Annotated in this window: 120 protein-coding genes, 1 other RNA gene and 2 riboswitches (2 of these 123 only partly in view); of the genes, 30 read left to right on the top strand and 91 right to left on the bottom strand. The window is 38.1% G+C overall.

The window, feature by feature from the left end; all coding sequences use genetic code 11:
• The 9 genes from CEQ83_RS07580 to CEQ83_RS07540 all read right to left on the bottom strand — a co-directional run.
• A protein-coding gene (locus CEQ83_RS07580; RefSeq protein WP_155017149.1) for an MFS transporter crosses the window boundary here: on the bottom strand, nucleotides 1-282 show its beginning. Its footprint begins 930 nt before the window's first position; the window shows 282 of its 1212 coding nt (coding positions 1-282); its start codon is at nucleotides 280-282; its stop codon lies beyond the left edge, outside the window.
• A 103-nt stretch (nucleotides 283-385) separates the two neighbouring features.
• On the bottom strand, nucleotides 386-1294 hold the full coding sequence (gene galU, locus CEQ83_RS07575; protein WP_099000077.1) for a UTP--glucose-1-phosphate uridylyltransferase GalU: 909 nt from the start codon (nucleotides 1292-1294) through the stop codon (nucleotides 386-388).
• Between the two features lie 44 nt (nucleotides 1295-1338).
• Nucleotides 1339-2541 (bottom strand): macrolide family glycosyltransferase, encoded by a 1203-nt coding sequence (locus CEQ83_RS07570; RefSeq protein WP_028413995.1) that lies wholly within the window; start codon nucleotides 2539-2541, stop codon nucleotides 1339-1341.
• 287 nt (nucleotides 2542-2828) lie between these two features.
• Entirely contained in the window at nucleotides 2829-4334 is a 1506-nt protein-coding gene (locus CEQ83_RS07565; protein WP_224979988.1) for a LysM peptidoglycan-binding domain-containing protein, read from the bottom strand.
• A 157-nt stretch (nucleotides 4335-4491) separates the two neighbouring features.
• Nucleotides 4492-4713 carry a spore germination protein gene (locus tag CEQ83_RS07560; protein ID WP_028413997.1) on the bottom strand — a complete coding sequence of 74 codons (222 nt, stop codon included), beginning with the start codon at nucleotides 4711-4713 and terminating at the stop codon, nucleotides 4492-4494.
• An 84-nt stretch (nucleotides 4714-4797) separates the two neighbouring features.
• Nucleotides 4798-5652, bottom strand: coding sequence for a DUF1206 domain-containing protein (locus tag CEQ83_RS07555; protein WP_028413998.1), 855 nt, complete (start codon nucleotides 5650-5652; stop codon nucleotides 4798-4800).
• Nucleotides 5653-5687: 35 nt separating this feature from the next.
• Complete coding sequence (gene cls, locus CEQ83_RS07550; protein ID WP_028413999.1) at nucleotides 5688-7190, bottom strand: cardiolipin synthase; 1503 nt, start codon at nucleotides 7188-7190, stop codon at nucleotides 5688-5690.
• Nucleotides 7191-7450: 260 nt separating this feature from the next.
• Nucleotides 7451-8005, bottom strand: coding sequence for a hypothetical protein (locus CEQ83_RS07545; RefSeq protein WP_155017148.1), 555 nt, complete (start codon nucleotides 8003-8005; stop codon nucleotides 7451-7453).
• 157 nt (nucleotides 8006-8162) lie between these two features.
• Nucleotides 8163-8558, bottom strand: coding sequence for a ribosomal maturation YjgA family protein (locus CEQ83_RS07540; protein WP_028414001.1), 396 nt, complete (start codon nucleotides 8556-8558; stop codon nucleotides 8163-8165).
• 219 nt (nucleotides 8559-8777) lie between these two features.
• Here CEQ83_RS07540 and desA point away from each other — a divergent pair, with 219 nt between their 5' ends.
• The 3 genes from desA to CEQ83_RS07525 all read left to right on the top strand — a co-directional run bounded on the left by desA (nucleotide 8778) and on the right by CEQ83_RS07525 (nucleotide 11675).
• On the top strand, nucleotides 8778-9821 hold the full coding sequence (gene desA, locus CEQ83_RS07535; protein ID WP_028414002.1) for a Delta(5) desaturase DesA: 1044 nt from the start codon (nucleotides 8778-8780) through the stop codon (nucleotides 9819-9821).
• Between the two features lie 112 nt (nucleotides 9822-9933).
• Nucleotides 9934-11076, top strand: coding sequence for a sensor histidine kinase (locus CEQ83_RS07530; protein ID WP_028414003.1), 1143 nt, complete (start codon nucleotides 9934-9936; stop codon nucleotides 11074-11076).
• Complete coding sequence (locus tag CEQ83_RS07525) at nucleotides 11073-11675, top strand: response regulator transcription factor (RefSeq protein ID WP_013056197.1); 603 nt, start codon at nucleotides 11073-11075, stop codon at nucleotides 11673-11675. The genes CEQ83_RS07530 and CEQ83_RS07525 overlap by 4 nt, the downstream gene beginning before the upstream one ends.
• Nucleotides 11676-11708: 33 nt before the next feature.
• Here CEQ83_RS07525 and CEQ83_RS07520 read toward each other — a convergent pair whose 3' ends face one another.
• The 3 genes from CEQ83_RS07520 to CEQ83_RS07510 all read right to left on the bottom strand — a co-directional run bounded on the left by CEQ83_RS07520 (nucleotide 11709) and on the right by CEQ83_RS07510 (nucleotide 12890).
• Entirely contained in the window at nucleotides 11709-12233 is a 525-nt protein-coding gene (locus tag CEQ83_RS07520; RefSeq protein ID WP_028414004.1) for a cupin domain-containing protein, read from the bottom strand.
• A 127-nt stretch (nucleotides 12234-12360) separates the two neighbouring features.
• The gene (locus CEQ83_RS07515; RefSeq protein WP_028414005.1) at nucleotides 12361-12543 is read right to left on the bottom strand and encodes a hypothetical protein; all 183 of its coding nucleotides are present in this window, start codon (nucleotides 12541-12543) and stop codon (nucleotides 12361-12363) included.
• 29 nt (nucleotides 12544-12572) lie between these two features.
• Nucleotides 12573-12890 (bottom strand): hypothetical protein, encoded by a 318-nt coding sequence (locus CEQ83_RS07510; protein ID WP_028414006.1) that lies wholly within the window; start codon nucleotides 12888-12890, stop codon nucleotides 12573-12575.
• A 493-nt stretch (nucleotides 12891-13383) separates the two neighbouring features.
• Here CEQ83_RS07510 and CEQ83_RS07505 point away from each other — a divergent pair, with 493 nt between their 5' ends.
• Together CEQ83_RS07505 and CEQ83_RS07500 are read left to right on the top strand one after the other, a co-directional pair.
• Nucleotides 13384-13935, top strand: coding sequence for a TVP38/TMEM64 family protein (locus tag CEQ83_RS07505; protein ID WP_028414007.1), 552 nt, complete (start codon nucleotides 13384-13386; stop codon nucleotides 13933-13935).
• An 88-nt stretch (nucleotides 13936-14023) separates the two neighbouring features.
• Nucleotides 14024-14323: a hypothetical protein gene (locus tag CEQ83_RS07500; protein ID WP_028414008.1), complete on the top strand. Its 300-nt coding sequence runs from the start codon at nucleotides 14024-14026 to the stop codon at nucleotides 14321-14323.
• Nucleotides 14324-14352: 29 nt separating this feature from the next.
• On the opposite strand, the gene CEQ83_RS07495 is transcribed toward CEQ83_RS07500, so the two are convergent.
• From CEQ83_RS07495 to CEQ83_RS07480, 4 genes are all read right to left on the bottom strand, one after another.
• Nucleotides 14353-15138, bottom strand: coding sequence for an ABC transporter ATP-binding protein (locus CEQ83_RS07495; protein ID WP_028414009.1), 786 nt, complete (start codon nucleotides 15136-15138; stop codon nucleotides 14353-14355).
• Nucleotides 15139-15156: 18 nt separating this feature from the next.
• Nucleotides 15157-16137, bottom strand: a complete 981-nt coding sequence (locus CEQ83_RS07490; protein ID WP_028414010.1) for a FecCD family ABC transporter permease — start codon at nucleotides 16135-16137, stop codon at nucleotides 15157-15159.
• Nucleotides 16134-17141: a FecCD family ABC transporter permease gene (locus CEQ83_RS07485; RefSeq protein WP_028414011.1), complete on the bottom strand. Its 1008-nt coding sequence runs from the start codon at nucleotides 17139-17141 to the stop codon at nucleotides 16134-16136. The genes CEQ83_RS07490 and CEQ83_RS07485 overlap by 4 nt, the downstream gene beginning before the upstream one ends.
• A 90-nt stretch (nucleotides 17142-17231) precedes the next feature.
• Nucleotides 17232-18182: an ABC transporter substrate-binding protein gene (locus CEQ83_RS07480; RefSeq protein ID WP_028414012.1), complete on the bottom strand. Its 951-nt coding sequence runs from the start codon at nucleotides 18180-18182 to the stop codon at nucleotides 17232-17234.
• Nucleotides 18183-18441: 259 nt separating this feature from the next.
• Between CEQ83_RS07480 and CEQ83_RS07475 the strand changes: the two genes are divergently transcribed.
• Nucleotides 18442-19311 (top strand): permease, encoded by an 870-nt coding sequence (locus CEQ83_RS07475; RefSeq protein ID WP_028414013.1) that lies wholly within the window; start codon nucleotides 18442-18444, stop codon nucleotides 19309-19311.
• Nucleotides 19312-19327: 16 nt separating this feature from the next.
• Nucleotides 19328-20164 carry a TIGR03943 family putative permease subunit gene (locus CEQ83_RS07470; protein ID WP_028414014.1) on the top strand — a complete coding sequence of 279 codons (837 nt, stop codon included), beginning with the start codon at nucleotides 19328-19330 and terminating at the stop codon, nucleotides 20162-20164.
• A gap of 38 nt (nucleotides 20165-20202) precedes the next feature.
• Here the strand turns inward: CEQ83_RS07470 and CEQ83_RS07465 are convergent, their stop codons facing one another.
• The 12 genes from CEQ83_RS07465 to CEQ83_RS07410 all read right to left on the bottom strand — a co-directional run bounded on the left by CEQ83_RS07465 (nucleotide 20203) and on the right by CEQ83_RS07410 (nucleotide 33732).
• Nucleotides 20203-22971: a bifunctional diguanylate cyclase/phosphodiesterase gene (locus CEQ83_RS07465; RefSeq protein ID WP_028414015.1), complete on the bottom strand. Its 2769-nt coding sequence runs from the start codon at nucleotides 22969-22971 to the stop codon at nucleotides 20203-20205.
• An 86-nt stretch (nucleotides 22972-23057) separates the two neighbouring features.
• Nucleotides 23058-23585 carry a GNAT family N-acetyltransferase gene (locus CEQ83_RS07460; RefSeq protein WP_034266572.1) on the bottom strand — a complete coding sequence of 176 codons (528 nt, stop codon included), beginning with the start codon at nucleotides 23583-23585 and terminating at the stop codon, nucleotides 23058-23060.
• A gap of 109 nt (nucleotides 23586-23694) precedes the next feature.
• Nucleotides 23695-24246, bottom strand: a complete 552-nt coding sequence (locus CEQ83_RS07455; RefSeq protein WP_013056190.1) for a hypothetical protein — start codon at nucleotides 24244-24246, stop codon at nucleotides 23695-23697.
• Between the two features lie 338 nt (nucleotides 24247-24584).
• Nucleotides 24585-25346 carry a serine hydrolase gene (locus CEQ83_RS07450; RefSeq protein ID WP_226313280.1) on the bottom strand — a complete coding sequence of 254 codons (762 nt, stop codon included), beginning with the start codon at nucleotides 25344-25346 and terminating at the stop codon, nucleotides 24585-24587.
• A gap of 14 nt (nucleotides 25347-25360) precedes the next feature.
• Nucleotides 25361-26368, bottom strand: coding sequence for an ABC transporter ATP-binding protein (locus CEQ83_RS07445; protein WP_034266569.1), 1008 nt, complete (start codon nucleotides 26366-26368; stop codon nucleotides 25361-25363).
• 12 nt (nucleotides 26369-26380) lie between these two features.
• Entirely contained in the window at nucleotides 26381-27289 is a 909-nt protein-coding gene (locus CEQ83_RS07440; RefSeq protein WP_155017574.1) for a C40 family peptidase, read from the bottom strand.
• Nucleotides 27290-27320: 31 nt separating this feature from the next.
• On the bottom strand, nucleotides 27321-28265 hold the full coding sequence (locus CEQ83_RS07435; protein ID WP_034266565.1) for a S66 peptidase family protein: 945 nt from the start codon (nucleotides 28263-28265) through the stop codon (nucleotides 27321-27323).
• 88 nt (nucleotides 28266-28353) lie between these two features.
• Nucleotides 28354-29997 (bottom strand): peptide ABC transporter substrate-binding protein, encoded by a 1644-nt coding sequence (locus CEQ83_RS07430; RefSeq protein ID WP_155017573.1) that lies wholly within the window; start codon nucleotides 29995-29997, stop codon nucleotides 28354-28356.
• Nucleotides 29998-30020: 23 nt separating this feature from the next.
• Nucleotides 30021-31019 (bottom strand): ABC transporter ATP-binding protein, encoded by a 999-nt coding sequence (locus CEQ83_RS07425; RefSeq protein ID WP_155017147.1) that lies wholly within the window; start codon nucleotides 31017-31019, stop codon nucleotides 30021-30023.
• 4 nt (nucleotides 31020-31023) lie between these two features.
• Complete coding sequence (locus CEQ83_RS07420; protein ID WP_194273207.1) at nucleotides 31024-31980, bottom strand: ABC transporter permease; 957 nt, start codon at nucleotides 31978-31980, stop codon at nucleotides 31024-31026.
• Nucleotides 31964-32893: an ABC transporter permease gene (locus CEQ83_RS07415; RefSeq protein ID WP_155017145.1), complete on the bottom strand. Its 930-nt coding sequence runs from the start codon at nucleotides 32891-32893 to the stop codon at nucleotides 31964-31966. Before CEQ83_RS07415 ends, CEQ83_RS07420 begins: the two co-directional genes overlap by 17 nt.
• Nucleotides 32894-32907: 14 nt before the next feature.
• The gene (locus tag CEQ83_RS07410; RefSeq protein ID WP_155017144.1) at nucleotides 32908-33732 is read right to left on the bottom strand and encodes a M55 family metallopeptidase; all 825 of its coding nucleotides are present in this window, start codon (nucleotides 33730-33732) and stop codon (nucleotides 32908-32910) included.
• Nucleotides 33733-33984: 252 nt separating this feature from the next.
• Between CEQ83_RS07410 and CEQ83_RS07405 the strand changes: the two genes are divergently transcribed.
• Nucleotides 33985-35280, top strand: coding sequence for a purine/pyrimidine permease (locus CEQ83_RS07405; RefSeq protein WP_155017143.1), 1296 nt, complete (start codon nucleotides 33985-33987; stop codon nucleotides 35278-35280).
• A gap of 30 nt (nucleotides 35281-35310) precedes the next feature.
• Here CEQ83_RS07405 and CEQ83_RS07400 read toward each other — a convergent pair whose 3' ends face one another.
• The 3 genes from CEQ83_RS07400 to CEQ83_RS07390 all read right to left on the bottom strand — a co-directional run bounded on the left by CEQ83_RS07400 (nucleotide 35311) and on the right by CEQ83_RS07390 (nucleotide 41515).
• The gene (locus CEQ83_RS07400) at nucleotides 35311-39516 is read right to left on the bottom strand and encodes a tetratricopeptide repeat protein (RefSeq protein ID WP_155017142.1); all 4206 of its coding nucleotides are present in this window, start codon (nucleotides 39514-39516) and stop codon (nucleotides 35311-35313) included.
• A 167-nt stretch (nucleotides 39517-39683) separates the two neighbouring features.
• Nucleotides 39684-40925 carry a bacillibactin exporter BcbE gene (locus CEQ83_RS07395; RefSeq protein WP_028414028.1) on the bottom strand — a complete coding sequence of 414 codons (1242 nt, stop codon included), beginning with the start codon at nucleotides 40923-40925 and terminating at the stop codon, nucleotides 39684-39686.
• A gap of 302 nt (nucleotides 40926-41227) precedes the next feature.
• A complete protein-coding gene (locus CEQ83_RS07390; protein WP_028414029.1) occupies nucleotides 41228-41515 on the bottom strand; it encodes a hypothetical protein in 288 nt (95 codons plus the stop codon).
• Nucleotides 41516-41790: 275 nt separating this feature from the next.
• Between CEQ83_RS07390 and cspD the strand changes: the two genes are divergently transcribed.
• Entirely contained in the window at nucleotides 41791-41994 is a 204-nt protein-coding gene (gene cspD, locus CEQ83_RS07385; protein ID WP_013056175.1) for a cold-shock protein CspD, read from the top strand.
• A gap of 59 nt (nucleotides 41995-42053) precedes the next feature.
• Here cspD and CEQ83_RS07380 read toward each other — a convergent pair whose 3' ends face one another.
• The 3 genes from CEQ83_RS07380 to CEQ83_RS07370 are packed head-to-tail and all read right to left on the bottom strand — an operon-like array spanning nucleotide 42054 to nucleotide 43248.
• The gene (locus tag CEQ83_RS07380; protein ID WP_028414030.1) at nucleotides 42054-42326 is read right to left on the bottom strand and encodes a DUF2564 family protein; all 273 of its coding nucleotides are present in this window, start codon (nucleotides 42324-42326) and stop codon (nucleotides 42054-42056) included.
• 56 nt (nucleotides 42327-42382) lie between these two features.
• A complete protein-coding gene (locus tag CEQ83_RS07375) occupies nucleotides 42383-42565 on the bottom strand; it encodes a zinc-finger domain-containing protein (protein WP_013056173.1) in 183 nt (60 codons plus the stop codon).
• A 29-nt stretch (nucleotides 42566-42594) separates the two neighbouring features.
• A complete protein-coding gene (locus tag CEQ83_RS07370) occupies nucleotides 42595-43248 on the bottom strand; it encodes a ribonuclease H family protein (RefSeq protein WP_034266558.1) in 654 nt (217 codons plus the stop codon).
• A gap of 219 nt (nucleotides 43249-43467) precedes the next feature.
• On the opposite strand from CEQ83_RS07370, the gene CEQ83_RS07365 reads away from it, so the two are divergent.
• Complete coding sequence (locus CEQ83_RS07365) at nucleotides 43468-43866, top strand: reverse transcriptase-like protein (RefSeq protein WP_033578453.1); 399 nt, start codon at nucleotides 43468-43470, stop codon at nucleotides 43864-43866.
• 6 nt (nucleotides 43867-43872) lie between these two features.
• On the opposite strand, the gene CEQ83_RS07360 is transcribed toward CEQ83_RS07365, so the two are convergent.
• The 11 genes from CEQ83_RS07360 to CEQ83_RS07305 all read right to left on the bottom strand — a co-directional run bounded on the left by CEQ83_RS07360 (nucleotide 43873) and on the right by CEQ83_RS07305 (nucleotide 54539).
• Nucleotides 43873-44148 carry a DUF6123 family protein gene (locus CEQ83_RS07360; protein ID WP_013082383.1) on the bottom strand — a complete coding sequence of 92 codons (276 nt, stop codon included), beginning with the start codon at nucleotides 44146-44148 and terminating at the stop codon, nucleotides 43873-43875.
• A 61-nt stretch (nucleotides 44149-44209) separates the two neighbouring features.
• Nucleotides 44210-44671, bottom strand: a complete 462-nt coding sequence (locus CEQ83_RS07355; protein WP_013056169.1) for a divergent PAP2 family protein — start codon at nucleotides 44669-44671, stop codon at nucleotides 44210-44212.
• Between the two features lie 130 nt (nucleotides 44672-44801).
• Complete coding sequence (locus tag CEQ83_RS07350) at nucleotides 44802-45116, bottom strand: hypothetical protein (RefSeq protein ID WP_013056168.1); 315 nt, start codon at nucleotides 45114-45116, stop codon at nucleotides 44802-44804.
• A 105-nt stretch (nucleotides 45117-45221) separates the two neighbouring features.
• Nucleotides 45222-45479, bottom strand: coding sequence for a DUF2533 family protein (locus tag CEQ83_RS07345; protein WP_155017141.1), 258 nt, complete (start codon nucleotides 45477-45479; stop codon nucleotides 45222-45224).
• The gene (locus CEQ83_RS07340; RefSeq protein WP_028414034.1) at nucleotides 45476-46249 is read right to left on the bottom strand and encodes a nucleotidyltransferase domain-containing protein; all 774 of its coding nucleotides are present in this window, start codon (nucleotides 46247-46249) and stop codon (nucleotides 45476-45478) included. Before CEQ83_RS07340 ends, CEQ83_RS07345 begins: the two co-directional genes overlap by 4 nt.
• Nucleotides 46250-46254: 5 nt before the next feature.
• Nucleotides 46255-49872 (bottom strand): dynamin family protein, encoded by a 3618-nt coding sequence (locus CEQ83_RS07335; RefSeq protein WP_098113452.1) that lies wholly within the window; start codon nucleotides 49870-49872, stop codon nucleotides 46255-46257.
• Nucleotides 49873-50071: 199 nt separating this feature from the next.
• Nucleotides 50072-50242, bottom strand: a complete 171-nt coding sequence (locus CEQ83_RS07330; RefSeq protein ID WP_155017140.1) for a hypothetical protein — start codon at nucleotides 50240-50242, stop codon at nucleotides 50072-50074.
• 6 nt (nucleotides 50243-50248) lie between these two features.
• Nucleotides 50249-50812, bottom strand: a complete 564-nt coding sequence (locus CEQ83_RS07325) for an isoprenylcysteine carboxyl methyltransferase family protein (protein ID WP_028414036.1) — start codon at nucleotides 50810-50812, stop codon at nucleotides 50249-50251.
• Nucleotides 50813-50817: 5 nt separating this feature from the next.
• Nucleotides 50818-51903 (bottom strand): type III polyketide synthase, encoded by a 1086-nt coding sequence (locus CEQ83_RS07320; RefSeq protein WP_028414037.1) that lies wholly within the window; start codon nucleotides 51901-51903, stop codon nucleotides 50818-50820.
• Between the two features lie 224 nt (nucleotides 51904-52127).
• Nucleotides 52128-52670 (bottom strand): GNAT family N-acetyltransferase, encoded by a 543-nt coding sequence (locus tag CEQ83_RS07315; RefSeq protein WP_028414038.1) that lies wholly within the window; start codon nucleotides 52668-52670, stop codon nucleotides 52128-52130.
• Between the two features lie 444 nt (nucleotides 52671-53114).
• Nucleotides 53115-54539, bottom strand: a complete 1425-nt coding sequence (locus CEQ83_RS07305; protein WP_155017139.1) for an NAD-dependent succinate-semialdehyde dehydrogenase — start codon at nucleotides 54537-54539, stop codon at nucleotides 53115-53117.
• Between the two features lie 130 nt (nucleotides 54540-54669).
• On the opposite strand from CEQ83_RS07305, the gene CEQ83_RS07300 reads away from it, so the two are divergent.
• Nucleotides 54670-55530, top strand: coding sequence for a LysR family transcriptional regulator (locus tag CEQ83_RS07300; RefSeq protein WP_098113456.1), 861 nt, complete (start codon nucleotides 54670-54672; stop codon nucleotides 55528-55530).
• Between the two features lie 108 nt (nucleotides 55531-55638).
• On the opposite strand, the gene CEQ83_RS07295 is transcribed toward CEQ83_RS07300, so the two are convergent.
• The 5 genes from CEQ83_RS07295 to CEQ83_RS07275 all read right to left on the bottom strand — a co-directional run bounded on the left by CEQ83_RS07295 (nucleotide 55639) and on the right by CEQ83_RS07275 (nucleotide 61831).
• Nucleotides 55639-56949 (bottom strand): nucleobase:cation symporter-2 family protein, encoded by a 1311-nt coding sequence (locus CEQ83_RS07295; protein ID WP_155017138.1) that lies wholly within the window; start codon nucleotides 56947-56949, stop codon nucleotides 55639-55641.
• 1 nt (nucleotide 56950) lies between these two features.
• Complete coding sequence (locus CEQ83_RS07290; protein ID WP_028414042.1) at nucleotides 56951-57544, bottom strand: xanthine phosphoribosyltransferase; 594 nt, start codon at nucleotides 57542-57544, stop codon at nucleotides 56951-56953.
• Nucleotides 57545-57647: 103 nt separating this feature from the next.
• A riboswitch (purine riboswitch) is annotated at nucleotides 57648-57749 on the bottom strand.
• A gap of 97 nt (nucleotides 57750-57846) precedes the next feature.
• Nucleotides 57847-59364, bottom strand: coding sequence for a carboxypeptidase M32 (locus CEQ83_RS07285; RefSeq protein ID WP_155017137.1), 1518 nt, complete (start codon nucleotides 59362-59364; stop codon nucleotides 57847-57849).
• Nucleotides 59365-59489: 125 nt separating this feature from the next.
• Entirely contained in the window at nucleotides 59490-61427 is a 1938-nt protein-coding gene (locus tag CEQ83_RS07280) for an ATP-dependent DNA helicase (protein WP_155017136.1), read from the bottom strand.
• Nucleotides 61428-61651: 224 nt separating this feature from the next.
• Nucleotides 61652-61831, bottom strand: a complete 180-nt coding sequence (locus CEQ83_RS07275) for a hypothetical protein (protein WP_013056154.1) — start codon at nucleotides 61829-61831, stop codon at nucleotides 61652-61654.
• 332 nt (nucleotides 61832-62163) lie between these two features.
• Here CEQ83_RS07275 and CEQ83_RS07270 point away from each other — a divergent pair, with 332 nt between their 5' ends.
• From CEQ83_RS07270 to CEQ83_RS07255, 4 genes are read left to right on the top strand one after another with little or no spacing between them, the layout of a single operon-like run.
• A complete protein-coding gene (locus CEQ83_RS07270; protein WP_099000104.1) occupies nucleotides 62164-63255 on the top strand; it encodes an ABC transporter ATP-binding protein in 1092 nt (363 codons plus the stop codon).
• 36 nt (nucleotides 63256-63291) lie between these two features.
• Nucleotides 63292-64539: an ABC transporter substrate-binding protein gene (locus CEQ83_RS07265; protein WP_034266533.1), complete on the top strand. Its 1248-nt coding sequence runs from the start codon at nucleotides 63292-63294 to the stop codon at nucleotides 64537-64539.
• On the top strand, nucleotides 64523-65476 hold the full coding sequence (locus CEQ83_RS07260) for a carbohydrate ABC transporter permease (RefSeq protein WP_099000105.1): 954 nt from the start codon (nucleotides 64523-64525) through the stop codon (nucleotides 65474-65476). The genes CEQ83_RS07265 and CEQ83_RS07260 overlap by 17 nt, the downstream gene beginning before the upstream one ends.
• 14 nt (nucleotides 65477-65490) lie before the next feature.
• Nucleotides 65491-66303, top strand: coding sequence for a carbohydrate ABC transporter permease (locus tag CEQ83_RS07255; protein WP_099000108.1), 813 nt, complete (start codon nucleotides 65491-65493; stop codon nucleotides 66301-66303).
• Nucleotides 66304-66337: 34 nt separating this feature from the next.
• Here the strand turns inward: CEQ83_RS07255 and CEQ83_RS07250 are convergent, their stop codons facing one another.
• Nucleotides 66338-66832 (bottom strand): hypothetical protein, encoded by a 495-nt coding sequence (locus CEQ83_RS07250; protein WP_028414049.1) that lies wholly within the window; start codon nucleotides 66830-66832, stop codon nucleotides 66338-66340.
• Nucleotides 66833-66991: 159 nt separating this feature from the next.
• Here CEQ83_RS07250 and CEQ83_RS27565 point away from each other — a divergent pair, with 159 nt between their 5' ends.
• The gene (locus CEQ83_RS27565) at nucleotides 66992-67120 is read left to right on the top strand and encodes a hypothetical protein (protein WP_013056148.1); all 129 of its coding nucleotides are present in this window, start codon (nucleotides 66992-66994) and stop codon (nucleotides 67118-67120) included.
• Nucleotides 67121-67164: 44 nt separating this feature from the next.
• On the opposite strand, the gene CEQ83_RS07245 is transcribed toward CEQ83_RS27565, so the two are convergent.
• The 13 genes from CEQ83_RS07245 to CEQ83_RS07185 form a co-directional block, all read right to left on the bottom strand.
• On the bottom strand, nucleotides 67165-68310 hold the full coding sequence (locus tag CEQ83_RS07245) for a THUMP domain-containing class I SAM-dependent RNA methyltransferase (RefSeq protein ID WP_099000110.1): 1146 nt from the start codon (nucleotides 68308-68310) through the stop codon (nucleotides 67165-67167).
• Nucleotides 68311-68519: 209 nt separating this feature from the next.
• Nucleotides 68520-70187: a glycoside hydrolase family 13 protein gene (locus tag CEQ83_RS07240; RefSeq protein WP_155017135.1), complete on the bottom strand. Its 1668-nt coding sequence runs from the start codon at nucleotides 70185-70187 to the stop codon at nucleotides 68520-68522.
• 132 nt (nucleotides 70188-70319) lie between these two features.
• Complete coding sequence (locus tag CEQ83_RS07235; RefSeq protein WP_028414052.1) at nucleotides 70320-70946, bottom strand: response regulator; 627 nt, start codon at nucleotides 70944-70946, stop codon at nucleotides 70320-70322.
• Nucleotides 70939-71985 (bottom strand): sensor histidine kinase, encoded by a 1047-nt coding sequence (locus tag CEQ83_RS07230; RefSeq protein WP_154991537.1) that lies wholly within the window; start codon nucleotides 71983-71985, stop codon nucleotides 70939-70941. Before CEQ83_RS07230 ends, CEQ83_RS07235 begins: the two co-directional genes overlap by 8 nt.
• A complete protein-coding gene (gene liaF / locus CEQ83_RS07225; protein ID WP_028414054.1) occupies nucleotides 71982-72710 on the bottom strand; it encodes a cell wall-active antibiotics response protein LiaF in 729 nt (242 codons plus the stop codon). Before liaF ends, CEQ83_RS07230 begins: the two co-directional genes overlap by 4 nt.
• A gap of 135 nt (nucleotides 72711-72845) precedes the next feature.
• Nucleotides 72846-73472: a PspA/IM30 family protein gene (locus tag CEQ83_RS07220; RefSeq protein ID WP_028414055.1), complete on the bottom strand. Its 627-nt coding sequence runs from the start codon at nucleotides 73470-73472 to the stop codon at nucleotides 72846-72848.
• 36 nt (nucleotides 73473-73508) lie between these two features.
• Entirely contained in the window at nucleotides 73509-73853 is a 345-nt protein-coding gene (locus tag CEQ83_RS07215; RefSeq protein WP_028414056.1) for a lmo0954 family membrane protein, read from the bottom strand.
• Between the two features lie 248 nt (nucleotides 73854-74101).
• Nucleotides 74102-74490: RNase P RNA component class B (gene rnpB / locus CEQ83_RS07210), an RNA gene on the bottom strand.
• A 63-nt stretch (nucleotides 74491-74553) separates the two neighbouring features.
• Nucleotides 74554-74886, bottom strand: coding sequence for a cell division regulator GpsB (gpsB, locus tag CEQ83_RS07205; protein WP_013056140.1), 333 nt, complete (start codon nucleotides 74884-74886; stop codon nucleotides 74554-74556).
• A gap of 104 nt (nucleotides 74887-74990) precedes the next feature.
• Nucleotides 74991-75542 carry an SLOG family protein gene (locus CEQ83_RS07200; RefSeq protein ID WP_028414057.1) on the bottom strand — a complete coding sequence of 184 codons (552 nt, stop codon included), beginning with the start codon at nucleotides 75540-75542 and terminating at the stop codon, nucleotides 74991-74993.
• 63 nt (nucleotides 75543-75605) lie between these two features.
• Nucleotides 75606-76088: a spore coat protein gene (locus tag CEQ83_RS07195; RefSeq protein WP_154991538.1), complete on the bottom strand. Its 483-nt coding sequence runs from the start codon at nucleotides 76086-76088 to the stop codon at nucleotides 75606-75608.
• 346 nt (nucleotides 76089-76434) lie between these two features.
• Nucleotides 76435-77685, bottom strand: a complete 1251-nt coding sequence (locus CEQ83_RS07190) for a ribonuclease H-like domain-containing protein (protein ID WP_154991539.1) — start codon at nucleotides 77683-77685, stop codon at nucleotides 76435-76437.
• A 4-nt stretch (nucleotides 77686-77689) separates the two neighbouring features.
• Nucleotides 77690-79960, bottom strand: coding sequence for a DEAD/DEAH box helicase (locus CEQ83_RS07185; RefSeq protein ID WP_098627134.1), 2271 nt, complete (start codon nucleotides 79958-79960; stop codon nucleotides 77690-77692).
• 121 nt (nucleotides 79961-80081) lie between these two features.
• Between CEQ83_RS07185 and CEQ83_RS07180 the strand changes: the two genes are divergently transcribed.
• From CEQ83_RS07180 to CEQ83_RS07170, 3 genes are all read left to right on the top strand, one after another.
• Entirely contained in the window at nucleotides 80082-80333 is a 252-nt protein-coding gene (locus CEQ83_RS07180; protein ID WP_013056134.1) for a hypothetical protein, read from the top strand.
• Between the two features lie 151 nt (nucleotides 80334-80484).
• Nucleotides 80485-81996: a sensor domain-containing diguanylate cyclase gene (locus CEQ83_RS07175; protein WP_033578434.1), complete on the top strand. Its 1512-nt coding sequence runs from the start codon at nucleotides 80485-80487 to the stop codon at nucleotides 81994-81996.
• A 160-nt stretch (nucleotides 81997-82156) separates the two neighbouring features.
• Nucleotides 82157-82468: a DUF6509 family protein gene (locus CEQ83_RS07170; protein WP_028414061.1), complete on the top strand. Its 312-nt coding sequence runs from the start codon at nucleotides 82157-82159 to the stop codon at nucleotides 82466-82468.
• A 277-nt stretch (nucleotides 82469-82745) separates the two neighbouring features.
• Here CEQ83_RS07170 and CEQ83_RS07165 read toward each other — a convergent pair whose 3' ends face one another.
• The 3 genes from CEQ83_RS07165 to CEQ83_RS26975 all read right to left on the bottom strand — a co-directional run bounded on the left by CEQ83_RS07165 (nucleotide 82746) and on the right by CEQ83_RS26975 (nucleotide 83689).
• Nucleotides 82746-82934, bottom strand: a complete 189-nt coding sequence (locus CEQ83_RS07165; RefSeq protein ID WP_028414062.1) for a hypothetical protein — start codon at nucleotides 82932-82934, stop codon at nucleotides 82746-82748.
• Nucleotides 82935-83038: 104 nt separating this feature from the next.
• Entirely contained in the window at nucleotides 83039-83242 is a 204-nt protein-coding gene (locus CEQ83_RS07160) for a cold-shock protein (RefSeq protein ID WP_013056130.1), read from the bottom strand.
• 279 nt (nucleotides 83243-83521) lie between these two features.
• A complete protein-coding gene (locus tag CEQ83_RS26975) occupies nucleotides 83522-83689 on the bottom strand; it encodes a hypothetical protein (protein WP_165573336.1) in 168 nt (55 codons plus the stop codon).
• A gap of 111 nt (nucleotides 83690-83800) precedes the next feature.
• On the opposite strand from CEQ83_RS26975, the gene CEQ83_RS07155 reads away from it, so the two are divergent.
• From CEQ83_RS07155 to CEQ83_RS07140, 4 genes are all read left to right on the top strand, one after another.
• The gene (locus tag CEQ83_RS07155; protein ID WP_033578433.1) at nucleotides 83801-84346 is read left to right on the top strand and encodes a YhcN/YlaJ family sporulation lipoprotein; all 546 of its coding nucleotides are present in this window, start codon (nucleotides 83801-83803) and stop codon (nucleotides 84344-84346) included.
• Nucleotides 84347-84638: 292 nt separating this feature from the next.
• Entirely contained in the window at nucleotides 84639-86117 is a 1479-nt protein-coding gene (putP, locus tag CEQ83_RS07150) for a sodium/proline symporter PutP (protein WP_028414064.1), read from the top strand.
• A 100-nt stretch (nucleotides 86118-86217) separates the two neighbouring features.
• Complete coding sequence (locus CEQ83_RS07145) at nucleotides 86218-86877, top strand: SIMPL domain-containing protein (RefSeq protein ID WP_154989268.1); 660 nt, start codon at nucleotides 86218-86220, stop codon at nucleotides 86875-86877.
• Between the two features lie 62 nt (nucleotides 86878-86939).
• Nucleotides 86940-87206: a hypothetical protein gene (locus CEQ83_RS07140; protein WP_028414066.1), complete on the top strand. Its 267-nt coding sequence runs from the start codon at nucleotides 86940-86942 to the stop codon at nucleotides 87204-87206.
• Between the two features lie 34 nt (nucleotides 87207-87240).
• Here CEQ83_RS07140 and CEQ83_RS07135 read toward each other — a convergent pair whose 3' ends face one another.
• The 5 genes from CEQ83_RS07135 to CEQ83_RS07115 all read right to left on the bottom strand — a co-directional run bounded on the left by CEQ83_RS07135 (nucleotide 87241) and on the right by CEQ83_RS07115 (nucleotide 92935).
• Complete coding sequence (locus tag CEQ83_RS07135; protein ID WP_028414067.1) at nucleotides 87241-88422, bottom strand: trans-sulfuration enzyme family protein; 1182 nt, start codon at nucleotides 88420-88422, stop codon at nucleotides 87241-87243.
• The gene (locus CEQ83_RS07130) at nucleotides 88406-89551 is read right to left on the bottom strand and encodes a trans-sulfuration enzyme family protein (RefSeq protein WP_033578432.1); all 1146 of its coding nucleotides are present in this window, start codon (nucleotides 89549-89551) and stop codon (nucleotides 88406-88408) included. The genes CEQ83_RS07135 and CEQ83_RS07130 overlap by 17 nt, the downstream gene beginning before the upstream one ends.
• 71 nt (nucleotides 89552-89622) lie before the next feature.
• Nucleotides 89623-89740, bottom strand: a riboswitch (SAM riboswitch).
• Nucleotides 89741-89906: 166 nt separating this feature from the next.
• A complete protein-coding gene (locus tag CEQ83_RS07125; RefSeq protein WP_033578431.1) occupies nucleotides 89907-90569 on the bottom strand; it encodes a hypothetical protein in 663 nt (220 codons plus the stop codon).
• Nucleotides 90570-90638: 69 nt separating this feature from the next.
• Nucleotides 90639-91718 carry a hypothetical protein gene (locus CEQ83_RS07120; RefSeq protein ID WP_033578430.1) on the bottom strand — a complete coding sequence of 360 codons (1080 nt, stop codon included), beginning with the start codon at nucleotides 91716-91718 and terminating at the stop codon, nucleotides 90639-90641.
• Nucleotides 91719-91849: 131 nt separating this feature from the next.
• Nucleotides 91850-92935 carry a CotH kinase family protein gene (locus CEQ83_RS07115; protein ID WP_049163639.1) on the bottom strand — a complete coding sequence of 362 codons (1086 nt, stop codon included), beginning with the start codon at nucleotides 92933-92935 and terminating at the stop codon, nucleotides 91850-91852.
• A gap of 171 nt (nucleotides 92936-93106) precedes the next feature.
• On the opposite strand from CEQ83_RS07115, the gene CEQ83_RS07110 reads away from it, so the two are divergent.
• Complete coding sequence (locus tag CEQ83_RS07110; protein WP_155017134.1) at nucleotides 93107-93439, top strand: CotG/ExsB N-terminal domain-containing protein; 333 nt, start codon at nucleotides 93107-93109, stop codon at nucleotides 93437-93439.
• Nucleotides 93440-93584: 145 nt separating this feature from the next.
• Nucleotides 93585-93731, top strand: coding sequence for a hypothetical protein (locus CEQ83_RS26970; RefSeq protein ID WP_165573333.1), 147 nt, complete (start codon nucleotides 93585-93587; stop codon nucleotides 93729-93731).
• A 31-nt stretch (nucleotides 93732-93762) separates the two neighbouring features.
• Here the strand turns inward: CEQ83_RS26970 and CEQ83_RS07105 are convergent, their stop codons facing one another.
• Nucleotides 93763-94176: a YppG family protein gene (locus CEQ83_RS07105; protein ID WP_028414073.1), complete on the bottom strand. Its 414-nt coding sequence runs from the start codon at nucleotides 94174-94176 to the stop codon at nucleotides 93763-93765.
• A gap of 230 nt (nucleotides 94177-94406) precedes the next feature.
• Between CEQ83_RS07105 and CEQ83_RS07100 the strand changes: the two genes are divergently transcribed.
• Nucleotides 94407-94601 (top strand): YppF family protein, encoded by a 195-nt coding sequence (locus tag CEQ83_RS07100; protein WP_013056115.1) that lies wholly within the window; start codon nucleotides 94407-94409, stop codon nucleotides 94599-94601.
• A gap of 126 nt (nucleotides 94602-94727) precedes the next feature.
• The gene (locus CEQ83_RS26965; RefSeq protein WP_165573332.1) at nucleotides 94728-94898 is read left to right on the top strand and encodes a hypothetical protein; all 171 of its coding nucleotides are present in this window, start codon (nucleotides 94728-94730) and stop codon (nucleotides 94896-94898) included.
• 396 nt (nucleotides 94899-95294) lie between these two features.
• Here the strand turns inward: CEQ83_RS26965 and CEQ83_RS07095 are convergent, their stop codons facing one another.
• Together CEQ83_RS07095 and CEQ83_RS07090 are read right to left on the bottom strand one after the other, a co-directional pair.
• A complete protein-coding gene (locus CEQ83_RS07095) occupies nucleotides 95295-95645 on the bottom strand; it encodes a YppE family protein (protein WP_013056113.1) in 351 nt (116 codons plus the stop codon).
• 45 nt (nucleotides 95646-95690) lie between these two features.
• A complete protein-coding gene (locus tag CEQ83_RS07090; protein WP_155017133.1) occupies nucleotides 95691-95945 on the bottom strand; it encodes a hypothetical protein in 255 nt (84 codons plus the stop codon).
• 227 nt (nucleotides 95946-96172) lie between these two features.
• Here CEQ83_RS07090 and CEQ83_RS27775 point away from each other — a divergent pair, with 227 nt between their 5' ends.
• Complete coding sequence (locus CEQ83_RS27775; protein ID WP_016763465.1) at nucleotides 96173-96274, top strand: hypothetical protein; 102 nt, start codon at nucleotides 96173-96175, stop codon at nucleotides 96272-96274.
• 11 nt (nucleotides 96275-96285) lie between these two features.
• Here CEQ83_RS27775 and CEQ83_RS07085 read toward each other — a convergent pair whose 3' ends face one another.
• Nucleotides 96286-97281, bottom strand: coding sequence for a DUF2515 family protein (locus CEQ83_RS07085; protein WP_048020000.1), 996 nt, complete (start codon nucleotides 97279-97281; stop codon nucleotides 96286-96288).
• A gap of 73 nt (nucleotides 97282-97354) precedes the next feature.
• Here CEQ83_RS07085 and recU point away from each other — a divergent pair, with 73 nt between their 5' ends.
• Nucleotides 97355-97954 carry a Holliday junction resolvase RecU gene (gene recU / locus CEQ83_RS07080; RefSeq protein WP_034266860.1) on the top strand — a complete coding sequence of 200 codons (600 nt, stop codon included), beginning with the start codon at nucleotides 97355-97357 and terminating at the stop codon, nucleotides 97952-97954.
• A gap of 63 nt (nucleotides 97955-98017) precedes the next feature.
• Nucleotides 98018-100849 carry a PBP1A family penicillin-binding protein gene (locus tag CEQ83_RS07075; RefSeq protein ID WP_048020001.1) on the top strand — a complete coding sequence of 944 codons (2832 nt, stop codon included), beginning with the start codon at nucleotides 98018-98020 and terminating at the stop codon, nucleotides 100847-100849.
• A 35-nt stretch (nucleotides 100850-100884) separates the two neighbouring features.
• Here CEQ83_RS07075 and CEQ83_RS07070 read toward each other — a convergent pair whose 3' ends face one another.
• The 15 genes from CEQ83_RS07070 to bshA form a co-directional block, all read right to left on the bottom strand.
• Nucleotides 100885-101385 (bottom strand): YpoC family protein, encoded by a 501-nt coding sequence (locus CEQ83_RS07070; protein ID WP_048020002.1) that lies wholly within the window; start codon nucleotides 101383-101385, stop codon nucleotides 100885-100887.
• Entirely contained in the window at nucleotides 101372-102043 is a 672-nt protein-coding gene (gene nth / locus CEQ83_RS07065) for an endonuclease III (protein WP_028414079.1), read from the bottom strand. Before nth ends, CEQ83_RS07070 begins: the two co-directional genes overlap by 14 nt.
• 140 nt (nucleotides 102044-102183) lie before the next feature.
• On the bottom strand, nucleotides 102184-102891 hold the full coding sequence (locus CEQ83_RS07060; protein ID WP_154991540.1) for a DnaD domain-containing protein: 708 nt from the start codon (nucleotides 102889-102891) through the stop codon (nucleotides 102184-102186).
• A 336-nt stretch (nucleotides 102892-103227) separates the two neighbouring features.
• On the bottom strand, nucleotides 103228-104520 hold the full coding sequence (gene asnS, locus CEQ83_RS07055) for an asparagine--tRNA ligase (RefSeq protein WP_045293839.1): 1293 nt from the start codon (nucleotides 104518-104520) through the stop codon (nucleotides 103228-103230).
• 155 nt (nucleotides 104521-104675) lie between these two features.
• Nucleotides 104676-105860 (bottom strand): pyridoxal phosphate-dependent aminotransferase, encoded by a 1185-nt coding sequence (locus CEQ83_RS07050; protein WP_154991541.1) that lies wholly within the window; start codon nucleotides 105858-105860, stop codon nucleotides 104676-104678.
• 133 nt (nucleotides 105861-105993) lie between these two features.
• Entirely contained in the window at nucleotides 105994-106482 is a 489-nt protein-coding gene (locus CEQ83_RS07045) for a cell wall elongation regulator TseB-like domain-containing protein (RefSeq protein ID WP_013056103.1), read from the bottom strand.
• An 11-nt stretch (nucleotides 106483-106493) separates the two neighbouring features.
• A complete protein-coding gene (locus tag CEQ83_RS07040; RefSeq protein WP_013056102.1) occupies nucleotides 106494-106664 on the bottom strand; it encodes a YpmA family protein in 171 nt (56 codons plus the stop codon).
• 187 nt (nucleotides 106665-106851) lie between these two features.
• A complete protein-coding gene (locus tag CEQ83_RS07035) occupies nucleotides 106852-107649 on the bottom strand; it encodes a ComEC/Rec2 family competence protein (RefSeq protein WP_047751376.1) in 798 nt (265 codons plus the stop codon).
• Nucleotides 107650-107736: 87 nt separating this feature from the next.
• Nucleotides 107737-110538, bottom strand: a complete 2802-nt coding sequence (dinG, locus tag CEQ83_RS07030; protein WP_048020005.1) for an ATP-dependent DNA helicase DinG — start codon at nucleotides 110536-110538, stop codon at nucleotides 107737-107739.
• 202 nt (nucleotides 110539-110740) lie between these two features.
• Nucleotides 110741-111124 (bottom strand): aspartate 1-decarboxylase, encoded by a 384-nt coding sequence (gene panD, locus CEQ83_RS07025; RefSeq protein ID WP_028407965.1) that lies wholly within the window; start codon nucleotides 111122-111124, stop codon nucleotides 110741-110743.
• Nucleotides 111125-111982, bottom strand: coding sequence for a pantoate--beta-alanine ligase (gene panC, locus CEQ83_RS07020; protein ID WP_048020006.1), 858 nt, complete (start codon nucleotides 111980-111982; stop codon nucleotides 111125-111127).
• Between the two features lies 1 nt (nucleotide 111983).
• Complete coding sequence (panB, locus tag CEQ83_RS07015) at nucleotides 111984-112817, bottom strand: 3-methyl-2-oxobutanoate hydroxymethyltransferase (RefSeq protein ID WP_154973266.1); 834 nt, start codon at nucleotides 112815-112817, stop codon at nucleotides 111984-111986.
• A gap of 273 nt (nucleotides 112818-113090) precedes the next feature.
• Nucleotides 113091-114080, bottom strand: a complete 990-nt coding sequence (locus CEQ83_RS07010) for a bifunctional biotin--[acetyl-CoA-carboxylase] synthetase/biotin operon repressor (protein WP_013056096.1) — start codon at nucleotides 114078-114080, stop codon at nucleotides 113091-113093.
• Nucleotides 114065-115258 carry a CCA tRNA nucleotidyltransferase gene (locus CEQ83_RS07005; RefSeq protein ID WP_033578418.1) on the bottom strand — a complete coding sequence of 398 codons (1194 nt, stop codon included), beginning with the start codon at nucleotides 115256-115258 and terminating at the stop codon, nucleotides 114065-114067. Before CEQ83_RS07005 ends, CEQ83_RS07010 begins: the two co-directional genes overlap by 16 nt.
• 15 nt (nucleotides 115259-115273) lie before the next feature.
• On the bottom strand, nucleotides 115274-115343 hold the end of the coding sequence (gene bshA, locus CEQ83_RS07000) for an N-acetyl-alpha-D-glucosaminyl L-malate synthase BshA (RefSeq protein ID WP_028414087.1). It continues 1058 nt past the right edge of the window; the window shows 70 of its 1128 coding nt (coding positions 1059-1128); the start codon falls outside the window, past its right edge; the stop codon is at nucleotides 115274-115276.

The raw sequence follows: 115343 nt of genomic DNA, 5'->3' as shown, positions 1-115343 counted from the left end.
CAGTAAGGCCCAAATAATAAATGGCTTTCGTTTTCCCCATTTGTCTGATAAAGAAGCCAAATAAAACGAGACGATTAAACCAAGAATGCTCATTGGGACAAATAAAAATCCTGCTTGAAACGAAGTGGCGTGCAATGTATTTGTTGCCCAAACCGTTAAATAAGGCATAAAGCCGCCAACAGACAACCCAATAATAAATAATGAAATAAAAATCGTTCGAAAATCCCGGTCTGTAAATACAATCTTTATGCCTGATACAAACGAATTTTCTGCTTTCGACATAAACTCATTTCAACCCTTTCTATCCAGCTGTCAAACGTTCCATTTTCGCAAAAAAACGCACCTTTCTTCAAGAAACAGTAGAAGAAAGGTGTGTAAATGAAGGTTATTTTCCAATTTGTACAGCAATTTTTTCTTTTTGTTCTTCCTTGTTGATCAGCTCTTTGAATTTAGTTAAAAGAGGTGCTTTTAATTCTTCATCTTTTAACGCAAAAGCAAGGGTCGTAAAAATAAAATCTAATTTTTCCCCTGCATCATAACGTTCGCCTTCGAATTCGTAAGCATAAATAGAACGGTCTATATTCATACGCTGAATAGCATCCGTTAGCTGAATCTCCCCACCTTTTCCAGCTTCCTGCGTTTCAAGATAATCAAAAATGTCAGGTGTAAATACATAGCGTCCAATAATTCCTAAATTAGACGGAGCTTCTTCGACTGATGGTTTTTCTACAAAACCATTCACTTCGTATAATCGGTTTTTATTTACTTTTGGATCTATAATCCCGTAACGATGAACGGCTTCTTCCTCTACGCGCTGCACGCCGATAACCGACGATCCCGTTTGGGTATACTGGTCAATCAGCTGTTTTAAACAAGGCTGATCTGGGTCTGTTAAGTCATCTCCAAGTAAAACTGCAAACGGTTCGTTTCCAATAAATTGTCGAGCACAGCCAATCGCATGGCCAAGGCCCTTCATTTCTTTTTGACGAACGTAATGAATATTCGCTAGTTCAGAGATATGCTCCATTTCCTCTAATAGTTCGGTCTTTCCTTTTTGATGAAGCAAGTGTTCTAATTGAATATTATGGTCAAAATGATTTTCAATCGCTTGTTTTCCGTTTCCTGTAACAATTAAAATATCTTCGATGCCTGATTTTAAGGCTTCTTCCACAATAAATTGAATGACGGGCTTATTTACAATTGGAAGCATTTCTTTTGGGATAGATTTTGTAACGGGTAAAAAACGAGTACCTAACCCTGCTGCTGGTATAACTGCTTTTTTTATAGTCTGCATATGATTTACTCCTCTCTGTTAGTTATCTAGCTGTCTTACATCTATTACGCTTTAACAGGCACCATCTTGAAAATTTCTTTCACACCTTGCTTGTATCCTCCCGCTGAGCGAAGTGATTCTCCGATTTGTTGTGCATGCTGTTTATATGTGTGAGTAGTTAAAACGTCGTTAACTGTATTTTTGATTAGCTCAGCAGATACGTTATTTTTATCTAATTTCACGCCTGCTCCTAACTCCTGCACGCGATCGCCTACCATAAATTGATCCACTGCCATTGGAATAACGACAAGCGGCGTATCGTAGTATAAACCTTCACTGCTGCTGTTCATTCCGCCGTGAGTAATAAATAAATCCGCACGTTTTAAAATTTCTAGCTGCGGTACGTATTGTTTTACAACGAAGTTTTCTGGAATGTGTGCTAATTCTTCAGGTTTTGTATTTTTACCAATAGATAAAATAACTTTACCCTCAAAATCTTTTAATGCTTCTATACATAAGTTATAGATTTCTAGCTGCTGATTAAAAATAGTTCCCATAGAAACAAAAATAATTTTTTCATTTTCATTTTGTAAGTAAGAAGGATCTTCAATATCTAGTCGTTTAACAATTGAAGGACCAATAAACTTGTACTCACTCGTAAATTCAGATACGTGCGGCTGAAAGAATTCTGACGTAAATACTAACGTAATATCCCCTGGATTTGACATAATGTCCATGGAGTCTTTTAACTCCGTATTATATTGGCTGTTGAACTTATTTAATGATTTTTCGAATTGAGGATAAAAGGAAGATTGGTCAGGTTCTGTTTGACCACTTGGCATCATACAAGTTGCTAACTCCTTATTTAACGCAAACGTCGTACAAAGAGAAACCTTTGGAAGCTGAAGAAGGTCGGCCACAGCGGAACCTGCTAAAAGGTGATAATCATAAAGTACATAATCATATGTTTCATGTTTCGTTTCACTCATAATTTTAGTAATAATATTTTCAGATTCATTTAAAAACAAATTCATTATTTCATAGCGGTCATAAGACTCTTCTTTGGTCATACGGTTGCTCATATCAAGACTTGGACGAAAATCTTCGTATTCACGAAATTCCGCTCCTGCTTTTCGGATTTTTTCAGCATAGTCTTCAATGCCGTAATAGACGACCTTCTCCCCTTGAGCCATTAATTCTTTTACAATTCCTAAAGAAGGGTTCACATGTCCTTCACCTGGAAAGCCTATTACTAATACATTTCCCATAACATCCATTCCTTTCACTTAGTTAATAATTAAATAACTTAATTATTCATTTGGTAAATTTATTGTATAGAAACTGAATTTACTATAAATTATCTTTATCGTAAAGTCATTAAGCGTTTTCAACTAAAAAAAGGTTAAATAGGCTCATTTTGGAATATAGTTATAAATTAACTCAAGAAAAACAAATATTGTAAAATTTATCTCGTTTGTAAATAGATGTATACGCTTCAATATGATGAAAATAAAAAACACACCTAGCTACATTAAGCATAAGGTGTGTTTTTTATTTAGAAGTTATATAACTCCCATATATCTGATGTTTCTGAACCAATATACCAAGCTGCCGCCCCGCCTAAATGATAGTCATTAATTAATTTAACCCGGCGCTGCATAGATGCTTTGTCTTCGAGCCATATTTGATGCTTCGTACCATTTTCGGTGTATTCTACATAGTACTGAGAGGCTTGGCTGTCCCATTTTTTAGTTAACTTTTTAGAAGAGATAATTGCTTCGGCTTCTTTCATCGTTAAGTCTTTTGTGACAACTTTTTTGGTCGATAGATCCGTTTTCCATTCTCGCGTATAAAAAGGAACTCCCAGCAGGATTTTGTGTGCAGGTACATCTTTCATAAGAAGTTCTGTTCCTTCTTTCACCCAAGGCAGCGAAGCCACAGACCCTGGAACCTGACTCCCTCCCCAGTGTTCTTCATAACCCATCATAATGACGTAATCTGCCACTTGACCAATCTGTTTTCGATCAAAGCTTCCTGACCAAAACGGATCATTATTCTCTCGTGTTACGTCTACTGAAACGGTCATACCATGAGGCTTTAACGCTGCTTTTAATTCTTTAATAAATAAAACAAAATCTTGTTTGTTTTTGATATTAATATTTTCAAAGTCAACGTTAATACCGTCACTGTTTGTTTTCACAAGCGAACTTTCGACTGACGATACAAGCTTTTGCCGCTTTGCTTTATTGCCTAGGACGTCACTTGTCAGCACATCATCGAAATTGTTACCGATGAGCGGCCAGACTTTTTTGCCGTTTTTGTGAGCCGTTTGAACATACGATGGATTTATAGAAGATGAAACAACTTTGTCACTCCGCGTTAGCGTAAACCAGCGTGGTGAAACAACGTCTAAGTTCTTTTGTTTCATCGATTCTGCATAGCCTGCTGTTTTTTCATTAAAGCTCCAGCCCATAACTACTGGCTGATGCTTCTTTTGTGCTAAATCAGATTTTTTGATCCAGCCCTTTTTCCCTTCCAAAAGCTGTACTTGTACATAGTAATCAGGAATAATAAGCATTTGTCCAGGCTTAATATTTGTTGATGATAGCTGATTTAACTTTGTTAATTCAGTCGCTTTTACACCGTACTTTACAGAGATTTTCCAAAGCGTATCTCCTGATACTACTTTATGTAACAAGCCTTTTGGTGGTATTTTCAGCGTTTGCCCCGGAGTTAGCTCCGTCGTTTTTAGCTGATTTTGTTTTATTAGCTCGCTGACTGTTACACCATATTGTTTAGCTAGTAGCCATAGTGTATTTCCTAGCACTACTTTATGGGTGATAACTTGAGCTGCATCTCCCGCTTCAGATGAAATAGCAGGAAATTCTTCTCCTTTTTTCACTGTCTGAACAACCGAAGAATGTAAAGATGGAGAACGATACACATTTACATTATCACCTTTGACAGTGCCTACTGAAGAAGCAGCGTCTCCTTTACTTATTGGGGCCAATCCTCCACTGAAAAGACAGAGAATAAGTAGGCTCATACATATTTTCTTCATTTGATAATCTCGCCTCCCCACTTTTTGACATCACCTGTCTAGTTTACTACTCCTATAAGATAGAATCCTAGAGGTACATTGTGGTAAAGAAACGTCTGGGTATACGTCAAACTCAAATAAAAAAGCTTACCGTCCGATGACGATAAGCTTTCGTTTCTTATGCATTTCCCACTACATTTTGATCGTTAATATCCATATCAATTGTATTGGCGGTACTGGCACTGCTTGTAATATTCATAAAGTTTCCTGTGTTCCCGCTACCAGAACCGACTGTTGTAAAAGCTGTACTCTTTGGCTTAATAGCCAGACAATCACCAAACTCCACTGAAGATGAAACCAATACATTCGAGATATTTACGGCTCCCACTACCGATGGCATCTGCCTCTCCTCCTGTTCACTATCTATCTGCTATATGATATGAGCAGAAGGCTAAAAAGTAGCTTTTTCATCTTTTAAATTTTATTAAGGATCAATTCGTTTATACCTTGATTCTGCAAACATATATACTCCGTATGCCATAAGCCCGATTGATACGATAGCCAGCAGTACAGACCCAAAAGGACGCTGCGCTACTTCAGCAAGGGCTCCATCTAACCCTTTCGTTTCGTCTGGATCCGCTTGAAGAGCCGTGCGAATAAGAAAGAAGCCAATAATCCCAAAGACGATACTTCGAGCAATAATACCCGCTTTTCCAATATGCCCGCTCCATCGCCACTCTTCTTTTGACATTTCGTTTTTCTTTAGTTTTTTTAGGAAGCGTCCTGAAAGAGCCCAATATACTTGTCCAATCCCAAAGATAATAACGCCGATACCTGTAAGCGCAATGATGGTTTGCCCAAAGGGATAAGATAACAGCTTGGCTGATACCGTTTGATAATGCTTACCTGACGTATGAACGTGAGCATGAAGCAAAATTCTTACCGAACTCACACAAAGACTAATATAAAACGTGGCTACAACTAAATAGCCTAAACGAGTAAAAGCGCCTTTTACACCATGCCCAACGTGGTGAGGGTCAAAAATAGCAGAAATGATTTGCCAAAACGCATATCCACTTAAACCTACTGCTAAAACGATTAAAATTAAAAATCCAAACGGCTGCTTTGCAATTGTGTGTAGGGCTCCTTGAGAAGTAACCAAATCGCCTTTTAATCCGAAAGCTGTCTGAATCGCTAATATACCGATGATAAAATAGACCACACCTTGAGCCACATGACCAAACCGTGAAAAACGCACGACAAATGGTTTAGTACGTTCTTTTAAGCGATGTAACTTTCGACCAAACGTATCTTTTTTAACAAATGGAGATTCACCCATACGTTTCCTCCTGCTTTTTGAAAACAAACTTTATTTTATAAAACACCTGAAAATAAGCGCGCAAATGATTCTTTCGAACGTTCTACTAAGCTTCGCTTGTAAAATGCTACTGGCTTGATCAAATGACTGTCTTCCATATCTTCTTCATAGTTTTTGATGAGCGTTTGAATTGTCTCTCCGTCAATTAAAAATGCATTAACTTCAAAGTTCAGATGAAAGCTCCTCATATCCATATTTGCAGTACCTACTGAAGCCATATCTCCATCTATAATCACGATTTTTTGATGCAAAAACCCTTTTTGATACGAATATACTTCAATTCCACAGCGAAGAAGTTCAGCAAAATATGATCTCGTTCCATATTGAGTCAGAAAGCCATCATTAATTTCCGGCACCATAATTCGTACTTCTACACCTTTTCTAGCCGCAATACGAAGAGCAGTTCTTATAGCTTCGTTTGGAACAAAATATGGGGTAGAAATCCAAATTGACTTCGTCGCGCTTGTAATCATTGTATAATAATAGTCGCTCATATTTTCCTGCGTATCTGGCCCCGTCGCCACTACCTGAACGAACCCTTCGCCTTCAACACGATGAGGTTTTGTATATGATTCATTGTTAATTAAGCATTCCCCCGAAACGTATTCCCAGTCAAACATAAAAATCGAGTGTAAGGTTTGAACAGATTCACCTCTTAACATCAGGTGGGTATCTCGCCAAAAACCGATTTTTTTATTTTTCCCTAAATACTCATCGCCTACATTCAGCCCTCCTACAAAACCTACTTCCCCGTCAATTACAACTATTTTACGGTGGTTTCGAAAGTTGAATTTTTGATTAAAAAATCCATACTTAATAGGTAAGAACGCATGCACTTTAACATTCGCTTTTTTCATTCGCTTAATATCTGAACCCGATAGTGTAAAGCTTCCCATTGTATCGAATGTAAAGCGCACTTCTACACCTTCACTTGCTTTCTTTATTAAAATATCAATGATTTCTTTTCCTAACGAATCTGAGTGAAACATGTAGTACTCCATATGAATAAAATGTTTTGCTGACTGCAAATGCTTTTTGATTTCGTTAAACGTTTCTTGCCCGTTCTTAAGGACGTAGGTTTTTGTATGAACATTCATTTTTGTCAAAGATACACATTGAAGATACTGAGCAAAGTAACGCTGATGAGATTGAAGCGTTGATAGATCAGGCGTCGTTTCTTTATCTGCCATCTTTCTAAGCATCTCTCGGTTATGCATACGCTTTTTTTTGAACATATGCCCCTTTAAATAGAGCTGTCCTGAATACAAATAAAAGAAAAAGCCTGCAACAGGGAAGAAAAAGAGGACATACATCCAAACCAACGTACTTTCAGGCGTTCGATTTTCAAGCATAAGTGAATACATACAAATGAAAATGATGACACCATATAATCCAACTAAGGCATACTTCCAATGAATATCAATAGAGGTAAAAAAGAAAGCATAAATTGAAAGTAAAATAATAAATAAAAAAATAAAGTCCAACCGGCGTTTTTTCATAAAAGCTCTCCTAAAAACAAACTGTATTGTATCACTTGCCTACCTTTCATATGAGGTAGTATATGGAATACACAGAATTCTTATCATGCATGCTACATAAAATGTACATATATTTGCACAAAAAGCAGTTTAGCCGCTTAAGCAACTAAACTGAACTACCTCAGACAAGCATCATTCATATACCTATACCCTGGATGGTAAAACAAAAAACCTCCTTACAGGGAGGTTTTTTCACTGGCTTTTCAAGCATCGATGCCTTTTTATGAGTTAGTATAACCAGACTCTTTTTCTTTTTTAGGCCAAACAAAATTAGAAAGAGATAATAAGAAATCAATTCCTACAATAACTGTCCAAACTTCCACTACATTTTGCAGCACGTTAGTTTTTCCATTTGGTACTATATACATCATCGCCGCTAAAAGAACTGCCCCAATAGCGTAAGCAACAAGATGCTGTATCCATGATTTAAAATAATGCTTTGCATATTCTTTTCCATAGCGCCTACGAGGTTTTTCTCCGCTTTTCATCACATAATATTGAAAGCGTTCGTCTGCCCATTGAATCATACTTTTTCCAAAAGCAATCGAAATTCCAATATACACGGCTGCAATAGCGTGAGCATAAGTCGCTGTAGCACCTCCGTAAAGGTCTACGCCCGTCACAATCAGAAGAAAAAAATCAACAACAGGTGTTAAAGCTAAAATAAAAAAACTGAGCTTTTGTTTTTTAAACATATACCTTGTTGCTAATCCTAAAATGATGACTATCCAAAAAGCGATTTCACATGCAATAATCATCCAGGCTATTAAATTCAAATAATCCCCTCTCTTCCTCTCGTTCAACGAATAGATAATAGGTTTTAAATAAAAAATTTTATGCATAAGTTTATTTTTATGTATATACATCCTGCTTCATAACCCTACGGCTTATTCCATCCTCAGCTGAGTTCTAAGATCCCTTGAAACGTATTTGCTAGGCGGGTCTTTTAAATCGATATCTATAATACTCCCAGCTCATTCCTACCGCGACTCCAATCGAATAGGCTAGTATATCGCTCCATAAGAAGCCATACCCCAAAATGAGCCCTCCTAGCGCAGTCTTTCTTATGTCATCAATCCAAGGAGCGTGATACAGCTGTGTAAATTCAATGAAGTAACAAAACACTATAGCAAACATACCAATCATTTTTGTCTTCCATGTAGGAAACAAAAAACCCGCACTGACAAAAATCATTAAGGCCCATAACGAATCTCCCGCATATATATTTACGATGTGAGGAAGATACGCAGTAAGTTTTCTTGATAATAGGCCTGCTCCCATGACAACAATAGCTAGAAGCAGGTATACCCATCTATTTCTTTTATTCATTTCAAACTCCTTTTTCTTAAATGCTCCGTCACAATAAGCCTTCACTGTATAATTTTATCAGAACCGCAAACTGTTAAATACCGCTTTTTTTCATTTTTTACAGCTTCCCCCTACGTATATATGACAAGTGTCATAGTTTCTATATGACACGTATGTCTTAAATAGTCAGAAAAATCCCTTTATACTGAGGATAATATACGGTGATGAAAGGAATTTCATATGACTATACAAAAACAAAAGAATTTACGAAAACAAGTTGCACCCTTTGAAAAAGCAGTAATGAAAGACAGCATAAGACAATTGATTAATACTTTTTTACCTTTTTTCACACTATGGTTTCTCGCTTATGAGAGCCTTTCAATTTCTTATTTTTTAGCATTTCCGCTAACTGTCATCGCAGCAGGGTTTTTAGTAAGAATATTCATTATTTTTCATGACTGTTGTCACTACTCTTTCTTTAAGAGTAGACAACACAATAAAATTCTCGGAACAATTACCGGTGTGTTAACGATGTTTCCTTACAGTCAATGGGGACATAGCCATGCCATTCACCATGCAACAAGCAGCAACTTAGATAAAAGAGGTACGGGTGACATTTGGGTGTTAACCGTAACGGAATATAAAGAAGCTTCTATTTGGAAAAAAATCGCTTACCGTATCTATCGCAACCCGTTCGTTATGTTCGGCGTGGGACCTATATATGTATTTTTGATTACAAACCGATTCAATCGAAAAAATGCGAAGAAAAAAGAGAGAATGAACACGTATCTTACAAATGTATTGATTGTTGCATTAGCAGCAGCGACCTGCTGGTTGGTAGGTTGGCAGGCGTTTGTATTAATCCAAGGACCGATTTTCTTCATTTCAGGTTCAATTGGAATTTGGCTGTTTTATGTACAGCATCAGTTTGAAGATTCTTATTTTGAAGAAGATGAGCACTGGGATTATGTAAAAGCAGCCGTTGAAGGAAGTTCATTTTACAAGCTTCCAAAACTTTTGCAATGGCTAACAGGCAATATCGGGTTTCACCACGTACATCATTTAAGCCCAAGAGTGCCCAACTATAAGCTTGAAGCTGTTCATCAACACACACAGCCTCTTCAAAATGTACCAACCATTACACTCGCAACAAGCCTTCGCTCTCTTCGATTCCGTTTATGGGATGAAGAAAACAAAATGTTTGTGAGCTTTAAAGAAATAAAAAAACGCTCAGCTGCACCAAAAGCAAGCAGAATTTCTTCTCAAACAAAAGCAGAACTTTAATAAAACAGTCAAGCTTTCAAAAGCTTGACTGTTTTATCTATTCGCCTAAACTTATTTCATTCTACTTTGTGGTAAACTAATAGTGTATTTTAACAAACAAATGAGGTTCTTTATGAAAAAATATACGTTTTTCCAAAAAATCACTGGGCTATCTCCTTACATATGGACGGTATTTGCCATTTTACCATTTTATTTTATCTTACAGTCTTCATCCATGAATCACATTATTCTTGGCTCTTTACTCACCATCTTATTTTTTATTTTCTATCGTTTTGCATTTGTTTCAACAGACAAGTCCGTTTACGTATGGACGGCTTTATTAATCGTCATTTCCTTAGCACTAACAACGATTTTTAATTATATTTACTTTGCCTTTTACTTCGCTTTTTTTATCGCTTATTTTATTGGAAATATCCAAAAACGGCTCGCTTTCTTCACTTTGTATGCTGTTCATTTGATCAGCACCGTTATTTCGGTAAACTTTAACGTTGTTATGCAAGAAGAGATCTTTTTAAAACAGCTGCCTTTCATTTTTGTAATTTCCATTAGTGTAATTGTACTGCCATTTAGCATTTATAACCGGAAGAAGCGAGACCGGCTGGAAGAACAGCTGGAAGATGCAAATAAACGTATTTCTGAGCTTGTAAAACAGGAAGAGCGCCAGCGTATAGCTCGCGACCTGCACGATACGCTAGGACAAAAGCTGTCTCTTATCGGTCTAAAAAGTGATTTAGCAAGAAAACTTATTGCAAAAGATCCTGAAAAAGCAAAATCTGAATTAAAAGATGTCCAGCAAACAGCGCGCACGGCTCTTAATGAAGTGAGAAAAATGGTTTCTCAAATGCGTGGAATTCGCCTTAGCGAAGAACTAAAACGCGTTCAAGAGCTTTTAGAAGCTGCCGAAATTACGTTTGTAGGAGAAAAGGATATTTCATTAGAGAATGTGTCTTTGCTAATTGAAAATATTCTGAGCATGTGCTTAAAAGAAGCCGTAACCAATGTGGTCAAACATAGTCAAGCCACCGTTTGCACGATTACTTTACATCAGTCTGCAAAAGAAGTAGGCATAACGGTAGAAGACAATGGAGTGGGTATTAATACGAAAAAAACCTGCTGGGAAGGAAACGGACTTTTAGGAATGAAAGAGCGGTTGGAGTTTGTAAACGGCCATCTTGATATCTCCAGTCAAGGGGGGACGATTATTCATATTACAGTTCCAAACATCGTCAAACATATTAAGGAGGAACAATTATGATTCGAATTGTCATTGCCGAAGATCAGCAAATGATGTTAGGAGCTTTAGGCTCTTTGTTAAATTTAGAAGATGACATGGAAGTTGTCGGAAAAGCTTCAAATGGGGAACAAGCGGTATCACTTGCTAAGCAGCACCAGCCAGACATATGCGTAATGGACATCGAGATGCCACTTAAAACTGGGCTTGAAGCTGCAGAGGAACTGAAAGATTTAAACTGCAAAGTCATCATTTTAACAACGTTCGCTCGCTCCGGCTATTTTCAAAGAGCTTTGAAAGCAGGCGTAAGTGGCTACTTGCTAAAAGATAGTCCAAGTGAAGAACTCGCAAATTCAATTCGAAGCGTGATGGCAGGCAGACGCCTCTATGCTCCAGAATTAGTGGATGACTTATATAGTGAATCTACCAGTCCTCTTACTGCTAGAGAGAAAGAAGTATTAGCTCTAGTAGCTGATGGAAAAAACACAAAGGAAATTGCTGACGAACTATCTATTAAGACCGGAACAGTGCGCAACTATATTTCTACCATTCTGGACAAACTCGAAGTAAAGAATCGCATTGAAGCCATTACTCGCTTTAAGGAAAAAGGATGGTTCAAATGAAAAAAGCATGCATCAAACCGAGATGCATGCTTTTTAATCATTTGGGAGTTTATCGTACCCTAATTTGTCGATGATCACGACATGCTCGGGGAATTCATCAAGCAGCTGCTGTTTTGTGAATAATTCAAAGTCACGGAAATCAAAGCCTGGTGCGACCATACACCCTACCAGGGAAAACGTATTCTCATTTGCGACAGAGGAACCGAAAATGGTATCTCTTGGAACTAAAAATTGAGGAACTTCTCCATTTTCTAAGTTTGTACCTAGTTTTACTTCTTGATAGGTTCCGTCGCGGTAGATAATATGAATGGTTAAAGAACTTCCCCCATGATAGTACCATAATTCATCTGATTGCAGCCGGTGGAAATGCGATACATCGTGAGACCTTAATAAAAAGTAAATACTCGTATATAGAAATCGTTTGTCATCAAACTGAGATGACACTTCTTTATCAGAAATTTCATCATTAGAACGATAGGTTTGTTTATAAAACCCTCCTTCTGGATGAGGCTGCAGCTCAAGCTTTGAAATCCAATATTCCCAATTATGTAAATCCATTACGTTCCTTCCCTTCCTTTTTTCTTTTATCATTAACTACATCATAGTAAATCATTCTTTCTAACACAACAAACGGCTTCATTATTCCATTAGGAAAATGAAGCCGCTTACCACCGGTATCTTATCATTACATCCTACCCTTTCTGTTAACACGGCTATATCTATACCTGCTAGAATGACAGCGATGAAATAAATACGTCATATACAAATCTAACTGAAATCGATCTCCCTCAATGAAACATTGAAACGGCTGTTCTTTATCTTGATAAATTTCCGCAGATGAACGCTGCTTAAACGGGACAATATTCATCTCTTTTCCCCCTCAGACAGATGTGCTTTTTAGTGTAAATGCTGATGACAAACGTAATATTTTTTGATAAAAGTGAGGGCTGCCTGTGCATCTTGAATGCCAAGCTTTTTACAAACGCCCGCTAACATGAGCAGTTTGTACATAACCAGCTTTTGATTATTGGTTGCCAGTACGTAATAAACAATCGTATTAGCAACTGCCCGCGGTAATCTTATTTTTTTCAACTCATATAACGCAGCAGACGAAGACATACCTGCTTCGTTTAAAATTTGCTCGGTTGTGTACGTCTCCAAATAGCGAGCAAGCTTTCTTTCTTTATTGTTAAATATACCTTTAGAATCGTTCATTTTCTCTCCCTCTGTTATTTTAATAATCCATTAAACGCTGCATTAATTAGCCATAATGCGATAGCTCCCCCTGATAAATAAGTGCTGAGATAGAATATTAGCTCCATATACCTCCCTCCCATTTCTATCTTACCCCTTCATTTCTTTAGCTGCAGTGATATTCATCACAGTAAAAAGTGTATTGTTGAGCTGCCGAATAGCTCCGCAAAAGAGCTCGTGAGAAAGGTCTCACGAGCTGCTTAGTTAGCATTTTTATTTTCGGATAATGCGTTTAAAAATCATAATAATTAATAATACAACCACAATAACAAGCAAAAATTTCAACATGAGTTGTCCATCCCTTCAAATCAGTAAATCGTCTTTCATTAGTAAGTAGTTACCCTGTTTCGTTTTTTATAAACTGCTGACTGCTTATTTCATGCCAAAAATTATATAATAGTAGAAAATGAGCTTAAATTAGCCCTACATATAAAACATAAACGGGAGTATAACCATGACTGACTATCTTCAAACATTTCTGCTTGAACATTTAGAAGCAGCAGAGCTTATTAGTGTTCTCTTGAACATCCTTATTAGCATTACGGGCGTATTTCCAAGCGCGCCCCTTACGTTCGTAAACGTAAAATTATTTGGTTTTTGGAATGGATTTTTACTTTCTTTTATTGGAGAAGTTTTAGGTGTAGCTCTCTCTTTTTGGCTGTACCGAAAAGGTTTCCGTACACTTGTTCATACCAAAACACCTTCTCACTCCAAGTGGCTAAAGCTGCTGCGCGTACAAGGGAAAGAGAGTTTTATATTCATTCTTTCTTTGCGATTACTTCCCTTTGTTCCATCAGGCCTCATTACATTCTTCAGTGCTGTAGGAAAAGGCTCCTTTGCGGTATTCATTTCTGCTAGCGCACTTGGAAAAATTCCAGCGCTTTTTATTGAAGTTTATTCGGTTTATCATATTTCACAAGGATCTATGCAAGGAAAAATCATCTTAGTGGTTTTATCCATTACTTTACTTTTTTATATAAGTAAAAAATGGAAGAAAAAAGCTTAACAGACTATAAAAAGGGAAGACTATCTAAAAATAAGTAAAAACATTATCCTATGTAACTGTAATAAGATAACGTATTGGAGATGGTCCATTGATTTTCCTGTTGGTTTCTGCAAGTATTATTGTTCCTATTATCATGCTTTTTTTCTCACTAAAGTGGAAAGGAGCAGAACTAGTTTTTAATACGCTAGCCCTTCTTTCAGCGCTAGTATTTGGAAATATAGCCGCTGCTTCTATCTATCGTATCTTAAAAAATCATACTGTTTTTATGACGAGCATTCATGCAATCTTTTTAAATTCAGCTTTTTTATTAACCGGTGCATACCTTGGAATCTATGTATTGTATAAACTGTTAGCTCTGACCTTAAATGTAAAACAGCGTACTATGTGAAAATAGTACGCTGTTTTTTTAAGTGCAGTTTATTTTATGATTCCAGTTGGTATACATAGAGGTGAACCATCAACTGGATTTTGAATGATAGTTGATGATAAATTAAACACATCCCTTATCATTTCTTCTGTAAATACTTGAGCAGGAGAACCTTCTTTGTAAATCTGACCGTTTGAAATACTGATTAAATGATCTGCATAGCGAGCTGCTTGGTTTAAATCGTGCAAGACCATCACAATTGTACAATTTCTCTTTTGGTTTAAGAAACGAAGAAGTTCAAGCACTTCAATCTGATGAGCTAAATCTAAATATGTGGTAGGCTCGTCCAAAAGCAGAAGCTCCGTACCCTGTGCTAATGCCATTGCAATCCAGGCCCTTTGACGCTGTCCTCCAGAGAGCGCATCCAGTGTGCGATGACTTAAATTAGACAGTTTAGTTGCTTGTAAAGCCTCCTCTACAATTTGATGATCTTCAGCAGAATAGCGAGCAAATAAGCCTTTATGAGGGTGACGACCATAATAGCATAGCTCTTTTACTGTTAAATCTTCAGGAGCTTCAGGAGCTTGAGGCAAAATAGCCAGTTTTTTTGCTACTTCTTTTGATGAATGTTGATGAATATCTTTTCCGTTTAAATAAATATTTCCTTCTGTCGGCTTTAATAAACGCGCCAATGAACGAAGGATTGTTGATTTTCCGCAGCCATTTGATCCAATGATTATGCTTATCTTTCCTTCTGGAATGTGAAGGTCAATATCGCGAATAACTGAAGTTGAATCATATGATAGCGAAAGTTTTTCCGCAGTTAACTTTGTCATTACTCTTCCTCCTTTCTCCTATTTTTTCTGTTCACGCCGCAGTAAATATAGAAAATAAGGGGCACCAATAACGGATGTTACGATTCCAGCAGGAATCTCAATGGGCGGCACAACCCCTCTTCCGAGACTGTCAGCAATTATCAGGAATAAAGCACCTACTGCTGCTGAAACTGGTAACAAGAACTTCGACCGACTCCCTACTAACCTCCTACTAATATGAGGAGCAATTAAACCAATAAATCCAATTGACCCAACTACAGCTACAGATAAACCGGTTAATATCACAGCCATACTCAATAGTGTATAACGAACGTACTTTGTTCGCTCTCCTAGGCCAACTGCAATCTCATCTCCTAAGTTTAAAATATCGAGCTTAGATGCAAATATAATAATAAAAGGAACAAGTACGACGCAAGGAATTAACATCAAAAGCTCACTCCAGCCTCTTCCCCATAAACTTCCTGTAAGCCAAAGAAGAGTTGTATTCACGTCATCTGGAAACTTAATCATAAAATACTGAATTCCAGCCTGGCAAATAGCTCCTAAAGCTACACCCACTAAAGCCAGCGTATGAGTTTTAGCTCCTTGAGAATAAGAAAACACCATGAGTATAACGGCGATGACCGATGCTCCTAAAAAAGCTGAAAGCGGCAGCAGAAGCATAGAAGCAGCTGGAAATACAATTAAAATAAAAACGGCGAATAGCCCTGCTCCTTTTGTTACACCGATAACATCAGGAGAAGCAAGCGGGTTTTTTAATATCCCCTGCAAAATAGCTCCTGCTACCGCTAAAGCCGCACCGACCACAATAGCAATGAGGGTACGTGGAATGCGATAATTTGTTAAAATAAAGGAACTACCTTGGGAACTACCTACTATTTGCTGAAAGATTTCTGCAGGGGAAATATAAACGGCTCCTACTCCTAAGCTAATTACAACCGTGATGATTAAACATAGCAATAAGATACTTAATATTTGATAAGGGTGTTTTCTTTTCATTGCTTAATATTCCTCCCTTTTCTAGCAAGATATAAAAAGAAAGGAGCTCCGATAAGAGCTGTTACAATCCCTACTGGCGACTCAAAAGGATAGGCAATGAAACGAGAAAGTACATCGGCATAGACAAGCAAAATGGCTCCTAATAGAGCTGAAAATGGCAGGATTCGCTGGTAGTCTCCTCCTACTAATTTTCTAGCTATGTGAGGTACAATGAGACCTACGAACCCAATTGGCCCCGCAACGGCAACAGATGCACCTGCAAGCATAATGACTAGTATACCTGCAAAAAAGCGAATCCATTTTACCTTTTCGCCTAAACCTGTTGCCATATTCTCTCCTAACACTAGAATCGATATAGAACGAGATGATACAAAAGCTAGAAGAAGACCTAGAAATGACCAAGGTAACAAAATTTTTACATGAGTCCAGTCTTTCCCGTTAATAGAACCTACAAGCCAATACAAAACGTCCGTAGCTTGTTCATTTAACACAATCACTCCTTGAGTAAGCGACGATAAAAATAAATGCACGGCCATTCCGGCAAGTGCTAGTTTCACATGAGTTGTCTTTCCGCCCGATGCGAACAAATAAACCGTTATTCCTCCTAAAGCTGCTCCTAAAAAGGCAATATAAACAGTTGATTGAGAGGTAAAATCAGGAAATAGAATAAAAGCTATTACAATCGCTAATGAAGCACCTGCATTTACCCCAAACACTTGGGGTGAAGCAAGCGAATTTCGTGTAATAGCTTGCATCAATGCTCCAGCAGCTGCCAAGCTGGCTCCAATAAGAGCTGCCAGCACGGCTCTTGGCAACCTGAGCGTCTGTACGATCGTTGTCTGCTTAGAGTCATCAGGAGCAAAAATTGCTTTAATTACTTCTGTAAAACTAACTGCAGAGGATCCCACAGCGACATGTAAAATCATTCCGATGATTAACAAGCAAACACTAGCTACCAACACAATGTATTTATTTATTTTTTGCTTTTGGACAAGATTTGTCATTTCCAACACACTTTCTACAGTTTTCTTTTCTAAACAAATAGAAGCAAGAATAGAATAACTATTCTCGCCTCTTTGTCAGATTCCGTTATATTACTGCTGCTTATTGTTTAGTAACTTAACCGTATCTTTTCCAATTGCCTCAGCTGAAATTACCCCTCGGAATCTTGTCCATAAATCACGGTCTACTACAAACACTTTATCATTTTTAACAGCTTTTAAATTTTCCCAAAGAGGATTTGTTTTCCATTCATCCGTTACAAGTTTGCCTTCATTATTTGCTAGGATTAAAATATCTGGATTAATGTCTGACAACTGTTCTAAATTCATTTCAGCATATGCTTCTTTGTTCTGCACAGCGTTCTTCAACCCTAGCTTTTCAAGAAACTCTCCGTCATAAGAAGAAGACGTATGCGCTTGGAAAGAAGTATCTCTCACAACTGCTGGTAAGACTGTCTGACCACTTTCTTCTTTTAACTCATTTTTTAATTTTGAAATCGTTTCTTCATGCTCATTTAATCGCTGCTCTGCTTTTTTTTCTTTTCCTACTGCTTTTGCAATTGTTTTAAATGAGTCTATATTTTCTTCATATGTAGATTCACGACTTTTTAATTCGATTGTAGGTGCAATTTTGTTTAATTCTTTATAAATTGCTTTATGACGCTGCACATCGGCGATGATTAAGTCCGGCTGCAGGGAACTAATTACTTCTAAATTCGGCTGTTGACGTGTTCCTACTGAAGTATAGTCAATCTTTCCACCTACAAGTTTTTTAATCATATCTTTTTTGTTGTCGTCTGCAATCCCTATTGGCTTCATTCCTAAACCTTGCAGAGCATCCACAAAGGATAGTTCAAGAACAACTACTTTTTTAGGATTTTTAGGAACTTTCGTTTTTCCAAGCTCATGCTGAACAGACACCTTTTGGTTATTATCTGAATTTTCTTTTGAAGAATTTTGATTTGACCCGCATCCTGCTAGAACAAATAAAATAGCAACAATAGTAGCTATACTGAGAAGTCTAATCTTTTTAACTTGCTTCATTTTAATGCTTCCTCCTATGTATATACTCTTGATGACGCTGATAATCATTATCATCAATGTTATCTGTTAATTCAAGATGAGTCAATAGTTTTCTCATAATACGGGACATATTTTGAATAAATAACAAAAAAATCCTTTCACTTCTTTTTGAAAAAGCTTTATTCCCTTCCCTTTTTACGATACACTATGTATAAGTTGACCAAATACAACTTTATTGCACTAATACATTTTAGATAAACTTAATTTTGGAGTGAAAATAATGAATTCGTCTCTATTACAAATGAATACTATATTTATTAGTATTCTTATTGAAGCTCTTCCTTTTGTATTATTAGGCGTGATCATTTCAGGAATTATTCAAATTTTTGTAACGGATGAAATGATGGCTCGAGTTATTCCTCAAAATAAAATAGGTGCTGTCCTATTAGCTAGTGTGATTGGAGCTCTTTTTCCAGCCTGTGAATGTGGGATTGTTCCTATTACTAGGCGCTTAATGGCAAAAGGGGTTCCCCTTTATGCTGCCATTCCTTTTATGTTAACAGGCCCTATTATTAATCCTGTTGTTTTATTTTCTACCTTTGTAGCTTTCGGAAATGATTGGAAAATAGTATTTTATCGGGCAGGAGTAGCTTTTATTGTTTCCTTACTTGTAGGTCTTATTTTAAGTGTTCAATTCAAAGCACCTCAGACAAAACGTGAGGTTCATTTGCATACTTCCCCCAAGAAAATGAGTGAGAAAGTTTCACAATCGATTCGTCATACTATTGATGAGTTTTTTTCTGTTGGGAAATTTTTAATTATTGGTGGATTAATTGCCGCCGGCATGCAAACGTTCGTGAAGACCTCTACTTTACTTTCATTGGGACAAGGAAATGTTTCATCAAATGCGGTAATGATGGGACTTGCCTATGTATTATCGCTTTGTTCTTCTGCAGATGCGTTTATCGCTTCCTCGTTTCGCAGTACGTTTACAGATAGTGCTATTGTTTCATTCTTGGTATTCGGTCCAATGTTTGATATCAAGAATACGCTGATGATGCTAAGCCAGTTTAAGACTAAATTTGTCTTTACGCTTTTGGCGTATGTCTTCATTTTAGTACTTATTGTTTCGATTTTAATTGTTCATTAGTAAGGAGGGATTTGGCATGATTCGTATTTTAATTTTAATAGGGTTTACATTCATCTTCATGCACCTTCATGCAACTGGGGATATCTCAAAATATATCAATATGAAATATTCCTGGATTTCATTTTGCACCATCTTTGTCCTTTGGTTCTTGACCATTGCAGAATTAATCTTTTACATGATAGGCCCTAAAAAACATGATGATGATTGTAGCTGTGGATGCGTCCATAATCAGCAAGATGGCAAATGGAAACGAAGAGTATGGTACCCAATTTATATTTTACCAGTACTCACGGTCTTATTTTTACCTGTCGCAACCCTTGATTCTAATATTGTTGAAGCTAAAGGGTTTCATTTTCCTATTTATGACAAAAAGGACCCTTATTCTTCTCATCAATTTTTACAGCCTGACACAAGTTCTTTTTACGGAGAAGAAGCCTATGACAAAATGATTCATCGTGATCTTAAAAAGTTTTCTAAAGGAGAAAATATCAACTTAGAAGACGAGGAATTTTTAAATGCAATGGAGACTATTTACCGATATCCTGGTGAATTCACTGACAAAACCATTTCTTTTAAAGGATTTATGTATCAAACGAAAGAATTAAAAAAGAATCAATATTTTCTCTTTCGCTTTGGTATCATTCATTGTATTGCAGATTCAGGGGTGTTTGGAATGCTTATTGAGTTTCCAGATGATGTTACTTTTAAAAATGATGACTGGGCAACGGTTACAGGAAAAATTAGTACAATGTATTACCAGCCGTTCAAAAAAACCATCCCTGTTGTAAAAGTAACAAAAGTAAAGCGTGAGCAGTCTCCAAAAGACCCTTATGTATATCGAAATAACCAATAATAAAAAGCCGTTCTTATTTAGAAGAACGGCTTTTTACATTAATGAACAAATTCCATTTTTTCTTCGATTTTATGAAATTTCTCATAAAATTCCTGCGCTGAAATCGGTTTGGAGAAATAGTATCCCTGCACTTCATCACATTTTTCTTTATGAAGAAGTTCTACTTGTTCAACTTCTTCTACACCTTCTGCTACGACGGATAGCTGCAAACTTTTGGCTAGTGTAATAATGGCTCTGACAATCGATACTTCCGTTGTATTAGGATCTAAATCTTTAATAAAAGACCGGTCAATTTTCAGCGTATGAATAGGCAGCTTCTGAATATAGCTGAATGAGGAATATCCTGAGCCAAAATCATCAATCGAAATAAATACTCCTGCATCTTTTAAAATTTGTAGCTTTTCGATTGTTTGCTCAACATGCTTCATCGTTACACTTTCCGTAATTTCAAGTTCTAAATATCGTGATTCTAACTCTACTTCACGCAAGACATCTAACACATAATCAACAAAATCTGTTGTACCAAAATCCACGCTTGATATGTTCACACTCATTTTTAAGGGAGGAAGTCCTTTCAGCTGCCAATACTTATTTTGATGGCACGCTTTTTTTAATACCCATTTCGTCAATGTAACAATAACGCCTGTTTCTTCAGCAATCGGAATAAATTCTGCGGGAGAAATAACGCCCATCTCGGCGTGAGTCCACCGGATCAAAGCCTCCACTCCAACAATATGGCCACTTTGAATATTGACTTTCGGCTGATAGTGAAGCTCCATTTCGCCCAGCTCAAAAGCCTTTCGTAAACCATCTTCAATTCTCATTCGTCGCGTAGTATGAACCTGCATTTCTTTTTGATAAAACAGATAATGATTACGCCCTTGTTTTTTGACTTCGTACATCGCTAAATCAGCATGGCGAACTAGCACCTCAAGCGTTTTTCCATCTTTAGGAAATAAACTAACTCCGATGCTTACCCCTAAATAAACATCTCTCGACAGCACTACAAAAGGAGTGGATAAGCAGTCATTTAATGATTTACAGATTTTTCTTACTTCTTCATCCGTCCTATCATGCAGTAAAACTAAAAACTCATCTCCTCCAAAACGCGAAAGAACATCTTGGTTTCTTAGGCAGCTCTTCATTCGATCGACCACCTGAAGCATAAGCTGATCTCCAGCATGATGACCAAGCGTGTCATTTACCTGTTTGAAACGATCGAGGTCTAAGAATAAGAAATGAAGCTTTTTTCCTGAAGCAGCTGCTGAATCAATGGATTTCTCTACAATGTTTGAAAACATACTTCGATTTGGTAAATCTGTTAGCATATCGTGAAAAGCCATATATTGAAGCGATTCTTGAGCTTTTTTCTGCTCCGTTACATCTCTAGTTACTGTCTGAAAAAGCGTCTCTCCATTAATTTGAATGAGCGTAGATTTTACTTCTAAAAAGAGTTCCTTACCTAACGCATTAAACATTTTCAACTGAGCTAATGGAGGTCTTGGCTCATCTTTTCTATCTCTTACTGCCTTCAATCCTTTTTTAATATCAGGAACTTGTTCAGATGAAAAGAAATCATATAACGATTTCCCAACGAGCTGGTCTTCCGTTACTCCTAAAAGCTGAATCATAGCATCATTCACGGACACGACCTCTTCTTCTCGATGGACCATAATTGCCAATGGAGAGGAGTAAAACAAGTTTTCATAACGATTTTTTGCTTCAATCAACGTTTTTTCCGCTTCACGCTCTTGCGTCATATTGCGTATATACAGCATATACTCAACCGTCTCTTCAATCGCTACCGCCATCACCGTTATCTCAACCGTAACTTCTCTATTACTTATCAAAAGGGAGTGCTCAGTCCGTCCGTCTTGTAGAGAAGAAAATTTATAGAAGGGCAGCAGCTTAACAACATCACTCCCGATTACATCTGATGCTTTAAGAGAGAAAAGCGTTTCTGCTGCATAATTGAGCGATAAAACATGTCTTTTTTCATCAATCACCAAAATAGCATCCAGGGCAGATTCAAAAAAAGCCCATTTTAAAACTTCTTGTTTTTGTACGCGTCGATCCATAAAAATGGTTAAAAACACAGCCGTAAATAGGCAGACAACAAAAAAAATAATAACGGCGGATAAATATAGTGGATTTAAAGCAAAACCGTTTGATTGTTCAGGCATTCGCATTCCTGAAAAAGAAGCTGCCTGCATGCCCGTATAGTGCATACCAGCAATAGCAATGCCCATAATAGTAGAACAAATAAGCTTAGCAAAAACGGTAAGCTTCCCTTCATTTAGCTTTGAGTAAAAACCAAGCCACAAAGCTGTATTAGAAGCAGCAACAGCAATAAGAATAGAGAGAAAAACGACAAATGGATCATATGAAATCATAATGGGCTCCATTGCCATCATGCCGGAATAATGCATAAAAACAATTCCAGCTCCCATAAAGCTCCCCGCAATGGTGAGTGCCTTCATGCTTTTCTTTTGTTTGTGAATGAGGTAAAGGCCTATATAACATCCTGTTATCGCTCCCAAGATTGAGAGAAGAACAAACCATAAATTGTATGAAACATCTACGGGCAAGTGAAAAGCAAGCATGGCAATAAAATGCATGGACCAAATGCCTACTCCCAATGTAAATGCCCCGCTGATTAACCAAAACTGAATAAATTTTGCCCGGGAAATTTTCACACGATTAGCTAACCCAAAAGAAGCGTACGCCGCAGTAATAGCGATAAGGAAAGAAAGTGTAACGAGTAACTCATTGTACGTCCCTTCTAGTAAATGTGTATGATGATTCATTCATGACCTTCCTTCAATTCGTTCTTTTCTTTGTTATCGGTTAAGGCCTAAAAATATTTACTATTTCAAAAGAACTTCTGTTGGATTTACTTCTTACTTTTTGAGCGTCCTGACAATATCGCGCTCACTTTTTCTTTATTGACGGTGTATAAACACGTACAATCATCTGACTTATACGCCTCTTTTAATTGAAACGAGAATTTTTTTAAAAGCGTAATTGAATCTTTATTATTAGGATCGACTTTTGCTTCAATCTCCCGTATATGAAACTCTTCAAAAGCTTTTTCTAGCAAAAGGCAGAGCGCTTCTGTCATGAGGCCTTTTTTCCAAAAAGGTCTGCCTAAATCATACCCAATCTCTGCTTGCTTTTTATCATAATCAATACGGTTTAGACCGCAGGTTCCAATGATCTCATCGGAAGTCTTTAATCGAATAGCATAGCGTGTTGCTTTCCCTTCTTTCGTCAAACTTTGAAGAAGTGCAATCATGCTTTCCGCTTGATAAAGCGTCGTAAAGGGCTCAATATTCATATATCTCGTAACCTCTTCATCCGACCAATATGCAAAAACTTTAGAAGCATCTTTTTCTTGAAGAGGAGATAAATATACCCTCATCTATGTTCTCCCTCCTTTTGATGAATGATGGAGCAAGACATTTTCATCTGCGCCTCTTTCACATCTTAAAAAATCTCACATGGTGCACGGAACATGTGAGATTTGACATTTAACTATTTTTTGATTGTGCATCGCGCAGCTGCGTATATAAACGATTAATTGCTACAGTCATTGACTGTTCATAGGAATGATGATCATAATAAACCGCTATATTTTTTAACATTTCATATGTTTGATGATCAAGCTGCACCTCAAGCGTAATTTTTTCGTCAATTGTTGCTGTTTGCAAATGATGAGGCAAGTCCTCTTTTGTAGACACTTGCTCTGCAATATGAATTGCTTCTTCTACTGTTTCAATTCGGCCGTACTGATGCACCCATCTTCTGCCCATTTCAATCGTATCTTTTACAAACTGACGATTGGTAATGGTATCTTTAATATTAAATTGATGATCCGCCACATATACAGATTGATACAAGATTACACTGATCACTTCGTCTTTTAAATTTAATTTTCTCAGCTCATCAATTAAATCCGCTATATATTTAGGTAAAGGACTAAATGTCCCTCGCACTTCCTTAATTAAATCCATGGCAATGGATTCAGTTGAATTGCGTTTAAATGCTTTTATAATATCTATCATTACATGTTCGTTTGCCATACATACACCACCATTTATGAATCGAATAATTTCATGCTCCTTGCTAATTGGCATAGACATTCACTATTCGTTTAAAATATATACTATTATTCTATTATATAAAAAATATGAATAAGTTGGTATAGGATGAATGATTTATCATTATTTTTTCATAAAATTTTATGAAAAAGAACATGTTTATCTATTACTAGCACAAATCCAGCACTGCAAACAACGGTCTCGCCAAAATCTGAGAAGACAAGCATTTATTATTAGTACATGTGAGTTTTTCTTTGATGGAAGACATTAAATAAAAAGAGACCAAACTACCCCCGCTTATTGAAATGGTCAAAAGATTTTTAGATGTTAGATGACAGAAGGTATCCAATATCAGTAATCAATCTCCTTCCCTGTTCATTGTCACTTAGTCCATCTATCAAAACAACGGCATAATACGTTTCGTTACCTCGCATGAGAATAGCACTATCATGTTCCGCTCCCTGTAGTTCTCCAGTCTTATTCGCAGCTTGAAACGCTGATCCTATACGTGCTGGAAGCTTATGCCGAAACTGCTGCATTTCTAGCATTCTCATTATTTTTTCGCAACTAGATTTTCGCAAAAAGTTTCCTTCACATATTTCCTTTAGGCACTTTACTACGTCAGAGGCACACGTATAATTATCACTCCCTTGTTTAACAGCTGTTTCGTCCATCATATAGCGGTTTAAAACGGTTTTCTTTAATCCTAGATTTTTAGCACATTCGTTAATTTTTTCAAATCCTACTAAAGAAATGAGCTCATTTGTAGCTGTGTTGTCAGAAACCATTATCATAAGGGCAAGCAGCTCTTCCACTTTAATATGTGTTAACCGCGGAAGAGCTCTAAGTACACCTGCTCCGCCAACCGTGTTTTTTTCCATTCTTTGAATGACAGATGTTAAAGCCAAGATGCCCTCATCAATTTGACGAAACGCTTCTATTGCAAGCAGCAGCTTGATTGTACTTGCTGCTCGTTGTTGGATAAAAGAATTAATCTGTATGGATTCTTTCCCTTCAATATGAATCCGTATAAGTCCATTATTACTCCGTTTCCATTTCGTAACTGCATCTTCTATTTTCACTCTTGCTTTTTCCATCATTTTGTCGCAGCTGTTTCAATATAGTTGGTACTCATTATCTTTTGATTGTATAAGTGGCAGGCCACAAAATGATTTTCTTCAACTTCCTGCCACTCTGGTTTTTGAGTCTTACAGGCTGCTACTGCAAGAGGACAGCGTGTATTAAACACACAGCCAGAGGGAGGGTTAATGGGGCTTGGCAATTCTCCTTTAAGAACAATTCGCTTCCGATTATCCTCAACGTCAGGATCAGGAATAGGAATAGCTGACAGTAGAGCTTGAGTGTATGGGTGAAGCGGTTTTTGATACAGCTCCGAACTTGTTGTTAATTCTACTAAATGCCCTAAATACATAACTCCAATACGACTGCTTATATGCTTTACCATCGACAAGTCATGTGCAATAAATAAATAAGTTAACCCTTTTTCTTTTTGGAGTTTTTTTAATAAATTAACTACTTGAGCCTGTACAGATACATCTAAAGCAGAAATAGGTTCGTCTGCAATAATGCATTCTGGATTTAACGCTAAAGCTCTCGCAATCCCTATGCGCTGGCGCTGCCCGCCGCTGAACTCATGAGGATAGCGGTTGGCATGATCACGATTTAGCCCCACATCTTCTAGCAGCTCATACACCCGGTTCAGCATTTCTTTTTTATTGGAATAAAGTCCGTGAACCTCCATTGGTTCTGAGATAATCTCCTTTACGGTAGAACGAGGATTCAGTGAAGCATATGGATCTTGAAAAATCATTTGCATATTACGATGAAAAGCAAATTTCTCTTTCTCTGATAGCTCATGCACGTTTTTCCCTTTATAAAGCACCTCTCCTGATGTACGGTTATACAATCCAATGATTGTTCGCCCGGCAGTGGATTTTCCGCAGCCGGATTCACCAACAAGTCCAAAGGTTTCTCCTTTTGAAATATAAAAAGACACGCCGTCTACTGCTTTCAAAACCTGCTTGTTCGTAATTGAAAAATATTTGCTCAGCTGCTTTACTTCTAACAAATGCTTCGCTGTCATAACTGCCACCTCCTAATAATAGCGCCGGGCTGCGCACAGCTCTTCTTCATAAAGCGTTCCTTTTAATTCAATCAGTTCGACGGTTTTACCCGTTTTAGGTGAATGAAGCATTTTTCCTCTGCCATAACAAATACCAACATGGTGGATAGACCCCTTCCCTTTTTCATAAGCGAAAAACAATAAATCTCCGGGTTGAATAGAGTCTAATCCTACTTCTTTGCCTTTCCTTGCTTGATCGGTGGCATCTCTTGGAATAAGATAGCCGTTTGCTTTATGAGTAGCATAGGCAAACCCGGAACAATCATATCCCCAAGCACTCATACCCCCCCATAAATATGGAAGATTCAAAAACTGTTCTCCTGCTGCAATAATCATATCTCCAGTTCCTTTTGTTGTTTTACGGTTTCTATCCTCTATTACAACAGCATCTTGACGTTTTATTCTCCCAGTGCCAACCGGTGTTTGAACCTCTAGCCATTCTTTATCTTCTTTTAAAAGAGGCAGCTGCGTTTGATAACTAATTTGCAAGGTTTCTTCCGCTAGCTGCAGTGTCGCAATCGCTGCTGATACCACTGCCGTTGGTTTATTCAATGGAGAATATTCAGCTTGGGAAATCAGTTGGTGGAAAGGAACCCACCCGGGATATCCTCTTTCATCTTTAGAAGAAAACTGAGAAGGAATAACGATTTTTGCCCATTTACCTTTCAGTTCCGTTACATATACTTCTTCTCCTAGTAACAGCTGCGTTTGAACTAAATTTTTCTCACAAAGCTCCAACCGACGTGTATACGTTAATTGCTCCAGCCATTTATCCAGTTTTACTGGGAAACTTATTGCAATGTCATCTATTTCTCTGCTAGAGTCATAGGAAGTCCAAACAGTCGCCACAGCTACACAAACGTAATACGCTTTTTTATCCATCACTTATTTATCCTCCCTGCAGGTTTAACCTTCAGCGTTCGACTTTATCTTTTGGTAATGTAATACCGGATTCAAATTCCACCATTCGTTCATAAGTCGACATCGTGGCATAACTTCCAATTCCCACAGCTGTTTGAGGCGAGCAATGCCCGATGCGAAACCCTCTCATAACAGGCTTTTTTAAAGAAGTCAGGTAACTTGTTAATGCCTCTTCTAATGAAAGCGACTCTGTACGTTTTTTAGGATAGCAGTTATGGAAATCTCCGATAAGAATTCCCGCTGCATCCTGCAGTTTATTGGCCATATACAGCTGTGTCATCATGCGGTCAATTTCATACGGCTCTTCGTCAATATCTTCAATAAATAAAATTTTATTTTTCGTATCTAGTTCAAATGGAGTGCCAAGCGTGCTCACGAGCAAAGTCAGATTTCCTCCTATCAGCTGACCAGTTGCTTCTCCTTCACAAATAGTGTCGAGCGGGCTAATTTGATCCGTATAGTAAAAAGAACGGTGAGAAAATAATTGATAAAAAGCTTGCTTCGTCTCTATATGAACATCTTCTTTTCCGATATCCGACGAAAGCATTGGCCCGTGAAAGGTAACCAAACCTGTGCGCTGATGAATAGCGGTATGTAAAAACGTAATATCGCTATATCCCCAAAAAATCTTTGGGTTTTGCTTAATTAAATTGTAGTTTAATTGCGAGGCAAGCCTAGCAGTCCCGTACCCTCCGCATGCACAGATAATTGCCTTTACTTCCTTATTGGCAAACATCGCATGTATATCGGCTGCTCGCTGTTCATCAGTCCCTGCCAAGTACCCGTTTTTTTTATATAAATGCGCACCCGTTACTACGTTTAATCCTATTTCCTTCAAATATTCTAGTCCTTTTTTTAGATTGTGCTGATTAGGCGGACTAGCAGGTGCAATAACAGCTACTGTATCACCTTTTTTTAATCGTTTTGGTTTGATCATTTGCTACACTCCTTTTGTGTAAAGAAATGAAGAAAGTGAAACTTGGGTCAGAAGGGAATTGAAATCCCCTCTGACGAAAAGTTCCACTTTACTGTTTATCTGCCCACTTCAAATCTAAATAGCCAACAGGATGACGAACAATTCCAGATACGTTATCTTTTATTAAAAACACATAGTTGTAGAAATGAATAGGAATGATCGGCATCTCATCAAATAAAATACCTTCTGCTTTATACATAAGCTCAAAACGTTTTTTATTATCCGTTTCGTTCATAGCTTGTTTAATTAACTTATCATATTCTTTATTGCTCCAAGCTGTACGGTTCATTGAATGACCCGTCTGGAAGCTCTCTAAAAAGTTGATTGGATCTGCATAATCAGCTAAAAACGAACTTCGTGACAGCTGAAACTTTAACGCTTTTTGTTCTTCTTGGAAAACATTCCATTCCATATTGGCAAGCTTCACATCTACACCTAGATTTTCTTTGAACATTTGCTGAAGTGCTTCTGCCATTTTTTTATGTGTATCGTCTGTACTATATGTTAGCGTAATAGCTGGCAGCTTTTTATATCCTTCTTCTTTCATTCCTTTTTTCAGAAGTGCTTTTGCTTCTTTGCCATCTGTTTTTAGTAAGTCGCCGCCCGTTTTACGGAAATCCTTTCCATCTGCATCTTTAAATCCGTATGATACAAACCCGCGAGCTGGTTTTTCTTTATTTTTTGTAACAAAATTAACAATTTGATCTTGATCTACAGCCATTGCGAATGCTTTACGGATATTTTTGTTTTGAAAGGGCTCTTTATCTAAGTTAAAGCGGTAAAAGTAAGTTCCCGCTTGGTCTTCGATATGAACATCTCCATCTTTCAGCAGCTTTTCACTTAAATCCGATGGAATTTCAGAAACATCTAGTTCTCCATTTTGATACATTTGGTATTCTGTGTTTGTATTTTCAACAATTGCCCATTTTACCTTATCGAGCTTTACATTTTTAGCATCCCAGTACTGATCGTTTCTTTCCATTACTAGATTACTGTTATGCTTCCATTGAGTTAATTTGAAAGGACCATTAGCAACAAACGAATCTGCTTCTGCAAACCATTTCGGATTTTTTGTTGCTACTTTTTCATTAATTGGAAAAAACGCTGGATTGGAAACTACACTTAAGAAATAGGCTTGCGGACTTTTAAGCGTAACTTCAAAGGTTTTGTCATCTAGCGCTTTGACTCCTACTTGATCAGCACTGCCTTTACCCGTATTAAATTCTTCTCCACCTTGAATGAAATAGCCTAAAAATGCCGCTGGAGAACCAGTCTTAGGATCTAACAGCCTCTTCCACGCAAACACAAAATCACTTGCTTTTACGTCATCTCCATTTGACCATTTAGCATCTTTTCGTAAATGAAACGTATAGACTTTTTTATCGTCAGAAATATCCCATTTCTCGGCCATTGCTCCTTCAGGCTCATCGCTTTTTCCTAAACGAGTCAGCCCTTCCATTAAGTTATTAAGCATATTCCATGAATATGAATCAAACCCAATAGGCGGATCAAAAGACGTAGGTTCTGCGCCATTATTCATATAAAGGACCTTACCGTCTTCTTTTGCTGTACTGCTCTTCTTTTCTGGCTCCGCGCCTGAATCTTTTGTGGCCGTACAGGCAGCAAGTGCAAATATAAGTACACACATCATTAGTAAAGACCCTATTTTTTTCATTGTTTCCCCCTCTTTCATAAGTTCTCTATTCATCTATAAATCTAGCTTATAGTTGTTACAAATTTTTGGGCTCTCTCATCTTGAAGCCAGCAGTGCACTTGGTGACTTTCTTTCAGCTTTGTCGATACAGGATACATGCGATCACACACTTCCATTACGTAAGGACAGCGAGGTGCGAACGAACATCCGGATGGAGGTGCAAATAAATCGGGAGGTGATCCTGCAATAGGCACAAGCTCACTTTCGTATAAATCTAACCGAGGAACTGAACGCAGCAATCCTTTTGTATACGGATGCTGCGGCGTATAAAAGATGTCTCTTCTTGTTCCAATTTCTACAATCTTTCCTGCATACATTACGGCAACACGGTCAGCTACCTGAGCGACTACACCTAAATCATGGGTAATTAAAACAATGGAGACATCCGTTTTCTGCTGAATATCCTTAAACAATTCTAAAATCTGTGCTTGTATCGTGACGTCCAGAGCTGTGGTAGGTTCATCAGCAATTAGCACTTCGGGATTGCATACAAGGGCCATTGCAATGACAATACGCTGTCTCATTCCCCCGCTAAATTCATGAGGATATTGCTTTAGGCGTTCTTTAGGATTTGGAATTCCGACTAGCTCCAGCATTTCAAATGCTTTTTCTTTGGCTTTTTCTTTTGAGATGTTTTCATGTTGCATAATATTTTCTGCAATTTGCTCACCTACGCGAAGAGTTGGGTTAAGCGCAGTCATAGGATCCTGAAAAATCATCGAAATATCAGCGCCTCGAATGTCTCGCATTTTCTTTTCTGATAGTTTTGTTAAATCCTGGCCTTTAAATAAAATAGAGCCGCTTGTGATCCTGCCCGGAGGTGTCGGAATTAACCTCATAATACTTTGAGATGTTACGCTTTTTCCGCACCCTGACTCTCCTACAATCGCTAGGGTTTCTCCTTTATGTAAATCAAAACTAACGCCTCTTACAGCTTGAACTTGCCCTCCGTAAGTTGAAAACTGTACGTGTAAGTCTTTGATTTGGATCATTTTTTCCATTTGCTTACCTCCTTAATTTCGGATCAAGTGCATCTTGCAGTCCGTCTCCAAGGACATTAAAAGCAAACATGGTAAGAGAAATAAAAAAAGCGGGAAAAAACAAACGCCACCAATAGCCTGATAGAATCGTTGATAAACCATCGTTTGCCATTACTCCCCAGCTGGCATAAGGAGCCTGTACACCCAGCCCTAAAAAGCTTAAAAAAGCTTCAGCAAAAATGGCAGTTGGCACGGTTAGTGTCATTTGAACGATAATCGGTCCCATCGTATTTGGAAGCAGGTTCCGCTTAATGATACGGCTAGTTTTTGTTCCAAACGTTTTGGATGCAAGCACGTACTCATAGTTTTTTATTTGCAATACTTGCCCCCGTACAATTCTCGCCATCCCGATCCAACCTGTAACGGAAAGTGCCACAATGATCGTAGAAAGCCCGGGTCCCATGACTACCATTAGTAAAATTACCACTAATAGATAAGGAAGACCGTATAAAATTTCAATTATGCGCATCATGACATTATCTGTTTTTCCGCCTTTATAGCCTGAGAACCCTCCGTAAATGACACCGATGATAAAATCAATAAGCGCTGCCATCAGTCCTACGAATAAAGAGATTCTAGCCCCGTACCATGTCCGAGTGTACATATCTCTGCCTAAGTCATCCGTTCCAAACCAATGACTAGCTGAAGGAGGAAGGTTTTGCTCTGTAAAAGAAGCTTTCGTTACGCTGTGCGGTGAAAACATAGGACCGAATATAGCCATCACAACGAGAATGACTAAAAAAAAGAGACCCAGCATAGCCAACTTGTTTTTTACAAGCCTGCGCCATGCATCATGCCAATAAGAAAGACTCGGCCTTACAACTGCTTCGGCTTCAGACTTGTTTTTTTTCTTTGGGGTAAACCATTCATCAGGAATTTGCTTATACTCCTGTTTTTCCAGCACGTTATCCCTCCTTCTTATACAGTTTGATTCGTGGATCAAGTATTCCGTAAGCAATGTCTACTAAAAAAAGCATAATGATGAGAATCGAACTGTAAAAGACCGTAGTGCCCATAATTACGGGGTAGTCTCTCGTATTAATACTGTCCACAAAATATTTTCCCATGCCAGGAATAGCAAAGATTTGTTCAATAACAAATGTGCCGGTTAATACGCTGGCTGCAATCGTTCCAAGAACTGTTATAACAGGCATTAAAGCATTTCTAAGCGCGTGTTTAAATACAATTTTCACTGGCGAAAGCCCTTTTGCACGCGCTGTTCGAATATAATCTTGAGTTAGTACTTCTATCATGCTTGAGCGAGTCAAACGTGCAATAATAGCCATAGGACCTGTGGCAAGAGCTAGAGTCGGAAGAATCATATGTAAAGGGCTCGTCCACGTAGCGGCAGGTAAAATTTTAAAATTAACAGAAAGCTGTTGAATTAACAACGTGGCCATAACAAAATTTGGAACCGACAATCCGATAACTGCTATGCTCATCGCAATGTAATCAACTATTCCATTCCTTCTAAGAGCAGCGATAATGCCTAGTGTAATACCGGAAATCACTGCAAGAATTAACGTCACCATTCCAAGTTCAAATGACACGGGAAATCCTCTTCCTAGAAGGTCGTTAACTGTTTGAGACGGCTGTTTAATGGAAGGACCAAAGTCAAAGGTAACAATGGATTTTAAATAAAGAATATATTGCACAGCTAGGGGCTCATCTAAGTGATAAAATGATTCCAAGTTTTTTTGAACTGCATCGCTTGTCGCTCGTTCTTCATTAAATGGAGATCCAGGAATCGAATGCATTAAAAAGAAGGTTAAGGTCACAATTACCCACAGCGTAACAAGCATGGATAAAAATCGCTTTAAAATATAACTTTTCACCTTTATCCCACCTTCTAACAGAATGTTGTGCGCGTAGCTAATTCAGTCATAACAAGCATGGCCTGATAAGCTTCTAAAATATCTTTTGCTTGAAACCGAACGGTCGTCGTTCCAGGTTCAATTTCTGTGCCCGGCATTAAATGCGCCCACTCTGCTTGACCGTAGTTTGCAAATTCTATTCGTAAGGTTGGATGTTTAGGTGGAATTAAAGGTTTAACAAGGTGTTTGTGTTGAATAGCTGCGGCTGTTTTTTCTTGAAGTAATTGTTCTGCTTTCTTAGGGGTTAATGTTTTGGCTGCAGAACGTGAAATGGCCTGTTTGACGATAGCAGTCGTCACGTTTGGAATAAGCTGCTGTGCTTCCAGCGCCGTTTGGTCATCACCGGCTACCATTAAAACTGGCACGCCGTAATAGCCTGCGACGTATGCGTTGAAGCCTAACTCTCCAATATTCGTATCGTCTATGTACATATTGCGAGCACCAAATATCATCGAATGAGACATGACACCAGGCATGGATGCTTTAGCATGATACCCTAGAAACATAGCACCATCAAAAGTCTGATCTAATCCCTGTACCATTGAATATGGTTTTACGCTTCCTGAAATAAGCTGAGTTTCTGGATGAAGCCGTTCAACAAGGAGATTATTCATACTCGAATGACTGTCATTTACCACAACTTCTGAGCACTTTTCTCTAAACCCTGCATAAATGACTGCATTCGCTTCATCCGTCATTATTTTGCGGCTTCTTTCATAATTCTCTTTCTCTCGCAGAACATTTGTGTGATCGACGAGTCCCGTAATTCCTTCCATATCAACCGACAGGTATAGTTTCATTTGTCTTATCCCTCCTCCTTCCTTGACTGTTAGTCAGTGCATTATAAATTATTCTTATGTTTATAATTTATAATTGTAAGAAAATTATAAATTATCTTTCTTCTTTTTACAACAATATATTGAATCTTTTGACATTTTACTCGTCATCCTTTTAACAAGATATCGCTTACAAATTGGAAATCCCATGGTAAAATAATAGAGCAACCTGTTGGTTCATTCAGCCGCTCGTCGGCATTAATTGAGGTGTTAAGAATGTTTCGAGTTTCCATGGCTTCGCTACAATGGTTTTTATTTATGATTTCTAATAGTATGATTGTTCCTATTGTAATTGCTTCTCAGTTTCATTTAAACGCAGCAGATTCTATTCAATTTTTACAGCGAACGTTATTTATTTTGGCTTTATCCGGGCTCTTGCAGGTATTTATAGGGCATAAATACCCAATCATGGAAGGGCCAGCTGGCGTTTGGTGGGGCGTCTTTTCTCTGTATGCGAGTCTTGGAACCGTTCTGTTTGGTTCTCACTCCGAAACGCTTCGCGTGCTGCAGTTCACCCTTCTTATAAGCGGGATAATTGCTATTTTAATGAGCCTGTTTGGTCTCATTGATAAACTAGCAAAATACTTTACTCCAACGGTTACCGGTACATATTTAATTTTATTAGTGACGCAGCTCAGCGGTTCCTTTTTAAAAGGAATGTTTGGCATTACAGAAACGAATTCAGCTATTAAACTTCCAATTGCGCTGACTTCAGCTGCGATTTTGCTGCTGACTTTTTATTTATTATCACACCGGACGTTAAATAAACTCAGCATTATTATTAGTATTGGTGTAGGCTGGGGAGTATTTGCAATGTTAGGGTTAGCTAAACCTATCGAATTTCAGGCGCAGTTATTTTACATACCTAAAGTGTTTGTATTCGGAGCTCCTCGCGTTGAATGGAATATGGTTGTTACTGCTTTTTTTGTAACACTCATTTTAATTACAAACATGCTCGCTTCTATTCGTGTTGTTGAGTCTGTTTATAAACACAAAGGAGAAAAAATTGAAAAAGACAATATTAAACGTTCCGGGATGGTTTCGGGTATAAGCCAGCTGCTTGGAGGATTGTTTTCAGGTGTCGGTGCCGTTCCTATTTCAGGTTCCGGTGGATTTATTTCAGCTACAAATATTTATAGCCGAGTTCCTTTTATTGTAGCATCGTGTCTTTTGCTTTTTCTGAGTATCTTTACCCCTTTAACATCCATTATGTCCGCTCTTCCTCCTGCCGTCGGATACGCGGCAATCTTTCCTGTTTTTACAGGTATGATGGCTCTTGGAATTGGAGAATTCAAGCATGCCAAACAGCCCGAAAAAGCAATGAAAAAAGCAGGTATTGCGCTGCTGTCGGGGATAGGGGTTATGTTTTTGCCTTCTCAAGCTTTTTCAACACTTCCTCCTTTAGTTACTACGTTTTTAAGCAATGGATTAGTTCTTGGTACCATTATCATTCTTGCACTGGAAATTTTCGAATCACTTTCGTTGAAAAGACAAGATGCAAAAGAGGGATAAAAAAAAGAAGCTGAAACTCAGCTTCTTTTTTTACCTTTTTACCGTTAATCCTTTTAGTTCATCGTCTTCCATAGCCATTTCATAAAATTCTCCCGTTTCATCGTGCGCTAAAACATAATCCAACTCTTCCTGAGCAGAAACGGTTTTTCCAAGAACAGCTAGATAGCATGCCAAGTTATAGCGAATAAAAAGATCTTCGTCTCCGCTTTCTACTCTGGTTATCATAAGCGAAGCTGCTGCTTCTGTTTCACCTTCTAAATGATACGCGATACCTAAATCGGTATACATTCCTTCATACTCTTGATGCTGTTCAATTGCTTTTTGAAGAAGCTGAACAGTTTCATGATAACGTTCCGTTTTATTATACAGTTTTGCTAGTCCTGCATATATGTCAGGCTGATAAATCTCCTGCTGAAGTAATTCTTGAAAAGCAGCCTCTGATTTTTCTACCTCTTCAAGGCTACTCAAAATAAATGCCCGGTATATCTGCAAATCTATATGATTTGGCTGCTGTTTGAGAAGTTTTTGAACTAAGTTTAGCGCTTCATGTGCAGCCTGTTCATTTTCTTGGATATTAACGAGTATATTGGCTAAATGATAGGCAACATCAAAATCCCAGCTTTGATGCAGCGATTTTTTCAGCACGGTGATGCTATCTTCAATCAACCCTTTCTCTTCGTAAAAAGCCGCAAATGCATGCACAGCCTCTTTATTATTTCGATCCGTTTTTATGGAAAGTTCATACAATTCAATCGTTAAGCCAAGCAGCGTAACCGTTTTTGCTTTTGCTTTGAATTTTGCTAAGCTTCGTTTGAAGATAGATCCTTGCTGCTCTTCTACGACCGAATCGGCATACTCATTTAAAGCCTCGGCTGCGTTTTTAAATAACAAACTTTTGCTTTGTTTTTCCATTTTTATCTTTTTTAAATCTGCCGTAAGCCCGGACAGTTTTTTTCCATTTGGAAAGCTAGACATGAATGTTTGAAATAGAGCGTAATCTTCCGGATCCTCACTTAGCAACTCTGTAAGAACTTTTCTAGCTTCTTCATATCTCTGTTCCATGATGAGCCATTTTGCCTGATGATGGCGAATAGCTGCATTCTGTGGATCTAGTTCAAGAGCCTTCTCTAGATACGCTTCAGCCTGTGAAATGTCTCCTTTTAGGCGATACACATGAGCCTGGCTGTCAGCGAGCCATTGAGGCAGCACAATTTCCTCTACGCTCTTTAATACCTCTAACAGCTCTTCATACTCTTTCTCTGTTTCACAAAGTGAAGCTACGTGCTCAACGTTTACTTCCATAGGATTCAGCTGTATCCATTGAAGCAGCCAATTTCTTTCAGCCGTTCGATTTTGTTCTTCACAAGCCATTTCGGCAAGCTTCATACAAGCGGCTTCAAATGTTTTATCAAGAGTTAAGCACTTTTGGAAGGCCTCTTTTGCTTCAGTGATGCGATTCATTGATTGATATATTTCACCTAGCCGATAATATGGCAAAGCATCTTGCTTGATACGAAGCGCTTGATGATAAAGTTTCTCACTTTTTGTTAGCTGCTTGGCCTGTTCGTATAATATACCTAAATAGCACATGTACAAAATCTCATTAGGGTGCTCTTGATGTTCTGCAGTTAAAAACTTAATTCCACGAGTCAATAACGCCGTGTCTTCTAAATAACCCGTATATGCTTCTAACACTTCATCTAACGCTGTTTGAGCAAAATGAATTCCTTCTTCATAAAGAGCAAATCCAAACTCTAACGTTTGATTGTCTAGCTCCTTTTGTTTTGCTGCATCTAAAAGCATGCTGCCTGCATCCAACATGACGTCGCTGTTCGATGAAAACTTCTGCGCAATAAGCGTGAGCGTATCAACGGCCGTTAAATCTTCACCTGTTTCTAGATACGCATAAGATAAGCCCAAATACATAAGGGCATCTTCCTCTATTTTTAAGCCTTCTTTATACAGAGCAATAGCTTCTTCGTACCTTTGATTCGCAACGTATAAATCGCCTAGTCTTCCTCGAATTGTCATGTCGCCCGGGAGATGCTTCATGCCTTCTTTGAGGTAGCTTTCAGCTTCATCTGTTTTTTCTAGTTGATATTGTAGCAAATCAGCTATCGAAAGATATGGATAAGGAACAGTCGGCAAAAGCTGTTTAGCTACTTTAAATCCCCGGTAAGCTTTACGAAACTTTTTTAAATGTTCATCACAACGTGCTCTTTCAAACCAGCTGTGCGCATCATTTGGATTTTCTTTTACTAACTCGTCGAAAACATTTCTGGCTTCTGCGTATCTTTCTTTCTCCATTAAAATAAGTCCGTGATTGATTTGTGTATAAGATTCATCACTATACATATTTAAGGAAATAGTCGAGCATTCAAAAGCCTTTTCGAGGTTTCCTTGGTACATGTATGCAAGTGCTAAATAGCTCCAGTTCAAATGTTGTTCTACGTCTAATTGCAGCGAGCTGCGCAGTGCTTCAACAGCCTCATCATATTTCTCTTCATCCAGCGCAATTCTTCCTTTAAGATAGTGATAAAAAGAGCTATGCTTTTTGTTATCTATGTGGTGTAACAAGGAAGATGCTCCCTTACTGTCGTCAAGTTTAAAAAAGGCATATGCGGCGTGAAGCTTAAGATAATCATGATTGCTATATTTCTCTAACACATGATTAATACACGTACGAATATAGGCTTCATGCTCTTTTCTGTACAAATGCTTCATACTGTAAATAGCGGAAAATGGAACATGCTCATTTGCTTTTAATAAAGAAACGAGATCGTTAATGTGGGCCTCTTCATCCGTTTCAACTAGTTCGATTAAGTCATACAGCTGACGGATAAACTCATCTTGCTCTTTCGAAAGTGAAGCGAGATCCGCTGCCGCTTTAGAAGCAACAATTGATAAAAACCCCGAATTAGCGTAATGCTGATCAAAATTTTTATATTCTACATATGTTGGACTTAGAAAATTAGCATCTTGTACATGGAAAAGTTCAAGTTCATCATCGTAGCCAAATACAACTTGAACGTGGGAAGCTTGTTCAAATTCCAGACTGACCAAAATAGGCAGCCCTTTGTCTAATAGTTCTTTAAACTGTTCAACTGTGCCTGTGAAAAACATCGCTGCAAAGCCAAGAGATTCAAAGTAGCTCACCGCAGTTGATAATTTGGATCCTAAGCCGCCGTAAATACGCGTTCCAATCTCATCCTGTGTTTTTTCGGTATGTAAAAGCCTTAACATCATACTCATACTGGCTGGCACGCAATAATTATCTTTTTGAACGATGGGTACAATCGGAAGCTTGATTGTACTGAATTTATCGTCTGTATGCTTTCCGATTAATTTTTGATAAGGTGAATCTTTTAAACATCGCTTGGTCGAGAGCAGATGCATAAGCTGAGATTTCTGCTGCTGTTCAAAATAAATGTCGGCGCGCAGCAGCGTAAAAAAATCTTGATAATCGTGATAGGGTAACTTTGAGTCGATAAATTCAATCGTTTCAAGCAAGAGAGAATACTCTTTCAAATCTTTTAATCGCATCACTTTATCCATATATAAAGACGGAAGCTGTGGATAGCGAACAATAGCCTCGTTAATTGTTTCAAGCGATTGTTCATGCTTCCCTTCATACGCATATAAGTCCGCGAGCATTGCATAGCAAAAATCTCCATTCTCCTTATATGCTGTTCCTTCTTTTAAGCAGGCTTCAGCTTTCATTCTGTCGTTGAGCTGCAAATAAAAATATCCCCATCTGTCAGCCATACCCTTTTGATTATGTGACGTTACTTGTTTCATCCACTTAGAAGCTTCATCCACTTGTTTCATTTCTAAAAGAATTCTTACCTTTAAAAAATAGATTTTCTCAAGCTGTTCCTCTTTAACTGATTCCATATCCAGCTGAGAAATTAATAAAGAAAGTCTATCATCAGCGTCGAGTATCTTTCCTTCGCGCAGGAGATCATCGCAATAAAGAGTCACCATTCGAATCGAGCCAAATCGACGATAGCCATATGTCGTTAACATTCGGCTTACACGATTTAATAAAGCCTCATCACAAAAGCGGATAAGCTCGTACAGCTCTTCTTCCGTTTGTAAGTTTGTTAACCATTCTTTCACAATCCCCGCAAGGCTCTTTGGTTGAAGGCTTTGTACTTCTTCTGTTATATACGCTACTAGATCAAATATTTGGTAATGATCCACCATGCTTTTTAATTTCTGATAATTTATACTCAATTCAAAACCACCTTATTCAATAAAATAAGAACTATTGCATATGCTGTCTATAAATTGAAGTATAAGAAATTTCAAGGATTTTTTCTAGACACAATATAAATTTAAGCATATTGACGGGTCTTTAAATAGCAAAGAGCTGTCTTTTATCATAAGACAGCCCCGTAAAATCACACTTCAGCTTTCTTCAGTTTTACGCCGCCTTCAGGTTTTGGTTTGATAGCTTTTAAAACTAAAATGGCACCTACTGCACTAACCCCTAGAGACGTTTGGAACACAGCCATGTCCGACCACTTCATAAGCAATGTATAAAGAGGAGGCCCAGCTGCCACTCCGACAAAGCGCATCGAACTGTAAAGAGACGTAATGGTTCCTCTCTCTTCCTTTTCAATTCCTTCTGTAATAAGTGCATCAAGACTGGGAAGAGCTGCTCCAATTCCAATTCCACCAAGCACTAAAGTGAGTAAAATACTAAAAAGAGACGTATTAAAAAATAAAATGATGAAAGAACATGTTAACAATAAAAAGCCAAAAAAAGCAGACCACTTCATAACGATTTTATTGTTGCCAACTTTTTTCCCCGCCACAAAAGAAGAAATAGATAAAGCGAGCAAAGGAATAGCCATTACCAAGCCTTTTTTCGTATTCACAATATGATAACGCTCCTCTAGTATGGTCGATAGGTAAAATAAAACCCCGAATAATACAAGCATAATAATGGCGCCTAAAATAAAAATAGCCATAAGCCATCCAATATTTTCTTTGAGCGTCTTCTTCAAATCCTTCAAAAACTGCGTGATACTTTTCTTTTTTTGTTCAGATTCAGAAGAACTATCATTTTTCGGAACTTTTACTAAAAAGATAACTAAAAGAATCGAAATAAGGCAAAGAATAGGAATGAACCAAAAAGGAAGAAACCAAATCATAGCCGCTAAAAAAGCTCCCAGTATTGGGCTTAGTACTTTCCCAAACGTATTAGCTGTTTCAATTAAACCTAGTCCTTTTGTAATTTCTTGCTCGTCTTTGAACATATCTCCTACACAAGGCATCACAACAGGCATAGCCCCTGCTGAACCTATTCCTTGAATCGCGCGGCCAATTAAAATAACCCAGAATGGATTGGCCATTTGCCATGAAGCCCAGCCTGTTAAAGCCCCTCCTACTGCAGCAAGCAGCAAACTAGGAATAATAATTTTCTTGCGGCCAAATCGATCTGATAAATAACCAGCAATCGGGATTAAAAAAATAGCGAAAATTGAGTAGACCGTGATAATCATGGATACCTGCAGCGAGCTTATCTGTAGACGTTTTTCAATCACCGGCAACACCGGAATTAACATTGAATTTCCGAGGGTCATGATAAGTGGCACAGAAGCAAGAGCAAGTAAATCCAATTTTTTTCTACTTTCCATAGCGTCCTCCAAACCTTACTTCTAATTAACGTCACAATCACACGTTTTTCAATTTAAGCTTTATAAAACTTCTCGTGTTCATTGATTTCAAAGCTTAACTATCTCATTACATAAGATGATGTGTATCTATATTTTTTAGCTAAAAAGGTGATTGCTATTCATGGTTTCACTGTTCTTCTTTAATTTATTGAACTTTGTTATTTATTCTTGTTAATACTTGTAAAAACACATGTTTTTAATCCCATATATGAAGAAGCGTACGAGTATCTCCGTACGCTTCTTCATATATAGGCGTCATCTTATTACACTACTTCACCTCGATGACCATCTCCATCATACATAAACTGTTTATCAATAATATGTTCGATATATATGGTTGTCAAATCGCTTTTTTTCACTTGAGCTACAATTAATCCTAACGGATCACCAATGGTGAAGCTTGTTCCATTTTGAAACATTAACAGCTGCTCATTTAAATGCAATACGCGCTTATAAATTTGTTCTTTCTCTAGGCTGCTGCGGCTCTTTGCTGCTTCGAGCGTTGAAAATAACAAAATGATTTCTTTTCCATTTATTTGTGTACGATACATACACGACCCACTCCTTATCACCGCGTTAAAATTATGCTGACTATACTTTTATTATAAACTAAATTTTCAGTTATTTTTCATCTCACAAGAAATTTTTTTATTAAAAATAGACTATGTCCACGTTAAATAAAATTTAATTTTCAGAAAAGTTAAATTTTAATATTGAAATTTTATTTCTTCTTATTATATAATATAAACAATCATTTACCTCTATTGGAAATGATAATTCGAGTTTCAGCAGCATGATGCTGCACAGTACTAGGGGGATTCAAGTTATGCAAAATGGTAAAGTAAAATGGTTCAACAATGAAAAAGGCTATGGCTTTATTGAAGTTGAAGGCGGAAGCGACGTATTTGTACATTTTTCTGCCATCCAAAGCGAGGGTTATAAATCCTTGGAAGAAGGACAAGAGGTATCTTTTGAAATTGTAGAAGGCAATAGAGGCCCACAAGCCGCTAATGTCACTAAGCTATCATAAATAGATCTTTTTATTTTATAGTAAAAGAGACTCTTTTCTGAGTCTCTTTTTTGTTATACCTAGCGTTTGGCCTCAGTAAGCTGCTGGTCACATGTTTGAATAGACTGCATGCACTGCTGAAGAAATTGCTCGTCTACTCCTGTGCCATGAGCTTTGGCAGATTGAAGCTGTGCTTTTGCATCATTAAGCGCATTCGTTGCCTCTTCAAGCTGCTGAGGACTCATACTCATCGTAGCTGTCCCAATCATCTTTTGAGCAGATTGAATGGACACTTCTACTTGCTTTAAATCATTATATCCTGTTGTTACTTCTTCATTTGAAAACTTATCCATTGAAAGAACACCTCCATATGGATAGAATGAAGCTGCTGCCGACAAATTATACACGCTTACTTTTTAGTCAGCAAATCTCCATACTGCTTAATCTTTTCTCCTACGGTACACTCTTTAATACAAAACGTCTGAGCGTATGTTTTGCCCTTTTCTTTGTTAAACGTTTTTTTTACAAAACAATCACTACAGTAGTAATCCAATAACTCCGTTACTTCTTCTAATAATTGTTTACGTTCCACTCTCGTTCATCTCCATTTCGTTCTGTGTGTTACACTTGCTTCCTGCTAGCAATTGGTATCCCTTGAAGAGCTTGAGTCGCAAGCTGGTCGGCCTCTTCATTTTCCTTCCTTGAAATAGGCTCATATACCGGTCGGATACCAAGTTCCTGCATTTTATCTTCTATTCGATCTAAGTACCGATTAAACTCTTCTTCGAAACAGGGCCACTCCCCTGCAAGCTGATTTAATACAACCTGAGAGTCACCTCTAAACGTTACCGGTATATGATGAACACCAAGTTCCTCAAGCTCTTGTATTAAATAATAAAAAGCAGCATACTCTGCCTCATTATTTGATTCTATCTCTTGCAGTCTTGAGTTTCGTCGTATTCGGTATGACTGGTTGTTCTGTTTAAAATAAATCACAGCCCCAAGCCCCGCTAAAAGCGTATCATGCTCATAGCCTCCGTCAAAATATGCCACAATATCGTGAGGCTCTGTCTGTACTTCCTGTAAGAGCTTTTTCGCTTCTTTTACAGTCCATTTTTGCTGCTGCTCATCAAGTAGAAAAATTTCCTTCGTTCGACCTGTTTTTTCTAAATCACCCACAATCATTAGCGCCTCATTCGCATCTGTGAAATCGGATGTGAAAATTAACTGTTTATGTTTCGAGGATTTATAATGCCATTCAATTTGGAAATTCATAACGAGCATTCCTTTCATCAGCAATTTTGAATTCAACACTTTTTCTGCTTTTTTGTATTTTATCTTCTATTATGTCTTTTCATGACAGTTTTCTTACCTAATAAGCGGATTTTAGCGTTTATACGTGCTAATATAAAATAGCTGAAGTACTTATGATACAATACTATTGATGAAAAAACATGGTTTAAGCTTATATTGTTTTAACAAGGAGGCTGTATGATGATTGAAGTTTATATAGACGGAGCCACTGCTGGCAATCCTGGTCCTTCTGGAGCTGGTATTTTAATTAAAGGAAATGGTGAACATCATCGTTACGCTATTGCTCTTGGGACAATGACGAATCATGAAGCAGAGTACCATGCACTTCTTCATGCATTAAAAATTTGTTTAGAAAAAAAGTATACGAGCGTATCTTTTCGAACAGACTCTCAGCTAGTAGACCGCGCAATGAACCAAGAATACGTTAAAAATAAAGCGTTTGCTCCTTTACTGGAAGAAGCCCTCAAATTGTCCAGTCAATTTGATTTATTTTTTATAAAGTGGATCCCTAGCTCTCAAAATGCAGGTGCTGATCAGCTGGCCAGACAAGCCATTAATCAAAAAGAAGCAGGAATGTAATCCTGCTTAAATCATACCTGATGACTTTAAATATTGAATGGCTTGTTTTTGATTGCTAATACGATTTGATGTCAAATTCTCGAGGAGCGATACAAAAAAACTGCCGTCAAATTCTTTTTGTACTTTTAGTGTCCATTCAATTGTAAATATGACCATCTCGTCAGCTGCACGCGTATACTGCTGACCAAATGAAATAAATCCACGTGCATCTTCTGCTAAATGAAAGCCTTTTTCTTCAAGATAAAGAAGATACTCTTCAACGGTTTGAGCTGTTTTTGTCACTTTTTCGTCCCATCCTTTTGCAAAGGTTCTTCTTTATCTTAGCTTACTTTTGGCTATTTGACTATGATTTCCCTTCTAAAAAATAGCCAATTGCTCCAAGTGCTACTCCTAAAATGGCTCCGCCAATCACTTCTTCTGGCTGATGACCAAGCATTTCTTTCAAGCGCTGTTCCGTCAAATCGTGAAAGCCTCCGTCTGGAAGACCCGCAAGCTTTTCAATTTCTTCATCTAACGTATTCACTTTAATAGTAATTTCGCCAGTCTGCCTTCGAATTCCTTGTGCATCGTACATCACAATAATTCCAAAAACAGATGCTAACGCAAAGTCAATCGTAGAAACACCTCTTTTTAATGCTACATAGGTAGCCAAAGAAGATACGCCGGCTGAATGAGAGCTTGGCATTCCACCCGACGCAGCAATCATCCGCATATCCCATTTTCCTGTTTGATACTTTTTAATTGGGATTTTTAAAGCTTGTGCTAAACCGATTGATGAAAGAGCAATGACAATTCCTTTATTCATATTGCTTCACCTCATCTATAGTTTGCGATGGATTGACATCTTGTACCCAAGCAAATATTGCCCAACAAAAAACGCCGGGCTAATCTGCTGACAGAGCAGACTAATCCCGGCGTTTTTGGAAACAGTTCTGTTATTTTTTACGCTTTTTTTGTGCAGCATTATTCATTTTGGCAGATTCAACTTCAGCATAAGAGCCGAATTCTTGTCCATATTGATTATTTGCACTTTTATTAGCTTCTAACTTCTTGTTAACAGAATTATTTTGGTTTTGTTGCACGTTGAACTCAGAAGCAAACTCCCCAGCATAAGTGTCATTTGCACTTTTTGCACGCTTTGCTTTTTGAGCCTGATTTGCTTTAAACTCAGAAGAGAACTCTTGGTTATAATTATGCTTTGCATTGTTATTCGCTTGCGCATTTTTATTACCTAATTTTTGACGACCCATCGCTATCTCCTCCTATTTGTACCTCGTTGGTACACTATTAGTATGGATCAAGCGGCACGTCATATCCTGTTCAAATTAAGGTAAAAACACCAGAGCTTAGCACGTTTATATTCTTGCTACGTACTCTTTAACCATTTCTTCCGTCACTACTTTACGGCCTGGAATGATGGTATATTTTTGAGACAGCTCATTAATTTCTGCTGTTACAGCGTTAATACCGTCTACAGAAAAGGGCTTCCCTTCTTTGCAGAGAAGCACAGTTGCTTCAATAGCTTGCTCACGTCGAGCTTCTAAGCTGGCAAAAGCACGTACTAATTCGTGCTGTTTTTTAGAATGGGCTGAAATTTCTTTATGTACACTCATGTTCGTTCCTCCATTATATTATGCTGAGTTAGTAAAAATAAGTTAATGTCCTCATAACTGATTTGCTTTTCCGGTAATTCTTTTAAGTTTTTTTCTATCGCTGCAGATTCTTTCTTAATGCTATCCAAAAAGTTTTTCATCTTTTCATTAAAAGCGACTTTCCCGCTTATCTTGCATTGTACAAATTGCTCAATGATGGATTGCTGCCTATCGTCGAGATTTGCCTGCTTACATAAATCGGCAAATAAAATGACAGGGAAACTGCGCTGCTTTACTACTACTTTCAGTGATAAAAATGCACGAATCAGTTGGAGCATCACTTTTATATCCTCTATTGTAACAGAAGATGTCAGATTTCTTTTACTATTTATCGTTAAAATTTTAAAATAATGATATCCCAATGCTTTTAAGGAATATGATTGAGCCATCATTTGCCGGAGTGGCTCAGCAAACGATGACCTCTGATAATAAACAAAAGGCGACCATAGCCACTCATAAAGCGAAGGGTTTGATTTTGTAAACAAATAAATGGTTTTGTACAAATCCCACCCTTGCATATCATAATTGCCTTCTGCTACATTAATGACCTCTTGAGGTCTATTGAGATGAAGATAGCGTGATGCTTTATATTTATATATAAAGCGGACGTCAAAATCACTCGCTAACGTGTCGAGTCCGTAAGCACGGCTCCCTGATTCACATGCAAACAAAATTTCTACATTATATTCTTTTTCAATTTCCTGTAAACGTTTATTTATGTGTGTAGACATAAAAATTAATGACCCTTTCTTTCCTCCAATACATGTTCTAGCACCGTCATTGTACTTACCAATTCTTGAATTGGAAATTCTTCAGACACGGCCGCTTGCAGCTGTTTGTAATAATCATACCATTCTTCAGATACAGACTGTTTATGCGCTAAAACGTACTGATTCACTAAATAGGTATAGTGTGAATGAAGAGCAGCTTCTTCTTTCGCAATGTAGTGATTAACATCCGGCTTAATACGTTCTAATAAAGCAGCGTGGAGCTTTGCTTTCTCATTTTTTTCAAAAAAGCTTTTATTGTTTTTATACAGTGAAAGCTCTTTTTGATACGATTCATTCTTATCGAATTGATGACTTGTCACAACTTCGCTGCCATTTGGCGGCTCTAACGAGTTCAACGTTGGAGTAAACGTCGGTTCATAGCGCTGTAGCTTTGTAATGATCAGTCGATGCCAGTCTTCGATTAATTTTACGATGTATTTTTCGATTCGCAAAGTGGTCGCACGCACTTCTTGCGTTGCGTCGAAGGAAATAGACGTTAACAACTCCTGCAAACACAGGCGCAGCTGCTTTTGCTTTTCACCTCGATCATCTCTTAAGTTTGCCGGACTGAATGCTTCTTTAAAGAAGTCATCGTACCTCACAAACAGACGTTTTTTCACATAAAATAAAAGCTCTTCTAATTCTCGGTCAAACTGCTGTTGTTCATATTCAAAATGAATTTCATGCAGTTTTGCTGCTACCTGCTCATTTTTTATGTGAAGAGATTGAATGTATCGCTTTTTATCGACTTCTGATTTTGTCTGCACCTGTTTCATTTCATTGGCAACTGCTAAAATTTGTTCGAAATCTGCATAGACACTTTGGATAGCAAGCTCTGGTAATTCATAATTTATGAAGCGGTAAAACGCATTTTTGAATGGCAGAAACATTTTATCCTCGTGGTTTTGCAAAGCCTGCAAGCTTGATACCGGGTATAAGCGCGGAAAGCGTATACCATACTGTTCAAGCTGCTCTTTTACGTACGTCTGAACTAACTGCAGCTCTGTATCCGAGCTGGCTAAGTCCGCTGCATTTACTAAGAAAAACATTTTATCAAGCGCAAATACATCTTTTACACGGCCAAGCTGAATAAGAAATTCTCGGTCAGCTTTTGAAAATGCATGATTATAATACGTTACAAATAAAATGGCATCTGCATTTTTGATATACTCAAACGCTACTCCCGTGTGTCTCGCATTGATTGAATCAGCTCCAGGTGTATCAACAAGCGTAATGCCTAAGCGAGTAAATTCACAGTCATAATACAGGTTAATAAATTGAACAAAACACGCTTTTTCTTCCTTGGCTACATAATCATGAAATCCTTCTGTATCCACTACTACTTCTGAACCGATATGATGCTTGACTTCGCCGTAGCCTTTTTCTACTGCCTGTAAAAACGACAAATGCAGCTGCAGCTCTTCTGTTGCCTGCAGGGTCGGAATAATCGCTAGCGCTTCGTCAATTGTTTCTACTTCATGATGAAACAGCTTAAGTGCACCATTTAAATCTTGGATCATCTGCTCGTTTGTTTTCATTTGCACAACAGCTGTTTTATGCGGCCGTTTTTCTGTTGGAGGCATAATTTTATTGATGGTTGCTGTTGTTGGATTCGGAGATACAGGAAGTAATCTTTCTCCAATCAACGCATTAGCAAAAGATGACTTACCGGCACTGAATGCTCCGAATAAAGCTACGGTAAACGTTTGATTTGATAGCTTTTTACGTTTTTCTTGAAGCCTATTAATAAAGCGGTCTAATTTTCCAAATGAACGGAGCTGTTCGAGAACAGCTGATACATCTTGAAGAACCTTTTCTGTTCCTGTTTCATGCACAGCTTCCTCAGGCTGTGAAACTAACTGCTGCTCACTCGCAGCTTCATGCTTTTCTTCAGCTTTCATGATGCCCGTTTCATATTCTTCTTGTAACATATATGACAACTCGTTTGTATCTTCTAGCGTTAGGTCGTCATCAGTTTGCTGTAAAGATTGAAGCAACGCTTTTGTACGCGCCAGTTTTGCTTTCATTTCCTGAAGAGATGTATACGCTTCTTCAAATGCCTCACATTCCTGCAAGTGTTGAGAAATATTCTCACGCTTTACTTCATCTTGCTCCATTTTGCTCTGTTCGATTTGCGCATAGAGCTCGTATAATAATCGCGTGGCTTTTTTCTTAATGTGATCAGCTACATCTTTTGCGTACGTTAAAACATAATCACCATTAATCGTAGCTCCTGCTTTTACCGTTTCAATTAAGTCATGAGGTTCTAACGGAATTTCAAACTGCTGAACCTGGCGTATAAGATCCGGGTCAGTAAGATTTTGATTTTTCACCAGATCTTGCACATATTGCTGCAAGTGCCACTGCAGCTGAGAGGCTGTTCGTTCTTTCATATCGTCAAAAAATAACGTCAGCCGCTCTTTTTTTACTTCCTCGGTCTTTTTCTTAGCAAATAAAAGACCGACTTTGAAATCAGGCTTTGTCGTTTCTAAAAACAGCCTAGCTTTTTCTCTCATTTCATATGGTGTTAAATTGGCGTTGCTTAGTATCTTGCCTGTTTCTTGTTGGTACGTTTCTGCTAACTGCTTTTCAGCACGCTTTATTTCCGCTTCTTTTTCGAGAAGCTGCTCTTTTTGCTGCTTATTTATTTCATGGTTCTCAAGCGTCAGCTTATGGCGCAGCTCGTCATGAATCGTTAACTTTTCTTCTTCTTGGTCTTCAATAAAGGCAAGGTGATCGTCAATTAACATTTGCATCGCATGTTGAATATGCTGATGTCGGTTTTCTTTTTCCGTCATCATAGCAAGTAATAGAGATTTTACGTACGAAAGGTCATTATGACGGTTGGCTGGCTCTTTTAACGACGTATAGAAGATTCCTTCTGGTCTAACATTCCACTTTAAAAATGACGTTTCTACAGATTCTTTAAATGCTTGAAATGTTAGCTGATCTTCTTGATGTTTATCGATTTGATTTACAATTAAATAAAGCGTTTTATTAGCTTCTTGCAGCTGTTTTGCAAATTGAAGATTTAATTCTGCCTGCACATGATTATAATCCATCACGTAGAAAATAACGTCCGCTAAGTGAAGAGCTGACTCGGTCGATACACGATGCGCATCATCTGTTGAATCAATCCCCGGTGTGTCCATCACCACAACATTTTTAGGAATAGCGTTTGTCTCGATTGATAAATGAATGGACTCTACTTCATCTCCGTCGACAGCAAACTGCTTAATTTGTTCATACTGATAAGGCGCTTCATAACGCACCGGCGGCTGTTTGCGGTAATAAACGGTTGCATGCTCATCCCCCGCTTTTACTGATACTAAGTTTGCGCTTGTCGGAATAGGACTTGCAGGCAAAATTGCTTGCCCCATTAATTCGTTAATCATACTCGATTTCCCAGCCGAAAAATGTCCGCAAAATGCTACAACAAATTCACCGTTCACCCACTTTTTTAACAGCTGTATTGCTTTTGCTGCCTGCTGTTCATCTCCAGCTGCTTGAAATTGCTTATGTAAATGAAAAAGAGATGCTTCCAATTGGAGATTTTCTTGATGTTTCACACTCACTTTACCCATTATTACTCTACCCCTTTTGCCTCATTCAAGACTGTATTTAAATGTTCTCTATCCATCTTTGTTTCTGCTTATTCTTTCTCTATTTTACTTGATTCACCTACGTTTTCCCATAAAAAACTGAATTTTTAGTTACAAAAACAATAAAAAAAGCTGTCAATAATTTGACAGCTTTGCATTGTATTTATTTACCGTGTATATATTACGCCTTTTGGGCTTTTTCAATATTTTTCATTACATACGTTGTGACGCCAACATATGTAGCAAGTGCTCCGATCACAAAAAGACTAACCATTACGTCCACCACCGTTTCTACTTGATGAAATTGATAATCTTTATCATTTGATTTCATCTTATCATGAAAGATAATCATTTTCAATTAGTTTTGAGATTTTTTTGCAGGAAAGAAACGTCCCGTATTTTGCATGACCTCGCCATAATTTGTTTCATTCGTTAGCGCTTGCTCTTCTAAAGGAATTCTAACGGCTAATATACACAAATTGAAAACAGAAAAAATAGCTAACGTCCAGTATGCCTGAAACATAAGCGGAACTAACACCAATTCTGCCGCTACAACTGTATAATTTGGGTGCTTCATAAACCGATAAGGACCTCTTAGCACAACCTTCGCGTTAGGCAAGACGATAATTTTTGTATTCCAATACTTTCCTAATGAAGAAATAGCCCATACTCTTGCAAGTTGCACAAGCACAAAAAAGCTAAACAACAAAAAAGAAAAGTGATACATTCCACCGTTTAACACATACACTTCCGTAAAAAGAGCAGCAAAAAAAGCGGCGTGCATGCTTACCATCCATTTGTAGTGACTTTGACCAGCTTCGTATGCTCCCTGCTTCTTCATCCAAGCTTCATTTCTTTTGGCAATCACCAATTCACATAGACGCTGTAAGATAATAAATACAAAAAAACTATAAAAAAACAATCGCTTTACCTCCACTCTAATAGAAGCATTTCAGAACTAAATCCAGGACCAAGAGCTGTTAATAAACCGTATTCTTTACTCGGAATTTCTTTCTTCATAAAGCGGTCTAGCACATATAAAACGGTTGCCGAAGACATGTTTCCATGGTTTTTAAGTACATCTAGTGAATCAGCAATCATATTTTCGTTTAGCGATAGCGTTGATACATATGCTTCAAGCACTTTTTTCCCTCCAGGATGAGCAACAAAATGTTTTAAATCCCGACTGGTCAAATTCTGAGTTTGTAAAAAAGACTCAACTTCTCCGCCTAACCACGAATCGATAATAGTGGGAATATCTTTTGAAAAGACAACAAATAACCCATCATTTTTAATCTCCCATCCCATTACGTCTTCGGAATTTGGCATAAGCGTCGATTGTGTATGTAAAATGTAAGGAAAGCTTTTTGAACGGGAAAAAGTGATATCTGCTTCGTCACCTGCGACTAAAGCAGCTGCTACTCCATCAGCAAATAAAGATGTACCGATTAAGTTGCTTTTTGAACGATCATTCCGCTGAAAAGTCAAACTGCACAGCTCAACGGATAATACAAGAACTTTAGCGCGCGGAAAGGCTTTGCAATATTCGTAAGCCCTTGAAAGTCCAGATGCTCCTCCGGCACACCCTAATCCCCATATAGGGATTCTTTTTGTATGGTCTGAAAACGCAAGCTTATTCATAATTCGAGCTTCAATGCTAGGCGTAGCTACACCGCTTGTTGAAACGTAAAAAATAGCATCAATTTCTCCACACGGCAAGGGGGTACTTACATAGTCTTTATTTGTTAAGCATTCTTCAATGGCTTTTGTACCTAATTCAACAGCACATTCTATAAAAGCATCATTTTTTTCTTCGAATGTATGATCTTCTTGAAACCAAGATAAGTCTTTGGCAAAATTACGTTTTTCAATTTGACCATTTTGAAAAACGGTCAGCAGACGATTAATATCTTTAAACGACTCGGAAAAAAGTTCTTTTGCAAATAGCAGCGTGTCTTGCTGAGTTAATTCATAGGGGGGAACTCCAAATCCAACTGAGATAATTTTTGGCATACACTTCACCTCTTTGATTGCGTTACATTTAACATTTGTAATAGCTGGGGATTTATTCAATTCTTTTTTAGTGGAATGGAGGTGAAACATAAAAAAACTTTCCTGTAACTCAGGAAAGTCTACGTTTTGAAGAAGTGTATGTTTGTTGTGCACTTTTATTATAGCGCAAATAATCTGAATGTACAGATACAATTTATGGATTGACGAAAATAAGTGCTTATTTTTTATGAAAAGAAAATGGACATATAGATTTCATCTACATATTCATTGTTAAAATAAGCTTGTTCTTTCATAACACCTTCTTGTTCAAATCCTACCTTTTTATACAATTCGTATGCCACTTTATTAGAAGCAAACACAGTTAAAGAAAGTTTATGAAGATTATTTTCTTTGCACCAGTTTAGCGTATAATTCATAAATTGTTTTCCTATTCCCATTCCCTGTGCTTTTGAAATAAGCCATGTACGGAAGAGCCCCGTGTGGCGCTTCATTTTAATTTCGCCTCTCAGAACACGTGCGATTCCAAGCACTTCACCTTCGACTTCAGCTACAACGTACATGTGATTGTTCTTTTCTACTGATGCAATAAAATCTTGCTCTTCTTGGACTGTGCGCGGCTCATCTTTTTGAATAAATTCCCCGGCCTCAATAATTTCTCTTACCGCTGTTGTAATATGCTCTGCATCACTTGCCTTTGCAGGGCGTATAGTGACTTCACGTCCGTCTTTTGCTTTAAATTTCACTATGTTTTTCTCTGCTGTAATCATCTATATCAACTCCTATATTTTTCACCATTCAGTACTACTATTTTGGTTCTAGCTTGCGTAATTTATCAGTGGTAAAGTTCTGCTTTTCATTTCATCTAACAAGCAATCATGTGCATTTGTTGTATTACCCACGCTTTAAACAAAGCTAAACCATTTTTGAAATATTTATTCTTGCACAGACATCCTAGAAATGCAATTAATTGCGTTAAAGAACTATTATTTCAAATTTTCTTTACAAAAGTGCATAAAAAAGAGGCTGGGACACAACGAAATCACTCCGACCTAAAGACGAACAAATGGGATTAATCCGCTAGAAGCAACGAAACGCATGAAAGCTACGTCCATCTTAACAATAAAAAAATACGAACTAACAACCAATAATTTTGATTATTAGTTGCTAGTTCGTATTTCACTTCGACTAAACTATTTTTGTCCTACTTTTTATTAAAGTCCCATTGAGATATATTTTACTTCTAAATAATCTTCAATGCCGTAATGACTTCCTTCACGTCCAAGGCCACTTTCTTTAAAGCCGCCGAATGGAGCTTGAGCTGCAGATGGAGAGCCATCATTTACTCCTACAATGCCGTACTCTAATTCTTCAGATACAAATGTTGCTTCTTTGATGTTTTCTGTAAATACGTAAGCTGCTAAACCATAAGGGCTATTGTTTGCTCGTTCTACGGCTTCTTCTACTGTTTTGAATGTTGCTACAGGTGCCAATGGTCCAAACGTTTCTTCAAACATGCAATTCATGTCATCAGTTACATTTGTGATAATTGTCGGCTCCATAAAGAAACCGTTTTTAGTTGTTATAGCTTGTCCGCCAACTACAACTTTAGCTCCTTTACTTTTTGCATCCGCAATTTGTGCTTTTACTTTCTCAACCGCTTTGTCGTTAATTAACGGTCCAACTTGTGTACCTTCTTCTAATCCGTTTCCTACTGTTAATTCCGCCGCTTTTGCTGCAAATTTTTCAACGAAAGCATCTGCAATGGATTCTTGTACGTATACGCGGTTTGTGCAGATGCACGTTTGACCTGCGTTGACAAACTTAGAAGCAATTACGCCGTTTACAGCAGCGTCTAAATCTGCATTTTCTGTTATGATAAACGGTGCATGACCGCCTAATTCCAGCGATAATTTTTTCACAGTATCAGCAGCACCGCGCATTAGATGTTTACCAACCGCTGTTGAACCAGTAAATGTTAATTTTCGGATGCGTCCGTCTTTTTGCCATGTGTCGCCAATAGCTGCTGCATCTCCAGTAACAACATTGATCACACCTTTTGGAACGCCCGCTTCTTCTGCGAGTTCTACTAAACGAAATGCTGTAAATGGTGTTTCTTCAGATGGTTTTAAAACAATTGTACATCCTGCTGCAAGAGCTGGGGCCACTTTACGCGTAATCATGGCTGCAGGGAAGTTCCATGGCGTAATAGCTGCTACAACGCCAACAGGCTGTTTTTTAACCGTAATACGCTTATGCGTATGATGAGCTGGAATCGTTTCACCATATACACGCTTTCCTTCTTCAGCAAACCAAGCAATATAATCATTGCCATACTGCACTTCACCTTTTGCTTCTGCAAATGGTTTGCCTTGTTCCGTTGTCATAATTTCTGCTAGTTCATCTTTATGATTTTCAATAAGTTGATGCCATCTCATTAAAATAGCACTGCGCTCTTGAGCGGTTCTTTTCGACCATGTTTTAAAAGCTGTCGCTGCTGCATCAGCGGCAAGTGCTGCTTCCTTTGCGCCTGCCTTGGGAATTTGTCCTATAACTTCTTTTGTTGCTGGATTAATCACATCAATTTTCTCTTCTGTTGTTGTCCATTCACCGTTAATATATAGTTTGTTTGGATACATCATTCATCCTCCTAGTTGTGTGAATTTCTTTGCGCTGTGTTAACTACACTATATACACTAGCATCTTCGTTGATTTATGAGAACTTCCCTTCTATACTATGGGTATAACAAAAGGTTATAGGTGATAAATATGAAAACAGAATGGCTTGAGTCTTTTATTGAAACAGCCAAAACAAAAAGCTTAAGCAAAGCAAGCGAACAGCTGCATATGACGCAGCCCGCGCTCAGTAAGCAAATGAGAAAACTAGAAGAAGATTTAGGAGTAACATTATTTATTCGCTCCGCTACAGGAGTAGAATTAACCTCAGCAGGTGAAATTCTTTTACAAGAAGGTGAATCCATACTATCAAGCGTTCATGCTCTTCAAAAAAAATTAGTGTCTACGCAAGAAGCTTGTGATTTAACTATCGGAACGTGGCAAAGTATGGCTGCTTTTTACTTACCTTATCAACTGGCTTCTGCTAAAGACCACAATCGCCATATTGATATAAAAACCTCGCATCACTATTATGATTTGTTAGAGCAGTTAGAAAGCAATCAAATTGATGGAGCTTTATTTGATGATCGAGAGATTCAACATACTTACTGGTCAAAATTATTATTCAAAGAAGACTTTTATTTATTTGTGAATGATCAGCACCCGTTAGCCGAAAAAGAAAGCGTATCATTTGAAGATTTCAAAGAAGAACCCATTGTAGTTCTCCCTCCAGGGTGCGATGTTCGGACACTAGTAGAAAAAGCGTACAATCGTCATAACTTAAAAATGTCCATTGCCAATGAAATTGAATTTGCTCAAAGTATTATGGGATTTATTTCAGCTAATTTAGGTATTTCAATTCTCCCTGAAATTTTTATGCGCCATTTACAAAGCTCAAACATTAAAGCATTGCCTATTACAGACTTCAAATTCAAAAGAGAAATTTCATTAGTGGCAAAAAATCCTGACGTGGGGAAAATGCTTTATACACTGTTTTTCAAAACACGATCTTAATAGGAAAGACGACCAAATTAGGCCTAAGTTCCCCATAACAATGAAAAGATCCGAACGATTAATCGTTCGGATCTTCTTCAACTAACATACTTTTGTGCCAGCCTCTTTTTATTTCGATATTGCTTCATTTGTTAACTTTGTGTCCGCAACTTGCGCACGTGGTGATTTCATCATATTAAAGACAATATTTAAAAAGATTGCTGTAAAACTCCCCATCACAATACCGCTTCCAGTGAGAACTTGAAGACTCTCTGGTAAGTTTTTGAAGAGTTCAGGTACAACCGTCACCCCTAGACCCATACCAACCGAACATGCAATTACAAGAAGGTTTTCTTGTTTTGCTAAATCAACTTGACTAAGGATTTTTATACCTGAAGAGATGACCATCCCAAACATGGCTACCATAGCTCCTCCAAGTACAGAGCTCGGGATAACTGTCGTCACGGCTGCGATTTTAGGTAGAAAGCCCAAAATGATTAAAATTCCACTCGCTGCAAATACAACATTTCTTGTGCGAACACCTGACAACTGTAAAAGTCCTACATTTTGAGAATACGCTGTATAAGGAAATGCGTTAAAAAATCCGCCTAATAAAATCGCCAATCCTTCTGCACGATAGCCTTTAGATAAATCTTTTTCATCCACTTCTTTTTTACAAATATCACTAACGGCAAAATAAACGCCTGTGGACTCGACAATGCCAACAAGTAAAACAAGGAACATTGTCAGGATGGCCATAATATTAAACGTTGGCATCCCAAAGTAAAACACGTGCGGCATATGAATCCACGCTTCTTCTTTTACGCCGGAAAAATCGACTTTTCCCATAAAAGACGCTGCAATTGTTCCAACAACCAATCCTAATAACACAGAGACGGAGCGCATAAATCCTTTTGTAAATCGATACAGAACAATAATTAATAGCAAAACGCCAAAACCTAAACCTAAATTGCTCAAGCTGCCAAAATCTTTACTTCCTTCTCCTCCAGCTAAATCTTTAATCGCTACAGGAATTAACGTAATTCCAATAATTGTTACAACCGAACCCGTAACTAAAGGAGGGAAAAACTTAACCAATTTACCTAGAAAAGCAGAAAGAAGGACAATGAGTAAACCGGCGACGATAATAGAACCATATATGGAGGAAACGCCGTAAGAACCTCCAATTGAAATCATAGGTCCTACGGCAGTAAACGTACACCCTAATACAACTGGAAGACCAATACCGAAAAAACGATTTTTCCATACTTGCAGCAACGTTGCCACACCGCACATAAATAAGTCAATCGCCACTAAATACGTAAGCTGCTGCTGAGTCAAGCCAATGGCTCCTCCAACAATAAGCGGGACAACAATCGCACCTCCGTACATAGCTAAAACATGCTGTAAACCAAGTGAAAAGACTTTTCCTTTATTCATATTAAACCTCCACTGTTGGTTTATCTTCAGCAAATGTAACTTTACCATTTGATAAAGACTGAATGCGCGCTAATGATTCTACTTTAACGCCTGATTTACGAATTTGTTTTCCTCCATCTTGGAACGCTTTTTCAATAACAATACCAATGCCGCCTACTTTAGCACCTGCTTTTTGCACGATATCCATCAAGCCGAATGCAGCTTGGCCGTTTGCTAAAAAGTCATCAATAATTAAAATCACGTCATCTTCTCGAATAAATTTATCAGCAACTGAAATTTCATTTTCTTCTTTTTTTGTAAATGAATATACTTTTGATGTAATGAGTCCGTCTTGAAGTGTTAAAGATTTTCTTTTTCTGGCAAACACCATCTCAACGTTTAGCTTCAATGCGGTCATAATCGCTGGAGCAATTCCTGATGATTCAATCGTTAAAATCTTCGTAATTCCTGCATTTTCAAAGCGCGAAGCAAATTCTTCTCCAATTTCTTTCATCAGTACAGGATCCATTTGGTGGTTTAAAAATGTGTCTACTTTTAAAACCGTGTCCGATAATACGATTCCATCTGTTAAAATTTTGTTTTGCAAAGCTTTCATAGTTCGTTCCTCCAACGTTTGTATTAAAAAAGCTCAAAAACATAGCTGCACTCGTATATGAGTAGAGCAATGTTTTTGAGCTTTTACGCACAAAAGTGAAAAACAAACTTCATCGCTCACCCATAGTCAAACTATTTACGGTAGTTTGGTAGATACTTACGAGCCTTATTCTCGTCATTATATGAGTGCGTTATTGAGTTACTTGTATTATATCAGCAAATCTTTTATTTGAAAATATCTAAAAAAGATATTTTCGAACATTTACTTGCAATACAAAACATAATATTCGGTTATAGCACTTTTTATACGTGATAAATTTGTCCGTATTTCTCTTCTAGATATTGAATTAAATAATCTACATTTAGCCCTTCACCCGTCACATCGTTTAAAATTTCAAGAGGTTTTTTCATTTTTCCGTACTGGTGAATATGTTCTGTTAACCAATTTGTAATCGGCGAAATTTCTCCTTTTTCCAAGAGTTCATCATAATTAGGCAAGTCTTTTAACATGGTATGCTTAAACTGCGCTGCGTACATATAGCCCAGAGCATAGGAAGGGAAGTACCCAAAGCTTCCTCCGGCCCAGTGTACGTCCTGAAGCACGCCTTCTCCATCGTGACTTGGACGAACCCCTAAATATTCTTCGTATTTCTCATTCCAAATTTCCGGTAAATCCTCAACTTTATACTCCCCGTTTATTAATCCTTTTTCAATTTCGTAACGAATCATAATATGAAGAGGATACGTTAACTCATCTGCTTCAATACGAATAAGCGACGGTTTTGCCTCATTTACTCCTCGGTAAAAATCTTCTAAACCTACATCGTCAAATTGCCCCGGCGCATGCTGTTTTAGTACGTCGTAATTATGCTGCCAAAATGCCTTATTTTTACCGACAAACTGCTCAAAAAACAGCGACTGTGATTCGTGAATTCCCATTGAAGTACCTTCACATAGAACTGTACCGACAAGATCCTTTGAAATATTCTGCTCATATAAAGCATGGCCGCATTCGTGAATTGTTCCAAAAATAGCCGTTCGAAAATCGTTTTCGGCATATTTAGTCGTGATGCGCACATCTCCCGGGTTTAAGCCAGTAGCAAAAGGATGAACTGTTTCATCAAGGCGCCCCGCTTCAAAATCATAGCCGAGTGTTTTTAACACGTCTAGACTAAATTGCTTTTGCGCTTCTTTTGGGAAAGTACGGAATAAAAATTCCGTATTGGGCTTTGTATTTGACCCGGCGATTCGCTGAACAAGAGGCACAATATGCTCCCGCAGCTTTCCAAATACCTCGTCTAAGATTTCAACCGTCATTCCCGGTTCAAAAAGGTCTAATAAACGGTTATATTTGTTTCCTTCATACCCCCAATACTCCACAAACTTCTGATTAAACGCTACAATTTTTTCAAGGTACGGTTGAAATAAAGCAAAATCTGCTTTTTCTTTTGCTTCTTCCCAAATTGACTCCGCTTTTGAAGTTAACGTAACGTATTCTTTATATTCGTGCGGAGGAATCTTTTTATTTAAGTCATATTCTTTTTTACATTCTTCCACTGCTTTTTTCGTAATATCGTTTATGTAAGGCTGTGACTCAGGGTTCGTTAATTTCTCAATAAAACCTGCCATTTCATTAGAAACGGAAAGATTGAACGCTTCTGATGACATCATGCCAATCACTTCAGAACGCTGATCCGCCCCTTTTTTTGGAGCACCCGTTCTCAAATCCCAGTACATCACTCCGATTGCCTCGTGATAACTTTTGATTTTATTCATGTATTCATAAAACTGTTTCTCAATTTTCTGTATGTCTTCTCTCATTGTTTTTTCCTCCTTACTTTCCTTATTTCACCATAAATTATTTTATCATAATAGTAACGGTGTGTATATAACTGAAAATTCAATCTATTGTGCACATAAAAAAGCGCGGCTGCCACCGCGCTTTTTTATACGTTTTCTATTTTCGTTGGAACATTTTGTTCAATGATTGAACGCACTTTTGAATCTGTGCTTTTTGGCATAAAGATCGTGATTAGACCCTTATCATTATGAGAGCGAATCAGCCTTCCAACTCCTTGCTTTAAGCGAAGAAGCATATACGGCATATCTGCATCCCAAAATGGATCGACTACTTGATTGCGCTTTGCTTCAAAGACCGGATCATTTGGCGGATACGGCAGAGACCAAATAATTACATTCGATAACGAAGGTCCAGGAATATCCAACCCTTCCCACAAATGAACAGCGCATAAAATCGTTTCTTCTTCCCTTTGGAACTGAGACACTAATTTACTGATTTCTTGATCGCCTTCAAATAAAAATGTGTACTGATTTAACTCTTTGGAAACTTCTTTGAACATCTCTAGTTCTTCTTTACTGTTAAACAATAAAAGTGCTCGTCCGTTCGTTTTTTCGAGCTGAGCAACAGCAAAGGCAAATTTTTCAGCAAACGCTTCTTCTTGATCATCGGAAACATCTTTCACCGCAATTTTCATTTGCTCATCATAATCAAATGGCGATTCAACGGAAAAAGAAAGCGGCTTTGCAATTCCTAAGCTATATGCTAAATAATCGAACGATTGGTTATCTGAAAGAGTGGCAGAAGTGAAAATGTATGGTATTTTCTTCGCAAATACTCGTTCTTTTAAGACGTCTTTTACTGCTTGCGGCATAATAACCAACGTCAGCTGCCAGTTGTTTTCTTCCACCCAGTAGATGGCATTTTCGTTGTCCATAAATAAGCGCAGCGAATAATCAATTTGATCTAGGTACTCATCTACAATTCGCAGCGTATATTCGTCTACTGTATAGGTCTCACTCTCAAACACAAGCTCGTTTCCGATATGTTCAAGCAGCGATAAAAGTTCTTTTCCTACACTTTGTAATCCGTTTGTTCGGGCTACTTCTTTACGGCTAGAACCAACGATTTCTGTGCTTGCTTCACTTAAACGGTCAAAGAACATTGCATACACATCGATAGCGTGCTCGATCTTCACAGCAAATTCTTCTCGCACGTCATTTTCTAATAGACGCGTTAACAAGTTTTCTAACGTATCTTCTTGAATGCGATACGTTAAAGCCTTTTGTGCAGCAAATTCCAGCAGGTGACCTTCATCAAATACAACACAGCTGCTTTCAGGAAGAAGCGGAAGCTGTCCTTCACGCTTGCGGGCTTCATATGTCCAAATGTGTTCCATGTAAAAATCGTGAGAGCAAATAATTAAGTCATGTGCTTTTCTATAGTGCTCGCGTGAAAGCGTTAAGCCACATCTATGACGCTGCTCACAGGAAGAGCAATCTTGAAACGTATCCCAGTTAATTTGATTCCATTCCTCATCCGTTAAATGAGGATATTCTTTACGGTCTCCGTAGTGATAGAACGACTGCATACCACTATGATCATGAACAAAATCAGGAAGCGTATCGTAAATTTCTTCAATGTTTTCATTATCTGTTCGTGCTGTCACAGCATCTAATTTCTTTAAACACAGATACTGATCTTGAGATTTTGCTAGGCGAACATCCATGTTAATATCTAAAATACCAGAGAGCTTGGCAATGTCTCCTTCGGCTTTTACTAACTGTTCAATTAATGTTTCATCCGCACAGGCAATAATAGCCGGCTTGCCAATATACCTTGCATAACAAATAGCGTACAGTAAATACACAATGGTTTTCCCTGTTCCTACACCTGCTTCTGCAAAGATTACATTTTTTTCTTTAAAAGCTCGTTCGATTTGAAAAGCCATAAAAATTTGTTCATCCCGAAGTTCTAATCCTGCGTCTGGAAGATGATCATAAAAAACATCACCTATCCATTCATTTAATTTGTCAAAAAAGTTTTCATCCCGCTCAATTGTAAAAGGCAACCGCTCTCTCATCATCGATACTGACTCCTTTATTTATGTAAATATCTATCAATAAAAATTAGCTTCACTTCTTTTTATCTAGTAAATTTCTCATGTAAGCAAAACTTAATTATTGACTACTTTATCTAAAATGTCAATAAAAAGAGCTGAACATAAAAAAGTTCTGCCTGTAAGGACAGAACCTTTTTGTATAAAAGCTGGGTGTATAGAACGCAAACGGAATAAGTGCTATTAAAAAATTAATTACAGCGGAATTTGGAATCCGTGGACTGAGACAATAAAAAGGCCGCTTCATACTCGGCTTTTGCTTGTTCCAGCTGAGTAAGCGTCTCTCCGCTAACTTCTATTCCCTGCTGCATTAAATGATAGCTGTTTTCCAACGCTTGCCGAATCATAGTGAACTGCGTGTTTCTATCCATTTATAAACATCCTCTCTCTGTAGTGCTTACTATAAAAGTGAATACTATCATTCTATACACCAGCTGTTTATTTTATTCTCAAAACCAGCATCTCTGGCTTAATAAATGGATTCTTTCATTTAAGAAAATAATCGAACTTATTAAAATATTTTAATTCTCACTTGACATATAGGAATAATATATTTTAAAATCACTTACAGATTCAATCACTCAAAACTACATACTACAGGCTTACCGGTCAACCGATAGCCTCTAATTGCCAGATACACGTACAATCCGTCTATGCAATTAGAGGCTTTTATTTTTTAAAAGCCTGCTGAGAGGAGAAAAAAATGGCAGAACTGCAGTTGCAGCATGTGTATAAAAAATACGGAAAAGATAGTCTTGCAGTTGATAATTTTAATCTTCATATTCAAGACAAAGAATTTATTGTATTTGTAGGACCTTCAGGGTGCGGCAAATCCACTACCCTTCGAATGATCGCCGGCCTTGAATCGATAACAGAAGGAGAATTGCTTATTAACGGAGATCGTGCAAACGATTTACCTTCTAAGGACCGGGATATTGCAATGGTGTTTCAAAACTACGCGCTTTACCCTCATTTAACGGTTTACGACAACATGGCATTTGGCTTGCAGCTCCGCAAAGTCCCAAAACAAGAAATTGATGAGCGCGTTCGTGAAGCGGCTCGTATTTTGGACTTAGAACCCTATTTAAAACGCAAGCCAAAAGCATTATCAGGAGGTCAGCGTCAGCGAGTGGCTTTAGGAAGAGCCATTGTACGGAATGCCCAAATTTTTTTAATGGATGAGCCTTTGTCTAACCTTGATGCGAAGCTTCGCGTACAAATGCGTGCTGAAATCAGTAAGCTTCATCAGAGGCTGCAGACGACCATTATTTATGTAACCCACGATCAAACAGAAGCCATGACGATGGCAAGCAGAATCGTAGTTATGAAAGACGGAAAAATTCAGCAAATAGGTTCACCTATGCAAGTGTATAATGCTCCAGAGAATACGTTTGTAGCCAGTTTTATAGGCTCACCGGGAATGAACTTTTTCACAGGAAAAGTAGTGAACAGCAAACTGTACATCAGTGAACATGAGTTTCAGCTGACAGAAAATCAAATGCATTCGTTACATGAAAAAGGCTACAATAATCAATTCATTACTGTAGGAATTCGACCCGAGCATATTACGCGTGCCTTTTCTGATGCTCCTCATATTTCATTACCGGTAGATGTGTCTGAGTTATTAGGAGCAGAGTACATACTATACAGCAGTTTAGGAGAGCAGCTCTTTGTGGCTAAAATCCCTGGGGATGAACATATTCAAGTTCATCAGCACTTTCCGTTTCATTTTCAAATGAATCATGCTCATTTCTTTGACCAAACATCTACCAATCGTATCAAAATTGACCAATAACTATCTAAAAAGAATTCTATAAATGGGGGAACTAAAATGAAAAAATTATTAATTCTGTTAGCAATGCTCACCGTGATCATCGCCGGCTGCGGCAAAAACAGTTCAACAAGCGGCGACAGCAGCGATTCTTCAAAAAAAGTAACCATTAACTTTACGCATTGGCGAGGAGAAGATACGAAAGCCTTTGATTCTATCATTGAGCAATTTGAAAAGAAAAACCCAAATATTCATGTAGAGATGACCGTCTTTCCTTCGGATTCATATCAATCACAAATTCAAGGATCTCTACTCTCTGGAGAAGGCATCGATGTATTTGCTAGTTTTCCAGGAAGTCAATTTGAAACGATTCGCAAAGCAAACGGTTTTGCAAAGCTGGACGACCAAAACTTACTCAGCAAATTTGACGAAAAGCTAATCCAAGCGGGTAAAGCGGATAATACGCAATATGCTCTTCCTTATCAGCTAGTCTATAACATCCCTGTCTATAACAAAGGCATTTTTGAAAAACTAAATTTAGATGTTCCTAAAGACTGGAATAGCTTTTTAAAAACAGCTGAAACATTAAAGAAAAATGGTTACACGCCGATTTTATTTTCAGGAGACGTAAGTCCTTCTCAATTTATTAACCCAATGATTATGAATAACGAACCTACAAATAACGCCCTTCACGAAGTAGAAACGGGCAAGCGCAAGCTAACTGATGAATGGTTTATCAAAACCCTATCTCAAATTAAAGAATTAAATGATAAAGGTTACTTCCAAAAAGATGCTCTTGGTACGAAAAAAGAAAGTGCTGCAGCACTTTTCGCTCAGGAAAAAGGCGCAATGCTTGCTCAAGGTTCTTATATGATGGCTACAGTCAAACAGCAAAATCCAAAGATTGATCAAGGTTTGCTTGCACCGATTACAGTGGATCAAGATAAAGCCAAATACGAAGGTGTTCATACCACAACATTCTTATTAGGTGTTGCTGAAAAATCAAAACATAAAGAAGCTGCTAAGAAATTTTTAACTTTCCTTGCAGATCCAAAGATTTCTTCTGAGTATGCAAATGCTACTGGCCAGTTATTAACGGTCAAAGACGTGAAATATGATTCACCTGAACTCAAAGAAAGCGCAAAGTGGAAAGACAAAAAAACGGTCTTCCAACCTCGATTTACCATTTTAAATGAGCGCGTATCAAAAGCTGTTGAAACATCTGTACAGGACGTACTATCCGGTATGTCAGCGAAAAAAGCTGCTGAAAAAGCACAAGGAGAGGTAGAACGTGTCGCTAAAAACTAATACGTCTATTCAAGAGGAAGAAAAGAGAACCCCTTCGTTCTCTTTTCCTCTCTTTTCATTTAAAAATATCTCTAAAAGCAGGCATCTATGGTTGTTTTTGCTTCCTGGTTTTGTCATATATACGGTTTTCTTTGCATTGCCAACGCTTTCTGCTTTATTTTTAAGTACAACTGATTGGAATGGATTGTCTTCTCAGTTCTCATTTGTAGGGTTTCAAAACTTCAAAGAAATTTTAACAAACGATGCTATTTTCACACAGTCGCTTACAAACAACTTAAAGTTCACAATTGGCGTGCTGATCTTTCAAACGTTATTGAGCTTAGGCTTTGCACTTTTACTTTATAGAAATTCTGCATGGAATACATTTTATCGCTCACTCTTTTTTGTACCGACGATTATTTCGTCCGTGTCGATTGCGTTCACGTGGAACTTTATGTATGACCCCAACATTGGAGGAGTTAACCTATTTTTAAGTAAAATAGGCCTTAAGCATTGGACACAGTCTTGGATTGGAAATGGACATATCGCCATTTACAGCTTGGCTTTTGTACAATTTTGGGCACATACTGGTCAAATGCTTATTATTTTTGTAGCTGGAATTCAAGCTATTCCCAGTGAGTTATATGAAGCTGCTAGTATTGATGGAGCAACACGATGGCAAAAATTCAAGCGCATTACGTGGCCTCTTTTAGCTCCAGCTACGACAATGGTTGTGGCTTATACGACCATACAAAGCTTTAAAGCATTTGATTTAATCATTGCAATGACAAATGGAGGTCCCTCCAACTCAACTGAAATTCTTTCGACACTTCTTTATCACGAAGCTTTTATTAATTTTCGTTTTGGCTATGCCTCTGCCATTTCCGTTGTATTTATGATTGTGATTGCTCTTTTAACGTTTCTTCAATTTCGCGTACTTCGCCTGACCAAAATGTAAAAGGAGATTCTTTTATGAAACAAAATCCATTCAGACATCTGATTTTAGGGATATACGGTTTAATCATTCTTTTGCCCTTAAGCTTGGTTTTATTAACAACCTTTAAAACAACGCCTGAACTTTACAGCAACCCAATTGGATTACCAGCAGGCTGGAATATTGAAAATTATAAACAGCTGCTCGTCAATGAACCCATCTTTGGCTATATTCAAAACAGCGTGATTGTTACCGTCTTTAGCACGTTTTTTATTCTATGGTTTTCAAGCATGATTGCTTACGCTATTATTCAGCTACCTCAAAAGCTTGGATGGATTGTATACGGCTTTTTTGTTTGCGGAATGATTGTCCCTACTCAAGTCAATATGATTCCTGTCTTTTTGCTGATGAATAAGCTTGGACTGGTCAATACGCTAACAGGGGTCATTATCGTCTCCATAAGTTTTTTGCTTCCTATCGGTGTGTTTATTATAACGGGGTTTATGAAAACTTTGCCAAAGGAACTATTCGAAGCCGCTCGCATGGACGGGGCGTCAGAGTGGAAAATATATTCAAAAATCGCTCTTCGACTCTCCATACCTTCAATGGCTACAGTAGGAATTTTTTCGTTTGTGATCGTGTGGAATGATCTGTTATTCCCTTTGCTATTATTAAAATCTAAAGAAGTAAAAACGCTGCCTATTGCATTATTGGACTTTCAAGGGGAATTTCTAACCAATTACCCTATGCTGTTTTCAGCAGTCGTTCTTTCTTCTATTCCATTATTGATTGCGTACGTGTTTTTGCAAAAGCATTTCATTTCAGGAATGACCTCTGGGGCATTAAAATAGCAGGCAAGAAAATCACGCTTCCCTGCCTGCCCCTTTATTCTATAGGATTATTTTTTAAAGCACGCTGAGGTTTCGGTTTCTCTACTATTAGGTGTTGGTAAACGTACATTAAAGCAGCTTTTAACAGAAAGATACCTAGCAAATGGTACTCTTTAAATGTGCCTACCCTAAAAAGCTTTGCACGGCTCATAGCTCGTTGAAAAGGATAAACAAAAAATGTATCTACGATTGCATTTAATAACATATACCTTCCAAAATGGCCATATGTGAACTTTTTAATCCATAAAGAACCTGCTAAAAATGGACCTAAGAGTAAAGCAGCTTCACCTGTTAAATATGGATGAGGAGGATTAGGGAATATCCACCACTTCTTTTTTTCAGCAATATAGCTTTCAACCATAATTAAAAAGGAAATAAACATAGTAGATGATAAATAGCGCTTAATATGCTGTCGTCCTATAAAAGGGATGGTTAACCATGAAAGAAGCATCATCCCGCCAAAAACCCGTGCTGATCGATTTTTTCTCATTTTATCACCTCTTAGGTTTTAGTATGAGATTTCCCTTTCGTAAATATGTTAGAAATAAGCTAATCATTTCTCGTTTTAAGCCTGCTATTGAAAAGAAATGAATACATATATTGCCCTGCTACTCGCCCATACTATAAAAAAACATAATGGGGTGAGTACATGCATGATTATTATGACGGACTATATAAATACCTGCTTAATGCTACGTTTTGGTTTATTTTATTAATTGTCGTGCTCGGGATAGGCATGTTTGGAATGCTAGCTTATCGCGGTTTAAAAAAGAAATAACGTAAAAAAGCCAAGCTGTTTTTACACCGCTTGGCTTTTTGTATTTATTGATCGTTGCGTGGAGGACGAGGTCCCCAGTACTGATAGTAGTCTGTTTTAATAAATCCGTTAAACAATTTGCGTTTTTTCGTCGCTTTTTTACCGTAGTACTGTTCAAACTGTTCATGAGATGTAAGCATATAAATCGACCACGTATCAAGCTTAGAAAACGCTTCGCCCATTTCAGCGTACATTTTTTCAACAGAAGGACGATCGCTTAAACGTTCGCCGTACGGAGGGTTACCAATAATGATTCCATATTCTTTCGGCGTCGTAAAATCGCGCACTTGCATTTGCTTAAATTGAATTAAATCTCCAAGTCCAGCTTCAAATGCATTTTGCTCCGCTACTTTTACCATACGATGGTCAATATCATGACCAGCAATATCTAGCACTTGGTCATAGTTCGCTAAGTCTTCTGCTTCTTCGCGCGCTTTGTCCCAAATGCTTGCTGACATCCACGGCCACTCTTCTGATAAGAAGTCACGATTAAATCCTGGTGCAATATTTTGACCGATAAGCGCTGCTTCGATAGCAATTGTACCAGAACCGCAGAAAACATCGACAAACGGACGATTCGCATTCCACGGCGTTAGCATAATTAAAGCAGCTGCCAGCGTTTCTTTTAAAGGAGCTTCCCCTTGTCCTACGCGGTAACCGCGCTTATGAAGTCCTGCACCGCTTGCGTCAATTGTTAATGTAGCAACATCTTTTAATAACGCTACTTCAATTTTAAACGTTGACCCCGTTTCTTCGAGCCAGCCTGTTGTTTTGTTATAATGTTTTTTCATGCTGTCAACAATTGCTTTTTTTACAATGCTTTGACAATCTGATACGCTGAACAATTTAGATTTAATTGATTTTCCCGATACAGGAAACTGTGCATCTACGGGCAAATAATCTCCCCAATTTAATGCTTTTGTTTGTTCAAAAAGCTCATCAAACGTACGAGCTTTGAACTGTCCAACCTGTACTTTAATTCGATCTGCTGTACGAAGCCATAAATTGCATCGAGCAATTGCAAGCTCGTCTCCTTCAAAGATAACCTTGCCATTATCTACTTCACATTCATATCCTAAAGCACGCACTTCTTTAGCGACTAGTGCTTCAATTCCCATTGCTGCTGTTGCAATAATTTTATATTTCGCCATTTTTCAACCTCATTTTGTTTCTAATTATCTACACTAAGTGTAAAAGTACCATATACATGCGCCGTAGTCAAAGCTTTCTCCGTCTTTTTATCAAAATGCAGAAACTGCTCGCTCTTGGTAGAGCCAGCAGTTTCTTTACATATGTCGCATATAGATTTGTTTTTAAAAGCTTTCCATTTTAAAATTGCGCAATCGGTTGCTCAACTTGTTTATGAAAGTAAGTATACACGTGTTTCATATGGGTGCAGCGTACATTGTTCAAGCGTTTCGTTTTTATCCAACGGATAATTATGAATCAGCACTTCTATGTTTGTAAATGAGCTCTCTGAAGGAAACTCGAACGTTTGATTATTCGGTGACATATTACAAATAACAACAGCGGTTTTACCTTCTAATGTTCGCGTATACGCGTAAATAGCGGAATCTTCTTCTGCCAACAGCTTATAAGTTCCATACACCAGCACATCATGCTGTTTTCTAATTTTAATGAGCTGTTTGTAAAAATTCAGTACCGAATTCTTATCACTTTTCTGCTCTTCTACGTTAATGTCTACGTAATTTGGGTTCACTTTCATCCAAGGGTTTCCGGTAGAAAATCCTGCACTTTTTTCTGTATTCCACTGCATTGGCGTCCTTGAGTTATCGCGGCCTGTTTCCCAAATAACTTTCATAATCTCGTCATGTGAATCGCCTTTTTCACGCTGAATACGGTAGTAGTTAATCATCCCAACATCATCATAATCATCAATAGAATCAAATTTAACATTGGTCATTCCAAGTTCTTGTCCTTGATAAATAAACGGTGTTCCTTTCATTAAAAAGTATAGTGCAGCTAAGCACTTTGCACTTTCCACTCGGTAAGCTGTGCTGCCGAATTTATTTACAGAACGAATTTGGTCATGATTTTCTAAATATAAAGCGTTCCAGCCGTTAATTTTTTCTAAACCATTTTGCCAATTAGTTAAAATTGTTTTTAACTCGATTAAATCAAGCGGTTTTTCTTCTCCTTTATCCCACAGTCCCATATGCTCGAACTGAAAAATCATATTGAAGTTTCCGCCATCTTCAGCTACCCACTCATCTGCGCTGTCCGATGTTACACCATTTGCCTCTCCAACCGTCATAATATCGTATTTGGCAAACGTTTTTTCTTTTAGCTCTTTTAAATGTTCTTGAATTCCCGGTCGATTCATATGCCCTTCAAACGATGGCACATAATCTAGCTTTTCAGGGTTCGGCAGATCTGGGAAGCCGGCCACTTTCTTAATATGCGAAATAGCATCTACACGAAAGCCGTCAATTCCTTTATCTAACCACCAGTTAACCATTTCATAAAGCTCATGACGTACTTTTTCGTTTTCCCAGTTTAAATCGGGCTGTTTTTTAGAAAATACGTGCATGTAATATTCTTTTGTCTTTTCGTCGAACTCCCAAGCTGATCCGCTAAAAATAGATTCCCAGTTGTTTGGCTCTTTTCCATCTTTACCTTCGTGCCAGATATAATAATCACGATATGGATTCTCTTTAGCAGACCTAGATTCTAAAAACCAAGGATGTTCATCTGAAGTATGGTTAATAACTAAATCCATAATCAGCTTCATTCCGCGATGGTGAACTTCATCTAACAGCTCATCAAAGTCTTCCATTGTTCCAAAATCTTTCATAATATCTTTATAATCACTGATATCGTAGCCATTATCGTCGTTAGGAGACTGATAAATCGGGCAAATCCAAATGACATCAATTCCAAGATCAGATAAATAGTCTAATTTTGAAATAACCCCTTGAATGTCACCAATTCCGTCGCCGTTTGAATCCATGAAGCTTCGCGGATAGATTTGATACGCAACAGCTTCTTTCCACCATTTCTTTTCCATGTGCTCAACCCCTCAAAATAGTGCTTTTACGTAAGCGTTCGCCTTTACGCATATCGCTATTTTATAATGAATACATGCAAAAAAATAGGTTTTTCACAAAAAAAATCGTTATTCTCTTTTGAATAACGATTCTCACTGCGCTAATTTGTGTTTAAAGGCATAAATGACGGCTTGAGTTCGGTCCTGCACATCCAGCTTACTTAATAAATTGCTCACATGTGTTTTTACCGTCTTTAGCGCAATAAATAATTCGTCTGCAATCTCTTGATTTGTTTTACCTTGTGTCATTAAAAGTAAAATTTCCATTTCACGAGCTGTGAGTTCTTCATGAGGTAAAGACGGCTTTCTCATTTTAGACATCATTTTACCGGTTACTTCAGGCTCTAATACAGATTCCCCCTCATATGTACGGCGAATAGCAGCTGCAATTTCTCCTGCTTTAGACGTTTTTAATAAGTAGCTTGTTGCCCCTGCCTCTAGAGCGGGATATACTTTTTCGTCATCTAGAAAGCTAGTGACAATAATTACTTTTGCTTCCGGCCACTGCTTAATGAGCTGTTTTGTTGCTTCAATCCCGTCCATTTCTTCCATGACTAAATCCATTAAAATAATATCCGGGCGCAGCTGAAGCCCTAATTCAACGGCCTGTTGGCCATTGGCTGCTTCAGCTATTACATGAATGTCTGTTTGAGCCGACAAATACGCTCCTACGCCAATACGAACCATTTCATGGTCATCTACTAACAGTACATTAATCATTTTGCTTCTCCTCTCTTTCTACTAACGGTACTTTTACTTCTAGCTTTGTTCCTTTGTCGGGCAAACTAATAATTTTTAATAGGCCTCCAATTTCAACTGCGCGTTCATACATATTTTGCAGACCGTACGATCCGACTTTCTCCTTTTCTACATCAAAACCAACTCCGTTATCCAAAATACGTAAAATAATGGAAAAGTCACGTTTGATCAGCAGCACGTCTAAAGCTGTTGCATTTGCATGACGCAGCGTATTTGATACGGATTCTTGCAAAATTCTAAACAAGTGGTCTTCAATGCCTTTATCAAGTTCAAACCCTTCTATTTTCCAATTTAATTCAAGCGGTACTTTTTGAGCAAGCTCATTCATCAGTTCTTTCATTCCAGCCTGTAGCGATTTTCCTTTTAATGCTGCAGGACGAAGATGAAGAAGCAAAGCCCTCATTTCAAGCTGTGATTGATTAATCATTTTTTCAACCATCTTTAATTGCTTAGCTTCAGAGTCTTGTAGCGTAAGATTGGATTCCGTAATAGCAGACATAAGCATCGAAGCGGCAAATAGCTGCTGACTAACGGAGTCATGCAGTTCTCTAGCAAGCCGATTTCGTTCTTGAGAAACAATTTCTTGCACTTGCTTTTGCTGATTTTCCACTTTTTCCGTTGCCATCTTTTGAGATTGCTGCGCTTGAAGAATCATTTTATGATCTACTTTGTTTAAACGGCTTATAATTCGAGACGTTTCTTGAATAAGCGGTTCATTTGCCGACATATGCCGGTGGCCATTTTCTATTTCATATAATCGGTTTTCAACATATGTCCACTGCTGTCTCCACATAAACCCCATGATTCCTCCAATCACGCTTCCAATCGTAAGGCTTAAACTGAAGGAAAACAGCACAAAAGGCATGCCAAATACGCTCGTTTTCCATAAGTCGCTAAGTTGAAAAACAGGATATGCAAAAAACACGGTAAAGAGCACGGATACAAATACAAAAAAACTTAAGAAAATCCCCCACAATAACTGCCGTTGAAGAATACTCATATCCTTTGCACCTCTAAATCTCCAATCACAACAGTTGTAACAATCTTCACCCTATGAGCAGATTGATCAAATTCCTCTGTTTTGATAGACAAATTTTCATTGAACGAAAAGCCGCGCTGATGGCCAAAAACCGTTACGTTTCCTGCTAGTTTAGAATGATTCACAGATACTTCTGTTTCGTAAGGAATGAGCACTTTAATATTTCCAAACACTTGACGAATAAAGATAACCGCATCGCCTTTTGGCAGAACAGTATTGCTTAAATCAATCACAATGTCTCCCCATACGCTTTGAATATTAATATCATCCCATTCGTATACGGAGTCTTCGGTTCTTTGACTACCAAGAAGTTTATTCGTCAAAACCGGCCGGACCTGAACCAAACTTTGGTTTGGCTGCTGTGTCAACTCGTCAGTTGGTCTAAATTCAACCGGATGCTTTCGTAATTGAATAAATCTAAGTAAAAAGTACAGGAAAAGAGCAATAACTAAAAACTTAAAGGCAACCGTATTAAATATATTCAACACAAGCCCAATAACGCCAATCCAAAATAACATACGCCCTAATTTTCTTCTCATTTTTTTTCGCCCAATATACATGAACGCACCGGCAATTAATACAGAAAAGATCAAGCCGCTGTGAAAAAACATAATTTCAATAAACAGGACAAATAAGCTGCAAATAAAAATGAACATAAGAGATTCTGTTTTGTTTACGCTTTGCACAGCTCCCTCTCCTTTCTCCTCGTAGATGACATAGCGTTCTTTGGATGCTGCAGATATCTATTCTCTCACCTTAAAAAGACGCAGAAACCTACGCCTTTTTTAGAATACCATGTTTTATGCAGAAACACTGATTTTTTACGATGATTTTACTCTTTTTTCTAATTCAGCAATCTTGCTGTCTACCGTTTGTCTGTAGTAATTTGTATTAATTTGATTTTCAAGCTGGTCAATATAGGTTTCCATTTCGTCAAACTGACTGTAGGACGCATAAGATGCTTCCGTTTTCATTACTGAATTCATACGATGGTGCGCACGGGCAATATTTTCGCGCCCCATTAGTTCCATACGGCGAATATGCATATCTTTTACCTTATGCTTCATTTCTTCATACTTTTGTTCAAGCTCTTCTAACTGCTTGGATGCATCTTCATAAGATTCTTTTACACGCTTTGCTCTCTCTTCGTAGTGAGCATGCTCTTTTACAATAAATTCATGTAATTCTGCTTCTTCAGCTGCTTGCGCCACTTGTGCTTGCTCATGACGTTTTTTCATCATGTCAAGTGCCAGATGGTATTCGCGATTAAACTGCTCTTTTAACGTGTGCTGCCGCTCAACAAGCTGCCTTACCTTTTCAGTCTCCTGCTCGCATTGGCGCAAATAGTGATTTAACGAAGCAATTGGATTTTTTTGTTCTTTGTGATCAAGTAATTGATGAAGGTCTGCAGAAATCGTTTCTTTCATTCGAGTAAATAAGTTTCTCATTTTGTTCATCTCCTTAGATAATAAAGTGAAATTTTATTATTTTTGATTTAAGTCAGCCCACTGACGTTCAAAGTGCTTAAACGGATCTTCTTTTTCCATTTTTATAGGCCTGCTGCTGTTCCACTTTTTATATACAATGTAAAGTACTACTGCTGCGATGATACCAGCAAGAGCCGGAAGGTTTGAAACGGTTGTTAAGAGTACGACGACACCAATAAACCCCCAGAACCATTTTTTAAAGGGGGTCTCTGCTTTAACAAACCCTTTAAATGCTACGTACAAAATAACCAAGCCAAGCGCAAGTCCTACCATGGGGCCAGCATTTGCAAGAAGAACGATAGCAGCTACCGCTCCAATCAAAAACAAACCAACTTTTTTCATTTTGTTTCCTCCTTTCGCTTCTCTATATACTTAGTTTAAGGATGATAACGTTTTTTCAAAACGAGCTAGAGCTTTATTTTCTCCTAAGACCTGAGGCTGACAACAAGCTCAGCCTGATTGTACAAAAAAAATGACAGCTTATGATAAGCTGTCATTTTGACATAAAAAAAGCTCTTCCGTTATATGAAGAGCTGGGTTGGATTAAAATATAGTGTATAACAACTATTGTCGATTGCTTTTCAATAACGTTCTGTAAGCCATGTTTTGTACCATTGTACTGCAAGCGGCTAGCTACCTCGTACTCCGGTGGCAATTATCTATCTACAAAATGTAACCATTTTGTCCTTCCTTCCGTTCAGTTCCTTCCAGAAAGTTCCCCTACCATTATTTGGGTTTCTCGCTCGAGGGGTTTACCTCGTTCCACTCTTATCATTTCTGATAAGACTTCGTCACTGTGGCACTTTCAGAGTAGTCAAGCCATATCTTAAAAAGACTTAGGCTTTTTCCCCGCCGTTAGCTTTTAACAGCTACCCTAGCTTATGACTTCGCTAGGCACGAACACTACAGACATCGCAGTCTGTGCGAGCATGGACTTTCCTCTACATCCTCATATGTGATGCAGCAATTACCCGAACGTTATTGATAACGACTTTCCTTAGTATAATAAAAATAGGAGTTGAATGCAACTCCTATTTTTAGGTTATTCGTATAATTTACTTCCAAACACATGTTTTTCTAAGTTTGACAAACGTTTTAAAATATCAAAGTTTGTCGTACCCGCTTGCTGCTGCTGTTGAGCCGGCGGCGGGGTAAACGAAGGTTGTTGCGGCTTTTTAGATAACTCTTCTACTTGCTTTTTTAAGCGTAAATTTTCAGTTTGTAATGCTTCAATTTCTTCATGAAATGCTTCATAATCTTTAATAACAGAATCTAGATACTTATCTACTTCTTCTTGATTATAGCCTCTCATGCCTGTTTTAAATTCTTTTTCTAAAATTTCTTTGGCCGTTAAACGAATTTTATCAGCTAACATCTCTATCACCTCGAATACGATAAACCTTATCTTTATTATAATTCATTTTTTCAAAAATAGCTTCAAATGTCAATTTATCTTTTAAAATGTTTCGTCAAGTGGCGTTAAAAAGACGAAAATTTTTCTTCATCCACGATATCCTGTAAGTCGTGAGACGTCACCATTATAATAGGGTATTCTTCTCGTTCAGCACGCTTTTTAGCCGTTTCTAACATATATTTAGGACTTCCTTCGTGCTCTTCGTCGTAAACTAAACAAATACCTTCACTTTTTTCTACTAAAAATTGATTTTTTAACCGAAACTGTGCTGGACTTTCATATTTCTTTTTTGTGATGCTATCTACATAATCTGCTTGACTTAAGACAAATTCATACAATTCTTTATTGACGTCATTCCATTTTTCTTCCTGCTCCAAAAATGGGGTTAAAACAGCTAACTGAAGCTCGGGATAATCGAGCTGCAGATCAAATACCACTTCTGCTGCCCAAATCTCTACTCCTAGCTGGCCACTAATCAATACCCATTCTAATCCATCTTCTACTAATTCCTGTAATTTTTTATAGAGCGCTTTTTTTATGTATGTAATGCCTTGATGTTTTTCATTAAAAATTCCAAGTTCGAATGGCTTATAACCAGTAACCGTTAGCACCTTCATTATATAACTCCTTTGTAACAAAATAGAATAGGAACTGATGTAATCAGCTCCTATTAACGTACATTATCTAAAATACCCTGAATTAGGTCCTTGATGCGCGCCTTTTGTATGACAGCTTCCTTGGCCGCAACCTTTGTGTCCAGGATAACTAGCGCCTGCTACTTGACCTGGGTAACCTCCTTGGCCTGGAAAACCAGCTCCACCTACTTGACCTGGGTAGCCTCCTTGGCCTGGATAACTAGCACCTGCTACTTGACCTGGGTAACCTCCTTGACCTGGGTAGCCTCCCATTTGACCTGGATAGCCTGCTCCACCTACTTGAGTTGGATATTGCTGCGCACCGCCAAAAAACTGTTGATTTGAAGTTTCATTTACAACAGATTGTGTTTGCGGGAAGTAATGCACGTGCTTCACATTTGTATGATTCACCAATGTATTATGACTTGGATGAATGTGAGGTACAACTACCTCCTGAGAAGTAAACTGTGTGCAGCATTTTGTTGGATGCACAATTGGTGGCATACATTTTGTTGGTCTTGGATACATATCCTTTTTCCCCTTTCACTGTTTAGTTATTACACTATTACAATATGTGAAGGGTAATGTACATGTACTAAGACAAACACCTATTTTTGACCTACATAAAGGAGTTATACGAATTTTTCAAACTGCTTAAGACAATTACTGTTAAACAAATTAATGCGAAAAATGATACTAAAATCACATTTTTCATGAGGCCTCTCTCCATCTCACCAAAGTTCTGTTTTTAAGCTGTAAGAATCAGTCTTACATTGACTAATTTTATCAATGACTGAAAAATAGAACAATATAAAACGTCTACAAAAACAAAAGAATAATAATTCTGAATATTTTAAAATAAATCAGCTGAAGCCTATCCTTTAGCTGATTTATTTTTTAATCTAAGAAGTCTTTTTTCAAGCGCTTCCTTCGACGTTTTTTTCGTCATTCCCCTGAGTTGATTCCACTTCTCCGAGGCTAGCTCAGTATATAGAAGTGCTTGATGAACATCTTTGAGACGATGCTCATAAATTTTAGCTAACTCAACCAGTGCTTCTATAGCGACGTCACCTTCACATGTTTGAACCAAGGGTTCAAACATGTCCACTGCCTCTTTCCAACTCTTCTCTTTTTTATAATGATAAGCCATCGCTAGCTGAGCTTTTTCATGCTCTTCTTTTTCTTTTTCCGCTACGCCTTGATAAAGAGAGAAAGCGTGCTTGTCCTCCCCCAACTGCTCATACCACCTTGCCACTTCATATGTTTCTTTTTCTGTAAACTCCTCACTAGTAAGGAGATGTTTTGATAAATGAATGTATAAGGTAATAAGCGATAAAATATCATGTTCATTATGTTTCATAATGTCGAATAAGCCTCTTGGATTTTTCGTTTCAATAAAATCAAAATAAATCATGGGAGCTAAGAAACCGGGAATATCATCAACTCGTTCAATTCCAAGTATTTCTTTTTCGACATTCGCAAGCTTAACCGAACCCATTTTATGTTTCCACAGCCTTCTTGACGCATGCAGTAAATCAAAGTGACCGAACTTAGGCAGCTTGGGCAAATGATCTCTCAATAGCGTATGGCGAGTCTTGACGTGAGGCCAATCGAAAGATTTACCATTATAAGTCACAAGCGTCGTGTAGTCTACTTCTTTTAAAAAACTTTCATAAAATGCTACTTCTCCACTTGGCTCGGTTAATATATGCTGACGAAAAACGACGGAATCTTTTAACACCCTTGCGTATCCTAGCAAAAAGATAGTCGTTCCCGTACCTGTACTAAGCCCCGTCGTTTCCGTATCAAAGAAAAACAAATCTGAATATGTGTGGCCTTTTGATGAAAGCGGATGAGCAACTGTAGACTGATTCCATACTTCCACTACTTTTTTCAGCTCATTAAATTCATAATGTCCATGCTTGTAGTCGAGCGGGTAAACCACTTCTCTGATCATACAGTAGCTGTCTTCGGCAAAGTAAGGCGCAGCATGATTTCCCTTCCATTCCTGCTCATAGGGAATAGACGCGCCCTTAGATCGCTGGGGGGTACTTTCAACCGGAGGCTTCGCTTCTGTAACATGAAGATGCTTTTTCATACGGTTTAATTTATTTTTAAAAGACACGAGTTCACCTACTTTGCAGTTGTTGTAGCAGTACGAGCGCATCGCTTTTCGCGTGTTCTCCCTGTGCTTCCATACCAATACAGGACGGACAGCCGCTTTCGCAAGAACAATTTACAATTAATTGATTAGTTTGACTTAGCACATCATTCATTTGTTCGTATACTTTATCGCTTAGGCCAATGCCTCCCGGGTATCGGTCATATAAGAAGATAGTGGGCTGTTCATTGTGCACCGCTTTTATCTGAGGCACTACATGTAAATCAGAAGGATCGCACATCACCATAAGCGGTGCAATTGACTGAATGGCATTTGCCACGGAAATAAGAGCTTGTTCCAATCGTTCTTCAGATTCGTGAAACTGTTCTTTTTCAAAGCTTAGCCACACGGCATTTGTATGAAGCTCTTCTTCCGGAAGTGAAATGGGACCTGACCCTATGTTTTCATGCGTCTCAAACTTTATTTTTTTAAATATCGTCGCCATGGCGCTGACCATTACATCGCCATAACTGATTGAATATGTCCCTTCCAGTCGTTCTTTATCAGCTTCTAGAACCTTCAAGTTAACCGCCAAGTTTGCATCGGTAAAATAATCTACATCGACTTCACGAACATACGCTTTTTTCTCATCCCAGTCCAAGTATTCTACTTGATACTGAATGCCTTGATGCAAGTAAATCGCCTCATCATGAAGAAGCGTCATAGCACTAAAGCGATCCATTTCTCCAATTACTTTCACATTTGCAACGTCCGATTGATCAATGATGACAACATTTTCTTGGGATGCAGAGCGCAGACTGATATTATGAGCTGGGAAGGAATCATTCATCCAGTACCATTTATCTCCGCTAAAATGAATCACTCGTTCTTCTTGCAAAAACTCCAGCACGTCTTCAATTTCTACCCCATCAAATGTTTCTCCCTGCTTAAACGGCAGCTCATAGGACGCACATTTTAAATGATCGACTAAAATAACAAGATTATCAGGATTAATTCGAGCTGTTTCTGGATTTCTGCTAAAAAAGTAATCCGGATGCTGAATCATATACTGATCAAGCGGACTTGAACTTGCGACCATCACAATGACGGCTTCTCCATGACGTCTTCCTGCTCGTCCTGCTTGTTGCCAAGCGCTTGCAACCGTGCCTGGATAACCTGTCATTACACACACCTGCAGCTGCCCGATATCCACTCCTAGCTCTAAAGCATTCGTACTGACTACCCCGTAAATACTTCCCTCTCGAAGTCCTCTTTCTATTTCGCGTCGCTGCTTCGGCAAATATCCTCCTCGATACCCTTGAATAGACTTATGTTGAAGCTGGTTTTTTACGAGCTCCTGCAGATACGTTAAAATAATTTCCACTCGTACTCGGCTTCGTGCAAATACAATCGTTTGAATTTTATTTTTCAAAAACTCTCCTGCAATATTTCGCACTTCAAGCGTAGCACTTCTTCTAATGTTTAAAGGTTTATTCACAATAGGCGGGTTATAAAAAATAAAATGTTTGCGGCCGCTAGGCGCTCCGTTGTTATCTACTAACATAACATGAGCTCCCGTTAAATGTTCAGCGAGTTCTCTTGGATTAGCGATGGTCGCTGATGTACAAATAAAGATAGGATCGCTTCCATAGTAGCGGCAAATTCGCTTTAACCGGCGGATAACGTTGGCTACGTGGCTTCCAAAAACACCGCGGTACGTATGAAGTTCATCAATCACAATGTATTTCAGATTCTCAAACAGTGATACCCATTTTGTATGATGAGGTAAAATAGCTGAATGAAGCATATCCGGATTCGTAATAACGATATGCCCTGCTTTTCTCACCTTTTGGCGGATATTTGCCGGAGTATCTCCATCATACGTGTAGCTATTGATTGGCACTTCCATTTCTTCAATGATTTCATTTAATTCACTTTTTTGATCTTGGGCAAGCGCTTTTGTTGGGAACAAATAAAGAGCTCGAGCTTGATCGTTTTCCATAATACTTTGCAGTACCGGCAAGTTGTAGCACAGTGTTTTCCCCGAGGCTGTTGGCGTAACGGCCACAACATTCTTCTTAGCTGTCGCCAAATCAAACGCTGTTTTTTGATGCGTATAAAGCGAACCAATTCCTCGTTTTTCAAGTGCTTCCCGCAGTTTCGTATGCAAAGAAGCTGGAAATGGCGCAGTTTTAGCTTCTTTCTCTTCGATTGTATGCCAATGAACAATATTTTGCTGATACGATGGATTCGTTTGCAAGATATCTATTACTTCTTGTAAGTTTTTTCGTATTCTCATTTTCATCACCTGCTTCTATTTTAACGAATGAACGTTCGATAGAAAACCATAAGTTTTTGTATGTTTTTGGTGGATTCGGACATGGTATTAATACAGTAAATTTTTCAAGGAGATGTTAAAAATGGGAAGCCCTTATCTTTGCCCCAGCTGCAAAACAAATCGAACGCGCTTTAATATCATTGAACAAAATGCAAAACCTGTAAAAATGGACCCAAGAAGCGGAGACGTCGTAGAAGAATACACAAACGATACGCTCGATGCCTTTCACGCTGCTTATAACGGACCCCAAAAACGCATTCAGTGCGGAGCTTGCGGCTTAGTAGAAGATGAAACCATGTTTGTACGGCATGCTGAATCAAATAAACTTCAATAAAAAAAGGTGGGGCCCTTTGGTCTCACCTTTACTCCTATAACTCTTAGTGCTTTTTCTTGATGGAAAAGCAGACATTTTCATCTAAAAAATTCATGTCTTTTCTTATACAAACATGCTAAAATACCTAAAAAAAGATATGGAGATGATGGTCATGTCATTTCTTCTTTCGCTTTTACCTTTCTCCTTTCTGAAGAAATTTCGTTTCCCTTCAGGAAGAGAAGTTAATGAAGATAAAATGTTCGATAAAACGAATGCAGAAATGCTTCAACAAAGAGTCAAGCTAGTTTCACTTGCTCTTGTCATTTCCTACCCTCTTTATATTTATATAGGGTTTTCTTTACTTCAACATGCGGGGACATCTCAGTTTAGACATACACTAATTGGTATTCATTTCACTAGTTTCGCTCTCTCTTCTCTTTATTTATTCTTCTATTATTTTAGTAAAAGAAAAGAGCGATTTGCTAACTACTTAAGCACCATGGTATATGGCTATATATTTTATTACGTATTTGCTGCAGCACTTTCTACTATTAACAGTCAGCTTTTCACAGGTCGCGTAGACGTCTATATGATGCTTTTGATTTCCACAGCTGTTTTATGTCCTATGAAATTAAAACATCTGTGCATTATTTTTATTCCTAACCATCTTTTTTTACTATATGGCTTATCACGATATGTACCGGATTCTTTTTCTCTTATTTCAAAGCAGATCAATACAACTGCAGCAGTTGCTATCGCTTTGCTTATCTCATATATTCTCTATACATACCGTCACAAAGAATATATGAATCATTTACAGCTAAAAGAAAGCGAACATAATTTTTTTACGCTGTTCAAAATTAATCCCTATCCTTTACTATTAACGAGATTATCCGACCACAAAGTGCTGCTCATTAACAATAAAGCTATTCATTTTTACAATCTTGCTTCTCAAGATCTTGATCAACTAGACGGATTTATAATCTACCCTACTGATGAAGATCGAGAGGAGATTTTAAAACGTCTTCAACAAGAAAAGCATGTAAAAAACTACATCCTAGAAGCACGTGAACATGGAGATTCTAAGTGGGTTATGATCAATTATGAATTACTAGAGTATCAAAGCGAAAGCTGCATACTCGCAGGTATTACCGATATAACCGATTTAAAAGCGGTTGAGCATGAATTGAACTTGCACGCTTCAACTGATATGCTAACCGGAATTTTAAATCGAAGAAGCGGAATGGAAAAACTGCAGCTGGAACTGCTGAGAGCTAAAACCAATGATACATCTTTTGTATTATGTTTTATCGATATTAATTCCTTAAAACTAGTAAATGATCAATACGGTCATAGAGAAGGCGACTGGCTTATTAAAACAATAGCAGAATCAATTAGTGGTTATATTAGCAAGGATGATACGCTCTTTCGCTACGGAGGTGATGAGTTTTTATTAATTGCTCCTGAACAAACGGAAGAATACGTACACGAGCTGTGGCAAAATATTAATAATCAGCTAGAAGATAAAAAGAAAGAATGTAAGAAGCCATATGCACTGTCTGCGAGTTACGGGTTTATTATATGTGCGCCTTCAGACGACACCAATCTAGATACATTAATTCAAAAAGCAGATGCTGCCATGTATAAGCAAAAACATACGCGCGTTTCTTCCATCTTTAAGTAAATCATCGAAGTCCTTGCGCCATCGCATCAAGTAGATTCGCTAAATAGAATGACCAAGGAATAAATCCGTACATGAATTACGCATGCACTTTCTTTCTTTGCAAAGAAAAACTATAATAGATGATGCAAGTATTTTACTGATATATGGAAAGGACGTACATATGTTTACAATTAAAGAATATACAGCTGAACAATTGCAGGATCCATTTGGTCTCCTTCTAGGTGAACGCTATGAATTTCATTTATACATTGAGGTAGAAGAAGAGGATGAATTATATACCGGCAGCGACCTAGCACTACGCGTAGTGTATATTAAAGGCGAAGATAACACTTCTATTGCCCAGACTCATTTCTACGAAGTTTCAACAAATAAAGTATTAGACTTCGACCTAGAAGAAGAGGAAGAAGCAGCTGTCAAAGAGTTTTGCGGGAAGCATTTACCTTCAGAGGAAGGGACAGATAAAGAGGAATAATTAAAAGCGGCTGGAACAAAAGTAGTTTAGTAAAAATCCGAACGATGAATTGAGATTCCTGATGGAGAATCCAACTCGTTCGGATTTTTTCGTAGTGATGATGAACGTAGGTTTCATGTATGTAGGTGCTTATAGCTGTTGATTGGAGGGCAAGGCTCAGCGCCCGCCCGCGGAAAGCGCAGTCTTGCACGGAAACCAACAGCGATGTAACAAGCAATTCATACTAGAGAATCCATTCCATTTGTTCTTTGTTCGTCTTTAGATGGGATCGATTTCGTTATGTATCAATATCTTTTTGATTTCGTTTTTCCATTAGCTTTTTAACTACTTCTTTTGGTTCCCAGCATGTAAACTGATAAGCAGGACGAGTTTCATAGCCTAGTCTCTTGCATTGATACTTCATTCCCTTATCCAATTTAATGCTTTGAAAATGTTGACATGTGGCACAGCAATGAAATGAACTCACGCCTTCCCTTCTCCCCTACTTTAATCTATTTTCTTAATCATACAAATAAAACAAATTTGCACAAAAAAAGCTGCCGATCGGCAGCTTTCATATGTAGCGTTGAATTATAATTTTACAACATTCTCCGCTTGAGGTCCACGTTGGCCTTCAACGATTTCAAATTCAACTTTTTGGCCTTCTTCTAATGTTTTGAAGCCTTCAGATTGGATAGCTGAAAAATGAACAAATACATCATTTTCGCCTGGTACTTCGATAAAACCGAAGCCTTTTTCACTGTTAAACCATTTTACTGTACCTGTAGTAGCCATGTAAAAAAACCTCCAAAAAATGTAAAAATTTTAATATGTTACTCTATATTTACATTTATACCGTAAATAAAAAATTCACATATTATAAAAGAGACCTACGCGAAGTAGATCTCCTTTATAACAAGTGAATTTTCACTAAATCTAATTCGAGTATATGGTCAAAACATAGTATTAGTTATATTTGGTTGCGTTTACATTATACTATACCTATATGTAGAATGCAAATATTTGGCCACCTTTAACATATGGCTCATCTGTTTTACAAGATATTTACCTTCCTTACGTCAACATGTTATCAATATGGGCGTCGATAATTTCTTTTCGTTTATTTTGCAGGGTTTCAAATAATAGCTTAGCTTCTTCTGAAGTTAACGCAAACGTTGTTGTTTCTTCATGGTTTTCTTCTTTTGTATGAAGCACAAATATGCTTTGTCGGATTTCACTCATACATATTCCTCCTTTTTCGATAGTATAGGCTTTTTTATATTTTTCATGTATGCTTCACACGTTTTTAACAAATTATAAGAAAGGTTAAAACTTATAAGGAGTGATACTATCATGAAGAAATCGTTTTTGTTTGTTGTAGGCTGCATGACGACCCTTTCTTTATTCGGCTGCAGCACAGCAGATCAAGGTAAAGATGGCGTCATTGACGATAATACAGTCCGCAACGTCACATATGAAAATGGAAACAATAAAACGAAAATGAATGACGTAAATAATACGCAAGACGTACAGCGTAATGAGAAAGAACAGTACAATCAGTCCGGCGGAATGAGAGTAGCCGATGTGGCAGCTGATCGTATCGTAGCGTTAAAAAATGTAAAAGATGCTAACGTAATCGTAACCGACCATACAGCTTATGTAGCAGCTGTATTAGACGATAACAAAGAAGGCAATCTCACAAAAGATATGGAGCATAAGATCGCACACGAAGTACGAAAAGCCGACGGCAGTGTTCATCGAGTGTTTGTATCAACAAACCCCGACTTTGTAAACCGTATGAATGGATATGTAGACAAGCTTCAAACGGGTAAACCAGTCTCTGGACTGTTTGACGAGTTTTCAGAAGTTGTTCGCCGCGTGTTTCCAAATTCACGCTAATATACATGAATGTCAAAAGAGCATTTTATAAAATGCTCTTTTTATTTTACCCATTGCATAAAATATTGCATAAAAAATGCACTTATAAGTTTCTGAATATTTTTATTTTATTTTATTTTGAAAACGTTTTCATTTCTTTGTTATAGGGGGATAGGGGATTTTCGCCTCATGTATTTTACGGTTTTGTGGGTTGATAGTAAGGGAAAAGTTTGTTAGTTTTAGAAACCATAAGATGTTTGCATGGCGAGTAGTGCTCGTTTCATGCATAAAAAATGCATAAAGGGGAGATTTGGTGGATATTGGTGTTTATATTTCACTGGGCATTTATTTTGTAGGAATGCTCGGAATAGGATGGTATGCCTACACAAAAACAACTCAAGACGTATCGGGTTACATGCTAGGCGGACGCGGACTAGGTCCGGCTGTTACTGCGCTTTCAGCAGGTGCTTCAGATATGAGCGGATGGATGTTAATGGGCCTTCCTGGATCCATGTACGTGACAGGTCTTTCAAGTTTATGGCTTGCAGTAGGTTTATCTATTGGTGCTTATTTAAATTATTTAATCCTCGCTCCGCGTCTTCGCACTTATACGGAAGTAGCGAATGACTCCATTACAATTCCGGACTTTTTTGAAAATCGCTTTGGGGACCATGCCAAGGTTCTTCGAACAGTATCAGCGATTGTTATCTTTATTTTCTTCACTCTTTACACTTCAGCTGGTATGGTATCAGGCGGAAGATTATTCGAATCGGCATTTGGTTTAAATTACCAAATAGGACTATTTGTAACGGCTGCTGTCGTTATTGCCTATACTCTGTTCGGCGGTTTCTTAGCCGTTAGTTTAACAGATTTTGTGCAAGGCGTTATTATGTTCATTGCCCTTGTTTTAGTGCCTATTGTAGCCTTTACTGACTTAGGCGGCGTTGGAACAACAATGGATATTGTAAAAAATATCGATCCAACTTACCTTGATTTATTTAAAGGTACAACCGTAGTAGGGATTATTTCTTTTTTAGCCTGGGGACTTGGCTATTTTGGTCAACCTCATATTATCGTTCGCTTTATGGCGATCTCTTCTATTAAAGAATTAAAGCCTGCCCGTCGTATCGGTATGAGCTGGATGATCCTATCAATCATTGGCGCTATGTTAACGGGTCTTGTTGGAATTGCTTATGTGGATCAAACTGGGATGAAACTTGGGGATCCTGAAACAATCTTTATTAAATTTGCTGATGTTTTATTTAATCCATTAATTACTGGATTTTTATATGCAGCTTTATTGGCAGCGATTATGAGTACTATTTCTTCTCAGCTGCTTGTAACGGCAAGCTCTGTTACAGAAGATTTTTATAAAACATTTTTCCGACGTAAAGCCTCTGACAAAGAGCTTGTAACAGTCGGAAGAGCTGCGGTTTTAGGTGTTGCAATTATTGGTATTTTGCTTTCTTTAAAGCCTAGTGATACGATTTTAGGACTTGTCGGATACGCATGGGCTGGATTTGGTTCTGCATTTGGCCCGGCCATTTTACTAAGTCTTTACTGGAAGCGTATGACTAGATGGGGAGCCCTTGCAGGAATGATTGTAGGTGCAGCTACAGTATTAATTTGGGTAAATACTCCATTGAAAGATGCCCTTTACGAAATGATTCCTGGATTTTTCTTAAGCTTGCTGGCTGTTATTGTAGTAAGTCTGTTAACAAAAAAGCCTTCAGAAGCTGTAGAAGATCAATTTAGAAACATGGAAAGCGTATTAGAACAGCATACAAAATAGTAAAAAAAGTACACAAGTTACGACTTGTGTACTTTTTGCTTTTAATGCAAGCCCTGCAGTCATATATATGTACTAAAGACGGATTAAGGAGGGTTTTTACATGCAACATTCTTATTTCCCTTACGAACCTACACAGCCACTGCGCGTAGATACACAAAATAGAGAAATTAAAGTAACTGGTGAAGGAACTGCTTCAGCCATTCCAAATGAAATTTCCATGACGATTGGAACGCGCACGGAAAACCGAGACGTTCAAGAAGCCTTAAAAGAAAATTCAGCTGTTTCAAATACTCTGCTGCAAGAGATGAAAAAACTTGGAATCAACGACCAGCAAATTGAAACAGCTTCATTCACTATAAATCCTAAATATGATTACAGCGATGGAAAATCGACTCTTACGGGATACGAAGTACAGCATTTGTTTAGAGTAAGAGTACAAGATGTAAAACAAGCTGGCGATGTTTATAACGCTACGTTTTCAAGCGGAGCCAACGTAGCGCAAGATCTTCAATTTCACGTTACAAATGATGATAAATATGAACAAGAAGCGATAAGTAAAGCTTTGCTTAACGCTAAAGAAAAGGCCTTTACCATTGCCAACACGCTGCAGCTCCCTATTAACCAAATCCCCATTTTAATCGAAGAAGGCCCCGTCTATCAGTCATCTGGCTCCTCGCCTAAGTTATTAGCAGCCTCTCCCCCTATCCAAGCTCAGTCCTTGACTGTATCCGCTTCTGTAAAAGTTACGTACACGTATTAATACTTATGATAAACTATAGATTATTATAATGAAGAAACTAATCTAAAGGAGCTCTTTGCACAATGACTTCTGAACATTTACTAGCAGCTTATCAGACCCTATGGTTGAACCGTTCTTTCGCTTCTAAACAAGCCCTGACAAGTGAAGATCAGCTTCACGAAGCCATTCTGAAAGATTTAAAAGATGAAATGACTCATCCACGCGTTCGGCAAACACCGTATGTAAAATATCATCTTGGCATAAAAAGAATTCTAAACAGCAGTCTTTCCTCTGATGAAAAAGTTGCGCTTACGTCCCTATACACAAACCTTTTAGATAGCTGTATATAACAAAAAAAGGACTTCCTTAATGGAAGTCCTTTTTTTATTTAATTAACGCTTTTTCTTCTAAGCTTTGAAAAACAGCGTTAAAGTCTTGCTTCAAATCCTCGAATTCCTCTAACCCTACTGAAAGGCGAAGAAGTGAATCAGTAATTCCTTTTTCTTCACGTACTTCTTTTGGGATACTTGCATGAGACATTGTTGCAGGATGCGTGAGAATGGATTCAACTGCACCTAGACTAACGCCAATTGAAGCTAATTTGACTCCTTGTAAAATATGTCGTGCTACTTTTTCATCCTGCACTTGGAAAGAAATCATAGCTCCGTATCCATTTGCTTGTTCTGAAATGAGTTTGTGGTCCGGATGACTTTTTAAGCCTGGGTAGTATACACGGCTCACTAGAGATTGTTCTTCAAGCCACTTTGCAAACTGCAGCGCTGTTTTTAACTGCTGATCTAAACGAACTTTTAATGTCTTAATGCCTCGAAGCAGTAAAAAACAATCCTGTGGCCCCAAGATAGCACCAAAAGCATTTTGTACAAACTTTACTTCTTCCGCTAGCTTTTCATCGCTTACTACAACTAAACCGCCAATGACGTCACTGTGGCCGCTGATATATTTTGTAGCACTATGAATGACAATATTTACACCAAGGTCAATCGGCTGCTGTAGATAAGGTGTTAAAAACGTGTTATCCACAATTGTAAGGAGATTGTGCTCCTTCGCCAAACTTGCTACTGCTTTAATATCCGTTACCTGTAAAAATGGATTTGAAGGGCTTTCGATATAGATAGCCTTCGTATCTTTTGTGATAGCTTCTTCTACTTTCTCAACCTTCGTTGTATCAACAAAAGTTGTTTTGATACCAAACTTTGAAAATAATCGTGTTAATACACGATATGTCCCGCCGTACGTATCGTGTGAAACTAAAATTTCATCCCCTGATTCAAAAATAGATAACACCGATGAAATAGCAGCCATACCTGATGAAAAAGCAAAACCAGCGTATCCATTTTCTAGCTGAGCAATAGTGTTTTCTAAAGCCTCACGCGTTGGGTTTCCTGAACGAGAATAGTCATAGCGGCCGTTGTTCGTCTCATCTTCTTGGTTAAATGTAGATACTTGATAAATAGGTACGTTAACCGCTCCAAAATGACCGTCAATTCCTGTATTTGCATGAATTAAGTTCGTACCAAATCTATGTTTATTATTGTTGGTATGCATCAAATGCCTCCTTCAAATCTTTAATTAAATCATCTGCGTGCTCAATTCCAACTGATAATCGAAGTAAACAGTTTGTTACTCCGACACGATTTCGAATTTCCTCCGGAATGTCAGCGTGTGTTTGACGAGCTGGGAATGTCATTAAACTTTCCACGCCTCCTAAGCTTTCTGCAAATGTAATAACTTTAACATTTTCTAAAAGTACTGACACGATGTCAGGGTGTGAGACAGCAAAAGAAATCATGCCTCCAAATCCAGTTGCTTGTTTCTTCATGATTTCATAGCCCGGATGTGTTTCAAGACCAGGGTAATACACTTTTTCCACGAGATCATGAGCAGTAAGCCAATTTGCAATTTTCAGTGCGTTTTCGTTATGTTTTTCCATACGAAGCGCTAGCGTCTTAATACCGCGCAATAACAGCCAGCTATCTTGTGGACCTAAGATTGCCCCAGCTGCATTTTGATAAAAACGAATTTTTTCTCCTAAGCTACTACATCGAGCGACTACAAGACCAGCAACTACATCATTATGACCCCCAATGTATTTGCTTGCACTATGTATCACAATATCTGCTCCAAGCTCTAAAGGACGCTGATAGTAAGGGGACATGAATGTATTGTCAATGATAGTAAGCAAATCATGCTGTTTAGCTAACGCAATTGCTTCTGGCAAATCAGTCACGTGCATCATTGGATTTGTAGGTGTTTCAATGAATAAAGCTTTCGTGTTGGGACGAAGCGCATCTTTTACTTGCTCGAGATGGGCTGTGTTGACGTACGAAACAGTAATTCCTTGCTCTGAAAAGATTTCATTTAGTACTCGGTACGTTCCTCCGTATAAATCCTCTGATACAATTAAATGATCTCCGTTTTTAAATAGCGCTAAAACTGACATTACACCCGCCATTCCTGAAGCGAATGCTACTCCTACTTCGCCTTTTTCTAAAGCAGCAATTGCTTCTTCCAATGCCGTACGAGTAGGATTTGCCGTACGTGCATAGTCAAATCCTGTACTTTGCCCTAAAGCAGGATGAGCAAATGTTGATGCTTGGTAAATGGGTGTTGTAATAGAACCTGTTGAAGGGTCACGACCTACTCCTGAACGAACTAATAAAGTTTCAATTTTCATCTATTTCTCTCCTTAACTCAAAATAAAAAACACTCTTCACAGATGGAAGAGTGTTCGTTTATACACGATTTCTCTCATCTGTTAGAACAATACTGATGTTCCACAGGAATTAGCACCGTTCAAATGAATGTTTCATTTGATGGTTGCCGGGCATCGCAGGGCCAGTCCCTCCGCCACTCTTGATAAGAGTTCTATATAATTGTTGGTGGTTAACGTTTGTTGTTACTAACTTTAATAAAGATTTTCTTTATTGTCAACATAATTTTCTAAAAAATTTAAATCATCTCATTTGTTTATTCAATATACTTGTCCTGATAAGTACATAAAAAAAGAGACGACACCGAGGTCTCTTTTTCTAAGGCAAGTGCACAGATTTTACGTGAGCTAACTTCCAATACATACTTTCTCCATTTGCCGTAATTAGTTCAACAATATTATTAGAAACTTCTTTAAGTACGCCAATTTTTTCTGATTGATCCCCTAAATCTAATACGACCAGTTGATTTTCATATTTTTTAAGCTGCTCTTCAAAGTTTCTGACAAAAGGTGCAGAGGCAGGCCTTACTGGGAGCTCTTTGTCACTTAAAGAATAAGGGGTTAACTCATTACTATAAGGGGTAAGCCATTTCAAATGATGTAGAGAAACAAAGACATTTTTATACACTGGAGAATAAAACACAAGATAATCATTCAGCACGCTTGTAATATAGCCATGCAATGATTTTCCTCCTGTTACATAAATTTCAATAAATTTCCCTTTTGCCTGCTGTAAAATATTACGATAAGAAATCCGCTGACTTTCTTCTATTAAGTTCTCTTCTATGGTTCGTAAAGGTGTATAATCTTCTTCTGAAACCTCTCGTAAGCGATGTATGTGTAAAAGAGGAATATACAAATAATCATGTCCATTATATAAAACCATTACATCTAACCCGAGATCAACAAGTTTTCCTACAAACGTTGTTTTACCTGATATATCGACTTCAACAATTTTATCAATATAATGATTCATACTCATACTCATTCTCCTCCTTTTTCCTATATGATAGAAAAGGTGCTTTATAAGCACCTTTTATGTTCCAGTTCATCATGCTTTCCAACGATAATTTTTCGTTTTAATAACTTTTTCACCTGGTGTTGAAGAGCGTGAACCCGTACGGCGACCTCCCGAGCGATCGTCTGTGCGACCTCCTGTACGTCTTCCGGTACGGTCTCCAGTACGGCCATCCGTGCGACCTCCGGTTCTATCTACAGTAGTTGATTCTTGCACAGAATCTTCTTCATTTGTATCTCCATTTTGCTCAGAATTTTCTTCATTTTGCTTGAAAGATCCTTTTGATCCTAAGGCAATGGTTTTTACGTGTCTTGGTTGTAAACGTAGAACTTGATTATTTTGTACAAGAGTAAAGTTTCCATTGCGACTTTGAACTAACACACCTTCTACAGCCTCTGGCCCTCCGCCGTTAATAGCTACCCATCTATGCGAAAACTCTTCAAACAGTTCATTGAAACTTTTCGCTTTAATATACTCAGGTGTCTCTTCAACTAATAATGGGTTTTGCGGAACAACAGGCGTATTTTTGCTTACAACTTCACTTACACTCTTTATGTGCTCTACATTGATATAAACGACGCCGTCATCTTCTGTTAGTAATACGACATACGCAGATTCAAATGAGCCTAATACATCAAGGATCTTACCCAATTTTTTCTCTGGCCCTCCTTGATTTATTTGCACTTGTTTATCTTTCATCAATAATAAAGTGCCTGCAAATGTGTTGGCTCTGTGCAGTTCTACTTCACTATTAAATCCAGAAAATGTTTGCGCGGAATTAGACTTTGTATCCTCTGTAATGCTTTTAACATGAGCGAGCTGGTAATAAATAAATGTATATTGCTGTTGTGGAATAAGCTGCGCCGGTTGATTATTTTGCTGATTGTTATTTTGTTTTGTTTCAAGAGCAAGTGTTAAATAATCTGATTGAACGTCGATTAAATATCCCGTTTTAGATTCAGGCCCCCCGCGATAGACAGTTACTACTCTCCCTTTTAATGGTTTAAAGTGGGCAGAGTAGCCCGTGCTTTCAGATTGTTGAACTTTACGAGCGCGACTACGATTGGCATTTTGAGTTTGGTCTTGATTTTGGTCGTAGTAATAGTTACTCATTATTTTTCCTCCTTATTAATTGTCCTTATTGGTCATTCATAATGTATATATACGTATCATGTACAGCTATTGTCTTCCTGCATTTGCCTATTATTCTTAAATTCCACTTTTGCCTATCAGTCTAGTAAAATTCAAAAATCAAAAAGATGACTTTTAATGTACGCTGTTCGGTCTTTTACGAAAGAAAGCATAAGGTCTGGTTCCTTATGGAATTGCTCCAAGTTATCTTTTACGTAAGGATCTTTTAATACATATGGAGCAATATACTCATGCAGTTGATAAATGATTGGTTTCATGTATTCTATTGTAAATTGATTATTTAGAACATTGTTCATTTTTTGAATATATCTCTTTTTAATGCTGTTCACCGCCAGTAAGCGAGCTGTAAGCGTATTAAATCCTTGTGCACGGACATAGTCTCCTTCCATTACTTTTCCATTTACATCTCTTCCCCAAGTTGCATCATAATCCCATGGAATCAGTTCAAAGCGCCCGCTTTCATGATTTAGATAGAGCGCATAGTTATGGACAAAACCGTCGTAATTCTGCATACAAATAATACCGACTAACCAAGATAAGTAGCGGTCGACGTTCAGGTACTTCTCAATATTCTGTTCGAATTCCGTATTTGTCCATGTATTAAGATTAAATATAAACTTTTCTAATTTTTCCTCGTCTCCTTCTCTCACTGCTTTATCTTCATATCCAGATAACAAAGTTGTTTTTGGCTTTTTATCCAAATCGCTCATCAAAGAAAAATTAGCATCTCCGTCTACTGCATAAAATATGGATCCATCCGCTAAATTTCTTTTTTTCAAAAATAGTTCATCTACCGATTCGAGCTGAAGATATATTCCTTCATTTTTCCCATTAATCTTAAGAGTGACAAACTGAGAGTGGGGAGATAAAACATCTAAAGAAGAGAAAAAATCGAGGGACAATTTGTTACGCATAAGCGATGGATCTTTGTATTCAGCGTTTAGGTGTATTTCTTTGGCGCGCTGAAATATTTTCGGAGAATAAAATTCAATATAATATGACTTTTTCTTCATCTTCCGAATATGGGAGCCTCTTAGGAGCAAATCAATATCGTAGCGTTTTTTGTTAAACTTCATCGTTGCCTGAACCGCTTCTTCTGACCAAATATCTCTTTGCATTTCCTTTAAATCTTTTACATTCACAAACAGAGCGTATTGAGGGACTTCTTTTTGCTTCATGATTCGACCACCTTTCTTCAATTATTAAAGTATATGAAGGGTAAATTCTCCATGATACCCCGCAGCATCAACTATTTCCGCAAACTCCACTTTTGACTCATATCAAGGACAAGCATCAGCGCGTATTCTATTAATGCAAGACCTAGTCCAATTGACAAGGAGGTTTTTGTATTGCATATTACACCTGAAAAAATTAAAGAGGCTGCTGAAGCCCTAGAATGTACAGAACTGAAATCTTTTATGTTTCAAGAGCCAACTGCCGGTCCACTAACAAAGCCACGTCGCTCTTCTCGTAGCACTGGCCGCCGCTCTCGCCGTTCTACCCGCGGTACGCGTCGCTCTTCTCGCCGCTCTCGTCGTTCTACTCGCCGTTCTCGCCGTTCTACTCGCCGCTCTCGTCGTTCTACTCGCCGCTCTCGTCGTTCTACTCGCCGTTCTCGCCGTTCTACTCGCCGCTCTCGTCGTTCTACTCGCCGTTCTCGCCGTTCTACTCGCCGCTCTTAATTTCTCTAAACACTCATCTTTATTGCAAAAAAACGCCGAAGAACTACGAATGTCTTCGGCGTTTTTTTCCACTTATAGAAGGTGCACATTTGGAAATATACTAAGATGGAGCGTTATTCATTTTACATAGAAAAGGAGAGGTTTTATGAAAAAAAACAAACATCAAATTTCAACTTCATCAACAACAGATGTCGAAGAGATCAAACGTTTAAATGCGCAGTCTGGACTAACCTACAATGAAGTATTTGCACTTCTTGGAGAAAACTATTTGAAAAATCAACAGAAAAAATAATAAGCTGGGACTAGAAAATAACTTCTAGTCCTTATACTTTGAAAATCCCGGAAAACCCTTTTACTAAGGATGTTAATTGGTTCATGGCTCCCATCATCTGTCCCGCAGTATTCATCATTTTGTTCATATCGTAATTGCCATCACTCGATTTAAACTGAGACATTAATGACTGAAATTGAGATGGCTGAGGCTTTTGCTGCTGACCTTTAGGATATGGATTAAAAGGCGCACCTGCATTGTTGTACATGGGCTGCTGGTACATTCCGTTCATATAGGGAATTTGCTGAGGGCCAAAAGGCATTTGTTGCTGAGCGTACGGATGTTGCGGCATATAAGCTTCCGTCCATGGCTGCTGGTGATACTGTGGAAATGGATGTACCTGACTTAAATCAAAACGTTCTGGTTGATGTTGCTCATAATACGGATAGTGCTTACTTGTATACATGCAAAATCAATACCTCCTTTTTAATATTACATAATATATAGTATGTATGCAGAAATAAGAGGTGACGTTCGTCTACTTGTACTTTTGGGGAACGCATTCAAAAATATGTAGGTTTCTGTCGAAAGTTTAAATTTTTCAAAAAAACGAGATTATTCAAATATATGGTACGATAAGAACAAGTGATACTACCTATACGTAGTGGCACAAATGGGGATTAGGAGGGAATTTACATGTATGTGAACGAACTTCAAGAAGCTTTTATTGCGGTGAAACAATATGAGCCGCAGTCAAGTAATGAATTACTCGATTTTGCTCAGCAGCAGTATTTAAAAGGTTTTTTAACTCCTATGAATTACAAAGCCGCTGTACGTGAACTCGAACAAATTGGAGCTACTAAGCCCGATTTTAGTGCACAAGACGATTAATTTTTTTTACTACCACCGAGAAATCGGTGGTTTCTTTGTTTCCTTTAAAGTGGACACATACTTCTTTTTTGACTTGTTTATACTATAAAAGCTTTAACGTAGTATTCAATAAAGGAGGTCTATCTCATGAGTCGTGGAAAACATTTTGATCACAAAAAACAGGGACAAAGTGCAGTAAATAAAACAAATAACGCCGTTGCTTCTAAACATACCGAAAAAGTTGATTATCATATCGATACAGTCGCTTCACAAGATCACCCAGCTGTTTCTATCCAATCTCAAAAAGATTTTGATTAACTTTTTATTGATCATGATAAAAAGAGGCTGGGACATAACAAAAATGAATCCAATCTAGAAACGAACAAATGGGATACATGAGCTGAATCGCTTATGACACCGCAGTTGATCTCCATGCAAGGCTTCGCTTTCCGCGGGCGGTCGATGAGCCTCCTCGTCGCTTGCGCTTCTGCGGGGTCTCATCTGTTCCACTTTTCCCGCAGGAGTCTTTGCCTTGCCCTCAAATCAACTACTCGAAGGAACGAAACAGATGAAACCTATGCTAATAATCAAAAAAAACGAACTACGAATCAAAAAAATGATCGATAGTTCGTTTTTAAATTCGAGTAATATACTTTTGTTACCATTTCATACATAGAAAATCCCCACCTTGTAGATCTTAACGGAAGGCCGGGATTAATTATTCAATATCGACTCGAGCACATACTTATTTGAGTGATACATCTTTTTAAATCGCTTTTCTCGCGTCTCTGGATAAAATGACTGTAGTACAACGTTTTGTAAATTTTCTTTTAACGTCTCCACTTGATTAACATGAATATATTTTGGTCGCTCTTTCTTCAGCCATTCCGTTACGAGACTAGCCCATTCATCAAGTTCTTTGAAGAAAATATCTCCATAAGGTTTTACTTCTTCAAAAAATTTAACTTCATAATTTTCTTCCTGTTGAATAGAAGCTAATCGCTCTACAGCTACTTCATTATATTGAAACATGATTTCCGTACTTTTTTTCACATCTTCATTCATCGTTATTCGTCACCTCTACGATGACTATTGTAACATAAACAATCTTTATACTGTATGAAGAACCATTTCTCTTCGGCTTCTACTCCATTCTGTTTCGGAAGGCATGCTTTCATACACAGCTACTTCAATTTCTTGCAGTGATTGGTCAATGCGATGAACTTGTTCCATATATGTTTCTTCACAATGTGTAAATGCTTCATTTATAGATGTAGACATCGTTTTATCCACTAGATCTACTTTCTCTAGTAAGCTATCTAATAAAGTCATCATTTCGCTTGTTTTAACCATACTTTGTTTCATCGCCATCCCTCCAAATTTTCCTTTGCATAACGTATTCTCTTTTTTATTCAATGTCCCTTCACACATGACAAAACTAGTTTCTATTCGTCAAAGAAAGATGTTTTCGACATTTTCATTTAGGGTGAATCGAAAGAGAACATATTGAAAACACTAGTATAGACATTTCAGCTAAGTGGATACATTCTGCTGCTGAACGTTCATTACAACATGATAGGAGGTGCCTAGATATGGCCAACAAACAGCAAAAATCACAGCCTAAAAATAAGCCCGAAACAAAAACCTACGGTGATCCTAAAAAGTTAAACGGTCCTAACCAGCCTTCTACTTAAGAACAAAACGGTCACTTGTGGCCGTTTTTATTTACATTAACTACTTGCGCTACTTTCATTAATATATGCAGCTGCTTTTGCTTTTGAAGATACCACTTTGTAAAATGAACTTTCTTTGGAAAAGGCGGCTTTTTCATCAGCTTGTGTTCCTCTTTTTTTGTTAAAAACCACTTTTCTCTCTTTTTTTCATGATGGCTAATAGCCGGATACACCTTTCGAAGTGCAGGTGTACAGCAACTGGTTTCATCCACAAAATACTGCTCATAATCGTGTCTCGAACCCGTATGCTTTGTTTTCAAAGAAAATTCATAAAACAAGGGATAATACTTTTCATGAAATAATAAAGCCCCTAATTTCTTCCCCAAATCAATCCGATTATTTACTTTTGTAAAATCATGAACAGAACAACCGTATAGCTCCCCTTTTGTAGTAGGAAAAAGGACGGAACTAAAGTGGAATATATCTTGAAAAAAAAACAGCGCACTTTTAAATACTCTGTCTTGATAAAAAGGCTGTTCAATAACGGGCTTTTGAATAACGTGCTGCTCATTTACAATTAACGCATGAATAAGCTGCAGTTCAGAAGGTTTCTGCATAAATTGCCTCCACTTTTCTTCGATAAAAGATGAAACATTTAAATAGGGAAGTAAATGAACGTAAGAGACATGTTTTTTACGCGAAACAGCATACAATAGTAATTGCGGGAAGGCATCTTTAAAAATAAGCCAATTTGCTCTTTCATACGTCAAAAATAATAAATCGCGCGTTTGCTTTGATAACGCTTTTTTCATTGGTTCTCCTTGCAAATCACACATATTCCACCCTGCGTTGCGCGATACCATACTTGCGAGAAATGCCCACTTTACTTCAGGATATCTATGATAAAAAGTTGCATAAGCTTGGGTTCTTGATATATTATCAATATTCAGCTTGTCTGTTGTTTTTTTAATCGCCGTCAACAGCGCTTGTTCCGAACTATTGAGTGACATCTCTTCATCTTCTTTCATCTATTTTTATTTGTAGGATTTGGTATAATAGAATTTGTTTGTTTAATAGATTTACACTAAAGGAGTGATGGTTATGATTCGCTATCCTAACGGAAAGGCCTATAAGCCATTGAATACCAGCAGTCCTTCCCCTAAAAAGCTAGAAGCTAGCTATAGCAATCGTGGTATGACGCTGGAGGACGATTTAAACGAAACAAACGAATACTATGTTTCAAAAGGAATAGCCATTGTTCACAAAAAACCAACCCCTGTTCAAATTGTAAAAGTAGACTATCCGAAGAGAAGTGCCGCTGTTATCAAAGAAGCTTATTTTAAGCAGGCTTCTACTACAGACTATAATGGAATCTATAAAGGAAAACACCTTGACTTTGAAGCAAAAGAAACGAGAAATAAAACCTCATTTCCTCTGCGTAATTTTCATGAACATCAAATTGAACATATGAAGCAAATTGTGAAACAAAACGGGGTTTGTTTCGTTATATTAATGTTCTCTACTTTACAAGAAATATACTTGTTCGAAGCACAGTTCCTTTTTCCTTATTGGGATGCCATGAAAAAAGATGGACGAAAATCAATCCCTAAGGCAGATATTGAAAAAAAAGGGCATTTCATCGAACTTGGTTACCATCCGAGAATCGATTACATAAAAACTATAGATAAATTATACTTTTAAGAGTATGATATATATGTTTACGGAAATCATTCTCTTACAATGCGTTGAAAGGTAGGAGTTTTTATGTCAGATAATTATCGCTCTCGTGAAGAACGACGAAGAGCTATGAATGACAACAAACCAGAAGGTAAATCTCAAGGAAAACCGAAAAAGAAGAAAAAAGGAGGCCTATTTCGTAAAATTGTTGCCGCAGTTTTACTGATAGGAATCATCGGGCTCATTGCCGGAGTGGGAACTTTTTTTGCTATGATAAGCGATGCTCCAAAAGTTGATGACTCGGTATTAAAAAACTCTTTTTCATCTAAAGTATATGCAAACGATGGAAAAACAGTTGTAAAAGAAATTGGAGCTCAAAAACGTACATATGTGCAATACGATGAAATCCCTCAAGTCGTCAAAAACGCATTTATCGCTACGGAAGACGTTCGTTTTTATAAACATCACGGCGTCGACTTTTACCGTATTGGCGGAGCATTAATGGCGAACTTTAAAAACGGCTTCGGTGCTGAGGGCGGTAGTACGATTACTCAGCAAGTGGTAAAGAATTCGTTCTTATCACCAAAGAAGACGGTTAAACGTAAAGTACAAGAAATGTGGTTAGCTTACCAACTTGAGCGCAAATATTCGAAGCAACAAATTCTTGAAATGTATTTAAACAAAATATATTTCGCATCAGGTGAAGTATACGGTATTGAACGAGCAGCTGAGAAATTTTACGGAGTTAAAAGCGTAAAAGATTTAACTCTTGATGAAGCTGCTATGTTGGCAGGCTTACCAAAAGCGCCAACTACTTATAACCCAGTTACAAACCCAGAGAATGCTACTAAACGCCGTAACACAGTATTAAACTTAATGGCTAAAAACGGCTTCATTACACAAGCCGAGGCCGACAAAGCAAAACAAGTAGATGTACAGGCTCACTTAGCTAAACAAACTGAATCAACATCTAAGTACGATGTATTTATTGATCAAGTAATCGAGGAAGTAAAAAAGAAAACAGACGCGGATCCATTTTCTGCGGGCTTAGAAATTTATACAACGCTTGACACGAATGCTCAGGACTATGTAGATGATGTGATGAATAACAAAGTAGTCAACTTCCCGAACGATAAATTCCAAGCAGGTCTTGTCGTTGTAGATAATGAAACAGGCGGTATTCAAGCAATTGGAGGCGGACGTAACCGCGTGTCAGGCGGCTTGAACTTTGCAACAAATATGAGACGCCAGCCCGGCTCAACAATTAAGCCGATCTTAGATTACGGTCCAGCGATTGAGAACTTAAAGTGGTCTACTGGACAACCGCTAAAAGATGAAGAATATCATTATTCAAACGGCACGCCAATCCGAAATTTTGGACGCAACTATAAAGGTTGGGTTTCAGCGCGTGAAGCTTTAGGACGTTCACTGAACATCCCTGCTTTAAAAGCGTTCCAAGCAACCGGTGCGGACAAAGCAAAAGAGTTCGCTACAGGCCTTGGGCTAAAATTAGATGAAGAAGACGGCGAAGCTTATTCTGAATCTTATTCTATCGGAGGCTTCCGTACAGGTGTTACACCTCTGCAAATGGCTGGAGCCTATAGTGCTTTTGCAAATGAAGGTATGTACAATGCACCGCATACGGTGACAAAGGTAAAATTCCCTGATGGAACAGAAATTGATTTAACGCCAAAACCAAAACGCGCAATGCAAGATTACACGGCATTTATGATGACGGACATGATGAAATCTGTTGTAAACGAATCATATGGTACAGCTCGTGCTGTTCGTACACCAGGATTAGAAATTGCGGGTAAAACGGGAACTTCGAACTTTAGTGCTGCAGAAAAGCAACGATACAATATTCCAGACGCTGGTGAAAAAGACGTTTGGTTTAATGGATTTACGCCAAACTATACGATTTCCGTATGGACAGGCTATGAAACTGCTAAAGACGGCTATATTTTAAGTCCTAATGAAACAGGCATGGCAAAAAATATCTTTAAGCATGTTATTACTCATATTTCTGAAGGCAAACCTAAAGGAAGTTTCAAGCAGCCGGACAGCGTAGTTGAACGTTCCGTGGAAAAACCAACGGGCAAAGACTTAAAACGCCCAAGCGGCTCTACTCCTTCGAGCTTAATTACGAAAGAATACTTTGTGCGCGGTACTGCACCGACCAAAGTATCTCAAACGTTTGTGAAAAAAGAAAAAGAAGAAAAGAAAGAAGATAAAAAAGAGGACAAAAAAGAGAAAAAAGACAATAAAGATGTGAAGCCAAAAATTACTGCTTCGTATAGCGGAGGAGCAATTTCAGTTAACTGGTCAGCGTCAAACGCAGCCAGTGATACAACCTTTACAGTCACAATGTCATCTCCTAACGGTTCTGAACAACTCGCATCTGGCGCAGGAGCCGGTGGAAAAACAATTTCCAACCCAGCACCAGGCGCAACGTATAGTTTCACCGTAACAACAAATACGGGCCAAAGCGCTAGTTCTTCTGTAAAAGTCCCTGATTCATCAGATCAAGCTACCGAAGATGATTCTACTAAGCCTGAAGATGACGGAACAACGGACGATAATCAAAATGAAGATAATAGCAGCACTGATCAAAACAACGGCTCTGATCAAGGTGACGATTCATCTACTCAGCCGGATGATAACCAAAACAGCAATAATGGCAGCAATAGCAGCGGTAGCAATAGCGGCAATACCGATAATAACAATAACAATAACGATAGCGGCAATGCTAACGATGGTAATAGCAGCAACAACAACAATAATAACGGAGGCGCAACAACTCCTCCAGCAGACAACGGTGGAAGTGACTCAGGAAGTCAAACACCACAAACTCCTGCTACACCATCGACGCCGTCAACACCTGCTACACCGCAGCAAGAGCCAACAACTGAAAATTAACGCAGCAGTAAAAAGCCCCTACACGTGTAGGGGCTTTATTTCTTGTGAAGAATAAGCATTTTTGCATACTGCTTACGCAGCTCATTAAATAATTCTGTCAGCTGAATATACGCTTGATAAGAAGAAACTCGCTGCAGCAAAAACATAAGTCTCTCAGCACAGTTAATAGGCTTATAGGTTAGGTCCGCTATGTCTTCTTGCAGCCGATTTAAACGCCGAACGGGCTGTCCATTAATCCAAAACAGTAAACTAATATACATAGCAGCAGCTTGTTTCATACAAGGCGCTGCTTCTTTTGCTTTTCGCTGAGAAAAAAGCGTATGCAGTTCTTCCCTTTGAGTTTCCCACTTTTCAAAAAATGGCCGTATGTTCTTTTGAACATCCCTCCAAGGTGTTTTCGTTTCTTTATGTACATCGTATAAAATATCATAAGCAAAATAATTTATTCCATTTTTTGTATCTAATTCAAGAACCCGATCTTCTTTTGAATAAAATGGTTCGCATATGAAATGTGACGGCACTTCAATCGGTAACATCTGTCTTCTTCTCTTTTCCTTTCATTCGTTTCTTTCCTTCTCGGCAAAGATCAAGAAGCGGGCAGACATGACATTGAGGAGACTGTGCTTTACAGTGATAGCGTCCAAAGAAGATAAGTCGATGATGCGTAACGGACCATTCATCTTTCGGAATTTTTCTCATCAGCGTTTTTTCTACTTCCAAAACGGAATCTTTCCACCTGCAAATCCCAAGGCGTTTACTTACACGTTCTACATGCGTGTCTACTGCTATTGACGGTACTCCAAAAGCTACGGATACAACAACATTAGCCGTCTTACGCCCTACTCCTGGAAGATTGGTCAGCTCATCACGATCTTTCGGAACTTCTCCTCCGTATTCATCAATGAGCATACGGCAGAGCTTTTGAATGTTTTTAGCTTTATTTCTATATAAGCCGATTGATCTAATATCTTGCTGCAGCTCTTCCAACGAAACGGCTAAATAGTCTTCAGGCGTTTGATATTTCTTGAATAAATCCGCTGTTACGCGGTTGACTAAAGCATCTGTGCACTGAGCAGATAGCGCCACAGCAATGACTAAATCAAAGGGATTCCGATGATTTAACTCACAGTGAGCGTCAGGAAACATTTCTGCCATAGCATCTAGGCACTGTCTGATTTGTTTTAACGTTAACATACTAGTTCTCCTTCTTCTTACAGGTAGTTCCCCCCTATTTTACAATAGGGTTCTTGTCAAATGCTACTTTTGTCCACATTCTTTTAAAAAAGCTGCTTCAAGATTCAATTACTTGGATCTTGAAGCAGCTTTTTATCCTGTCATTGCTCTAGCCAGTTAAAAAAAGGAATGGCTGATGTAGACTGAGAAGGGTTAACAGAAGATAGTTTTTTGGGCTGTTGATTTTGACGAAATTTTTGGCTATGCTTGCGGGCTTGATCAATGGTCTGAATGCCATTTTTCTTCCATTCGAATAAAATACGATCAATATACCGGAAGTTTAATTTTCCAGACATCACCGACTCTCTTAGTGCCGCTTTAATAATAATGGGGTCATGATGATCTTGATCAATCCACATCGCTAGCGTTTCGCATTCAAACGGAGACAATGCTCTGCCAAATTCTTTTTCAAACATTGTATATAAATTAAGCTCTTCTTGTTCTTCTTCGCTTTTTTCTACTTCTCTTGTTTCTTGCATCATATGATGAATAAGCTTTTCCCAAAGCGGTTTTAATGAATAACGTTCACAAATAAGGGCGTTTTGCTGTTGATCTTGCTCAATAGATAAAAAGCCGCGCTGAATTAATGCTCGCAGCGTATCCATACACACAGCACTTGAAATACTCATTTTTGCCGCCAATTCGTTAGGTGTCGGGAAACCTTCACCGCCTTCAATGGAAACATAAATATGCATTAACGTCATGAATTCCGTTTCGTTCATTCCCAAATCGCTATAGTGATTAAGCAGCAGCTTCGGAATTGAAACTGTGCCTTGTTCAAACCATTCAATTAACGTTTCTTTTTTCATATCCGAACACCTCAGTAGTTAGTATATCATGAAGTTTATAGTCAAAGTAATAATTATTCGAAGCTAAAAAAGCTTCTATGTAAAACTTTCCGCTGAAACCGTACCATTGCTCTGCACATATAAAATATATACGAACGATGACTTCCTTCCAAGAATATTACACTAACTTATTTTTTCGAGAATTGCAACTCCCTTTTAAGTTAGACTCTCTTCTATGTTTGCCGTTGTTTCCTTGTGATATAAGTAAAAACCTCGTTTTTCTTTTCTTTTTATGATTCATAAAAAAAAGCTAAAAAAGTATCCTGACTACAGGAGTCAGAATACTTTTTCACTTCCTTACGGGTATAAACGGTTTAATAAGCGTGGGAATGGAATCGTTTCACGAACGTGTTCTACGCCGCTAATCCATGCTACTGTACGCTCAAGGCCTAAACCAAATCCTGAATGTGGAACTGAGCCATACTTACGAAGCTCTAAATACCACTTGTATGTTTCTGTATCTAATTTGTGCTCTTCTACACGCTGAGCTAAAAGCTCTTGATCATGAATACGTTCAGAGCCTCCAATGATTTCTCCGTAGCCTTCTGGTGCGATTAAGTCTGCACATAATACTACGTCTTCATTTGTTGGATCTGGCTGCATATAAAATGGTTTTAATGACGTTGGATAGTGTGTAATGAATACCGGCTTGTCATAGCTTTCTGCGATAGCCGTTTCATGCGGTGCTCCAAAGTCATCTCCCCACTGAATGTCTGTAAATCCTTTTTCATGTAAGAATTTAAGAGCCTCATCGTACGAAATACGAGGGAATGGCGCTTTAATTTGTTCTAACTTAGATGTATCACGGCCTAGTACATTTAACTCTAACTTACAGTTTGTTAAAACAGACTGTACGACATGAGACACATACTCTTCCTGTACTTTCAAGTTATCTTCGAATTGGTAGAAAGCCATCTCTGGTTCAATCATCCAAAACTCAATTAAATGACGGCGTGTTTTAGATTTTTCAGCGCGGAACGTTGGACCGAATGAAAATACTTTTCCAAGCGCCATTGCCGCTGCTTCCATATAAAGCTGTCCACTTTGAGAAAGATATGCATCTTCGTCAAAATATTTCGTGTGGAATAATTCTGTTGTTCCTTCAGGAGCACTTCCTGTTAGGATTGGAGGATCTACTTTTGTAAACCCGTTTTCGTTAAAGAATTCATACGTTGCACGAATGATTTCGTTACGAACCTTCATAACAGCATGTTGACGTTTAGAACGCAGCCATAAATGACGGTTATCCATTAAGAACTCTGTTCCATGTTCTTTTGGCGTAATTGGGTAATCAACAGCTTCATGAATAACTTCAAGGCTTGTAACTGTTAACTCATAGCCAAACGGTGAGCGCTCATCTTCACGTACTACACCTGTTACATATAGTGATGATTCTTGCGTCATAGACTTAGCTAATTTAAAAGTTTCTTCTTCTACTTCAGCTTTTACAACTACCCCTTGCATGAATCCTGATCCATCGCGCAGCTGTAAAAAGGCAATTTTACCACTTGAACGTTTATTCGCTAACCAAGCACCAATTGTTACTTCTTTTCCTACATGCTTGCTTGCTTCTGAAATCGTAATTTTCACGATTAATATCCCTCCAAAAAACTTACATTTCGTAATTATGTATGCCATCCTATTATACATTTCGACAAACATAATAACAAGTAACAAACAAAAAGAGCCTTCTAACACGTGTGATCTGTGCTAAAAGGCTCTTTTGTTTTTAAATATAATCTTTTTTATTTCATATGACGAGTCATGAATGATTGAATTCGTTCCAATGCCTTTTCTAGCAGATCTAGTGATGTAGCATAAGAAAGACGTACGTTTTCAGGTGAACCGAATCCTGATCCAGGCACTAGCGCTACCTTCTCTTCTTCTAAAATAGCTTCTACCCATGCATCAACTGTATCAAAGCCAGTTAACTTTGCAGCTTCAATTGCATTAGGGAATAAATAGAAAGCACCCTGTGGTTTTAAGCATGAGAACCCTGGAATGTTAATCAGCTTTTCATGAATCACGTTTAGACGCTCTTCAAAAGCTTGTCGCATCATTTCCACCGGCTCCTGAGTGCCGTTATAAGCAGCGATTGTTGCATATTGAGCAATAGATGTTGGATTTGACGTGCTGTGACTCGCTAGGTTTGTCATTGCTTTAATAACTGTAGCATCACCAGCTGCATATCCAATGCGCCAGCCCGTCATGGAATGTGACTTAGAAACACCGTTAATGATAATTGTTTTTTCTTTTAACGCTGGTGAAAGCTGTGCAATCGATACATGTTCATTTTGACCATATACAAGCTTTTCATAAATTTCATCTGATACGATAAAAATATCGTGCTTCAAGCAAACTTCTCCTAAAGCTTGAAGCTCTTCTCTTGTGTAAATCATACCCGTTGGGTTGCTTGGTGAATTGATAATAACAGCTTTAGTTTTAGCAGTAATAGACGCTTCTAATTGTTCAGGTGTGATTTTAAATTCGTTATTTTCAGAACCTTCAACGAATACGGGTGTACCTTCTGCTAACTTTACTTGCTCAGGATAACTTACCCAGTAAGGAGTTGGGATAATTACTTCGTCACCTTCGTCTAACAGAACTTGAAATAACGTATACAGTGCGTGCTTAGCACCTGTACAAACAATAATTTCAGAAGGTGAATACGTCAGGCCTTGATCGCGTTTGAATTTTTCAATTACCGCTTCTTTTAATGGTGCAAGACCGCCTGCTGGCGTATATTTTGTCTGACCATCATTCATTGCCGTAACAGCCGCTTCTAAAATGTGCTGCGGCGTATTAAAATCAGGTTCCCCTGCTCCAAGTCCAATCACATCATGACCAGCCGCTTTCAATTCTTTCGCTTTTGCTGTAATCGCTAATGTTGATGATGGCGTTAATGCTGATACACGTTTTGCTAACTTCACTAAAATCTCCCCCTATGAACTAAAGCTATAATCAGCCCGCAGGCTGATTATAGATAAAAAATTGGCTTCATTTTCATAAAGCGCTGAAATCTTATATTATGACACATATGGTATTTCATATGGTATAAACGATTTATGATTGAGATAAGCTGTATCGTTTTATAAATTCACCGCTAGAGAAATCAAGATAATAGTATGTTAAATGTTTCTTATCTTTATCCACATATGTTACTTCCCACAGCGGCTTTTTATTTTCAATGCCTAGGCGCACCGACTTAATTTCCTGCGGATTTTTATCATTTTTCACAATGGAAATGGCTTTCTCTTTTGTGATCCCGCTGCTTGCTTTCTTTAAAACAGCTGTTTGTTTTTTGCTTTTAGGCATCCAAGCAATTACCTTTTGATTGCTTCGGTTTGTACCTTCTACTACATAAAATGCATGATTGCCGAAATATGGCTGGGTGCTTGTGACAGATTTCAAATTAAATTCTTTTTTTGCTTGGGATGCTGCTTTTTCCTCAGCAGACTGAACATCCTTCACAGACGAGTGATAAATGCTAAAAGAAATGCCTCCGATAATTAAAAGCACAGCAGCTACCGCTACAATAATTAACTTTTTCATAAAATCCCTACTTATGTACGATAAATTGTAAATACAGCTTTGCTTTGATCTTCTTCATCTAACGCTAATCCGAACATCAAATCTTGCTTTTTCAACGTGCGATTCAAACTATCAACAATTTTATATAAATCCGAGGAATTTTCCACGCGGACAGTTGATAATACTTCAATCCTGCTTTCCATTGTAAACCTCCTAGCTCGTCTATCACGACGCAAAATGACGATATCCGTATTATAACAGGTATCAAAAACCATCGTCATCTTTTTCACTCATCAATCCAGCCTGTACGTTTTGCGTAAAAACCGAATAAATAAGTAAACATATATAATATTATAAGGAATTTACCTCTTTTTGCAAAAGGAAATTTGTTTATTTTGCAGAAAATTTCATCACATCATAGGATTTTAGCGACATTTTAATAGAGTAAGCGCTCCCCTCTCTTACGTCATATAATTCAATCCATTCAGCTGTTAAATTTGAAAGCAGTCGAGGGGAATAGGAACGCCCTGGTTTCGTAAACGCAACGGCAAGCTGTATATCTAATTGCTTCAAAAATGTATTCGAAAAAAACGTTCCCTCTCCAAAATTAGGAATTTTCAATATATCTACATGAGTAAGGGGAATGCGTAAAAACTTTTCCTCTACTTCATCTGAGCCGCTCATGGCATATAGAACTCGGTGCTCTCCAATCGTAAATAATAGATCCATAGCCGCTGTTTTTTGCTTCGATGCATGCAAGACATCAACGTGTATATTATCCGTTAACTGAAATAAATCATTTTCTTTCCACTTCTCTGTTTGAAATTCCGCCTGGTACTGAGCCGGCACAATAATACGCTCTATATGATAATCCTTCACAGCTCGCTGAACATTTGAATCATAGTACTTTTGCTGTTTCGTAATTATTAATTGGTTGATTTTTTTTACTTTATATCGCTGCAGCCACTTGTTTAGCTCTGGATAGGAAGATGCACTCCCCGTATTTACTAAAATCGCCTCACCGCTTCCGTCTTGAATCAGACTTGCTTCTCCATCTGAAAGAGGCAGAAAGGTGATCACTACTTCATCAGCTTGCAAACCAAAATCTACGTTTTTAATGACGGCTGCTGAAACCGAACAGGTCATAAAACTAAAAAACAGTACAGCACTTAGCAATATTTTAATCATACACTGTCCTCATTTGCTTATCATAGTATATTACTATCGTCTCTCAAGTGAAGAAACAGTATGCATAAAAAAAGACTTAAGCTATGCTCAAGTCTTTTCATTCCACCATTCTTTGTAGTCCAGTAAGATATTTGAAAACGTTTTTTGAACAACCTGGACTTTTGGAAGCGAGTGAAGGAAATGGTATCCATATGCTGTTCGCGTAATACGATTATCAAAAATAAATATAGCTCCCCGGTCACTTTTTGAACGAATCAACCGTCCAAATCCTTGTTTAAAACGGATAACGGCTTGAGGAAGTGAATAATTCATAAAGGGACTTTTCCCTTCTTTTTTCATCTGCTCAAATTTAGCTGTCAACAGAGGTTGATTTGGAGATGAAAAAGGAAGTCTGACTATTACGAGACATGATAATAAATCTCCTGGCAAATCAATTCCTTCCCACAGACTGTTTGTACCCAAAAGAATGGAATGCTCAAATTGACTGAAGTCTTTTAACAGTCTATTGCGATTTCTAGTTGTGACTCCTTGACCAAGCAGGACAAACTCTTCAAGATCGTTTAACTCTTTCAAATAACCATATGTAGCTTTCAACATGTCATATGAAGTAAAAAGCACCAGCATACGGCCATTTGTTACTTTGGCTACGTCAAGAATACTTTCTGCCATCATAGCGCTATACTCATATAATGATACTTCGTTAACAGCAGGCATATCCTGAGGAATATAGACTCTAGCTTGCTTCTCGTAATCAAACTCGGAAGGAAGAATGAGTTGAGCAGGCTGAAAGTCATATAACCCTAGCTCTTGAATTAAATAATCAAATGTTCCATTCACCGTCAATGTAGCCGATGTTAAAATAACGCTTTGTTTCTTAGCGAAAAATTCATCAGCCACCGTATCGGCAATGGAAGTAGGCTGACTATAGATATACGTAGCATTTGCTGCTCCTTTTGGCTCAATTTCAAACCACGTTACGTAATTGCTCTGCTGTTTGAACAAAAGCTTTTCTATTTGCTGAGATATATGCTCAAATCCTTTAACAGCCGTTTGAAATTCATGAAGAGACGACTGTTCATTTTTTGTGGCTTTGTCATATAGATCGTCAAAGGAATGTCTTGCCCCATCATTCCATGTAAAAAGATCGTGAATTAAAAAACGAATGCGCGACGCTGCTTCTTGAATGGCCGTCCAGTAATGCCCATGCTCTTTTTCCACTTTATACCGATAGCTGCTTCTTCCAATCTCGCCCTGCTGATTGCCCGTTCTTTTTTGAACAAAAGAATGAATCAAACGAAATAAGTCATCGCACTCAGAATGAAGCTGCACAAACAGATTTTGAAGAAGTTCAGTGTTAAGCTCGATGCTATATTTTACAAGCGTATGATGAACTTTTTTTAACAGCCCTTTGTCTTGAATGGTTCCGATTCGGTTTAATAGCGCATGAACCGCAAAATAATCTAAGCGCTCTCCTAGTTCTTCTCCGGCAATGTCTTCTAAGTGATGAGCCTCGTCAATAATAACCTGTTTATAATCAGGCAGCAGCTCATGATTACTCATCACATCCATCAACAGCAAGCGATGATTTGTCACTACTATATGGGCATTTTGCGCTCTGTTCTGCGCTCGTTCATAAAAAGAATAAAGTTTCCAAGGATGCTTAAAGTCACTTGGAGACGGATTGCTTTCATTTAGCTGTTCCCAAAAAAGTTTGCCCCCAGAAGGCAGGTTTATTTCATCGCTGTCGCCCGTTTCCGTTTCCGTCAGCCAAATAAGCAGCTTCGCTTTTGTGAGGATCGCATCGTAATTATTATTTCGCTCTTTTAAGAGCTGAATGAATTTTCTTATACTAATGTAATGTTCTCTTCCTTTTAAAACAGCTGCTGTGACAGGAAATGGCACAATCTTTTCTAAAATGGGCACATCTTTTTCGATGATTTGCTGCTGAAGCGTTACCGTGTTAGTTGAGATAATGACTGGGTGGTGATGAACAGAAGCATAAAACACGGCAGGAACTAAATAAGCGTAGGTTTTACCAATACCGGTCCCCGCTTCAATTAAAGCATGCTCGTTGCCTGCAAAGCACTCTTGTACAAAGTTCATCATCTCCCACTGCCCTTTTCGTTCTTCAAACAATGGCAGAGCCTGATGGAACAGCTTTTGCTTTTCAGTTTCAAATATTTCGTAAGTATGAGAGTGCTGCTTTTCATTAGCTGAATGCGGCTGATATTTGTTTAGCGCAATGCCGTGTATAAATTCATAAGAATCATCCTCGGCATAACTTTTATCATCTATAACTTGTTGAATCAGTTCTCCAATTTCACTTTTAAAGTGTAAGCTTAGCGCGTATAGCTGCTTCAAGGTTGTTAAAGGGAGCTTCTTTAATTTTTCAATTAGTAAAAGTAAAATACGTGCCGTTACTTCTGCATCACTATCTGCTTGATGAGGGTTTTCATGTTCAATATGTAAATACTCAGCTAATTGACTAAGTTTGTACCCATCAACTGTAGGCAACAGAATCCGGGCCAGTTCGACGGTATCCACGGTTGAATTATAAAGCGTCTCCATCCCGCACTGATAGAGTTCTTCTTGTAAAAAAGTTAAATCAAATGCCACATTATGTGCAACAAAATAAGCATCATCTAGCAATTCTATAATTTTAGGTGAAATTTCTTCAAATAAAGGCGCATCTTTCACCATATCATTTTGAATGTTAGTTAGTTGTGTAATAAAAGGCGGAATATCCATACCAGGATTTAAAAAACTAGAAAAACGTTCAACAATTTTGCCGTCTTCTACTATGACAGCAGCAAATTGAATCATTTTATCTCCTTGTTTTGGAGAATGTCCCGTCGTTTCAAGATCTACCACAACAAAGCGTTTATTCACGGTCAACACCTCGCAAGTCTGTCTTTTTATAGTATAAAGTGAAAGCCTGCTCTATATGCTTTAAAAGCGCAACTCCTTCTCGTGAAAAACAGAGAGGCTTTCATACATAGAAGTTTTACTTTAGTGTGTATAGAGGTTTATACCGTTCACTTACTAGCGTATGTATTCAAATAAAAATCCCCCTCATAAAGGGGGACTGTTCTTATAGAATTGTACCAGCTGGTTCTTGTTTAAGCAATTGTTGGATTTTATTCTGCTCATTCATAATCGCTACGGTTGGATGATGGTGAGCTACTTCTTCATTTGCTACGAGCGCATAAGAGATAATGATGACGATATCTCCAGGCTGCACGAGTCTTGCAGCAGCTCCATTTAAACAAACTACGCCGCTCCCTCGTTCGCCGGGAATCACGTACGTTTCCAAGCGAGCTCCGTTATTATTGTTTACAATTTGGACTTTTTCGTTTGCTGCAATTCCTACTGCGTCGATAATATCTTCATCAATGGTGATGCTGCCAACATAATTTAAGTTGGCTTCAGTTACATGAGCTCTGTGTATTTTAGCGTTCATCATCGTGCGAAACATTTAGTTATCCCCCTGTACGTCTACAATTACATTATCAATTAAACGAGCTTTAGAGAATTGAACAGCTAAAGCGATAATGATTTTTCCAGCGGCGTTCTTAATTGGTTTTAGCTCTGGATACGTATAAACCTCGATATAATCCACTTTACCGCTCGTATGTTGCTCAATTTCTTTTCGAATGGTCCCTTTAATGATTTCTACTTGCTTCTCTCCACCTTCAAGAAGCTGCAGAGCGCTTTGTAAACTCTTAAATAAAACAGGTGCCTCTTCTCTTTCTTTATCTGTTAAATATACGTTACGAGAACTTTTAGCTAATCCATCTGCTTCTCTCACTGTATCTACTGCTCTAAGCTCCACCGGGAAATTAAAATCTTCAATTAAACCATCTACTACAGCAACTTGCTGCGCATCTTTTTTACCAAAGTATGCACGATCTGGTGTTACAATGTGAAAAAGCTTTGTTAGTACCGTGGCTACTCCGTCAAAATGACCGGGACGCTTCTGTCCACACAATACGTCTACACGATCTCTCACGGTTATAGCAACTGAACGGCTTGACTTATACATTTCCTCTACTGAAGGATAAAATAAATAGTCGACGTTAGCTTCTTTTGCCACGCGCTCATCGCGTTCAAAATCTCTTGGATACGTATCAAAATCTTCATTTGGTCCAAATTGAGTCGGGTTCACAAAAATACTTAGCGCCACTACTTCATTTTCTGTGCGAGCTGCTCCAAGCAGAGTAGCATGACCTTCATGCAAATAGCCCATCGTCGGGACAAATCCAATTGAACGTCCAAGCTGCTTTTCTTTTTTCATCTCCTGCTGCATGTCTTTAATTGTTGTAATGACTTTCATCTTATTTCCCTCCGTACAGTGCCGTTAACTGCTCTTCTTTCATTGAAAAAGTATGTGCTTCTTTCGGAAACTCTCTTTTTTTCACTTCACTTACATACTGAGAAAGCCCTTGTAAAATAGGCTCATTTATTTTCGCAAATGACTGAACAAATTTGGGCACACGCTCTACGCCGTACGTTAATACATCGTGGTATACAAGTACTTGACCATCCGTCTCAGCTCCTGCTCCGATTCCGATTGTTGGAATGCTTAAGCGTTCAGCTACTTGTTTTGCTACTTGTTTAGGAACACACTCTAATACAACAGCAATAGCTCCCGCCTGCTCACACTTGATTGCGTCTTGGATTAGCTGTTTGGCTTCTTTCGCTTCTTTCCCTTGCACTTTATAACCGCCCAGAACACCGACAGACTGAGGTGTTAACCCGAGATGTGCAACAGCCGGAATACCAGCTTGCGTCAATTCTGAAATTGTATAGAGAACATCGTTTGCACCTTCTACTTTTAAAGCATGAGCTCCGCTTTCCTGCATAATGCGAGCAGCATTTTTCATCGTGTCTTCTTTCGACACGTGATAGGACATAAACGGCATGTCGGTGACGATAAATGTATCACTAGCCCCTCTTTTAACCGCTTTTGTATGATGAATCATATCATCTACCGTTACAGGAATCGTAGAGTCATATCCTAAAACGACCATTCCTAGAGAGTCGCCTACTAAAATCATGTCTACGCCTGCTTCTTCAGCGTACTTAGCTGACGGATAATCGTACGCAGTCAGCATCACAATTGGTTCATTGTTTTGTTTCATACGTAAAAAATCTAATTTTGTTTTCACTAACTTTCTCCTCCTTCTCAGAGGAGATGAGCGCACGTCTGCACACAAAAAAGCCCTTCTACCTATAAAAGGAAGAAGGACTTTGACAGACTTCATCTATAAAAAGCACACTTTACCTAATGTGCTTACCTACGCGTCATCCCTCTGTCCTAGTCCTTAATGGATCAAGGCAGATTTATTGTCGTATTAAAAATAAACAAACGAGTATCAAGTGAAGTTCTTTCGATACTACCTTGATACTCGTATTATAATAAAAATTTCTTTATTTTTCTACTATTTTTTAGCAGAGAGCTCAATATCTGCAGAATGAATTCGGTGTATAACACCTTCATCGTCTTCAATCAATAAAACGCCTTCATCTGTTATACCTTTTGCAAAGCCTTCAATGTTGGCTGTCATCGTCCGTGCTATAATTCGCTTTCCAATGCTGATTGCATACGTTTCCCAAAGAACTTTAATTAAACCAAAGCCATTTTTTAAGTATTCTTCATAAAGGGTTTCTAACTTTAAGAAAAACGCTTGCATCAAAGCGGCACGATTAATTTCTTCACCTTTTTCAATACGTAAAGATGTGGCAATGTGTTTGATTTGTTCATTAAAATCCGTTTCCTGCTGATTCACATTAATGCCGATTCCAATGATGACCGAATGAATCCGGTCAAAATCAGCCTGCATTTCCGTTAAAATCCCAACTAGCTTCTTCCCATTTAATAAAACATCATTCGGCCATTTAATGTCTGGAGAAAGGTTCGTCACTTCTTGAATGGCCTGTACAACAGCCACTGCTGATAGTAAAGTCAGCTGAGGAGCCTGCTGCGGAGGGATAGAAGGACGCAGTATAATACTCATCCAGGCACCAGTATATTTTGGGGAGTACCACGCTCTATCAAGTCTTCCTCTTCCTGCCGTTTGCTCTTCAGCAACTACGACCGTTCCTTCTTTTGCTCCTTCTTGAGCAATTCGATGAGCAATTTTTTGAGTAGAATGCACGCTTTCCTCATAGTGAATATACTGGCCGATTTTTGTTGTTTGAAGCCCTAATAAAAGCTCGTTGCTGCTTACTTTGTTCGGCTTCCCAACAATGCGATAGCCTTTTTTACGAACAGCTTCAAGTTCATAGCCGTCTTTTCGCAGCTCTTCGATATGCTTCCATACAGCTGTTCTTGAACAGCCTAATAAATCGCTGATCTTTTGGCCGGACACATAGTCCCCATCTGCGTTCGTAAACATTTCAAGCAGCGTTCTTCTTATATCTGACTGCAAGACTGCACCCACTTTCTTATTGAAGATTTCGTGTTCATTAACTCATTGTATAGAACTTTTTCCTCAATTTCTTTTAATAGTTGAGACACCCATGGACCACCCTTTTTACCTGTCCACACTAAAAGATCTTGACCATTTATATCTAAATCTTTTAAAGAATGAATAGGCAGCTCGCTATAGATGTAAAGAAGCTCATGTTCATTCATATACTCATTGCTTCGAAGAAGTTGTAAAATACGATTCACGCTCACGCTGGCCTGCTCTCCAATTGTATACATGATGCGTTTTGACCATCCATTTTCCAAAACGTCCCGAAGACCAATAGACTGAAGCTGAATATCTTTAATTTGCTTATTAGATAATTTCCAGCTTTTAAAAAATGCCTGCTTGTCTTGAATGTCGAGCAGATGTACAAGAAGTGTCCACGACTCCGATACTCGCTGAAGCATCATCCAATCGTGTGCACAAACAGATCGGAATTTTTGCGGATCTACATTCAATTCGGGCAAGTAGCGATACAGCTCCGTATCTGCTACAAGTGCTAATGCTAAAGACGGCCGCTTTCCGCTCAGCATTTTTTCGAATTCAACTGTAATGCGTTCAATAGAAACATGCCTCAGTAGTTCACCGTATTGCTGAATGGCTCTTTTAGTTTGATCAGACAGCGAAAACGCCAGCTGACTGACAAAGCGAACGGCTCTCATCATACGAAGAGCATCTTCATGAAAGCGTTCTTTAGCATTTCCGACAGTACGAATTAACTGGTTTCGCAAATCTTCCCTTCCATTAAATGGATCAATAATTTCTCCTTTTGCATTCATAGCCATTGCATTAATTGTAAAATCGCGACGCTGCAAATCTTCTATCAGAGACGAAATAAACGTAACGGACGAGGGACGACGAAAATCATCATATTCTCCCTCAGAGCGAAAAGTGGTCACCTCATAGGTCTCGTTCTCATGAACAACGACAACCGTACCATGCTCGATTCCTACATGAATCGTCTTAGGAAAGAGTTCCATCACTTGTTCCGGCCTAGCTGACGTAGCGATATCAATATCTCCAATCGTCCGATTTAAAATGAGATCCCGGACCGCTCCTCCAACAAAATACGCTTCGTAACCGGCTGTCTCCAGTTTTTCAATAATATAAAGCGGATGAATGAACGGTTCTTTCATAACGTCCTCCATTCTTCAACCCTGTACCAATTTATAATAAAGTTTTTCATATTGACTCACAATCTCTGTTGAATGAAATTTATGA

This window comes from Priestia megaterium, assembly GCF_009497655.1.
GTDB classification, from domain to species: domain Bacteria; phylum Bacillota; class Bacilli; order Bacillales; family Bacillaceae_H; genus Priestia; species Priestia zanthoxyli.
This window is presented reverse-complemented; position numbering and strand designations above follow the sequence as displayed.

Bases quoted from the DNA above. Each gene is read 5' to 3' on its own strand.
- CEQ83_RS07480 (WP_028414012.1), bottom strand. From the start codon at position 18,182: ATGAAGCAAGTTAAAAAGATTAGACTTCTCAGTATAGCTACTATTGTT.
- galU (WP_099000077.1), bottom strand. From the start codon at position 1,294: ATGCAGACTATAAAAAAAGCAGTTATACCAGCAGCAGGGTTAGGTACT.
- CEQ83_RS27775 (WP_016763465.1), top strand. From the start codon at position 96,173: ATGGCCAACAAACAGCAAAAATCACAGCCTAAAAATAAGCCCGAAACA.
- CEQ83_RS07435 (WP_034266565.1), bottom strand. From the start codon at position 28,265: ATGATCAAACCAAAACGATTAAAAAAAGGTGATACAGTAGCTGTTATT.
- CEQ83_RS07145 (WP_154989268.1), top strand. From the start codon at position 86,218: ATGCAACATTCTTATTTCCCTTACGAACCTACACAGCCACTGCGCGTA.
- cls (WP_028413999.1), bottom strand. From the start codon at position 7,190: ATGAAAAAACGCCGGTTGGACTTTATTTTTTTATTTATTATTTTACTT.
- CEQ83_RS07245 (WP_099000110.1), bottom strand. From the start codon at position 68,310: ATGGCGAAATATAAAATTATTGCAACAGCAGCAATGGGAATTGAAGCA.
- CEQ83_RS07220 (WP_028414055.1), bottom strand. From the start codon at position 73,472: ATGAGAAACTTATTTACTCGAATGAAAGAAACGATTTCTGCAGACCTT.
- CEQ83_RS07270 (WP_099000104.1), top strand. From the start codon at position 62,164: ATGGCAGAACTGCAGTTGCAGCATGTGTATAAAAAATACGGAAAAGAT.
- CEQ83_RS07460 (WP_034266572.1), bottom strand. From the start codon at position 23,585: ATGAGGGTATATTTATCTCCTCTTCAAGAAAAAGATGCTTCTAAAGTT.
- CEQ83_RS07410 (WP_155017144.1), bottom strand. From the start codon at position 33,732: ATGAAACTATACCTGTCGGTTGATATGGAAGGAATTACGGGACTCGTC.
- CEQ83_RS07395 (WP_028414028.1), bottom strand. From the start codon at position 40,925: ATGGAAAGTAGAAAAAAATTGGATTTACTTGCTCTTGCTTCTGTGCCA.
- CEQ83_RS07370 (WP_034266558.1), bottom strand. From the start codon at position 43,248: ATGAATTTCCAAATTGAATGGCATTATAAATCCTCGAAACATAAACAG.
- CEQ83_RS07170 (WP_028414061.1), top strand. From the start codon at position 82,157: ATGTTTACAATTAAAGAATATACAGCTGAACAATTGCAGGATCCATTT.
- CEQ83_RS07250 (WP_028414049.1), bottom strand. From the start codon at position 66,832: ATGAGAAAAAATCGATCAGCACGGGTTTTTGGCGGGATGATGCTTCTT.
- CEQ83_RS07070 (WP_048020002.1), bottom strand. From the start codon at position 101,385: ATGTTACCGATTGAAGTGCCGTCACATTTCATATGCGAACCATTTTAT.
- CEQ83_RS07255 (WP_099000108.1), top strand. From the start codon at position 65,491: ATGAAACAAAATCCATTCAGACATCTGATTTTAGGGATATACGGTTTA.
- CEQ83_RS07125 (WP_033578431.1), bottom strand. From the start codon at position 90,569: ATGAGTATGAATCATTATATTGATAAAATTGTTGAAGTCGATATATCA.
- CEQ83_RS07470 (WP_028414014.1), top strand. From the start codon at position 19,328: ATGATTCGTATTTTAATTTTAATAGGGTTTACATTCATCTTCATGCAC.
- CEQ83_RS07355 (WP_013056169.1), bottom strand. From the start codon at position 44,671: ATGAATAAAGGAATTGTCATTGCTCTTTCATCAATCGGTTTAGCACAA.
- CEQ83_RS07265 (WP_034266533.1), top strand. From the start codon at position 63,292: ATGAAAAAATTATTAATTCTGTTAGCAATGCTCACCGTGATCATCGCC.
- CEQ83_RS26970 (WP_165573333.1), top strand. From the start codon at position 93,585: ATGAAAAAAAACAAACATCAAATTTCAACTTCATCAACAACAGATGTC.
- CEQ83_RS07280 (WP_155017136.1), bottom strand. From the start codon at position 61,427: ATGATGAGAGAGCGGTTGCCTTTTACAATTGAGCGGGATGAAAACTTT.
- desA (WP_028414002.1), top strand. From the start codon at position 8,778: ATGACTATACAAAAACAAAAGAATTTACGAAAACAAGTTGCACCCTTT.
- CEQ83_RS07130 (WP_033578432.1), bottom strand. From the start codon at position 89,551: ATGAAAATTGAAACTTTATTAGTTCGTTCAGGAGTAGGTCGTGACCCT.
- CEQ83_RS07135 (WP_028414067.1), bottom strand. From the start codon at position 88,422: ATGCATACCAACAATAATAAACATAGATTTGGTACGAACTTAATTCAT.
- CEQ83_RS07045 (WP_013056103.1), bottom strand. From the start codon at position 106,482: ATGAAAAAGTTAATTATTGTAGCGGTAGCTGCTGTGCTTTTAATTATC.
- CEQ83_RS07505 (WP_028414007.1), top strand. From the start codon at position 13,384: ATGACTGACTATCTTCAAACATTTCTGCTTGAACATTTAGAAGCAGCA.
- CEQ83_RS07295 (WP_155017138.1), bottom strand. From the start codon at position 56,949: ATGAATAAAGGAAAAGTCTTTTCACTTGGTTTACAGCATGTTTTAGCT.
- panC (WP_048020006.1), bottom strand. From the start codon at position 111,982: ATGAAAGTCATTACAACAATTAAAGACATGCAGCAGGAGATGAAAAAA.
- recU (WP_034266860.1), top strand. From the start codon at position 97,355: ATGATTCGCTATCCTAACGGAAAGGCCTATAAGCCATTGAATACCAGC.
- CEQ83_RS07240 (WP_155017135.1), bottom strand. From the start codon at position 70,187: ATGGAAAAGAAATGGTGGAAAGAAGCTGTTGCGTATCAAATCTATCCG.
- CEQ83_RS07330 (WP_155017140.1), bottom strand. From the start codon at position 50,242: ATGATTATCTTTCATGATAAGATGAAATCAAATGATAAAGATTATCAA.
- CEQ83_RS07215 (WP_028414056.1), bottom strand. From the start codon at position 73,853: ATGAAAAAAGTTGGTTTGTTTTTGATTGGAGCGGTAGCTGCTATCGTT.
- CEQ83_RS07565 (WP_224979988.1), bottom strand. From the start codon at position 4,334: ATGAAGAAAATATGTATGAGCCTACTTATTCTCTGTCTTTTCAGTGGA.
- CEQ83_RS07140 (WP_028414066.1), top strand. From the start codon at position 86,940: ATGACTTCTGAACATTTACTAGCAGCTTATCAGACCCTATGGTTGAAC.
- CEQ83_RS07485 (WP_028414011.1), bottom strand. From the start codon at position 17,141: ATGACAAATCTTGTCCAAAAGCAAAAAATAAATAAATACATTGTGTTG.
- CEQ83_RS07340 (WP_028414034.1), bottom strand. From the start codon at position 46,249: ATGTCTACACACATAAATAAACGTTTACAGGAAATTGAAAAAGAATAT.
- CEQ83_RS07335 (WP_098113452.1), bottom strand. From the start codon at position 49,872: ATGGGTAAAGTGAGTGTGAAACATCAAGAAAATCTCCAATTGGAAGCA.
- panD (WP_028407965.1), bottom strand. From the start codon at position 111,124: ATGTTTCGCACGATGATGAACGCTAAAATACACAGAGCTCATGTAACT.
- CEQ83_RS07560 (WP_028413997.1), bottom strand. From the start codon at position 4,713: ATGCCATCGGTAGTGGGAGCCGTAAATATCTCGAATGTATTGGTTTCA.
- CEQ83_RS07160 (WP_013056130.1), bottom strand. From the start codon at position 83,242: ATGGCTACTACAGGTACAGTAAAATGGTTTAACAGTGAAAAAGGCTTC.
- CEQ83_RS26975 (WP_165573336.1), bottom strand. From the start codon at position 83,689: ATGAGTGAAATCCGACAAAGCATATTTGTGCTTCATACAAAAGAAGAA.
- CEQ83_RS07380 (WP_028414030.1), bottom strand. From the start codon at position 42,326: ATGGATAAGTTTTCAAATGAAGAAGTAACAACAGGATATAATGATTTA.
- CEQ83_RS07520 (WP_028414004.1), bottom strand. From the start codon at position 12,233: ATGGATTTACATAATTGGGAATATTGGATTTCAAAGCTTGAGCTGCAG.
- CEQ83_RS27565 (WP_013056148.1), top strand. From the start codon at position 66,992: ATGCATGATTATTATGACGGACTATATAAATACCTGCTTAATGCTACG.
- CEQ83_RS07155 (WP_033578433.1), top strand. From the start codon at position 83,801: ATGAAGAAATCGTTTTTGTTTGTTGTAGGCTGCATGACGACCCTTTCT.
- CEQ83_RS07320 (WP_028414037.1), bottom strand. From the start codon at position 51,903: ATGCCAAAAATTATCTCAGTTGGATTTGGAGTTCCCCCCTATGAATTA.
- CEQ83_RS26965 (WP_165573332.1), top strand. From the start codon at position 94,728: ATGAGTCGTGGAAAACATTTTGATCACAAAAAACAGGGACAAAGTGCA.
- CEQ83_RS07230 (WP_154991537.1), bottom strand. From the start codon at position 71,985: ATGAGTATTCTTCAACGGCAGTTATTGTGGGGGATTTTCTTAAGTTTT.
- CEQ83_RS07275 (WP_013056154.1), bottom strand. From the start codon at position 61,831: ATGGATAGAAACACGCAGTTCACTATGATTCGGCAAGCGTTGGAAAAC.
- CEQ83_RS07090 (WP_155017133.1), bottom strand. From the start codon at position 95,945: ATGAAACAAAGTATGGTTAAAACAAGCGAAATGATGACTTTATTAGAT.
- CEQ83_RS07365 (WP_033578453.1), top strand. From the start codon at position 43,468: ATGATTGAAGTTTATATAGACGGAGCCACTGCTGGCAATCCTGGTCCT.
- CEQ83_RS07425 (WP_155017147.1), bottom strand. From the start codon at position 31,019: ATGGAAAAAATGATCCAAATCAAAGACTTACACGTACAGTTTTCAACT.
- CEQ83_RS07185 (WP_098627134.1), bottom strand. From the start codon at position 79,960: ATGAGAATACGAAAAAACTTACAAGAAGTAATAGATATCTTGCAAACG.
- CEQ83_RS07515 (WP_028414005.1), bottom strand. From the start codon at position 12,543: ATGAATATTGTCCCGTTTAAGCAGCGTTCATCTGCGGAAATTTATCAA.
- CEQ83_RS07105 (WP_028414073.1), bottom strand. From the start codon at position 94,176: ATGTATACAAGTAAGCACTATCCGTATTATGAGCAACATCAACCAGAA.
- CEQ83_RS07555 (WP_028413998.1), bottom strand. From the start codon at position 5,652: ATGGGTGAATCTCCATTTGTTAAAAAAGATACGTTTGGTCGAAAGTTA.
- CEQ83_RS07120 (WP_033578430.1), bottom strand. From the start codon at position 91,718: ATGAGTAACTATTACTACGACCAAAATCAAGACCAAACTCAAAATGCC.
- CEQ83_RS07175 (WP_033578434.1), top strand. From the start codon at position 80,485: ATGTCATTTCTTCTTTCGCTTTTACCTTTCTCCTTTCTGAAGAAATTT.
- CEQ83_RS07315 (WP_028414038.1), bottom strand. From the start codon at position 52,670: ATGATTACAGCAGAGAAAAACATAGTGAAATTTAAAGCAAAAGACGGA.
- CEQ83_RS07445 (WP_034266569.1), bottom strand. From the start codon at position 26,368: ATGACAGCGAAGCATTTGTTAGAAGTAAAGCAGCTGAGCAAATATTTT.
- cspD (WP_013056175.1), top strand. From the start codon at position 41,791: ATGCAAAATGGTAAAGTAAAATGGTTCAACAATGAAAAAGGCTATGGC.
- CEQ83_RS07455 (WP_013056190.1), bottom strand. From the start codon at position 24,246: ATGGCAAACGAACATGTAATGATAGATATTATAAAAGCATTTAAACGC.
- CEQ83_RS07095 (WP_013056113.1), bottom strand. From the start codon at position 95,645: ATGAATGAAGATGTGAAAAAAAGTACGGAAATCATGTTTCAATATAAT.
- nth (WP_028414079.1), bottom strand. From the start codon at position 102,043: ATGTTAACGTTAAAACAAATCAGACAGTGCCTAGATGCTATGGCAGAA.
- CEQ83_RS07180 (WP_013056134.1), top strand. From the start codon at position 80,082: ATGGGAAGCCCTTATCTTTGCCCCAGCTGCAAAACAAATCGAACGCGC.
- CEQ83_RS07300 (WP_098113456.1), top strand. From the start codon at position 54,670: ATGAAAACAGAATGGCTTGAGTCTTTTATTGAAACAGCCAAAACAAAA.
- CEQ83_RS07075 (WP_048020001.1), top strand. From the start codon at position 98,018: ATGTCAGATAATTATCGCTCTCGTGAAGAACGACGAAGAGCTATGAAT.
- CEQ83_RS07540 (WP_028414001.1), bottom strand. From the start codon at position 8,558: ATGAATAAAAGAAATAGATGGGTATACCTGCTTCTAGCTATTGTTGTC.
- CEQ83_RS07465 (WP_028414015.1), bottom strand. From the start codon at position 22,971: ATGAATCATCATACACATTTACTAGAAGGGACGTACAATGAGTTACTC.
- CEQ83_RS07040 (WP_013056102.1), bottom strand. From the start codon at position 106,664: ATGGAAAGCAGGATTGAAGTATTATCAACTGTCCGCGTGGAAAATTCC.
- CEQ83_RS07495 (WP_028414009.1), bottom strand. From the start codon at position 15,138: ATGACAAAGTTAACTGCGGAAAAACTTTCGCTATCATATGATTCAACT.
- CEQ83_RS07475 (WP_028414013.1), top strand. From the start codon at position 18,442: ATGAATTCGTCTCTATTACAAATGAATACTATATTTATTAGTATTCTT.
- CEQ83_RS07305 (WP_155017139.1), bottom strand. From the start codon at position 54,539: ATGTATCCAAACAAACTATATATTAACGGTGAATGGACAACAACAGAA.
- CEQ83_RS07200 (WP_028414057.1), bottom strand. From the start codon at position 75,542: ATGAAGGTGCTAACGGTTACTGGTTATAAGCCATTCGAACTTGGAATT.
- CEQ83_RS07035 (WP_047751376.1), bottom strand. From the start codon at position 107,649: ATGATTAAAATATTGCTAAGTGCTGTACTGTTTTTTAGTTTTATGACC.
- CEQ83_RS07530 (WP_028414003.1), top strand. From the start codon at position 9,934: ATGAAAAAATATACGTTTTTCCAAAAAATCACTGGGCTATCTCCTTAC.
- CEQ83_RS07490 (WP_028414010.1), bottom strand. From the start codon at position 16,137: ATGAAAAGAAAACACCCTTATCAAATATTAAGTATCTTATTGCTATGT.
- CEQ83_RS07115 (WP_049163639.1), bottom strand. From the start codon at position 92,935: ATGAAGCAAAAAGAAGTCCCTCAATACGCTCTGTTTGTGAATGTAAAA.
- CEQ83_RS07235 (WP_028414052.1), bottom strand. From the start codon at position 70,946: ATGATTAATGTACTGTTAGTAGATGACCATGAAATGGTTCGTATTGGC.
- CEQ83_RS07525 (WP_013056197.1), top strand. From the start codon at position 11,073: ATGATTCGAATTGTCATTGCCGAAGATCAGCAAATGATGTTAGGAGCT.
- CEQ83_RS07285 (WP_155017137.1), bottom strand. From the start codon at position 59,364: ATGAGAGAAGACATACAGAAAATTGAGAAACAGTTTTATGAATACATG.
- CEQ83_RS07405 (WP_155017143.1), top strand. From the start codon at position 33,985: ATGTTTCGAGTTTCCATGGCTTCGCTACAATGGTTTTTATTTATGATT.
- CEQ83_RS07290 (WP_028414042.1), bottom strand. From the start codon at position 57,544: ATGAAAGCTTTGCAAAACAAAATTTTAACAGATGGAATCGTATTATCG.
- CEQ83_RS07570 (WP_028413995.1), bottom strand. From the start codon at position 2,541: ATGGGAAATGTATTAGTAATAGGCTTTCCAGGTGAAGGACATGTGAAC.
- CEQ83_RS07430 (WP_155017573.1), bottom strand. From the start codon at position 29,997: ATGAAAGAGGGGGAAACAATGAAAAAAATAGGGTCTTTACTAATGATG.
- CEQ83_RS07350 (WP_013056168.1), bottom strand. From the start codon at position 45,116: ATGGGTCGTCAAAAATTAGGTAATAAAAATGCGCAAGCGAATAACAAT.
- CEQ83_RS07390 (WP_028414029.1), bottom strand. From the start codon at position 41,515: ATGTATCGTACACAAATAAATGGAAAAGAAATCATTTTGTTATTTTCA.
- CEQ83_RS07440 (WP_155017574.1), bottom strand. From the start codon at position 27,289: ATGGATAAAAAAGCGTATTACGTTTGTGTAGCTGTGGCGACTGTTTGG.
- gpsB (WP_013056140.1), bottom strand. From the start codon at position 74,886: ATGTTAGCTGATAAAATTCGTTTAACGGCCAAAGAAATTTTAGAAAAA.
- CEQ83_RS07195 (WP_154991538.1), bottom strand. From the start codon at position 76,088: ATGTATCCAAGACCAACAAAATGTATGCCACCAATTGTGCATCCAACA.
- CEQ83_RS07100 (WP_013056115.1), top strand. From the start codon at position 94,407: ATGTATGTGAACGAACTTCAAGAAGCTTTTATTGCGGTGAAACAATAT.
- CEQ83_RS07060 (WP_154991540.1), bottom strand. From the start codon at position 102,891: ATGAAAAAAGAAACGTTAATTGAATGGTTTGAACAAGGCACAGTTTCA.
- CEQ83_RS07005 (WP_033578418.1), bottom strand. From the start codon at position 115,258: ATGAAAGAACCGTTCATTCATCCGCTTTATATTATTGAAAAACTGGAG.
- CEQ83_RS07345 (WP_155017141.1), bottom strand. From the start codon at position 45,479: ATGAGTGTACATAAAGAAATTTCAGCCCATTCTAAAAAACAGCACGAA.
- CEQ83_RS07510 (WP_028414006.1), bottom strand. From the start codon at position 12,890: ATGAACGATTCTAAAGGTATATTTAACAATAAAGAAAGAAAGCTTGCT.
- CEQ83_RS07085 (WP_048020000.1), bottom strand. From the start codon at position 97,281: ATGAAAGAAGATGAAGAGATGTCACTCAATAGTTCGGAACAAGCGCTG.